The sequence below is a fragment of the Mesorhizobium sp. WSM4310 genome, from assembly GCF_007003935.1.
Classification (GTDB): domain Bacteria; phylum Pseudomonadota; class Alphaproteobacteria; order Rhizobiales; family Rhizobiaceae; genus Mesorhizobium.
This window is the reverse complement of record NZ_VFTA01000006.1, coordinates 1-114,238: the sequence shown is the minus strand read 5'-3', so window position 1 is coordinate 114,238 and position 114,238 is coordinate 1. Positions and strand designations below refer to the sequence as shown.

The window sequence follows — 114,238 nt, the reverse complement described above, 5'->3', positions numbered from 1 at the left end:
CGCGACATTTCCCGAGGTCTGGCGGTCCGCCCATTCGCGCGGCAAGCGAACGCCGCCCGGGATCGGCACTTCGGTCGCCACCGCCACCGGCACCCCCGTGTTGTTTCCCTTGATGGTCGGCTGCTGCATCGCGTTCTGATTGTAAATGCGGAAGGACGAGGCCGCCGTTTCCGTCAGCCAATAGATCATGATGTTGGTCAAAAGCTCGTCGCGACCAAATCTGGCGTCGGCCTCATCGCCGACCCCCATCCCGGCCATGAAGCTCATGATCCATGCGGCAAGTCCGACGGGCGAATCGTTCATGGCGAAGGCGAGGCTTTGCGGCTTCGTCGCCTGGATCAGATTAAAGGCGCCATGCATGAAGAACCATTGCTGGATCGCGCCGGCGTAACCTTGCTCCGGCCCGCCGAGGGCGCCAAAATCCGTGGTCTGGTCCGGGTAGCCCACATCGGTCAGGTGGGAGCCGATAAGCTTGTCCGGGTGGCGCTGCGCCAGCGACATGGCGATTACCGACCCCAGGTCACCGCCAGCCACGATGAAGCTGTCGTAACCCAGGACGTCATTCATGAGGTTTGCAAAAATGTCGGCCACCTTGTCGGCGGGCAGAGCCGTTCTGCCGGAGAACCCGGTCCCCGGAATGGACGGCACGACGACGTGAAACTCCTCCGCCAGGGCATCCACGACCTTGTGATAGCGGTAAAAACTGTCCGGCCAGCCATGCAGCAGAAGGATTGCCGTCGCGCCCTTCTTTCTCGACGGCTGATGGACGAAATGGAGGTCGATGCCCTCGATATCGACCTTGTAGTTTGGCAATGCGTTCAGGCCCGCTTCGGCCTTTCGCCAATCATAGTCATGGAGCCAGTAGTCGGTCAGCTTCTTCATGTAATCGAGATTTGTGCCAGTCATCCATCCCGCTCCGGCGGGCTCATCCGGCCAGCGGGTGTGGCTCAGGCGCGTCGTGAGATCGGCGAGCTGGTCATCGGAAACGGCAATCTTGAACGGGGTCGGCTTGGCCATTGTCGTGTTCTCCTGTGAGAAGGCGCTGCGATCGGCGAGACCGCCGAGAAGGGCTGCCGCAATGAGGCTTTTGGCAAATTCGCGGCGGTTCATTCTCGCAGCTCCTTGTTCTTTTTCGATGGAGCCAAACTATGGGAACGGCGGCAGCGCGGATTGTAAATTTGCGCAATTCATCCGGACGAGACGAGCACGCGACAGGTCTCATTCTCGCGCCCGTTGAGGCATGAGGGATGCACGACGAAACGGTATGCGGTGCGGCGTTCCGCCACCCGGCAACAGAGGATGGAGGCTGACGAATATTCCGCTTTTCTAGAGGGTGAACGACCAGAACAAGCAGGCGAGCGTCGCGGCGGCGAAGACCACGAAGAACAGGCTGCGCAACAGCACGTTGCGGCGCAGTTCGTTCATGAAGAAGTGACAGCCGACGATGGCGACGGCAAACAGGAACCGCCAGTTCAGCAAGGCCAGGAGAGCGCTGCCCTGGCCGAAGGCCCATCGGGCGAGAAGGCCGCCGACGATGGTGGCAAACAGCACGATCACCGTCCAGAAGATCGCGTCGGCCGCATGGGTAAGGACGATGCTGGCGGCGCGGATCGGCAGGATCATCATCAACAGCGCGCTGAAGAAGAAGACGGCGGCGAGCGGAATGAAGGTTCCGGCATCGGCGATGCCGTCGAGCCGCCTGACGCCGATCGCGCCATAGGGATAGCCGTGACGGGCCACCGCCAGGCTCAGCGCCATGAGCAGGGCGGCCAGCACGGCGACGAGTGCGAAGGTCGTGAGGGCTTTGCTCATGGTGTTCCTGTCCCGGACGAATCAGACAGGAACTTTGTAGCGGGCGGTCGTAAATTGCACGTAAGCGACGGCACCACCGGTGCCGATTTCAATCGGTGAAATCCGCTGTCGGGCCGCTATTCGGCGGCGACCCTGCCTGTCGAGCGATTGGCCAGCACGAAGCCGACCTCATCCACCGCCTGCGCCGCGCGCTTCAGGATCGCCTCGGAGCGCAGGACGCCGTCGGTGAAATCCTTGTCGGTGGCATAGACGGCCGTCGGCAAGGCAAAGGCCTCGAAGAAACCGAACAGCGGCCGCAGCTGATGCTCGACGATCAGGGCATGGCGCTCGCCGCCACCGGTCGCTGTCAACAGGACGGGCTTTCCGCGGAGTGCTGCCGGGTCGATCAGGTCGAAGAAGTGCTTGAACAGGCCGGTATAGCTGCCCTTGTAGGTCGGCGAACCGACCACCAGCGCATCAGCGGCGAGGATCTGCGCCAGGATCGGCTGCGCCTGGCTGTCGAGGTCGCGCGCCCACCGTGCGGTGCCGAGCGATGGACCGAGATCCTCGACATCGTAGGTGACAGCCGACAGGCCATGGCGCGTGGCGATGTCCCTGGTGACCAATTCGACGAAGGAGCGCGTCTTTGACGGCCGGGTGATGTTGCCGGAAAAACCGACGACTGTGGGGTTTGACATGGCAGTGGGCCTCTCGGATGTCGAAGTTGGAAATGGCGGGCCACATGGCCCGCCGAGGGAAATCAGCTCCAGGCGTGCAGCGGCGGGTTTTCGCCATTGAGGAAATATTTGCCGAGGATCGAGTACTTCCAGCGTACCGGATCGTGCAGCGTGTGGGTGCGGGCATTGCGCCAATGCCTGTCGAGATTGTGCTCGGCCAGCGTCGAGCGGGTGCCGGCCAGTTCGAACAGCTTGTTGGTGGCGGCAATGGCGATCTCGGTCGACAGGATTTTTGCTTCCGCCGTGACGATCTGCGCATGCGCCACCGTTTCGGCGGTCGGCTCGGCCACCGCCTTGTCGATCGCCAGGCCCGCTTTTTCGAGCAGTGCCTGCGCAGCGTGCAGGCGCAATGTCAGGTCGCCGACCGCCTGGATGGTGTAGGGGTCGTCCCAGGCATTGTCGACGCCGCTGTCGATCCAGGCGCGGCTTCTGGTCCTGACGAAGTGAACCGTTTCGTCGATGGCCGCCTGGGCGATGCCGGTGTCGACCGCCACCTGGATGATCTGGAAGATGGCGCCGTCGGCGGTCGGTCTGTCGTAGCCCTTGTAGCCGGGCACCAGAAAAGTCTTCGGCACCTTGACGTTGTCGATGATGACGGTGCCGGACAAGGTCGTGCGCTGGCCGAAGCTCGACCAGTCGTCGATGACGGTTAGGCCTGGCGCTGCCCGGTCGGCAATCGCATACCAGGCGCGGCCCTCGTCATCGAGCGCCACGATCGGCACCAGATGGGCAAGCAACGCGCCGGACGAATAGAATTTGCGGCCGTTGACGACGACATGGTCGCCCGCATCGGTGAAACGGGTCTCGAAATCGGCGGCGCGCTTGGAACCGAACTCGGAAAAGGCGTTGCCGAACCGCGTGCCTTTCAGCACCTCGGCGAACAGCAGCTTCTGCTGGTCCGCGTCGGAAACGGTGCGGATCGCAGCGACGACGCCGAGATGGTTCTGGGCGATCTGGCCGATCGAGGAATCCGCAGCCGAGATGATCTCGATCACCTTGGCCAGCGTCGCATAAGACACCTCCGGTCCGCCGAATGCCTTGGGTACGTTGATCGACCACAGGCCGCTCTGCGAGAATGCGTCGAGTTCGGCAACCGGCCAGATCCGTTCGCGGTCGCGCCGGGAGGAGTCCTTGACGAATTCGGCCGCGAGGGCGCGGGCGACCGCGATCGCTTCGGCGTCATCCCGGATGATGTGGGCCGGCGCCGACGGCCTTGCGACCGGCGGCACGGCGGCGGAGGCGTGGTCTGTCTTGACGGTAGAGACGGTCATATTGCTGCTCCTTGAGATTTCGTTTCAGGCAACGGCATGGAGATGGGTTGGCTTCGCAGCCGGCGATGGTTGTTGGCCGAGATAGAAGGCGCGGACATCCTCGCGCTGGCGAAGATCGGCGGCCGCGCCGGCGAGAACGGAGACGCCGTTTTCGAGCACCGTGGCGTGGTCGGCATAGCGCAGCGCGACAGCGGAGTTCTGCTCGGCGACCAGGATCGACAGGCCGCTCTCGCGGTTCAGTTTCCTCAGCGTCTGAAAGATGTCCTGGACGATGAGCGGGGCGAGCCCCATCGACGGTTCGTCGAGGACCAACAGGCGCGGCCGCGACATCAGCGCCCGGCCGATCGCGGTCATCTGCTGTTCGCCGCCCGAGGTCAGGCCGGATAATGTCCGGCGCTTTTCCTTCAGCCGGGGAAAATAGGAATAGATCCGCTCAAGATCCGCGCTGATCTCGCTACGGCGGCCGCTGCGGCCGATGCCGCCGGCGACCAGGTTTTCTTCGACGGTGAGGCTCTTGAAGCAGTGGCGGCCTTCCAGCACCGGAACCAGGCCATCGCGCACCAGGCCGCCCGGCTTGCGGCGTGAGACATCGGCGCCGTCATAGCGGACGGTGCCGGCGTTGACCTGTCCACGCTCGGCCGGCAGCAGGTTGGAAACGGCCTTCAGCGTGGTGGTCTTGCCGGCGCCGTTGGCGCCGAGCAGCGCCAGGATTTCGCCGCGCCTGATCTCGAAACTGACGCCATGCAGCGCCGTGATGGCGTGGTTATAGGTGGCATGGATCGTGTCGACCGCAAGGATGACGTCATTGTCCGGCATGGGGCTCTTCTTCCGCGGTTCGAAAACCGTAAGGAGCGGGCGCCGCGGAAGCTGTCCGTGGCGCCCGGCAGTGGCTGATCAGTTGGTGGTCACGGCGTTGGCATCATCGGCGGTGCGCAGCTTGATGCCCTTCTCGGCGGCATAGGCCTCGGCCGACTTCTCGATGATTGGCCGCAGCAGCGCCCAGTCCGGCGCGATCCAGTCGGAGACGACGTTCCACTTCTGGCCGTCCCACTGCTGGAAGGTCACGTAGCCCTCGCCCTCGTGATTGTCCCAGCTGACGTTGATCGAGTGGAACAGGTCCTTGGCGCCAAGCGCCTCGACCTTGGCCGGGTCGAGCTTGAGATGTTCGAAGCCCCAACGGACTTCGTCGCCGGTCAGCGTGCCGTGGCCGAACTTCTCCTGCGCGACGCGGATCGCCTCGACATTGAGGATGCCGTTGACGATGCCGAGATTGTGGTAGACCGAGCCGATGCGCGACTTGTCTTCCAGATTGCCCTTGCCGGCGCCGTAGACCGTCTTCACGATCTCCTGCACCACCGGATAGGTGTTGCCGGAGGCCTGGGTGGTGATGGCGGTGTAACCCTTGGCGGCATCGCCGGCCGGGATGACGTCCTCTTCCGAATTCGACCAGACATTGCCGACGATGTGGTCGACGGGATAGCCGACCTTGACCGCCGTCTTCAGCGCCACCGGGTTCATCACGCCCCAGCCGCGCAGCACGACAAAGTCGGGCTTGGCGCGGCGGATGGTCAGCCACTGCGACTGCTGCTCGTTGCCGGGATGCGGCACTTCGATCTGCTGGACGGTGAAGCCGTATTTCTGCGCCAGCAGTTCGTAGATCGGGATGGTTTCCTTGCCGTAAGGCGAGCCGTGATAGAGCACGGCGATCTTCTTGCCCTTGAGCTTGTCGATGCCGCCTTCCTTTGCGGCGATGTAGTTCACGATTCCGGACGTCTCGCTATAGGGGTTGAGCAGCAGCGGGAAGACGTAAGGGAAAACGCGGCCGTCGGTGGAATCGGTGCGGCCGTGGTTGACGGTGATCAGCGGCACCTTGTCGGCCGTGATGCGGTCGATCATGGCATAGGCGATGCCGACCGAAAGCGGATTCCAGGCGGCGGCGCCGGCATGGCTCTTCTGCCGCTCATAGCATTCGACGCCGCGCTCGACCTCGTACTGGGTTTCGCATTCGTCCCAGGTCAGCTTGACGCCGTTGACGCCGCCGTCGCGGATGTTGATGAGGTTGAGATAATCGATGAAGCCGCCGAAGAAGCCGGTGCCGCCGGCCGCGTAGGGACCGACGCGATAGCTCTGCAGCGGAAAGTATTGTTCGTCGGCGTGGGCCGATGGCAAGGCCACCGACACGATCATCGCCGCGGTCAGCGCCGCCGCCTTGATTGTGCTGAGGAAAGTCATGGTCGAGATACTCCCGGTATGGGCCGTCTTGGTTCGGCCTCTGGTTCATTTTCCGATTCAGTTCGATGCGGGTTGCCCCGCAGGCTCATGTCGACTGCCAGGCGAGCAGGAGCCGTCTTCGGACCCTGTCCCACAGGGCCACCAGCCCGTCCGGTTCGAGGATCAGAAACAGGATGATGAGAGCGCCGAGCACGATGCGCTGGCTCATGTCGAGGACGCCCGAGTCGAAGACATCGCCGAGCAGGAAGCCGCCGAGACGCGACAAGCCAAGCGGAAAGACGACGATCAGGGCGGCGCCGAAGAAGGCGCCACGGATCGAGGCCAGGCCGCCTATGATGATGATGAACAGGATCTGGAACGAGCGGTCGAGATCGAAGCCGTCCGGCTCGACGGTCCGCAGATAGGCGAAGGCCCAGATGACGCCGGCAACGCCGATGATGAAGGACGAGATGGCGAAGGCCAGCAGCTTGGTCTTCAGCACCGGGATGCCGATGATGCGGGCGGCGGTTTCATTGTCGCGGATGGCGATGAAGTTGCGCCCGGTCTGCGATGTGACCAGACGGTGGGCGAGGAAGGTGAGTATGCTGACGATGGTCAGCGCGAAGAGATAGCGGCCGACGGCGCCATCCAACGCAACGCCGCCGATAGACAGCCGCGGCGCGTCGATGACACCTGACGCCGAGTCGTTGGAGAACCAGCTGAACTTGGTCAGCGCCCATTGCACGAAGAACTGCGCGGCGAGCGTCGAGACCGCGAGGTAGAAGCCTTTCAGCCGCAGGCTTGGCAGGCCGAAGACGATGCCAATCGCGGAGGCGACGATACCGGCGAGGACAATGCTGCCGATCAGTGGCAGGCCTTCGACCCTCAGGTTGAAATTATAGGCGGCGAAGGCGCCCGTCGCCATGAAGGCGGCGCTGCCCAGCGAGACCTGGCCGGCATAGCCGGTGAGGATGTTCAGCCCGACGCCGGCAAGGCCGAGCGCCAGGAACGGCAGCAGGATGGCCTCGAACAGATAGCTCGAGCCGATCAGCGGCACGACGCCATAGGCGAAGGCGAGCAGCAGGACGGGCGCGATCCATTTCGGCAACACCGGTGCGGCGGAGGTGAGATCGCTTGTGATCACGGCCATGGCTCAGACCCTTTCCACGAGCTTCTGGCCAAACAGGCCCGAGGGACGGATCAGCAGGAAGGCGAGCGCCACGACATAGGCGAACCAGCTCTCGATGCCGCCGCCGAAATAGTCGCCGATATAGACCTCGGCGAGCTTCTCGCTGGCGCCGATCAAGAGGCCGCCGACGATGGCGCCGAGAATCGAATCGAAGCCGCCAAGCACCAGCACCGGCAGCGCCTTGAGCACCACCAGAGACAGGGAGAACTGCACGCCGAGGCGGGCGCCCCAGAGCAGCCCCGCGACCAGCGCGACCAGGCCGGCGGCGGCCCAGACGGTTGCCCAGATCAGCGGCAGCCTGAGGCCGACCGCCAGGGCGGCGAACTGGTCGTCGGCGACGGCGCGGAAGGAGAGGCCGATGCGGGTATAGCGGAAGAACAGCGACAGCAGCAGAACCATGCCGGCGGCGACCAACGCGGCGAAGATGTCGAACTGGCTGATCAGCACGCCACCGACTTCCAGCGGCACATCCTCGATGCCGAGGTCGAGGCCGTGGACCTGCGTGCCCCAGATCAGCTGGGCGGCACCCTCGATGATGTAGGACAGGCCGAGCGTCGCCATGAACAGCGTGATCGGCGGCTTGTTGGTGAGCGGCCGCAGCACGGTGCGCTCGATGGCGACGCCGATGGCCACCATGATGGCGAAGGTGGCCGCCAGCGCCAAGGCGAAGGGAACACCGCGCTCAACCAGGCTGACGAAGGTCAGTGCCGCGAACAACAGCAGCGCGCCTTGCGCGAAATTCAGCACGCCTGATGTCTTGTAGATCAGCACGAAGCCGATCGCGACCAGCGAGTACATGACGCCGGAGAGCAGGCCGCCGACGAGCACTTCGATGAAGAACTGGTAGTCGAAACCGGCGATCATATGCCAGCCCCGTCCTCATTGTCGGAGGCGACGCCGAGATAGGCATCGATGACGCGCTGGTCGTTCCTCACCTCGTCGGGCGTGGCGTCGGCGATCTTGCGGCCGTAGTCGAGAACGGCGATGCGGTCGGACAGGCCCATGACGACGCCGACGTCATGCTCGATCAGCACGACCGTGGTGGCGAAGCGGTCGCGCGCGGCGCGCACGAAACTTGCCATCTCGCTTTTCTCGCCGGCGGTCATGCCGGCCATCGGTTCGTCCAGCAGAAGCAGGCGCGGCTCAGCGACCAAGGCGCGGGCCAGTTCCACCCGCTTCTGCAGCCCGTAAGGCAGCGTGCCGGCGAGACGATCGCGGACCGCGGTGAGATCGAGGAATTCGAGGATGTGGTCGGCGCGGCTCAGGGAGTCGCGCTGCTCGCCAGGCGAGCGGCCGATGCCGAGCACCTGCCCGGCAAAATTGGAGCGGACCTTGTAGGCGAGGCCGGAGGCGACATTGTCGAGGACGCTGAGGCCCTTGAACAGAGCAAGGTTCTGAAACGTCCTGGCAACACCGAGATGCGCCAGCCGCTGTGTCGGCACCTGATCATAGCGGATGCCATCGAGCAGGACATGGCCTCTATCCGGCCGGTAGACGCCGCTGATGACGTTGATCAGCGAACTCTTGCCGGCGCCGTTGGGGCCGATGATGGCGCGGATCTCGCCGGGGCGCACCGACAGCTCGATATCGGCCAGCGCGACTACGCCGCCGAACGACAGGCCGATGCCCTGCAGGACGAGCAACGGAGCGGCGGCATCCGCGATCGACCCTGTCGGCACGACGCCGACGACGGACGACTGGGGCGTCGACGGCAGGCCGCGCGCAAAGACTTCCGGCGCATAGACCGACGCGTCCATCATTCCAAGGGCGTAACTGGCCAAGGGCATTCCAATCGTCCTCGATTGCTTCACAGGCGCACGAATCCTCATCGCCGCCCGATCGATCGAGCGCGCTTGGGAACCTTCATTGGTGTGCAGGCCGGACTGACCGGCCTGCTTTTTGAAAAGGGTTATTCCGCTGCCAGCGATGCAGCCTGCTCGGCATTTTCCAGTTCGCGGACGAGGGGGATGACATGCTTGCCGAAATACTCGACCTCTTCCTGGAAGTGCAGGAAGCCGAGCAGGATGAGATCGGCGCCGGCGCGCTTGAGATCGACGATGCGCTCGGCGACCTGCCTTGGCGTGCCGATCAGGTTCGAACGGAAGCCGTCATTGTACTGGACCAGATCGTCGAAGGAGGATTTTGCCCAGTTGCCCTCGCCTTCCGGCGAGGCCTTGCCGGCATTCTTGACCTCGTGGCCGAAGGCGTTGACCGCTTCGGGGTTGGCCTTGGCGATGATTTCGGCGAGCACCGCCTCGGCCTCGTCCTCCGTCTCGCGGACGATGGCGAAGGCGTTGACGCCAACCTTGACCGAATGGTTGTTGGCCTTCGCCTTGGCCCTGATGTCATCCACCTGCCTGGCGATTTCGGTCGGCGTGTTGCCGTTGGTGAAGTACCAGTCCGAGACACGCGAGGCCATGTCGCGCGCGGCTCGCGACGAGCCGCCCTGGAAGATTTCCGGCAAAGGCTGCGGCGGCTTCGGCTTCAGTGAATATTCGTTGAAGCGGTAGAAATCGCCGCGGAAGGTGAAGCTGTCCTGCGTCCATATTCCACGCAAGGCGCGGATGAATTCTTCCGAACGGCGGTAGCGCTCGTCATGGTCGAGCCAATGCTCGCCGATGGCGTGGAACTCGCCGCGGAACCAGCCGGAGACGAGGTTGATGGCGACGCGGCCATTGGTCAGGTAGCTGATGGTGGCGAGTTGCTTGGCAGCCAGCGCCGGATTCCACGGCCCGGGCAGGATCGCGGCGATCACCTTCAGCGTCTTGGTGGCGGCCAGCAGATGATGGCTGAAGGCAACCGATTCATGCTGTTCGTCGGCGCCGTAGCCGGCGGTGAAACGGATCTGGCTCAGCGCATAGTCGAAGCCGACCTTCTCGGCAATCTGCGCCAGCTTGCGGTTGTATTCGGCCGAATGGTTGGTGCGCTGCTCGATGTTGGAAATCACCAGGCCGCCCGAAACATTCGGCACCCAATAGGCGAATTTGACCGCGTCGGTTGCTGCGTGTGCCATGAACTGTCTCCCCTTCAGGCCGTGTCGTTGATCGGTCCGGCGTGGCCGGATCTCGCCGATATTTATTATGTCTACTGATTATATATACAAAGTAGGATTTTCCGTTTTTGGCGGCCGCTTGGGACGGAAATACCAATTTTGGCCGGCCAGGCCGGCTTCGGCCTGTCAGCGGGCGGCCGCAACGTCGCTGGCATTGGCGCCAACCGCCTCGACGGACGGAAACCTGTCGACCAGCCTTGCGATCTCGGTCGCGACCATCTGGGCATGGCGGGCGACCTCTGGCAGGCCCATGAGTTCACCAAAGGTGCCCCGCGCCAGCGGCCCGGCGACGAAGAGCCCGGCGACCGCCTCGCCATCCCAGCCGATGGCGAGGCTGTCGAGATTTGTCTCGATGCCGAGTCCGTAGGCGTCGACCCTGATCAATCCGGTCTCGGCCAGGGAGCGCAGCGCCGGATTGAGCTGAAGCGCCTGCCCATGGGCAGGCCCTGTCGTGTTGATGACGGCATCGAAGCGCGCCGTCTCGATCCGTGTCTGGCCGCGCCGCTGAAAGCTGACCGCGAGGTTCTCGCCCTCGTCGTTCGACGCGACAAGCCTGGCGGCAATGGTGTCGAACGTGCCGGCAGCCTGGCGGCGGTCAAGGACGGAAGCAATTTGGGGGGCGATCCTGAAGCGATGCACGTCCCAGAACACACGCAGTTGGCGGACCAACCTTGCCCGTTCCGATGGAGCAAGGGCGGCCCACAGAACCGGCCCCTGCAGGCGCAGCTGGTCGAAGACGGACTGCCAGTTGACATTGGCCTGGCGCGCCGCCGCCAGCGTCGCGCGAATGTCGCGAAGCAGACCGAGCGCCGATGTGGCCGGCGCCGATGCGAAATCGCCGAAAGGTTCGCCCCGGACATCAGGATGGCCGCGCGAGCGCAGTCCGCGGCGCGACAGCGCCAGGATACGGCCGCGATGGCCGCGGCGATCGAGCTCCGCGACCATGTCGGCCGAGGTCAGCCCGGAGCCGACGATCAGCACGGAAGCGTCCGGCTCGATCCTGGCAAGTGCCGACGCTGCGTAGGGATCGGCGACAAAACCCGGCGCTTCGGCCAGGCAAGCAAGCGCTGCCGGGATTGCGGGGGCAGGATGCGTCGCGGCGAGGACCGCAATGTCGGCGATGACAGGTCCGGCGGAGGTTTGCACGGTCCAGCCCGCGCCATTGGCTTTGCGTGTCACGCCGGTGGCGAGACCGCCGACATGACGGACCGCGCCTGAAGCCAGACAGGGCGCGAGGTGCTCGGCGACATAGCGGCCGAACACACGCCGGCGCGGATAGGCGTCGTCATTCTTCCAGATCGCGTCCGCGTCACGTTCGAGTTCGCCGGAGCCGGCCAACCAGCGGGCAAAATGCTGCGGGTCGTCGGGAGCCATGCTCATTCTGACGGCCGGCACATTGACCCGGTGCGCCGGCTCTTCGCTGGAATAGGCCAGACCGCCGCCGAGCGCTGGGCGTGGCTCGATCACCGAGATCGACAGGCGCTCCGGCCGATGCGCCCGCGCAAGATGCCAGGCCAACGCCGCGCCGGAAAAGCCGCCGCCGATGATGGCGACGCGCAGTCGGCGGGCCGGAGGCAGCGCGTTCACGAGGCGCTGGCGAGCGACTTCGGCCGGTGGTCGCCGGCGATGGTCTCGCCGAACGGGCCGGTGTTGACGGATGAGCCGGCGGCTTTGACCGGATGATCAGTCGGCAATTTCGGCAGCACCAGTTCGCCAAAACGATAGGCTTCCTCCAGATGCGGGTAGCCGGACAGGATGAAGGTGTCGATGCCGAGGCGGCGATATTCGTCGATGCGCTCGGCGATGGTGTCGGGGTCGCCGACCAGGGCTGTCCCCGCGCCGCCGCGCACCAGGCCGACACCGGCCCACAGATTGGGCGCGATCTCGAGCTTGGCGCGGTCGCCGCCATGCAGCGCGCTCATCCGCGCCTGGCCGACCGAATCCATGCGGGCAAAGACTGTCTGGGCCGAAGCGATCGTCGCGTCGTCGAGGCGGCTGATCAGCCGGTCGGCGGCGGCCCAGGCCTCCTCGGTGGTTTCCCGCGCGATGACATGCAGGCGAATGCCGAAGGAAAGCTTGCGGCCGGCCTTCTCGGCCAGTTCTCGCACGGCGTCCAGCTTGCGCTCGACATCGGCGGGCGGTTCGCCCCAGGTCAGATATTTGTCGATCTCCTGCGCCGCAACCGTCGACCCGGCATCGGACGAGCCGCCGAAATAGAGCGGCGGATAGGGCGTCTGCACCGGCGGGAACAGCAGCCTGCCGTCCTCGATGTGGAAATGCTTGCCCTGGTGCTCGACCGTCTCACCGCTCAGCACGCGCTTGTAGATCCGCAGGAATTCCTGCGTCACCTCGTAGCGCTCGGCATGCGACAGGAAAATGCCGTCGCCCTTGTTCTCAAGCGGATCGCCGCCCGTTACGACATTGATCAGCAGGCGGCCATTGGAGATGCGGTCGAGCGTCGCCGTCATGCGCGCGGCGAGCGTCGGCGACTGCAAGCCCGGCCGCACGGCGACCAGGAAACGCAGCCGCTCGGTCAGCGGCACCAGCGCCGAGGCGATCACCCAGGAATCCTCGCACGACCGGCCGGTCGGCAGCAGCACGCCGTAGTAACCCAGCGTGTCGGCGGCCTTCGCCACTTGCGTCAGATAGGGCAGATCGACCGACCGGCCGCCCTCCGCGGTGCCGAGATAACGGCTGTCGCCATGCGTCGGCAGGAACCAGAGAACCTTGATGCGGTCCGGAATGTCGCGGGTCATGACCTGCCTCCCGCGAGCCGGCGGCGATGGCGGGGTGTGCCTGGCGGGGTTGGGAGCGGACGCAGAGAGGCGGGCATGGCGGAGTCCTGTCCGGGAAAACAGATCGCCCGCACTTTGCTTATTCTATAAACTCTGTAGAGTTAGTTTATTCCAAATCCGCCGTTGAAATTGGAAATTCTCTTCGTTCGATCGAATCGGCGCCTGATCCTCGGCTGCTCACTGGCGTCAGGCCCTGGCGAATTGGAGAACACTGTTTGGCGGTCCTTCCGACTCCTAGGTGTCATATTAGCCACAGGTAATATGAATCAGCTATCCGGCCTTGCATCGTCGGCATAGGTGTCCCTTAATGGGTCACCGTGTCTGGCACCGTCATTGCACAGTCGGCAATGCCGGCGACATCTCTCACCCAGCAATCGGGGGGCAGATGGGGGGCCCCGCCGCTTCGCGAATGGAGCGGCGGGCTATCAACAACGGGGGGCGGGCAGCCATGTATTTTCCGCAATTCTTGGTGGGGATGTTCGCCACGTCGGCCGTAGTGGCGATCTGGGCCGGCATAGAAACTGGATCTGTCGGCAAAGCGCTCGCTTGGACCGTCCTCACGCTGATGATGCTGCAGGTTGGATATTTCCTGCTGGCATTTGGGCTTTTCTATAAGCGCTCGACGAAAAGCACCGACACAAAACCGGATACTGCTCATCAGCCCATCCGTCGAGACGGTAGCGTCTCATCGGGCCGATGATGACCGACAGGCCGGCCGCAACCTACTGTGAGCATGACGCCGCCTACGGGCGAAGTGATGGAGTGGCCAGCGCCCGTCAAGCGCCAAAGCCATTTGGCCGTCATCTGCTTGCGCCATTCCCAAGCTCTGTCGAACGATCCCGACCGTAGACGGCGCTTGCTTGCCGGAGGTTTGCACGACGAAGTGAAGCTTCCCTACCAAGAGTAGTCCTAAAGGCTTGCGGTGCTGGTGAAACTTGAGGCTCGGCCGCGGCTTTCCCGCTTTTTCCTGTCAGTCCCGCTCGCAAACCTGGTCTCCGGGTCGAAAACGCTCCTGGCCGTGCCCGGCAGGTTTCCGAATGGCGGGCTCGGATACAAAAACGGCAAATAACCTGAAAACATTGGGAGACTGTTTGGTGGAGCCAATCGGAATCGAACCGACGACCTCTTGAATGCCATTCAAGCGCTCTCCCAACTGAGCTATGGCCCCACTCCCGGCAGTCAGCCGGCGCCGTTTCCGGCGAAGAGATCAGCGCGGGTTGGAACACCGCGCCGTTAGTGCAGGCGGCTTCTAACCCCGCCTTTCTCAGATATCAAGCCTTGAAGAGCGGCTTTTTGTTCACAGGCCGAGAAAGCCTGCAAACGCTTACGTCTAGGCCTGTCAGACCTCGTCGTCGTCGTCGCCGACGCCGATCATGTCGGCAACGTCGTCGTCTTCTTCCTCTTCGTCGGCAAGGAAAGTATCATCCTCGTCGTCGCCGAGGTCGACGTCCTCGTCATCGCCGAGATCGGGCAGATCGTCGCCCTTGGCGTCGTCGTCGGCCTCTTCGAGCGAGACGACTTCAACGCCCTCTTCGTCCTCGGCGTCCACTTCCTTCTCGGCCACTTCCTCTTCCTCCTCGAGGGCGGCGATCTTGCCTTCCTCGAAATAGGAACGCGGATAAGTCTTGCCGGTGTAGGGCGAGACGATCGGGTCCTTGTTCAAGTCGTAGAATTTTCGACCCGTCTCAGGATCGATACGCTTTGTGCCAAGTTCGGTTTTTGCCACGGCAAGCCTCGTCAATAAAAGAGTGGTCCCCTTAACCACTGTTTGCGGCGCTGTCAAAGCCAAAAGCCGGCGTCACAAAACCAAGTCCTGAAAGGCCTCGCGGCAAGTGACGACCATGGGGATGACCATTTCGCCTCGCCGTGATACGAGACCGCCGCAACAAATGAAAAGCGCCGGCCCGCCGGCATTCCGTCCAGGGAAATTCCATGTCTCACGCCGCCGCTGCCAAGCCGGCCACCGCCCGCAAATCTCAAGCCCTTTCCGGCACCGCGCGTGTGCCGGGCGACAAGTCGATCTCGCATCGCTCCTTCATGTTCGGCGGCCTCGCCTCCGGCGAAACCCGCATCACCGGCCTGCTCGAGGGCGAGGACGTGATGCGCACGGGCGCGGCCATGAAAGCGATGGGCGCGCATATCGAGAAGCGCGGCGCCGAATGGGTGATCCGCGGCACCGGCAACGGTGCGCTGCTGCAGCCGGAAGGCCCGCTCGACTTCGGCAATGCCGGCACCGGCTCGCGGCTCACCATGGGCCTCGTCGGCACCTATGACATGGAAACCACCTTCATCGGCGACGCCTCGCTGTCGGGCCGGCCGATGGGCCGCGTGCTGGAGCCGCTGCGCCAGATGGGCGTGCAGGTGCTGAAGGCGACGCCCGGCGACCGCATGCCGATCACGCTGCATGGCCCCAAGCACGCCGCCCCGATCACCTACCGCGTGCCGATGGCCTCGGCACAGGTGAAGTCGGCGGTGCTGCTTGCCGGCCTCAACACGCCCGGCATCACCACCGTCATCGAGCCGGTGATGACGCGTGACCACACCGAAAAGATGCTCAAAGGCTTCGGCGCCAATCTTTCGGTCGAGACCGACGAGCGCGGCGTGCGCCACATCTTCATCGAGGGCCAGGGCAGACTGACCGGCCAGACGATCGCCGTGCCCGGCGACCCGTCCTCTGCCGGCTTCCCGCTCGTCGCCGCGCTGATCGTGCCGGGTTCGGACATCGTGATCGAAAACGTGCTGATGAACCCGACCCGCACCGGCTTGCTGCTGACGCTGCAGGAAATGGGCGGCAAGATCGACATCTTGAACCCGCGCAATGCCGGCGGCGAGGATGTCGCCGATCTGCGCGTGCGTTATTCCGAGCTCATGGGCGTCACCGTTCCGCCCGAGCGGGCACCGTCGATGATCGACGAGTACCCGGTGCTGGCCGTCGCCGCCAGCTTCGCCGAGGGCGAAACGCTGATGCAGGGGCTGGAAGAATTGCGGGTGAAGGAGTCCGACCGGCTGTCGGCCGTCGCCAACGGGCTGAAGCTCAACGGCGTCGACTGCACCGAAGGCGAGGCTTCCCTTGCTGTTCGCGGCAAGCCGGGTGGCAAGGGGCTGGGCGGCCATCCCAACGGCCTGGATACGACCGTGAAGACGCATCTCGACCACCGCATCGCCATGAGTTTTCTGGTGATGGGGCTGGCGACGGAAAAGCCTGTCACCATCGACGACCAGGCGATGATCGCGACCAGCTTTCCGGAGTTCATGGGGCTGATGACGGGGCTGGGCGCGGAGATCGGGTAACGGTTGATGGCAATCGCAACCCTCCCAGACTGGAGCCGGGCATTCCTCCCTTCGTCATCCTCGGGCGGAGCAAGGAGCGAAGCGACGCGGCGCAGACCCAAGGATCCATGCCGTTACGTCAAAGCGTTGCCGCGGCGCAGAATTCTGGTCCGCGGCGTTCTTCGGCCGAAATCACGGCATGGATCCCAGGGTCTTCGCTCCGCTACGCGTTCGCTGCGCCCTTGGATGACGAAGGCGCGAGAGCTTGTTGCCAAGCAGACAAGGCGTTGAGCTAGCAATGACACACGTCTTCACCATTGCCATCGACGGTCCCGCCGGCGCCGGAAAAGGCACCCTCGCCCGCCGTCTCGCCGACCATTACCGGCTGAACCTGCTCGACACCGGCCTCACCTATCGTGCCGTTGCCTACGCGCTCATCCAGCACGCATTGCCGCTCGACAATGTCTCGGCGGCGGAAACCGCGGCCCGCCAGGTCGACCTGGCAACGCTCGACCGCACGGTGCTGTCGGCACATGCCATCGGCGAGGCCGCCTCGAAAGTTGCGGTGTATCCGACCGTGCGGCGCATTCTGGTCGAGAAGCAGCGGGATTTCGCCAGGACGCCGCCGGGCGCGGTGCTGGACGGGCGCGACATCGGCACTGTCGTATGCCCCGACGCCGACATCAAACTCTATGTGACGGCAAGCGCCGAGGTGCGCGCGAAGCGCCGGCTGGCCGAGATCGAAAGCATCGGCGGCACCGCCAATTTCGCCGAAATCCTCGCCGACATCGTGCGCCGCGACGAGCGCGACATGGGCCGTGCCGACTCGCCCTTGAAGCCTGCCGCCGACGCGCACTTGCTTGATACCAGCGAAATGGCTATAGAAGCCGCGTTTCTCGCGGCCATGGCGATCGTTGACGACGCGCTGGCCAGGAGAAACAAGGCCTGATCCGGGTTTCTCCCGCGTTTCCGTTGCCGGAAGCGCAGAAGATACTCATATCGGGCACGAACCAGCCTGCCAGCATTCTTCATGCGCCGGAATTGCCGCTTAAAATGCGGCCCAGGGCTTTTTAAAGCCCGGAACGCCGGCAGGCCAACGCAACGCTAACCCACGGCGCCCCGTCCCGCTCAAAGATGCGGGGCACTCCAGGAGAAACAATGTCAGCTGCAAATCCCACTCGCGATGATTTCGCGAGCCTGCTCGAAGAATCATTCACCACCGGCCACTCCGGCGAAGGTCAGGTCGTCAAGGGCACGATCACCGCCATCGAAAAGGACATGGCCATCATCGACGTCGGCCTCAAGGTCGAAGGCCGCGTGCCGCTGAAGGAATTCGGCGTCAAGGGCAAGGACTCCACCCTCAAGGTCGGTGACACCGTCGAAGTCTATGTCGAGCGCATCGAGAACGCGCTTGGCGAAGCGATGCTTTCGCGTGAAAAGGCCCGCCGTGAAGAGAGTTGGGTCCGTCTCGAAGAGAAGTTCACCAAGGGTGAGCGCGTCGAAGGCGTCATCTTCAACCAGGTCAAGGGCGGCTTCACCGTCGACCTCGACGGCGCCGTGGCCTTCCTGCCGCGCAGCCAGGTCGATATCCGCCCGATCCGCGACGTCTCCCCGCTGATGCACAACCCGCAGCCATTCGAGATCCTCAAGATGGACCGTCGCCGCGGCAACATCGTGGTGTCGCGCCGCACCGTGCTCGAGGAGAGCCGCGCCGAACAGCGTTCTGAAATCGTGCAGAACCTCGAAGAGGGCCAGGTTGTCGAAGGCGTCGTCAAGAACATCACCGATTACGGTGCGTTCGTCGACCTCGGCGGCATCGACGGCCTGCTGCATGTCACCGACATGGCCTGGCGCCGCGTCAACCATCCGACCGAAATCCTCAACATCGGTCAGACGGTCAAGGTGCAGATCATCCGCATCAACCAGGAAACCCACCGTATCTCGCTCGGCATGAAGCAGCTCGAGAGCGACCCGTGGTCCGAGATCGGCACCAAGTTCCCGATCGGCAAGAAGATCAAGGGCACCGTCACCAACATCACCGACTACGGCGCGTTCGTCGAGCTGGAGCCGGGCATCGAGGGCCTCATCCACGTTTCGGAAATGTCGTGGACCAAGAAGAACGTGCATCCCGGCAAGATCCTGTCGACGACCCAGGAAGTCGACGTGGTGGTGCTCGAGGTCGATCCGGCCAAGCGCCGCATCTCGCTCGGCCTCAAGCAGACGCTGGAGAATCCGTGGGAAGCCTTCGCACGCAGCCATCCGGTCGGCAGCCAGGTCGAGGGCGAGGTCAAGAACAAGACCGAGTTCGGCCTGTTCATCGGCCTGGAAGGCGACGTGGACGGCATGGTGCACCTCTCCGACCTCGACTGGACTCGTCCGGGCGAGCAAGTCATCGAAGAGTACAATCGCGGCGACATGGTCAAGGCGCAGGTGCTCGACGTCGACATCGACAAGGAGCGCATCTCGCTCGGCATCAAGCAGCTGGCCCGCGACACGGTCGGCGAAGCGGCGACTTCGGGCGAACTGCGCAAGAACGCCGTGGTCACCTGTGAAGTCATCGGCGTCAAGGATGGCGGTCTCGAAGTGCGGCTGGTCGACAGCGGCATCGAGACCTTCATCAAGCGCTCGGACCTCAGCCGTGACCGCGACGAGCAGCGCCCCGAGCGCTTCACCGTCGGCCAGAAGGTCGATGCCCGCGTCATCGCCTTCGACAAGAAGACCCGCAAGCTGCAGGTCTCGATCAAGGCGCTGGAAATCGCCGAAGAGAAGGAAGCGGTCGCCCAGTACGGCTCGACCGACTCCGGCGCTTCGCTGGGCGACATCCTGGGTGCCGCGCTGAAGAAGCAGGGCAACTAAGGCGTCAGCCATAGCCAGCACGCCTCGCGTGCGGCCTTACAAAAAGACCCGCCGGAGCGATCCGGCGGGTCTTTTCTTTACGGGAACATAAACTTCATCGCGTATTTGCCGGTGGTCCAACGGAACACTTCCATGAGCACTGGCGCCATTCGTGCCGCTGCGCAGCCTTCGGGTTTGCTGCGCCTTTACACCAGCATGCCTGTCCTGTTCTGCTTTTGCGCAATGGCGATCCTGATGACCGCTCTGTGGTGCCTGGGCTTCCAGCTCAACAATGACGCGGACGATCTCCTCAAGCTGCACGAAATCCGCACTTTGCTTGAAACGGGCAACATCTTCGACCGCACGCTGCCCGGTATCGTCCAGCCAGAGCCTTATGTCTCACACTGGCCGTGGATCGTGGACCTGCCCTACGCCGCCTTCGCGCGCCTGTTCGCGCCGTTTGCCGGCTTCGAGCCGGCTCTGACGCTGGCAAGCTTTGCCGTCCCGCTGCTGCTGCTGGCGCCCGCGCTCTATTTCTACAATAGGCTGGTGACAGCCATCGGCTTTGCCTACCCGGCCGTGGCATTGCCGTTGGCCTTGATCTTTGCCGCGCGCAGCTTTTTCGAATTCGCCCCGGGACGGATCGACTATCACAATCTGCAAATCCTGCTTCTGCTGGCGGCGCTGGTTTTGATGATGTCGCAGAACCGCTTTTCGGCCTTCGTCAACGGGCTGCTGACCGCCCTGGCAATCGCCGTCAGCGCCGAATTCGCGCCGTTCTACGCGCTGGTGATGGCGGTCTATGCCTTCGACTGGATCTTCGACCGCGAGGGCGGTGAAAGCAGGATCGTCGGTTTCGGGCTTGCCTTGACCGTCGGCGCAATCGCCCTGTTCGCGGCGATCGTGCCACCCTCTGCCTATACCGCGGTCAGATGCGACACCTATTCGACGCCGCATGTCACGGCACTGGTCGCGGCCGGGCTTTCATTCGCCGTCGTGCCTTTGCTTGCCGGCCGGCGTGGAGGGTGGCCGATGCGCTCGGCAATTCTACTGGTGTTCGCGGCGGCCAGCGCTGCGGTGCTGGCGGTGTTGTTCCCGCAATGCCTGGCCAGCCCCTATGCTTCGATCGACGCCTATGTCCGCGACAATATGATCAACAGAATTCTCCAGGAATTGAGCCTGTTTCGGCGCCCCGATGTCGTCCTGTCGACAGGTTTTCTCAGCATGGCGCTGCTGTTTATCGGCGCGCTTGCGCCAGCCGTGATCTGCGCCAGGCCGGAAGGCCGAAGCCGGCCTCTCGTCATATTGGCGCTGTTCGCGCTGGTCTCGCTGGCGCTTGCGATCGGTTATGTCCGCTACTACCGCTACCTTCCGATCTTTTCCGGCATCGGCCTCATCTTCGCCCTGGCGAGCCTCCTGCCGAATGCGGGCTTGGGTCGCTATCTGAAATCTCCGGTGCCGGCGGCATCGCACGGATACGCACTGATCCTGCCCGGTCTCGTTTTGTCCGGAGCAATGGTGCTGTACCATTTGTCGGTAAAACCGGCACACGCGGCGGTTCCCGCCGCGGAACTTGCCGACGGCTGCTATTCCAGCCCTTTTGAACCGGAACAGGGTTGGCCGTCCGGCGCAATCGTTCTTTCTCCACCGCTGATCGGCTCGCGTTTCGTCGCCCTTGCCGAAGGTCCCAAGGTGGTGACGATCCCCAACCATCCATCGGCCAAGGGCATCGAGCGCAGCTATCGTTTTCTGGATCCGGCGACCGCCGACCCACGCGCGATACTCGATGCCTCCAAGGCAACGCATGTGGCGATTTGCGCCTGGCGAGGCCCGCCATTGCCGGGACTGGAAGCCGCCTATCCATTCGCGGCGGGCCTGATTGAAGGCCGGCCGCCGGCATGGTTGCGGGAGTGCCCGACGAAAGCTTCATCGCCGTTGCGGATCTACAGCTATCGCAATGCCGATGGATCGGATGCCGCGTGCCCGACTTCGACGCTCGCCGCTCAGGCCCGGCCGTAGAGCGGCACCAGCGTTCCACTCATCGCCTGGTTGGCCGGCGAGGCGAGATAGGCGATGGCTTCGGCCGCCGCCTCGAGGCTGACCCATTTGCTGAAATCGGCATCCGGCATGTCGGCGCGGTTTGCCGGCGTATCGAGCGTCGACGGCGCCACGGCATTGACCAGGATGCCCTTGGCCTTGAGTTCTTCGGCCATCGCCACCGTCATGGCCGCGACCGCCGCCTTGCTGGCGGTGTAGGCGACCATGCCGGCGCCGCGCCTGGGGTCGAGCCCGGCGCGCGCGGAGACATTGACGATGCGGCCTGATGTGCCCGATGCCAGCATCGAGCGGATCGCCGCGCGGCTGCACAGGAAGGTGGTGCGGGCGTTGGTGTCCATCATCTCGGCAAAGGATGCCGATTCGATCTTTTCCACCGGCGCCATGGTGAAGCCGCCGGCGAGATGGATCGATCCCCACAAGGCAGGAACCTGGGCATAGAAGGCTTCGACCTTGGCGGAGTCCGACAGGTCGACATTGTGCGCCAGCTTGACGTTGTCGTGGGCGGTGAAAGGAAATTGCTGGGGTGCTGCGGCGTGCGCGTTCGGCACGTGGCAGATAGCGCCCTGTTCCAGCAGCCGGCCAACCACCGCACCGCCGAGCGCGCCGGTCCCACCGGTCACAACGATATGCCTGCCTTGAAGTGTTTCCGTCATCCTGGACCGCTCCTGTCGTATTTTTATGATTGTGTCGCTTGTTGTGCCGCCCCGACGCGAAGCGTCGCGCCTTTCGGGCGATCACTCAATTGATATCTCGACATGGCAGCCGTCGCGTCTTTGCATGCGTCACAACGCATATTATGGCAATGGCATCAGTCATGCGGCCGTTGCGGTACAACAGGCGAGCCGACGAATGGTCCGATGCAGACGAGAAAATCAACGCTGGGCTGAAGCCTTCAATCGACGGTGATTTCGATGACGCAAGGCAATCCGGTTGCCCGGGCGCGCTTCAAGGCCTGCGGCAAGGCGCCGATATTGGCGAGTCGTTCGGCGCCGATGCCATAGGCTTCGGCCAGCTTGCAGAAATCCGGCGGCGCCGGCGAGACCCCGACGGGCTCGACGCCGACATCGAGCATCGAGGTCTCGATCTCGCGATAGCCCCTGTTGTTCCAGACCACGAATATGACCGGCGCCTTTGCATCGAGCGCCGCGCCAAGTTCGGGTAAGGTGAACTGGAAGCCGCCATCGCCGGTCAGGCAGACAACCGGCGCGTCGGGCACGGCAAGTGCGGCGCCGATCGCCGCCGGCGGGCCGTAGCCAAGCGCGCCGAAGCCGGTGGCGGCGTTGAACCAGCCGCCCGGCCGGTCGTGATCATAGCAGAGGTTGGCGGCGTAGACCGGCTGCGTCGAATCGCCAACGATGATGGCCCCCGGCAAGGCATCGCGGATCATTTCCACGGCATGCACCTGCGCCAAATAGGCCGGGCTCAGCTCGGCGGATGCCGCCCTCCGTGCGGCGGCGGCGCGCACCTCGCCGTCCGGCGCGGCAGGGTGAGCGGAACCGATCGCGGCAAGCAAGGCTTCGATCGCCTCGGCGCAATCGGCCTGGATGCCGACCGTCACCGCGCGACGTGCGAGCTGGTCGGCGCCGATGTCGATGCGAATCAGGTTGGAAGGCAGCACAAAGCCGCCGTCGCCATAGCCGTCATAGTCGGTCGGGCCGAATTCGGTGCCGGCGGCAATCACCAGATCGGCCTCGGCCATCAGGGCGCGAACCGCTTTCAGGCTTGGGCTTGCCGGCACGCAGAGCGGGTGGCGGTGCAGCAGGCCACGCGCGTTGGTGGTCTCGACGACCGGCGCGCCCAGTGTCTCGGCCAGGCGCCGCAGCGCCGTCTCGGCTCGCTTGGCGCCGCCACCGGCCAGGATCAGCGGGCGGCGCGCTGCGGCGATGAGTTTGGCAGCTCTGGCAATGGCCGCGCCATCCGGCGCCGGAGGCGCTGCGTTGCTCAACAGTGCCGCGATATCGTCGGCCGGCTCGACCATGACATCGGTCGGGATCTCGATGTGCACCGGGCCCGGCCGCGAGGATGAAAACAGCGCGAAGGCCTGTGCCAGCGCGTCAGGCAATTCGCTGGCCCCGGTGACGCGCCGCGACAGCAACGCCACCTTTTCCATCATGCCGCGCTGGTCCGGCAGCTCATGCAGGAAGCCCAGCCCCTTGCCCAGCGTCGGCATTGCGTTGACGCCCGATATGACCAGCATCGGCACCGAATCGGCGCGCGCCTGGCCCATGGCGGTGATGGTGTTGGTCAGCCCCGGCCCGGTGATGACGAAGGCGACGCCTGGCCTGCCGCTGGCGCGGGCATAGCCGTCGGCCATGAAGCCGGCACCCTGTTCATGGCGCGGCGTGACGTGGCGGATCTTCGAGCGCGCAAGGCCACGGTAGAGCTCGACGGTGTGGACGCCCGGAATGCCGAAGACGATATCGACGCCATGCGCTTCGAGCAGCGTGATCAGGGCTTCGCCGAGTGTTGTCATTGATTGTCTTCCCTTTCCGGCGCGAGGCCCAGTTCGGCCTCTACAGTCTTGATGCCAATCGCCGCCAATTCGCCGGGCGAGAACATGTCGCCGGCCAGGCAGCCTTCGATCCAGAGCCCGTCGATGATGGCATTGATCGCGATGGCATGGTGGCGCAACTGGCTTGCATCCAGTTCGCGCCGTTCGGCGGCAAGAACCTCGGCCACAACGGCTTCCACCTCGTTGCGAAAGCCGAGGTAGCCTTCGCGGTGGGCGCGAGCCAGGCTTGGATCCGCACCGGCGCGGCCGATGAAGGTTGCCCAGAGTGAAAACACCCGCGCGTCGATGATCGGCACGTTGAGGTTGGCGGTGACGAAAGCGGCAAGGCGCTGGCGCGGCGAGGCATCTTCCATGACCAACGCCGCTTTCGCCTGCTCGGTCATGCGGCCCATGAGGGCGGCATAGGCTTCCTGCAGCAGTTCTTCCTTGCCGGGGAAATAGTGCCGGATCAGGCCGGCGGTGACGCCGGCGCGCAATGCGATGGTGCGCAAGGTGGCGCCCTGCAGGCCATGTTCCGCCACGCTGTCCAGAGTTGCCTCGATCAGATCCTGCCGCCGCCGCTCCTCGCCCTCGCGACGGAACCTGCGGCGGGATGGCGTATTCATTGGCGCAGGATTGGCCGCGTCAGGCATGTCGGCCCGCCTTCGCAGGCGATGCAGAGCGCATCCGCCTCGAAGATCTCGACCGTGCAGCCGGCGGCTTCCATCGCGGCTTTGGTCTTTGGAAAGCCCGCGACGGCAATGACCTTGAGCGGGTTGGTCGGCAGCACGTTCAGGCTGAGGCCGTTGGAAGCCGCGAACTCTTCTGCATCGCCTTCGACCAGACGGATGCCGCGCGCCTTCAGCATCTGATAGAAAGGGGCCGGCAAAAGCGGTGAATAGACCAAAGCGAGGTCGTCGGCCAGCGGGCTGATCACAGACATCAGATGCAGGCAGGCCTCTTCGCCCTGCCACAACGGAAGGTCAAAGCCGTAGACGGAAACGCCCAGCGGCGTCAGCAGGTTGGAGATCTGCTGGATGCCTTCCTGGTTGGAACGGACACCGCGTCCAATCACCAGCGTGCGCGCATCGAGCCAGACACAGTCACCGCCTTCGACCTGGCCTGGGGCCTCGACGCGGCCAAGGATCGGAATGCCCAGCCTTCTGTAGGTCTCCTCGTGCAGCGAGGGCTCCCGGGCGCGCAACGGCTTGCCCATGGACAGAATCAGTGCGCCGCGGTCGGTCATCAGCGATGGGTCGTGCGTGAACACCGAGTCCGAAAGTCCATCGGCCTGGTCCTCGATCCATTCGATTTCGGCGCCCGAGGCCGCCACCAGTTCGGCAAGCGCCGCGTGCTGCGATGCTGCTTTCGCCGGATTGAATCCTGGGCCATAGTGCCAGGCAGCCCTGTCGGCGTCGCGCATTGCGTTGGCCGCCGACCGCATCAGCACGCGTCGCAGCGGCGCTGCCATGGATTGTGATCCGAAAGCGCTCATCGAAGCCCTTTTTTTGCTGAAAAAAACCGAGAAAATTTCATGGAGGGCTATTTATACACTTGCACAACAAGCTCGCAAGTGCCGTAATGAGCGGGATTGACGGGCTCGCGCCGTTGGGTCCATGCTGAAGTCTGGAGCGGGGCAGTACAGCGTATATGTTGATTAGCCGGATAGACGTTCGACGAACTGCCGACGACGATGCAGAGGTCAGCCGGTGAGCGCTGTGGAAGCTGCCGCAGTCTCATCCGGCAAGGCGCAGAGTGGCGCCGCCGAAGCCATCCATGTCGAAAACCTGCACAAGAAATTCGGCCAGTTGCATGTGCTGAAGGGCGTGTCGCTCTCGGCGCGCGACGGCGAGGTGATCGCCATCATCGGCGGCTCGGGTTCGGGCAAATCGACGCTGCTGCGCTGCATCAACTGCCTGGAAAATCCGACCAGCGGCATCATCCGCGTCAATGGCGAGGAGATCAAGCTCAAGGCGGACAGCCATGGCCACACCGTTCCGGCCGACCGCAAGCAGATTGAGCGCATCCGCTCCAAGCTCGGCATGGTGTTCCAGAACTTCAACCTGTGGAGCCACATGACGCTGATCGAAAACGTCATCGAGGTTCCCGTGCACGTGCTCGGCCTCAAGCGCGACGAGGCGATCGCCCAGGCCGAAAAACTGCTGGCGCGCGTCGGACTTGCCGAAAAGCGCGACGTCTATCCGGCCTATCTTTCTGGCGGGCAGCAGCAGCGCGCCGCGATCGCCCGCGCGCTCGCCATCAATCCGCGCGTCATGCTGTTCGACGAGCCGACCTCGGCGCTCGACCCCGAACTGGTCGGCGAGGTGCTGAAGGTTATCGGCGATCTGGCGCGCGAAGGCCGCACCATGGTGCTGGTCACCCATGAGATGAAATTCGCCCGCGAGGTCGCGACCCATGTCGTCTATCTCTACAACGGGCTGGTCGAGGAAGAAGGGCCGCCGGAGCAGATCTTCGGCGCGCCGAAATCCGAAAGGCTCAAGCAGTTCATCCGCAACATCGGCTAGGGACAGGCCGGGACGGACGAAAACCGGGAACCAACAACAAACTGGGAGTTTGAAATGAAGACTGTTCTGAAGACATTCGCCGCGGCGCTGCTGCTCGGCGTCGCCGCCATGGGTGTGGCCAAGGCCGATCCGGTCAAGATCGGCGTCGCCGCCGAGCCCTATCCGCCCTTCACCTCACCGGATGCTTCGGGCAAATGGGTCGGCTGGGAGATCGACTTCATCGATGCCGTGTGCGCCGAGGAGAAACTCGACTGCGTCATCACGCCTGTCGCCTGGGACGGCATCATCCCGGCGCTGACCACCAAGAAGATCGACCTCATCGTCTCCTCGATGTCGATCACCGACGAGCGCAAGAAGACGATCGACTTCTCGGACAAGTACTACAACACGCCGACGGCGATCATCGGACCGAAGGACCAGAAGTTCGGCGCCACGCCTGACGACCTGAAGGGCAAGGTGGTCGGCGTCCAGGTGTCGACCGTCCACGCCGTCTACGCCAAGAAGCATTTCGGCGCGACCGCCTCTGAAATCAAGGAATACCAGACCCAGGACGAAGCCAACCAGGATCTCGCCGCCGGCCGCCTCGATGCGGTGCAGGCCGATTCCATCGCGCTTGGCGAATTCCTGAAGTCCGACCAGGGCAAAGCCTGCTGCGACCTCAAGGGCATGGTGGCTCCGGACGACGAGGTGCTCGGGCCGGGCGTCGGCGCCGGCGTGCGCAAGGAAGACACCGACCTGAAGGAAAAGATCAACGCCGGCATCAAGGCGATCCGCTCCAACGGCAAGTATGACGAGATCTCGAAGAAATATTTCGATTTCGACATTTACGGCGGCTCGACGCAGTCGAACTGACGCCCCGCGCATGAGCCGGAGGGCATGACGCCATAGTCGTGCCCTCCCGCCTATCCTTCCCACGCATGCCTGCCGCCGGCCGCTGGCGTCGGCGGAAAGAGCCAGCAATCCGGGGGCAAAGCTGATCGACGCGTTTCTTCCGGCCTCGGCGGCCGGTATCATCGAACTTCTCTCGCCCGCGCCCATCGGCTGGGGCGGCACACTCATGCTCGGGCTGTTGCATTCGCTCGAGATTGCCGTCGGCGCCACGATCGTCGGCCTGCTCATCGGTATCTGTGGCGCCTATGGCAAACTCTATGGCGGACCTGTCGTGCGCGACCTGCTCGCGGTCTACACCACCGTGGTGCGCGCCGTGCCGGAACTGGTGCTGATCCTGCTGCTCTACTATGCCGGCACCGACCTGATTAACCAGGTGCTGACCGCTATCGGTTACCAGCGTGTCGATATTAGCGGGCTGGTGGCAGGCATAGCCGTGCTCGGCTTCTGCCAGGGCGCCTATTCGACGGAGGTCATGCGCGGCGCGATCCTGGCCATCCCGCAAGGCCAGATCGAAGCCGCCCGCGCCTTCGGCATGTCTCCCGGCCTTCTCTTGCGGCGCATCACGCTGCCGGCGATGCTGCCCTTTGCCATTCCAGGTCTCGCCAATCTGTGGCTGATCGCGACGAAGGACACCGCGCTGCTGGCCGTCGTCGGCTTCTTCGAGTTGACGCTGGCGACACGGCAGGCGGCAGGCGTCACCAAGGCTTATCTGATATTCTATCTCGCCGCCGGCGTTCTCTATCTCGCGGTGACGCTGTTTTCGAACTTCCTGCTTGGCCGCGCCGAGAAATGGGCGCGGCGGGGCATGCCTTCGGTCAAGGAGGCACGCTGATGGCGGGCGAAGCGGCCATCATCAACACGGCGGCGCGCGCCTCGCTCTGGCTGCAGCCGCATCGCATCGTCCTCATCCTGATCGCGCTGGGGCTGGTGCTGTCGGCCGCCTATTTCATGCGCTGGAACTGGCTGCCGCAATATTGGGAAATGGGCCTGATGGGCATCTGGCGGGCCCTGTGGATCCTGGCCGTCACCTGCGCGCTCGGCTTCCTGATCGCAGTGCCGGTCGGGCTGGCACAGGCCGCCGGCCCAATCTGGGTCGCGGCGCCGGCGAAAGTCTTCTGCACCATCATCCGCGGCACGCCGCTGCTTCTGCAGCTGTGGCTGCTCTATTACGGGCTGGGCTCGCTGTTCCCGCAATATCCATGGATCCGCGACTCCTGGATGTGGCCCTATCTGAGGCAGGCATGGCCGTACGGCGTTCTGGCTCTCACGCTGTCCTTCGCCGGTTACGAGGGCGAAGTGATGCGCGGCGCCTTTGCCGGCGTGCCCAAGGGGCAGCTGGAAGCCGCCCGCGCCTTCGGCATGAGCCGCTGGAAGATCCTCCGGCGCATCTGGCTGCCGCAGGCCTTCTACCGGGCGCTGCCGACGCTGACCGGCGAGACCGTGCTGCAGTTGAAGTCGACGCCGCTGGTGGCGACAATCAGCGTGATCGATATCTTCGCCGTCGCCGGCAAGGTGCGGCAGGACACCTACCTTACTTATGAACCCTTGCTGCTGCTGGCGTTGATCTATATGGCGATCACCGGCATTCTGGTCCTTGCCCTCAGCCGGATCGAGGCGCGGATTCCGGTCAAGGTCGGTTAGTGAGGAGCGAGTAGCGAATAGTGAGTAGAAGCGGCTCGCTTCATGCCCTATTCACTACTCCCTACCCACTACTCCCTTAGAGGCAGCTACTATGCAACTCAGTCTCGACCAGGCAAGAGGACTGTGCCGGATGGCGGCACTCGGCGCCGGCGCCAATGAGGAGGCGGCGCAGTCGCTCACCGCCTCGATCATCGCCGCCGAGGCGGAAGGGCTTTCGACCGTCGGCCTGTCGCATTTCATCGATTATCTCGAAGCGCTGGAGGCCGGGCGCATCGACGGCAATGCCGATCCGGTGATCACAAGGCCGGCGCTGGCCGTCTATCTCTCCGATGCACGCGGCGGACTGGCGCATACCGGCTTCGACCGGACGATCGACGATCTTGCCAAGGCGGCAAAGCTGTTCGGCGTCGCCATCTTCTCGCAGAAGAACGCCTATACGTGCGGCGCGCTCGGCTACTTTACCGGCAGGCTGGCTGCGCAGGGGCTGGTGTCTTTCGCCGCGACCAACGGCCCGGCGGTTCTTGCCGGCTCGGGCTCGGTCAAGCCGGTCTATTGCACCAACCCGATGTCGTTTGCCGCGCCCGCCGCCGACGGCGCGCCGCTGGTCATCGACCAGTCGTCGAGCGCCACTGCCTTCGTCAACATCCGCAAGGCGGCCGAAGACGGCAAGAAAATCCCCGAAGGCTGGGCGCTGGACGCCAGCGGCAACCCGACCACCGACCCGGCGGCGGCCATGAAGGGCGCCATGCTTGCCTTTGGCGGCCAGCGCGGCGCCAACATCGCGCTGATGGTCGAAGTGCTGGCTGCCGGCCTGTCGGGCGCCAACTGGTCGCTCGACGCGCCGTGGTTCACCGGCGGCCCGGATAGCCCCGGAACCGGCCTGTTCGTGCTGGCCGTCGAGCCCAAGCTGCTCGATCCGGATTTCGAACAGCGCATGAAGGACCAGCTCGACCGCCTGCGCCGCCGCTTCGGCGTGCATGTTCCGGGCCGCGCCCGGGCTGAAACCGCCGAGAAGGCGCAGGCGCGCGGCATCACCGCGCCCAAGGCGGTGGTGCAGCGGATTTCCGAATTCGCCGAGCGCTATTCGGCCTGAATAATCCATCATTTCAGACAGTTACCTGAAGGCTGTCGGCGCGGGGCGCGCGGCGGTGCGATTTTTTTTGCGCGCCGCTGAACCTTTTTGCCCGTTGCGACCACCCAGCTTTGTCCAGGGCAAGGCGAGCTTGCCCGATCCACACCGAGGGAAACAGCAAACGAAAGCAAAAGCCTGCTTCATGCGGAGGGAAGTCCTTCGCACCTCGGAACCTCAACCGACATCAAAGGAAAATTGTCATGACCAACACCAAGATCACGATGCTCACCGCCGTCCTTCTTCTCGGTTCGTTCATGGGCGCAACCCAGGCGGCCACGTTGAAGGCTGCTCCGGCCAAGCCGTCCACCCCCGGCGTCATCACCGCCCCGAGCGGTGGCGCCACCGAGGACCATTATTGCAAGAACGGCCACGCCAAATTTGCCAATTGCAGCGCCGATTTCATCGCGGCCTGCAAGAAGGTCGGTGGCACTATGTCGGATGTTCAGGGCTGGGGTGGGCGTACTTGCTTCACGCCCTCCTGATACCGTCTCAGGTCAGGCCGCTCCGTCGGCCCCTGGCTTCGCATGGATGTCATCCGGAAAACCCCGCTTCGGCGGGGTTTTCTGCGTTTCGTGCTGCTGGTGACCGCCTGGTTCCACTGGTGATCATGGGCCACGGTTGTCGGGTGCCGAAAAGTCCCCTTTGTAGGCCGCGATCCTGTTGTTCCTCGCCATTCGCGGCGGCAAACGCCACTCGGTCGAGGCCCGCATCGGCAAGGCACTCTGACGAGCTTTCAAGAGGGGTGACGCGACGACGCGTCACCCTTTGCCTTTGGCGCAAAACCGACTATGAAACGGCTTCAGCCAAGCCATCTGGAAAGTGCGCCGGAGCCAGCCATGACCGAAATCCTGCAGACCCCAAAGCTCGTCGTCGTCTTTGGCGGGTCTGGCTTTGTCGGCCGCCATGTCGTGCGCGCGCTGGCCAAGCGCGGCTATCGAATCCGGGTTGCCTGCCGGCGGCCCGATCTTGCCGGCCATTTGCAGCCGCTCGGCAATGTCGGTCAGATCCAGCCGGTGCAGGCCAATGTGCGCGTGCGCTGGTCAGTCGACCGCGCCGTGCAAGGAGCCGACCATGTCGTCAATCTCGTCGCCATCCTGCATGAGACCGGCCGGCAGAAATTCCCCGCTGTGCACGAATTCGGCTCCCGCGCGGTCGCCGAGGCGGCGCGTTCGGTCGGTGCCGGGCTGACCCATATTTCAGCGCTTGGCGCAGATGCGGACTCCGAATCGGATTACGCGCGCACCAAGGCACTTGGCGAGAAGGCCGTGCTCGAGACGATCAACGACGCCGTGATCTTCCGGCCGTCGATCAATTTCGGACCGGAAGACAGCTTCTTTAACCGCTTTGCCAGCATGGCGCGCTATTCGCCGGTGCTGCCACTGATCGGCGGCGGCCAGACCAAGTTCCAGCCGGTCTATGTCGGCGACGTCGCCGAAGCGGTGGCGCGCTCGGTCGACGGCAAGATCAATCGCGGCCAGATCTACGAACTCGGCGGCCCCAACGTGCTCACCTTCAAGGAGTGCATGGAAGAGCTGCTGACCGTGATCGAGCGCAAGCGCCTGCTGGTGCCGGTGCCGTGGTGGGTGGCCAACATCCAGGCCTCGATCCTCGGCCTGTTGCCCAATCCGATGCTGACCAAGGACCAGGTGATGCAGCTGCGCGAGCACAACATCGTCTCGGAAGCCGCCGCCAAGGCCAACAGGACACTCGCCGGGCTCGGCATCCAGCCGCAATCGATCGGGACGATCCTGCCCAGCTACCTCTGGCGCTTCCGCGCCGCCGGCCAGTTCCAGCAGCGCAAGCCCGCGGCTTGATTCACCGCAACCGCCTGAAAGGCACGCCTAGCGCGGCGTGACCTGCATAGGTAGCCCACCTTGCGGTTGGGTCGTCAGCTTCTGCACCGGCCAAGGCCTGGTCTCGGCAGTGGTGTCGAAGCGGAAGCGCGACAAGAGGATGGCGAGCGCGATGATCGCCTCCTGCATGGCGAAGCTGGCACCGATGCAGACGCGCGGCCCCGCACCGAAGGGCAGATACTGGAAGCGATCGATCTTTTCACGGTTGCCCGGGTGGAAGCGCTCGGGCAGGAAGGCATCGGGCCTGTCCCACAGCTTCCTGTGGCGGTGGACGACCCAGGGCATGACCAGCACGGCCGCGTGCTTGGGGATATAAAGATCCTTCCACATCTCCGGCTCGATCGGCTCGCGGTTGATCGAGGGCGCCGGCGGATAGAGCCGGAGCGCCTCGTCGAAGGCGGCGCGGGTCAACGGCATGGCGTCGAGCCACTTCGTCGGATCGGGTTCGCGCGCCAGCACCTCATCGATCTCCTGCTCGACCCGGTTGCGTTCCCATGGCGATTCGGCGAGGCAGTAAAGCGTCCAGCCCAACGCCCGCGCGGTGGTCTCATGACCGGCGCCGATGAAGGTGATGATGTTGTCCTCGACCTCCGAGCGCGTCAGCCCGTCGGGACCTTCGGCCTTGAGCAACAGCGTCAGGAAATCCTGCGGCACCGCGTCGGGATCGCGCCTGAATTTCTCCTCGCGCATCTTGACCGTATCGGTCACGATCTTGCGGAAATAGGCCATGGTCTTGCGGCCGCGAATGCGGGTCAGACGCGGCAGCCAGTCGGGGGCGCGCAACAGATCGAGCGGATCGACACGGCCCATGGTCTCGAACAGCCGGTCGATCTCGTTGGCGAAACTGCCCGGCTCGCCCGCGATCTCGCCGGAAAACAGCGTCTCGGCCAGGATATCATAGGTGAGCAATGTCATGTCGTGGGCGATGTCGGATGTGCCGCCCGCCTCGTAGCGGGTGACGAACTCCTTGGTGCGTTTCAGCATGGGCTGGGCAAAGCCGAAGATATGGCGCGGCGTGAACACCGGCGCCATCGCCTTGCGCGACCGTTTCCACACTTCGCCCTCGGCGGTCAGCAGGCCATCGCGCAGGATTGGCCGCAGGATCTTCTGGCGCACCGTCGCCATCTTGTAGTTCTTGGCGTTGTCGACCAGCACATGGCGGATGAGGCCGGGATCGTTGGCGACGATCAGATGGCCACCGACGCCATTGGCGGAAATCCACGGCTCGTTGTAGGTCGGCTCGCCCCAGAGTTCGAGCGGATTGCGATAGACGATGCGGATCATCTCCAGCGTCGAAGGCGGCGAGGTGCGCGGCTTCGGCGCAGGAGGAACGAAGGGGGCGGGCTGAATGTCCATGAAGTGCTCCGCTGCTCACATCAATGTAGTGGTTGGCGATCCCGACGTCCATGTGACCGGACGGCAGGCAATTCGCGGCGCCCGGCAAACGCTCCGTTCATCCGATCGTGACCGCCCGCTCCGGCATCCCGCCTTGTCCGCCGGCACGCTCTGCCGTAGTGACAGTCACCAACAGATACCGCCTGACAAAGGAGCCCGCCTTGAAGCACCAGTTGAGCATCATCATCGGCAGCACGCGGCCCGGCCGCGCCGGCCCGATTTTTGCCGAGTGGCTGGAGACATTCGCGCGCCAGCACGGGAAATTCGAGCCGGTGCTGACCGACATCGCCGCGTTCCACCTGCCGGTGCTGGACGAGCCGCACCATCCAAGGCTTGGCAATTATCAGAACGACCACACCAAGGCCTGGTCGAAGGCGATCGACGCCGCGGACGCCTTCGTGTTCGTGGCGCCGGAGTATAATTATTTCGCAGCGCCCGCGATCGTCAACGCGATCGACTACCTGCTGCGCGAATGGAAGTACAAGCCGGCCGCCATTTTCAGCTATGGCGGCGTGTCCGGCGGCCTGCGCGCTGCGCAGGCGCTGAAGCCGCTTTTGACGTCGGTGGGGATCATGCCGATCCCGGAAGGCGTCGCGCTGCCGATGTATCAGAAGCTGCTCGACGAGAACGGCGCCTTCAGCGCCAGCGAACAGGTGACCGGCGGCGCCAGGACCATGCTGGACGAGCTGTCGCGCTGGAGCGAAGCGCTGAAGCCGCTGCGCGCTGCCTGAAAGGGCCGGTGTTTGGCCAAACGCGCCGGCTTGCCCGCGCCGTAAAGAGGTGGAATGGTCGGCAAGTGACTGAGCCGGGGGCGGTTCGACTTGCGCTTGCTGTTTGCCTTGCTGCTGACGATTGCGACCACCGCCACCGCGGTGGCGGAACGGCGCGTGGCGTTGGTCATGGCAGAGGACGACTATCGGCTGGTGCGGCCGCTGGCCAATCCCATCCATGACGGCGAGGCTATGGAAGCCGCGCTTAAGAAGCTCGGCTTCGAGGTCACCCTGGAAACCAACCGCGACCTTCGACGCATGCGGCGCGCGCTCGACGACTTTCGCCAGGATGCCAAGGGCGCCGATGTCGCACTGGTCTATTTCTCCGGCCATGGCGTCGAAATCTCAGGCGACAACCGGCTGCTGCCGGTCGATGCCGACGCGTCTTCGCTCGATCAACTGAACAAGACCAGTCTGCCGCTGGAGGAGGTGCGCGATGCCGTCGCCGCGACCGCCAAGGTCGGGCTGATCGTGCTCGACGCGTGCCGCAGCGATCCCTTCTCGGCAAGCAGCGGCGAAGGGCGTGGCGCGACTTCGCTGACGAAGGATGTCGCCGACAAGGTCAAGCCGGGCCTCGGCCGCGTCGGGCGTGCCGAAAACATCCTGTTCGCCTTCTCGGCCGCGCCTGGCGAGACCGCCGCCGACGGCGCTGGCCAGAACTCGCCCTTCACGACCGCGCTGACCAAATATCTCGGCACGGATGGATTGGAGATCCGCTCGGTGCTGACGCTGGTGCAGCAGGAGGTCTATGACCTGTCGCGCGGCAAGCAGTTGCCCTATGTCGAAAGCGGCCTGCCGAAATTGTTCTTTGCCGCTGCGGCCAAGGAACAGCTGCCGGAGCGCGAACGGCTGCTGCTCGCCATGGCCGACGTGACCCCGGAAATGCGCGGCGAGGTCGAACAGATCGCCAGCGACACCGATATGCCGCTGGCGCCGCTTTATGGCGCGCTGATCAGTTCCGACGCCAGCCATCTCTCCGCCGACAGCCTGAACGCCCGGCTGCGCGAGGCCGCCGACGCCTTCGTCAAGGTGCGCGGCGAAATGAAGACGCTCGCCTCCGACGATCCGCAGGTGGCGGAATTGCGCCGGCAGGCCGAGGAACAGCTTTCGCTCGGCGCCTTCGATGGTGCCCGCGCTCTTCTCGCCAAGGCCGCCGACACCGACAATGTTTCGCGCCAGGCGCTGAAGGTCAATTTCGTCGGCCGCACCCTGTCGGAGGCCGCGACGCGCTTCCTATCCGGTGGTGCGGCGCGCGCCGACCTCGACTACGCCACGGCCATCGGTGACTATGAATCGGTGCTGGCGCTCTATGGCGAGGCCGGGCAGACCTCGCTCAACCTGGAACAGGCCGATCGCCAGAGCCGCACGCTGGAGGAACTCGGAATTCTCTATGCGACGGTGGGCAATGTCGAGGCCGCCGGCCGCGCCTTTACCGCACTGTTGGCCAACCTCGAACAGCGGTCGCGTCAGGAAACCGACCCCAGCGTCAAGCGCGATCTCGCCATCAGCCACATCAAGCTCGCCAACATGAAGATGGTGCAAGGCGACCTGCCAACCTCTCTGGAGCACTATGAAGCGGCACGGGACATGCTGCAGGACCTGACCGCAAGCGTGCCGGACGAGAAAGGCTGGCTCGGGGATCTTGCCATGGCCAATGACAAGATCGGCAACGTGCTGGCAACGCAGGGCGATGTGGGTGCGGCGGCCAAGGCCTACCAGGAAAGCCTGTCGATCAAGCAGCAATTGGCCGATGCCGAGCCGAACAGCGCCTACGTGCTGCGCGACCTGACCATAACCTATGATGAAATCGGCGACCTTGCCCGGACCGCCGGGCAGTTGGACGGCGCCCAGACGGCCTTTGAAGAGAGCCTGAGAATTCGGCTTGTGCTGGCTGAGAACAAACCCGAGGACCCTGAGCGCCAGCGTGCGGTTTCCGTCAGCCACGAGAGGATCGGGGATGTACTGCGCGAGCGCGGCGACGCCGCCGGTGCGCTCGTGGCCTACAGCAAGAGCCAGGCGATCGCCGAGGAACTGGTGCGCCGTGACCCTAACGACACCGACTTGAAGCGCGACCTGTCGATCAGTTACGCCAAGATCGGCAACGCGCTCAACGACCAGGAGAACTGGCCGGCCGCGCTGGCTTCCTATCAGCAAGCGCTGGCCGTGGCGCGCGAACTTGCCGCTGATGACCCTGGCAACACCGACTGGCAGCGCGACCTGTCGGTCTGCCTGGAAAAAGTTGCCGGTGTGCTTGATGCCCAGGGCAATGTCGGCGGCGCATTGCAAAACTACCAGGATAGTCTTGCCATTGTCGACCGGCTGACCAAGCTCGATCCAGGCAATTCCGACTGGCAACGCGACCTGTCGATCACGCTCTCGGAAATCGGCATGCTGGAGACCAAGCAGCGCCACTTCGAGGGCTCCAAGAAGGCCTTCGAGGCCAGCCTCGGCATCCGCCAGAAACTGGCCCAGTCCGATCCGAACAATGCGATCTGGCAATTCGATCTGGTACAGGCCTACATCAACTATGCGTATGTGGCGAAGGATCCGAAGGCTGTGCTGACCAAGGCGCTGAACCTGACGCTGGAGCTCGACCGCACGGGTCGGCTGGCTCCAAGAGACAAACCCACGATCAAATATTTGCGCGGCCTTCTCGCCAAATTGAACGCCCGGAAAAAATAGCCGGCTGCCAGCCCGGGATTCGGCCCGGAAATGCCCGCAAACCTTGGAAAAACCGCCTTTAGCGCCTATATCTACGCTATATCAGACGCGCGATTCGGGGCCGATTTTTCGCGCTGTACAAGCGGCATCTAGACAATAGGTTTTCATGAGCGACCAGATCGAGAACACCAACGGCGCCGAAGCCGAATACGGCGCCGATTCCATCAAGGTTTTGAAGGGCTTGGACGCAGTCCGCAAACGCCCGGGCATGTATATCGGCGACACCGACGACGGTTCCGGCCTGCATCACATGGTCTACGAGGTGGTCGATAACGCCATCGACGAGGCCCTGGCAGGGCACGCCGACCTCGTCACCGTGACGCTCAACCCCGATGGTTCGGTGACGGTCATCGACAATGGCCGCGGCATTCCGACCGATATCCACACCGGCGAAGGCATTTCGGCGGCCGAAGTGATCATGACGCAGCTGCATGCCGGCGGCAAATTCGACCAGAATTCCTACAAGGTGTCGGGCGGCCTGCATGGCGTCGGCGTCTCGGTGGTCAACGCCCTTTCGGCATGGCTGAAGCTCAAGATCCGCCGCAACGGCCAGATCTTCGAAATGAGCTTCACGCACGGCAATGCCGATGCGCCGTTGAAGGCCACGGGCAGCTACGAGCAGGACAGGCAGCCCGGCACCTATGAGGGCCGCAGCGGCAGCTCGATCACCTTCTTCCCGTCGGCCGAAACCTTCACCATGGTCGAGTTCGACTTCGGCACGCTGGAGCACCGCCTGCGCGAGCTCGCCTTCCTCAATTCCGGCGTGCGCATCATACTGACCGACGCCCGCCACGCCGACGTCGTGCGGCATGAACTGCACTATGATGGCGGTCTCGAGGAGTTCGTCAAATATCTCGACCGGGTCAAGAAGCCGCTGATCGAGAAGCCGATCGCCATCAAGGCCGAGCGCGACGGCATTACCGTCGAAGTGGCGATGTGGTGGAACGACAGCTACCACGAGAACGTGCTGGCCTTCACCAACAACATCCCTCAGCGCGATGGCGGCACCCATCTGGCCGGTTTCCGTGGCGCGCTGACGCGCCAGATCACCGGTTATGGCGATTCCTCGGGCCTGACCAAGAAGGAAAAGGTCTCGCTGATCGGCGACGATTGCCGCGAAGGGCTGACGGCGGTGCTGTCGGTCAAGGTTCCCGATCCGAAATTCTCGTCGCAGACCAAGGACAAGCTGGTTTCCTCCGAGGTCCGCCCGGTGGTCGAGGGGCTGGTCAACGAGGCGCTCGGCACCTGGCTGGAAGAGCACCCGACCGAAGGCAAGGTGGTCATCGACAAGGTGATCCAGGCCGCGGCGGCGCGCGAAGCCGCGCGCAAGGCGCGCGACATCACCCGCAAGAGCTCGCTCGGCGTTACCTCCTTGCCCGGCAAACTGGCCGACTGCCAGGAGCGCGATCCGGCGAAATCCGAAATCTTCATCGTCGAGGGTGACTCGGCCGGCGGCTCGGCCAAGGGCGGCCGTTCGCGCCAGAACCAGGCCATCCTTCCCCTGCGCGGCAAGATCCTCAATGTCGAGCGGGCGCGTTTCGACCGCATGCTCGGCTCCGACATGATCGGCACGCTGATCACGGCGCTCGGCACCTCGATCGGCAAGGACGAGTTCAACGCCGACAAGCTGCGCTACCACAAGATCATCCTGATGACCGACGCCGACGTCGACGGCGCCCATATCAGAACCTTGCTGCTCACCTTCTTCTTCCGGCAGATGCCGGAGCTGATCGAGCGCGGCCATCTCTACATCGCCCAGCCACCACTCTACAAAGTGACGCGCGGCAAGAGCTCGCAATACATCAAGAATGAAAGCGCCTTCGAGGAGTTCCTGATCGAGTCCGGGCTGGAGGACGCTTCGCTGACGCTGGGCTCGGGGGAAGTGCGGACCGGGCAGGATCTGCGCGGTGCGGTCGACGATGCGCTGGCTGTGCGCCAGCTCATCAACGGCCTGCACACGCGCTATAACAGAGGCGTGGTCGAACAAGCATCGATCGCCGGCGGTCTCAACCCCGACGTCTTCAGCGATCTTGGCCGCGCCAACGCCATGGCGGAGCGGATCGCACAGCGCCTCGACATCATAGCCGAGGACACCGAGCGCGGCTGGACCGGCCGGATGTCGACCTCGAATGACGGCAGCGGCGGCTATGTCTTCGAGCGCACCGTGCGCAGCGTCAAGGAATACGCCCATCTCGACATGGGGCTGGTCAATTCGGCCGACGCCCGCCAGCTCGACCGCTACGCACAGCGCCTCAGCGAGGTCTACGGGACGCCGCCGGTGCTGCGCCGCAAGGATGTCTCCGAAACCGTCTCGGGACCGCTGGCGCTGCTCAACGCGGTCTTTGCGACCGGCCGCAAAGGGCTGACCATGCAGCGCTACAAGGGTCTCGGCGAGATGAACGCCGAGCAATTGTGGGAAACCACGCTCGACCCGAATGTACGGTCGCTGCTGCAGGTGAAGGTCAACGACGCGACCGATGCCGACAGCCTGTTCTCGCGGCTGATGGGCGACGAGGTCGAGCCACGGCGCGAATTCATCCAGGACAACGCGCTGTCGGTCGCCAATCTGGATATTTGATGCATGTCGCCCACAAACGCGGGGGCGGGTTTTTGGGGCGAACGACATGCACACGAGCTTAAAGCGCGCCGGCTGAATCCGCTTCAATGCGACGGGCTTTGAGACTGCAGCGATGCGCTGAAGAAGTCTGCCAGGGCAGCGCTCGGTGCTGATGGAACGCGGCCCGGTCAAAGCCGGGCGCATCGATGCAGATGTCGGGAGCGGTCGCGCGCCGTCGAAGCCTCGGATTTCCGCTTTTGCCCGATGCGATCCATGGGTCAAATCACAACAGGATCATTTGAGACATTGCTGCGGAGCCGCGCTCCGAATTGTTCCATCGCCGGCAAACAAAATCATTTTCTAGCCCGCCGGAACGGAAGTCCTCACGGGACATTGTGCCAACATCGATCACAATTTCCCACAGGAGGCTTTCATGGGACGTGGCATTTTGCTCTGGTTGCTCGGTATTCCGATCCCGATCATCATCCTCATCATGTTGTTCGTACGGTAGGGGGCGTTAATGCAGCCCACCGTATCGGCTATCGACCTGTCCGCTTCAGAAGAATCTTCCGCGACAGCCGTCAGCTGGGGGCCGATCGTCGCTGGCGCCTTCGCCGCCTCGACGCTGACTTTCATCCTCATGCTGCTCGGCTCCGGGCTTGGGCTCACCATGGTTTCGCCATGGTCGGGCTCCGGCGCGTCGATCACCACCTTCGCGGCGTCGACCGCGATCTGGCTGGTTATCGTGCAGTGGCTGTCCTCCGGCGTCGGCGGCTACCTTGCCGGGCGCTTGCGCACCAAATGGGTCGGCATCCACACTGACGAGGTTTATTTCCGCGACACGGCTCACGGCTTTCTTGCCTGGGCATTGGCCACGTTGCTTGTCGTCGGCGTCCTCGGCTCAGCGCTTTCCGCAGTGCTTGGCTCGGGCGTACAGGCCGTGTCCACAGCGGCGTCGGGCGCAGCCATGGGAGCATCTGCTGGTGCCGCCGGCAACGCCGGCAATGCGCCGGCCAACAGCGCGACCTCCTATCTGGTGGATTCGCTGTTTCGTCCCGCCGATCCGAGCAAGCTGGCTGCTGCCACTCCGGATGGCGATGCCGCCGCTGTAGGCCAGGCCTCGCGTATCCTCATTGCCAGCGCCGCGGCGGGCGAGATTTCGGCCGACGACAAGACCTACCTGGCGCAACTGGTCGCCGCCCGCACCGGCCTTTCCGAGGCCGACGCCAAGGCGCGTGTCGATGCGATGGTTGCCAAGGTCGAGGACGCCAAGGTCAAGGCCAAGCAGGCGGCCGATAGCGCCAGGAAGGCCAGCGCGACCTTCGCGCTGCTCGGCGCCTTGTCTCTGGTCATCGGCGCCTTCATCGCCAGTGCGGCCGCAGCGCTCGGCGGCAGGCAGCGCGACGAAGAGGAAGCGGCTTTCCTGAGCAGCCGCTAAACGCAGGCTTACGCCAGAAATCAACGAGCCCGGCTCCAGAGCCGGGCTCGTTGCTATTTCCGCCTATCGGCCGGATCAGTGATCCATGGCCTTGACGATTTCCTCGGTCATCTTCTTGGCGTCGCCGAGCAGCATCATGGTGCCGTCCTTGTAGAACAGCGTGTTGTCGATGCCGGCATAGCCGGAGCCGAGCGAACGCTTGACGAACAGGCAGGTGCGGGCCTTGTCGACGTCGAGGATCGGCATGCCGTAAATCGGCGACGACTTGTCGTCGCGGGCCGAGGGGTTGGTGACGTCGTTGGCGCCGATGACATAGGCGACATCGGTCTGCGCGAACTCCGAATTGATGTCCTCGAGCTCGAACACTTCGTCATAGGGCACGTTGGCTTCGGCCAGGAGCACATTCATGTGGCCGGGCATGCGGCCGGCGACCGGGTGGATGGCGTACTTCACGTCGACGCCGTTGGCCTTCAGCTTATCGGCCATTTCGCGCAGCGCGTGCTGTGCCTGGGCGACCGCCATGCCGTAGCCCGGCACGATGATGACCTTCTGCGCATTCATCATCAGATAGGCGGCGTCGTCGGCCGAACCCTGCTTGACCGTGCGCTCGATGCCGTCGTCGGCTGCTGCCGCCGTTTCCCCACCGAAGCCGCCGAGAATGACCGAAATGAAGCTTCGGTTCATGCCCTTGCACATGATGTAGGACAGGATCGCGCCGGACGAGCCGACTAGCGCGCCGGTGATGATCAGCGCCAGATTGCCGAGCGTGAAGCCGAGCGCGGCCGCCGCCCAGCCCGAATAGGAGTTCAGCATCGAGACGACGACCGGCATGTCGGCGCCGCCGATCGGGATGATCAAAAGGATGCCGAGCACCAGCGAAGCGGCGACGATCAGCCAGAACACCAGCTTCGATTCCGTGGTGACCAGAAGCACGATCAGCACGATGAGCGCGACGCCGAGGGCCGCGTTGATGAAGTGGCGACCGCCGATCATGATCGGTTTGCCCGACATGCGGCCGTCGAGCTTCAGGAAGGCGATGACCGAGCCGGTGAAGGTGATGGCGCCGATGGCGACGCCGAGGCTCATCTCGATCAGTGCCTGGGCGTGGATGTCGCCCGCCGTGCCGATGCCGAAGCTTTCCGGCGCATAGATGGCGGCGGCCGCGACCATGACGGCGGCGAGGCCGACCAGCGAGTGGAAGGCGGCAACCAGCTGCGGCATCGAGGTCATGGCGATGCGGCGCGCGGTGACGGCACCGACGCCGCCGCCGATGGCGAGGCCGAGGACGATGAGGCCGAAGCGGCCCGCGGACGGGGTTGCCAGCGCCAGCGTGGTCGCAATGGCAATGCCCATGCCGATCATGCCGTAGAGATTGCCCTGGCGGCTGGTGGTCGGATGCGACAGGCCGCGCAGCGCCATGATGAACAGGACGCCGGAGACGAGATAGAGGAAGGACGCGAAGTTGGCGTTCATGGCGCTCTACTTGTCCTTCTTCTTGTACATGGCCAGCATGCGCTGGGTGACGAGGAAGCCGCCGAAGATGTTGACCGAGACCAGCATCAGCGCCACGAAGCCGAAGCCGGCGGCAACGCCGGAAGCGGCGATGCCGACGGCGAGCAGCGCGCCGACGACGATGACCGACGAGATGGCGTTGGTGACGGCCATCAGCGGCGTGTGCAGCGCAGGGGTCACCGACCAGACGACATAGTAGCCGACGAAGATTGCCAGCACGAAGATGGCGAAGCGGAAGACGAAGGGATCGATGGCGCCGCCGGACAGGGCGTGCGCGGCATCACCCGCCGCCTCGGCGCCGCCTGGAGCATTGGCCAGGTTCTGCACCGCCAGCCGGACGGCCGCACTTGCCTGGTCGAGCTGGTCGAGGGCTTTCTGCAGGGTCTGATCCATCACGCGGTGCCTTTCGACTTGGGCGAGGACGACTTGGGCGAGGACGATTTGGGCGAGGACGATTTGGATGAGGCCGTCTTCCTGGGCGCGGGCTTCTTGGGCGCTGCCGAGGCATCGGCGACCATGGTCGTGGCCGGGATCGCCGCGGGTTCGACATGCGGCTGCTGGTCGGCCTTGGCGAAGGCCGGATGGACCACCTTGCCGCCATCGGTCAGCATCGTCGCCTTGACCAGTTCGTCATCGCGCTTGATGGTGAGCGTCTTGGTGGTCTTGTCGACCAGCGTCTCGAGGAAAGCGAACAGGTTCTTCGCATAGAGCAGCGATGCGGACGCGGCGACGCGGCCCGGCACGTTGAGGTGGCCGACGATCTTTACGCCATTGGCCGTAGTCACCACCTGACCCGGCTTAGCGCCCTCGACATTGCCGCCACGTTCGACGGCGAGATCGACGAGCACCGAGCCCGGCTTCATCGAGGCGACCATCGCCGCCGACACCAGCTTCGGCGCCGGCCGGCCTGGAATCAGCGCCGTGGTGATGACGATGTCCTGCTTGGCGATGTGCTCGGCGGTGAGTGCCGCCTGCTTGGCCTGGTATTCCTTGGACATTTCCTTGGCGTAGCCGCCGGCTGTTTCGGCGGCCTTGAACTCTTCGTCCTCGACGGCCAGGAACTTCGCGCCGAGCGAGGCGACCTGTTCCTTGGCGGCGGGGCGCACGTCGGTGGCGGTGACGACGGCGCCGAGGCGACGCGCCGTTGCGATCGCCTGCAGGCCGGCGACGCCGACGCCCATGATGAAGATCTTCGCCGCCGGCACCGTGCCGGCTGCCGTCATCATCATCGGCAAGGCACGGTCATATTCCGAGGCGCCGTCGATGACCGCCTGATAGCCGGCAAGATTGGCCTGGCTGGACAGCACGTCCATCGATTGCGCGCGGGTGATGCGCGGCATGAATTCCATCGAAAAGGCAGTGACACCAGCCTTTGCGAGCGCCGCGACGGCGGCATCGTTGCCGTAGGGATCCATGCTAGCGATCACGGCGGCGCCGGATTTGTAGCTCTTCAACTCGGTTTCATCAGGCCGGCGGACCTTCAGCACGACATCGGCCTTGGCAACGTCCGCAGCCTTGCCGATGACGGCACCTGCCTTGGCAAACTCTTCGTCGGGGATGCGCGACCTTGTGCCGGCGCCGGTTTCGACAATCACGTCGAAGCCCAGCCCCGCCAGCCGCTTGACCGTATCGGGCGAGGCCGCGACCCGCGGCTCGTTCGCATCAAGCTCACGAGGGATGAAAACCGTCTGTCCCACCGCATGATCCTTTCGGCTGGAACCTGTTTGCGCAAAATGTCGGCCGGATCATCCGGCGACGTCAATGGCAATGGGGTTTTGGAAGGTCTATCGCAGAATGAAGGCGCCGGCGGCCATGATCAGGATGAAGAGGATAGTCGCCGAGAAGAAACCGCCCGCGAAGAAGCCGAAGGCCATCGCGATGAGCAGCGCGCCGCAGAACAGCGATCCATATTTGGCCAGAGCGAGAAAGCCCGCATAGGTGCGGTCGTGCTCGGCATAGTCCATCTTCGCGCCCAGCTCGACAGGACCGGTCGGCGAGTGATCAGCCATAGGAATACCTCTTCGAAGACATCTTTCAGGCACATAGCGAAAAGCCGGCCCGAGAGCAATGGCGCTATTGCCGCATTGGAGCCGACAACTGCCTCAAGGGAAAATTGAAACCGCCGGCCGGTTCGGCGAAGGGCGGCTTTTGCGGCAAGCCAGCTCGATAGCCCTCAGCCAGCGAGGTGCGGGAAAAGCCCGAGCAGGCCGACGACGATCAGATAGAGCGCGACGATGTAGTTCAGCAGCCGTGGCATGATTAGGATCAGCACGCCGGCGATCAGCGAGATAAGCGGCGTGAGCGCAAGCGAGTGGATGGTCATGACCGTATTCCTTTCCACGAACAATGCGACAGGAGCCCGGGGCGAAATGCCCGTCGGGCAGGATCGCGGCGATACGCGATGGCGATGCCACTACCTATAACGGCGAAGCCGCGGGAAGGTTCAGATGCAGAGATGACGCCCGTTCAGGCAGCATCGCGGTAGTATTTCGCCGTCGGCACAATGGACAGCGGCGTCAACCGGTTGATGGCCGGATTGGCGAACATCATCCGCTGTTCCACGGCTGTCGACTTAAAGAACGGGAACCGTTCGAGCGTCTGGCGCAAGTTTTCGCCGCAGGGGATTTCGAACAGAGCGATCGGCGCAAGGACACCCGGGAACACCTTGCCTTCTGTCCTCTGAACGGCATGAAAGATACGAGCATAGTAAGCGGAATGCTCGATCTTGATCGGCGTAAGCACTGCAGTGAGCCCAAAGTAAGAGGCGGCCACCATGCCAAGCCTGAGCGTCAGAAAAGGCAGAACTCCGGGCGCGGGCGCGTTGTCGGCATCGGTTGCGAAGCGAGTCCCGTCGATGAACGTCTCTCCGCGGGCAAGCCGCTCGGCCAATATTTCCGGATAGGCGTCGACGGACGGCGAATAAGGGTGCTCTCGGGAAATGTAGTGGAGCCGTAGCGTGCTGACCAGGTGTCCATCGAAATAGACGCCGAACCGATAGGAATTCGGCAGATTGTCCCAGCGATCCTCGAACATCCCGCTGGCGATCGGGCCGCACATGCCCGACTGCAGGTAGGATTGATAGCGAAGGCGATAGATCGCCTCCAGATCCTCGCCTCCAGTGATGAGACGGTAGTCGACATGCTCAAGCAACTGCATGATCGACTGGTTCAGCGCCGACCCAGCATTGGAGCTGGCGCCAACCCGCGCATCGTTTCTCGCAACATCCATTCTCATGTCCTCGTATCCGCCTGTGAACAGGCTATTCGAGTTGAAATGAGACACAAGCTGAAAATTGGATCCCACTAATTTACCACTTGTTAACCTTAACAGCCAGAGATCCTTGGCTGCAGAGTGGTTGCTGAAGGAGCAGCTTGGACGTTCGAATCCAAGTCTGCATTCCTATGAAGGGCGCTGCAAACTCGGGCGCGAAAAACACTGGAGCGTTCCGCTTTGACAGATGCGCCGATCCAGTCAAACCTTTCGCTTATTCAAATTCGGCCAAAACTACTGCGCGCTTTGCTTTGGATTTTTTCGCCACCAAACAAATATTCTGGCTCGTACCTGTCGCACGATCCAAGCAACGCGCTTTATCAGCTTCAACTGGCAAGAACCTGCGACGAAAGCTAGCCGACTGTGCGCTTGGCGGCGAGACGCAAATCCGCGGCAAACGGCCAGGTGACGTTCGACATCGTCTCGATGCCCGACGCGCTGAGCGCTGCGCCGAACAGGAAGCCTTGGACAAGATCCGGCCTCACCGAACGCATGAGGATCTTAAGCTGCTCGAATGTTTCCACGCCTTCGATGGTGACGGTGAGTCCCAGGACACGGGTCAGGTCGACGACGCCCTTCAACAGCGCGAGCGAGCGCGGATTGTGGGTGACGTCCATCACGAACGACCGGTCGATCTTGATCTTGTCGAGTGGAAGCTTATGGAGATAGCTCAGGCTTGAATAGCCGGTGCCGAAATCGTCGAGTGCGATGCGGACGCCAAGCTGCTTCAGTTCCTCGATATACTGGCGGGTCATGGATTTGTCGTCGAGCAGCGCGGTTTCCGTGACTTCGATCTCTAGGCGGCTAGCGTCGAGGCCGGAATTAGCCAACGCATCGCGCACCTTTTGGATGACGTCGCGGCTGCGGAAATCCCTCGCCGAGAGATTGACCGAGACGCTGGTCTGGTCAGGCCATTTGGCGCATTCGGTGCAAGCTGCATGCAGCACAAAGGTGCTGATCTCGGAGATGATGCCCATCTCCTCGGCCAGCGGGATGAAGACGCCGGGTGAGATCGGTCCGAGATCGGGATGGTCCCAGCGGCACAGCGCCTCGCAGCTGGCGATGCGCATGGTGTCCATCGCAACGATCGGCTGGTAGACGACCCGCAGGTTCTTGGTTTCCACCGCGCTGCGGAGATCCGCCTTCATCAGCTGCCGGTTGCGGAAGGCGGCGTCCATTGCCGCCTCGAACAGCCGCCAGCCGTTCTTGCCAAGCTCCTTGGCCTTGTAGAGCGCGAGGTCTGCCTTGACGATCATGGCATCGACATCGGTTTCCGCGACCTTGGACAGAACCGCGCCGGCGCTGGCCTGGATCCGCAATCCATGCCCGGCGACGTCCACCTCGCCCTGCAATGCCGCGAAGATCTCGTCGATCTGCATGGTCAGATGGCTCTCATCCTCGATGCGGTCGAAGAAGACCATGAATTCGTCGCCGCCGAAACGGCTGACGGTGATGCCTTGCCCGGCAACGGCAGCGAGACGCTCGGCGACCGCGTAGATCAAACCGTCGCCGATCGGATGGCCGAGCGTGTCATTGACACTCTTGAAATCGTCGAGGTCGATCACGGCGAGGCCGCACAGGCGATCCCGGTCCCCGGAGGCCATCAGCTCGCCGACCAGTTCGTGGAAATAGGCGCGGTTGGGAAGGCCGGTGAGATTGTCGTAGCGCGCCATGAAGCGGATCTTTTCCTCCGCTTCGACGCGCGCCGTGACATCCTCGAAGGTGATCACGCCGAGTTCCTGGCTGCCTTCGCGCGCGGAGAATTCGTAATGCTGGCCGTTGGCGAGCGAAACAAGCACCTTGCGGTCCCTGCCCTCGCGCAGGGCGCGCGTCAGCTGCGCCTCGACGTAGCGGCAGTCCTTCGGCGCCAGCATGCCGCCGGCGACGCCGCGCATCAGAAGGCCGTGAATGGAGCGCCCGAGCAGCGCGTCGGCCGATTTCAGCGACATCAGGTGGGCGGCCTCGGCGTTGGCGACCGCGACGCGCCCGTCAGGGCCGAGCATGACCAGGCCGTGCGACATGGTGTTGAGCGCGCGATCGAACTTGCGCGTTATGCTTTTCGCCTGCTTGTGGCCGATGACCGCGGAAAACAGCACATTGCGAACATGGTCGGCGCTGTTGATGGTAATGAACGTCATCGGGAAGATCATCAGACCGAGGACGACGGACGGGGCATCCAGACGCAGCAGGAGCGCCAGCGCCGCCGGACCGATGAAGGTTACCGAAAAAATCCGCACCATGCGCGGAGACCCGTAATTACGGGCGACAACCGTGACCAGGGTCGCCAGGGTCAGCGACATCGCCGCCAGTTCGGCGAATGGGTCGGGATACACATAGATCGACACGAAGCACAGCGCACCCAATCCGAGGCCCTGCAAGCAGCCCTTGAGGATGTAACTGCGCTCCAATCGGTGTGCGTGTTCGACGTCGGCAATCACGCCGCCCGTCCTCAGGAAGCTGCGAATACCGAAATAACGCAGAAGGCTGATCGGCAGCAGAACAAAAGAAAAGGCGAGAAACAACGGATTTTGCGTGCGCAGATAAATCATGAATCCGAGGATCCAGTAGCACACGCCACCGATCACCAACATGTGCGCGTTGTCGAACAACGACCGCACAAATTGGATATAGACATCCGCGGGGATGCTTTCGGTCTTTGTTTTGCCCATATGATCGGCCCAACGCTAAGCCTTGTCATGCCACAACCGCCTTAAGAAAGGCTTAGACAGAGCTTAAGCTACGGCTTCGGCCCGCCCGCAGCGGCAAGAGGAACCTCGCAGCAGGCTTCGGGCGTTGGCGGAGGAATCACTCAGCGGCACTGAGGACCGGTACCGGCATGGTTTGGGTCAGTCGCTCGACCAGTCTTCGACGCTCGCCCGCGGCCTTTTCCGCGCTGGCCTGCCGGACATGGCCATAACCACGGATGAGCGCGGGAACCGAAACCAGTGCGACCGCCGCCTCGGCCTTGCCCGGCGCCAGCGACCTGGCGGCGAGTTCAAGATCGCCTTCATACTGCGCCAAAAGCTGCCGTTCCATGCGCCTTTCGGCACTATAGCCGAACAGGTCGAAAGCGGTGCCGCGCAGCCCCTTCAGCGCCGCCAGCAGGCGGAAACCCTTCATCATCCAGGGGCCGAAGCTCGACTTCCTCGGTTTGCCGTCATTGCCGCGACGACCCATGATCGGCGGGGCGAGGTGGAATTCGAGTTTTTCATAGCTCTGGAACTGCTTGCCAAGCTCGGCGGCAAAGGAGCCGTCGGTGTAGAGCCGCGCCACCTCGTACTCGTCCTTGATCGCCATCAGCTTGAACAGGTTCCTGGCCGCCGCCTCGGTCACGGCGGTCGAGCCGGGCACGGCCCTGGCCTCGGCGGCGCGCAGCAGCGCCAGCCTGTCGGCATAGCGCTTGCCATAGGCGGTGTTCTGGTAGGCCGTCAGGAAGGCGACACGCCGGGCAATGATCTCGTCCAGCGTCTGCGCGACCGGGGTTGTTTGTCCCGCCTTGCCCGGCTGGGCGACGAGGCCACGCACGAAATCCGGCTGGTGCGCCGCGCGGCGGCCCCAGCGGAAGGCGGCGATGTTCATCGCCACCGCTTCGCCGTTGAGCTCGATCGCCCTCTCGACAGCCTCGGCCGACAGCGGCAGGCCGCCATGCTGGAAGGCGAAACCGAGCATGAACATGTTGGCGCCGAGCGAATTGCCGAACAGCGCCGTGGCGGTGCGGGTGGCGTCGAAGAAATGCGCCTTGTCGTCGCCGGCGGCGGTGCGGATCGCCTTCTTCAGACGCTCAATCGGCAAAGAGAAATCCGCCGAGCGGGCAAACTCGCCGGGCATGATCTCGGCGGTGTTGGCGAGGAAGATCGTATGGCCCTCGCGCACCGCGCTCAGCACCTTCTTGGCGCCCGACACGACGAGGTCGCAGCCAAGCACGAGGTCGGCCTTGCCCGCCGAGACGCGGATGGCATGGATGTCGTCCGGCGTGCGGGCGATGCGGACATGGGTGAACACCGAGCCGCCCTTCTGGGCCAGGCCGGCCATGTCGATCATGCCGCAGCCCTTGTCCTCGAGATGGGCCGCCATGCCGAGCACGGCGCCGACGGTGACGACGCCGGTGCCGCCGACGCCGTCGATGATCGCCGCCCAGCCTTGCTCGCCAAGCGGGAACTCGTCCGGTGTCGGCACGCCGTCAAGCGGATCGGTCTTGCCGGCAAGGCCTTCGGCCTTGCGGATCTTGGCGCCGTGGACGGTGACGAAGGACGGGCAGAAGCCGTTGACGCAGGAGAAGTCCTTGTTGCAGCTCGACTGGTCGATCTTGCGCTTGCGGCCGAATTCGGTCTCGACCGGCTGGATCGAGACGCAGTTCGACTGCACGCCGCAATCGCCGCAGCCTTCGCAGACCAGCTCGTTGATGAAGACGCGCTTGTCGGGATCGGGAAAGATGCCGCGCTTGCGCCGCCGGCGTTTTTCGGCGGCACAGGTCTGGTCGTAGAGCAGGATCGACACGCCCTTGACGTCGCGCAGCTCGCGCTGGACCAGATCGAGATCGTCGCGGTGATGGATGGTGGCGCCGGCCGGGAATTCGACCTTGCCGGCATATTTGTCGGGCTCGTCGGTGACGATGGCGATGCGGTCGACACCTTCTGCCCGCACCTGCCTGGCGATCATGTCCACCGTCAGGCCGCCTTCATGCGGCTGGCCGCCGGTCATGGCCACCGCATCGTTGTAGAGGATCTTGTAGGTGATGTTGGCTTCGCTCGACAAAGCGAAGCGGATCGCCAGCGTGCCGGAATGATTGTAGGTGCCGTCGCCGAGATTCTGGAAGATGTGGCCGCGCTTCGAGAACGGCGCCTGGCCAACCCATTGCGCGCCCTCGCCGCCCATGGCGGTGAAGCCCAGCGTGTTGCGGTCCATCCAAAGCGCCATGAAATGGCAGCCGATGCCGGCGGCGGCGATCGAACCGTCCGGCACCTTGGTCGAGGAATTGTGCGGACAGCCCGAGCAGAAGAAGGGCGTGCGCGAACCGATGTCGGTGGCGTCCGCCAGCATCGCCTGGAATTGGCGCAGCTTGCCGACCCGCGCCGAGATCTCCTCCGAGGGGCCGATGGTCTTGACGATCCTCTCGCCAAGGGCAATGGCGATCTCGTTGGGATCAAGCGCGCCCTTGGCCGGAAACAGCCAGTCGCCGCGCTCGTCCTTCTTGCCGACGATGACCGGCTGCGAGGCGGTGCCGTAGAGGCTTTCGCGCAGCTGCACCTCGATCAGCGAACGCTTCTCCTCGACGACGACGATGGTGTCGAGGCCGCGGGCAAACTCGGCGATGTGATGCAGGTCGAGCGGCCAGGGGCAGCCGACCTTGAACAGCCGCACGCCGATGCGGTTTGCGGCGGCCTCGTCGATGCCGATATCCTCCAGCGCCTGGCGGACATCGAGATAGCTCTTGCCCAGCGTGATGATGCCGAGCTTGGGGCTGCGGCCGCCCGAATAGACGATGCGGTTCAGCCCGTTGGCATGGATGAAGGCGGAGGCCGCGGCACGCTTGTATTCGTGCAGCCGCTCCTCCTGGCCCAGCATGTCGATCTCGTGGCGGATGTTGAGGCCGCCCGGCGGCATGTCGAACTCCGGCACGACGATGTTCAAGCGCTCGAGCGAGGCATCGACCGAGGCCGTCGATTCGATATTGTCCTTGACACATTTGATCGCCGCCCAGGTGCCGGCGAAACGCGACATGGCAAAGCCGTACAGCCCGTAGTCGATGATCTCCTGGACACCGGCCGGGTTGAGGATCGGCACCATGGTGTCGACGAAGAGGAATTCGGTGGCGTGCGCGTTGGTCGAGGATTCGGCCATATGGTCGTCGCCCATGAGCGCAAGTACGCCGCCATGCTTGGACGAGCCGGCGAGATTGGCGTGACGGAACACGTCGCCCGAACGATCGACGCCCGGGCCCTTGCCGTACCAGACGGAAAAGACGCCATCATGGGTGCCCTCGCCCAGCAGCTCCGTCTGCTGCGATCCCCAACAGGCGGTGGCGGCGAGCTCCTCGTTGAGGCCTGGCTGAAAGACGATGTCGGCCCCGGCGAGCTGCTTCTTCGCCTTCCACAGCTGCATGTCGAGGCCGCCGAGCGGCGAGCCGCGATAGCCGGAGACGAAGCCGGCCGTGTTCAGGCCAGCGCGGCGGTCGCGCTCGCGCTGCATCAGGAGCATGCGGATGACCGCCTGCGCGCCGGACAGGAAGATGCGCTCCTTCCCGAGGTCGAACTTGTCGTCGAGCGCGACATCATGCAGCGTCATCAGGCATTTCCTCTGCGAAGGCCGCGCGGGGGCAGGCAGCCAACGTCGGGGTCGGATGACGCATCCTTTCTCCCCTTGCAAGTGAGGTCAAACAAAATCGCAGGGGCCAGGCAACGCGCAACAAACAGTCCGGCGGGCGCAGGAGCGCGCATGAAACCGCACGCCGAGAGTGCTCGGCGCACGAAAACTCCGGCCGGAATCGATGCCGTCGGAAGGTGTCAGCCGGCTTTCGAGCAGTCCGGCTTCGGCTCGCCGGGCAGCTTGCCGTCGGGATGGCCGGCGAGGTCGGGATTGGCCGTATAGAGCTGGTCAATGACCAGCGGCCGGTCGGGCAGGATCGACTGGTCTTCCGTCGACATCAGCGTGGTGTCGATCTTCTGCAGGACCGCGCCGTCGGGTCCCTTGATGCTGATGGCGATGGCATAGGGCTTGTTCTTGACGATGCATGTCAACGCCGGGCTCTCCAGGCTGACTTTGTCGAGCTTCGGCCAGACCTTCTGCTCGACCACCAAGGGCGCACCGCCGGCCGGGTTCTGGAAGGTGGCAACCGCCACCTGGCCCTCGCCCATCGGCTGCAAAGGCCGTAGCGTCACGACATAGGTCGCCCGTGCGAGACGGTAGTTGAAGACGAATATCTTGCCGGAAACCTCGAACAGCTTGCCCTCGCCGCCGGTGTCGCGGCAGGCGCCGAGGGTCGCTGCGGCAATCAACATGGCGCCGGCAACGAGCGCGCGTGAAAATCCTCTAGGCATCCTTGACCTCATGGGCCGCCATGCGGCGGCGGCGATAGTGACGACTTGCCTTCTGCCGGTTGCCGCACACCGCCATGTCACACCAAAGCCGGCTGGAATTGCGGCTTCTGTCGACGAACAGCCAGGTGCAGTTGGGGCAGATCCTGAGCCGCGCGACCGTGTCGTCGCGCAGCAGCGAAAGGGCCGAGACCGCCAGCGCCGCCTCGAAGGGGATCGGCACACGGGGATCGCCGAACGGCCTTCCCGGTGCGCCGATCTCGGTCCGGCTGCCGGCCAGGCCTTCGGCACAGGCGCGCAGGAAATCGGGCAAGTCGGCGGTGGCGACCGCGCCATTCGACACCGCGCCGCGAAACAGCCGGTCGGTCGTCTCGCGGATCGACAGCACGACGGGTGCGATTGCCGTCGGCGAAGACACGGCAAGCCGCCGGTCGCCGAGTTCGGCGGCGCGAAAGGCGCTGGCCGCGTCGGCGAAGCGGGCGATTTCGGCCGGATCATCGAAGCGGTCGAACGTGCGCTTCGGATCGCCGCGCAGCACGACGGTGTTCGCCGTATCGAGCGCAAGCAGGCCGCCGGTGAAGCGGTGCGGGGTCCAGGCGACTGTCATGCCGCAAAATCTAACCAATAAATCGCGTTTGACAAGTTAGATTCGGCGATGCAAACCTCTTCTGCGCAGGGTATCGTCGCCTTTGTCTCGAGCATTCCGTCGTCCTAACCGCTGTCGGCGAGATGCTTCAGGTGTTGTTGAGCATGCTCTATTTCTTCCAGCAGGTCCTGAACGGGCTGCATTCCGGCGCGCTCTACGCGCTGCTCGCCTTCGGCTACGTGCTGATCAACGGCATCCTGCACCGCACCAACTTGGCCTATGGCGCGCTGTTCGCCTTCAGCGGCCAGGCAATGATCCTGAGCGTCGCCTTCGGCTACCAGGTGCTGTGGCTGACGCTGTTGGCGTCGGTGCTGTTCGGCGTCGTCGCGGCATTCCTCTATGCCGCGCTGATCAGCCATGTCCTGTCGCGCAGCGTCTTCGAACCGTTGGCCGACCGCACGCCCAACGCCATCGTGGTGACGACGCTCGGCATCCTGATCGTCCTGTCGGAAGCTAGCCGCATCGCCGCCGATACGCATGATCTGTGGCTGCCGCCAATGCTGGCACAGCCCATCGTCTTTGCCGAAGGCGCCGGCTTCAAGGCGACGCTGACGCTGATCCAGGTGCTCGACTGCGTGGTGGTGCTGGCGGCTGTCGCACTCGCCACATCGGCGTTTGCACGCTCCGGCTTCGGCCGGCGCTGGCGCGCCGTCTCCGACGACCCGCGCGCCGCCGCGCTGTGCGGCGTCGACGTTCGCGGCGTGTTCCGGAACGCCGTGCTGCTCGGCGGCTTCTGCGCCGCGCTGGCCGGCGTCATGGCCAGCCTCTACTACGGCAATGTCAGCTTCGGTTCCGGTCTCGTCTACGGCCTGAAGATCCTGTTCGTGACAGCGGTCGGCGGCTATCTCTCGCCGCCACGGGCGGCTCTGGGTGCCGCCGCCTTCGGCATGGCCGAATCACTGTGGGCCGGTTATTTCCCGATCGAATGGCGCGATGCGTGGATGTATCTGTTCCTGGTGGCCATGCTGATCCTGATCGGCGCCGGCCGCGACACCGGCAAGGTCGTCTGAACCATCAGACTTTGGTTGCATGGCGCCGGGGCAGACCGCCAGTCTCCGCCCCTCGCTTTCAGTTGATGCTGTTTTGTTGCTCCCATCCTTGTTGACCCGTCAGTCCACGCGCGGCATACCGTTGGACCAAGCGGCGTGACGGAATAAGGGGAGCCGACACGCCTCCGACAAAAGGGAGGAATGCATGGCAGGGCTTCTCGCTCTATCCAGGGTGATCGATCGCGCCAACGAATTCATCGGCAAATCGGTATCCTGGCTGATCCTGCTAGCGATCCTGGTGAGCGCGGCCAACGCCGTCATCCGCAAGATCTTCGACATATCGTCGAATGCCTGGCTGGAGCTGCAATGGTATTTGTTCGGCGCCGCCTTCATGCTGGCCGCCGCCTATACGCTGAAGCAGAACGACCATATCCGCATCGATGTCGTCTACGGCCTGTTTTCACGCCGCGTGCAGCACTGGATCGACCTTCTCGGCCATCTCATCTTCCTGATGCCGTTCGTGACGCTGATGGTCATCTATTTCGTTCCCTACGTCTCGCTGTCGTTTCGCAGCGGCGAGATGTCCAACAATTCCGGCGGGCTTATCATCTGGCCGGCCAAGGCCATCCTGCTGGTCGGCTTTTTCCTGCTGGCCCTGCAGGGCATCTCCGAAATCATCAAGAAGATCGCCATCATGCGCGGCGACATGGACGACCCCAATCCGTTCATATCGGCACATGAGCAAGCCGAACTCGAAGCCAAGGCACTGGCCGACGAGGTGCGCTCATGATGGAATTCATCGCCCAGAACATGGCGCCGATCATGTTCGCCTCGCTGATCATCTTCCTGCTGATCGGCTACCCAGTGGCCTTCTCGTTGGCCGCCAACGGCTTGATGTTTTTCTTCATCGGCGTGCTCCTCTCGCCCTATTCTGGTGGATCGATCAATCTCGCCTGGCCGCTTCTGCACGCACTGCCGGATAATTTCTACGGCAGCAGGGTGATGTCTAACGACACGCTGCTGGCCATTCCGTTCTTCACCTTCATGGGCATCGTGCTCGAACGATCTGGCATGGCCGAGGATCTGCTCGACACGATCGGCCAGTTGTTCGGTCCGATCCGCGGCGGCCTCGCCTATGCGGTGATCTTCGTCGGCGCGCTGCTGGCGGCGACCACCGGCGTGGTGGCGGCATCCGTCATTGCCATGGGTCTGATCTCGCTGCCGATCATGTTGCGCTACGGCTACGACCGGCGGCTGGCTGCCGGTGTTATCGCGGCATCCGGCACGCTGGCCCAGATCATCCCGCCATCACTGGTGCTGATCGTGCTTGCCGACCAGCTCGGCCGCTCGGTCGGCGACATGTACGCCGGCGCACTGATCCCGGGCATGGTGCTGACCGGCCTCTACGCGCTTTACGTCCTCATCGTATCGATCTTCCGGCCGAAAATGGTGCCGGCGCTGCCGCTCGAAGCACGCACGCTTGGCCACGGTGTTCTGTCGCTGCTGGTGGCGCTGGTGGTGGCGGTGGCCATCTCCTATGCCGCGTATCGCTATCTCGCGCCAGCTCATGGCGACAATGCCGACATTCTCGGCGCCACCGTAGGGGTGCTCTTCATCTACATCGTGGCGATTGCCGACAAACGCCTGAACTTCAACATGATGTCCAGGCTGGCGCAGCAGGTGGTCATCGTGCTGATCCCGCCGCTGGCACTGATCTTCCTGGTGCTTGGCACCATCTTCCTCGGCATCGCCACCCCGACCGAGGGCGGTGCCATGGGCTCTGTCGGCGCGTTGATCATGGCGGCGGCAAAAGGCCGGCTGTCGCTGGACGTGATCAAGCAGGCATTGACCTCGACGACGCGGCTGTCGTCCTTCGTGCTGTTCATCCTGATCGGCGCGCGCGTGTTCTCGCTGACCTTCTACGGCGTCAACGGCCACATCTGGGTCGAACACCTTTTGATCTCGCTGCCGGGCGGCGAAGTCGGCTTCCTGATCGGCGTCAACATCCTCGTCTTCTTCCTGGCCTTCTTCCTGGATTTCTTCGAACTGGCCTTCATCATCGTGCCGCTGCTGGCGCCGGCGGCAGACAAGCTCGGCATCGACCTGATCTGGTTCGGCGTGCTGCTCGGCGTCAACATGCAGACCAGCTTCATGCATCCGCCCTTCGGCTTCGCGCTGTTCTACCTGCGCTCGGTCGCCGCGCGCGTGCCCTATCTCGACCGCCTTACCGGCAAGAAGATCGCGCCGGTGACGACCGGCCAGATCTATTGGGGCGCGGTGCCCTTCGTGCTGATCCAGGTGGTGATGATCGGACTGACCATCGCCTTCCCGCAAATGGTGATGCGCTACAAGGGCACGGTGATCGATCCGGGCACGATCGACTACAAGGTGCCGGAGGTGCCCGGCCTGTCGCCGCTCGGTACACCGCCGGCTGGTGGCACGGCCCCTGCCAATGGCGGCAGCGCACCGGCCGCGCCCGGCGCGCCGGACCTGTCGCAACCGCCGAGTTTCGGCGATGCGCCGCCGGCCAAGCCGGCGGCGCCGGCGCCGGACCTTTCGCAGCCGCCGAGCTTCAATTGATGGGGACGGCGTCATGAAGGCGGTGCGGCTGGAGGCGGTGGGCAGCATTGCGCTGCGGGAAGTCGGCAAACCTGTCGCCGGCCCGGACGAGCTTCTGGTGCGGATCGAGGCCTGCGGCGTCTGCGGCACCGACCGGCATCTTTTCCACGGCGAATTTCCCTGCCGGCCGCCGGTGACGCCCGGACATGAATTTTCGGGCATCATCGAGGCGATCGGCAACGCCGTCTCCGGCTTTGCCGTCGGCGATCGTGTCACCGGCGATCCCAACATCGCCTGCGGACGGTGCCCGCATTGCCATGCCGGCCGGGTCAATCTCTGCCGCAATCTCAATGCCATCGGCATCCACCGCGATGGCGGCTTTGCCGAGTATGTCGTGCTGCCGCAGAAACAGGCTTTCATCCTGCCCGCCGAATTGCCGCCGACGCATGGCGCCTTCTGCGAGCCGCTCGGCTGCTGCCTGCATGGCGTCGACCTTGCCGAGATCAAGCCGGGCAGTTCGGTGATCGTGCTGGGCGGCGGCGTGATCGGCCTGCTGACCGTGCAATTGGCAAAACTGGCCGGCGCCACGACCATCATTCTGTCGACCAGGCAGGCCTCGCGGCGCACGCTTGCCGAAGCGCTCGGCGCGACGGCGACGGTCGATCCTACCGCCGGCGACGTCATCGATGCCATCGCGGGACCCGCGGGCATGATGCCCGGAGGCGCCGACGTAGTGTTCGAATGCGCCGGCGTGCGCGATACCGTCGAGCAGTCGATGCGGCTGGCAAGGGCCGGCGGCACCGTCGTCATCGTCGGCGTGACGCCGCAAGGCATGAAGGCGGAATTCGAGCCTTTCGACCTGCTGTTTCGGGAATTGAAGGTGGTCGGTTCGTTCCTCAATCCCTACACGCACCGCCGCGCCGCCCAATTGATCGCTTCGGGCGCGATCGAGATCGACCGGCTGATTTCCAGGCAGGTGCCGCTCGAAGAGGCGGCCGACGTGATCGCCAACCCGCCGGCGCCCGGCGAGGTCAAGGTGCTGGTGGTGCCAGGTCGGGGCTGAATCAGAGGCCAGTCGTGCCGGACCTGCTTGCCGTCACGCCCCCTGGCACGCGGCGGCTTCAAATCGACGACCTCTACTGCATGGCGCCGGGCGGAATACTGGTCGAGGTCGGTTCCGCGCGGACCTCAAAAGAAAGACCCCGGACGAGCTGCCCGGGGTCTCTCGAACGAACGCGATGGGACAGTTTACAGCTTGCCGTTGCGCTGCTGGACCATCATGAAGGTGTCGTAATTGTATTCGGCCACCTGCGCCCAGAGATAGTGCTCCTTGCGGAAGCCCTTGATCGATTCCCAGATCTTCTTGAACGGCGCATTGGATGCCTCCATCTCGGCATAGACCTCGTTGGCCTTTTCGAAGCAGGCGGCCATGATCTCCTGGCTGAACGGACGCAGTTTGGCGCCGCCGGCGACCAGCCGCTTCACCGCCGCCGGGTTCACATAATCGTATTTCTGCAGCATGTCGGCATCGGCGGCCTGCGCGGCGGTGCGCAGCAGCGATTTGTAGGCCGGCGAAAGCTCTTCGTATTTCGCCTTGTTGAACATCAAATGCACGGTCGGGCCGCCTTCCCACCAGCCGGGATAGTAGTAATAGGGCGCGACCTTGTAGAAACCGAGCTTCTCGTCGTCATAGGGGCCGACCCATTCGGCGGCGTCGATCGTGCCTTTTTCCAGCGCCGGATAGATGTCGCCGCCGGCGATCTGCTGTGGCACGACGCCGAGCTTCTGCACCACCTTGCCGGCGAAGCCGCCAATGCGCATCTTGAGGCCCGAGAGGTCGGCGACCGTGTTGATTTCCTTGCGGAACCAGCCACCCATCTGCACGCCGGTGTTGCCGCCCGGCAGGCCGAAGAGACCTTGCGTGGCGAGGAACTCATTGAACAGGTCGATGCCGCCGCCATGGTAGTGCCAGGCATTCATGCCGCGCGCGTTGAGCGAAAAGGGAACCGCCGCGCCAAGCGCCCATGTCGGGTCCTTCCCCCAGTAATAATATGCCACCGTGTGGCAGGCTTCGACCGTGCCTGCCGTGGTGGCGTCGGCGGCCTGCAGGCCGGGCACGAGTTCGCCGGCGGCAAAGACCTGGATCTGGAAATTGCCGTCGGTGGCTTCCGACAGCATCTTGGAGAACACCTCGGCGCCGCCATAGATGGTGTCGAGCGACTTCGGGAAGGACGACGCAAGCCGCCATGTCACCTTGGGATTGGACTGGGCGATTGCCGGGGCCGCAAGCGTTGCCGCCGCCGCCGCGGCGCCGACGCCGGTCACGCCGGCCTTGCGAATGAATGAACGACGATCCATGCAATTCCTCCCTTTTGGACCAACAGACCGATATCCGGGAAATCCTCGGGCTCCCGTATCGGTTGGCCGAAACAATACACAGGCGAGAAGTCTAGTCCAGCACGGCGACCAGATTTGGTAACCGAGCCATGCAGCCCTGCAACTATAGTCTAACGTGCGGTTTCGTGGCCCATGCGACACGCCGAAACTTGGCATGGAAAAATGCCCGGGGATCGCCTATTTTGCAGGCAGGATATCCCTTGCCAGATGGAAAACAGACCCAAAATGCACCAGCCGCTCGTCGCCATATCGACCGACGTCCGTCAGTTCGACAACTACACCTGGCATGCCGCCCCGCAGCAATATCTGGAAGCGGCGGTTGCCGGCGCCGGCGTGTTCCCGCTGCTGGTGCCGTCGTTCGGCGACAGGCTCGACTTCGATGAACTCCTGTCCTCGGTCGACGGCGTCATGGTCACCGGCTCGAAATCCAACGTGCACCCCTCGCTCTATGGTGGCGATGCCAGCGAAGCCAACGGTCCCTATGATCCGGCGCGCGACGCCACCACGCTGCCGCTGATCCGTCGGGCGATCGAGCGCGGCGTGCCGCTGCTTGCCATTTGCCGTGGCATCCAGGAGTTGAACGTGGCGCTCGGCGGCACGCTGGGCACCGAGATCCAGGAGCGCGAGGGTTCGCTCGATCACCGCGCGCCGGCGAGCGACCAACAGGACGAGCGCTTCGCCATCCACCAGACCATTTCGATCAAACCGGGCAGTTGCCTGGCCGGTGTGTTCGGCGCCGGCGAGATCAAGGTCAATTCGCTGCACCGCCAGGCGATCGATCGGCTCGGGTCGAAGCTCGAGATCGAGGCGGTCGCCACGGACGGCACGGTCGAAGCGGTTTCGGTCAAGGGAGCACGCGCCTTCGCCGTCGGTGTCCAATGGCATCCGGAGTACTGGGTCAACTCGGACAGCAACTCGGCCAAGATTTTTCGCGCCTTCGGCGATGCGGTGCGCCTGCACGCCGCCGCGAAGGCTGGCTCGCGGGCCGCGGCGGAGTAATCAGCCGCCGGTGTTGCGGTCGCCCGCCAGCGACAGCAAGGGCGTGGCAGGCGCATAGGATTCGTAACCCTCGCCATCAGCCACGGCGAAGGTGACAATCGGGTCGATGCCGTTGGCGCTGAAGGCGACCGTGCCGTCATTCTGCTGGCGCCAGAACTTTGCCCGTTCTATGCCAGGCATCAGACGACGGCATGTCGGAGCAACAGTGAGCAGGGACAGGCCATCCGAAATTTCGGCCCCGCGGCTCACCGCGCAGGCCCTCTCATCGCCATTGGCGACCAGCCTGTAGGTGTTGGACGGCGTGACCTCGTCGGCGACGCTTTCCCCATTGCCGTCATGAAACAGATGAACGCCGCCAAACAAGGCGGCGGCGGCGATCAATGCGAAAAGCGTTTTCATTCTGTCTCATCCAGGCTCACGGGCAGGATGGAGAATGATTTCAAAGGGTTAAGCTGGCGTTAATAAATGTGGCGGAGCCACTGCCGGTGTCAACGAATGCCGAAGACGAAACCGTGGAACTATTGCGGGACGGTCGGCGGATAGCGATCTGAAAGGAGTTTGAAGAGCCACTCGCGCTCGACATCGGTGGCTGCCGACCCAATCTCGACCCTCTGGGCACCAGCGTCGACCGTCAGGCGATTGCGAGTATCGCCGTCGCGAAGTCTCAGCGATTTGAGCTGCATCCGGTCGAACCGGCGCTCGGTCCGCTTCGAAAACAGCTGCGTCCAGGCGGAGGCGCCGTAGGATGGCATCTTGAACGGCGGCAACCCAGGGTCATGGCTGACCCCGGCCGCATCGAGCCTTATCACTTCGGGCACGGAGCGCCGGAAAATGCGGCGAACCATGAGCATTGCGAAGATGCCGCCGACTGTCCAAGCGCAGAGCCAGAAGGCAACAAACGCCGTAGGCCCGCCGAACGGCCTGGTAACGAGCTGATATGCGGCTGTCATCTCACCGAAGGCCCAACCACCTAGCCAGCAAAGAACGAATATGCCGATCAGGTAGTTGGCGAAGGGCCGCCTTGGATACGGAATTGAAATGATCTGGTCCCGGCCATTGGTGGCGACCAAAATCGTGGAATTGTCAGGCGGCTTCACCGTCATCGGTTTGCCTTCGCTAGCCGCGAGCCTTCACATGCGCCGTCTCCGGCACCGGCGTCAGCGGACGGCGCTCGGTGAACCAGGACACCAGATTGTCGACGCACAGATCGGCCATGGCGCGGCGTGTGTGCTCCGAGGCCGAGCCGACATGCGGCAACAGGGAGGCGTTGGGGGCGTCGAGCAGCGCCTTGGGCACATTCGGCTCGTCGGCGAAGACGTCGAGCCCCGCGGCGGCGATGGTGCCGCCGGCAAGCGCCGCCGCGAGTGCCGCCTCGTCGACGGTGCTGCCGCGGCCGATATTGACGAAGACGCCGTTGGCGCCAAGCGCCGACAGGATCTCGGCATTGACCGCCTTCTGCGTAGAAGCGCCACCAGGCGCCACCGAAATCAGCGTATCGACCGCTTCCGCAAGACCTTTCAGCGTCGGGTGATACTGATACGCAAGACCTTCGACGCGACGCCGATTGTGATAGGCGACCGGCAGGCCGAACGCCTCGAGCCGCCGGGCGATGGCCTGTCCGATGCGGCCCATGCCGAAAATCCCGACGCGGCGGGCGCGCAAGGTCAGCCGGCTCAGCGGATAGTTGCCCTTGCGCACCCAGCTGCCGTCGCGCAGCCAGTTTTCCGCGCGCGGCAGGTCGCGGATCGTGTTGATCAACAGCCCGACCGCGGTGTCGGCGACCTCCTCGGTCAGCACGTCGGGCGTGTTGGTGACCATGATGTTCTTCGCCGCCGCATGGCCGACATCGACCGAATCATAGCCGACGCCGAAGGAGGCGATGAGTTCGAGATTGGGCAGCGCATCCATCATGGCCGCGTTGATGCCGGCAAAGGAAGCAATGCCACGCACCATGCGGCGCATCTCGTCGGTGACCAGCGCCGGATCGGCGCGCTCGATCCTGATCTGTTTGAAGGTACGGTCGATGCGCCGGACGGCATGGTCGCTGAAGTCCGCCGGCACCAGAATGGCGACGGCTTGCAGCTGTTCGGCCTTAGTCATGCCCTCTCCACCGGCTTGCCGGTCGACTGGCGCACATGCAGCTCCGGCTTGATCAATTCCTGCGAGGGCCGCACCGTCTGCCCATTGAGCTTGTCGAGCAGCGCGCTGGCGGCGCGGCGGCCGACCTCGCGCTGGCCGTTCCAGACGGTGGTCAGCGCCGGCGTGGCGATCGCCGCCTCCTCGAGATCGTCATAGCCGGTGACGGAGATGTCGATGCCCGGCACCAGGCCGGCGCGCGCAATGCCGTTCATCAGGCCGATGGCGACGAGGTCGTTCCAGCAGCAGGCGGCGGTCGGTCTGTCCTTCAGCGCCAGGAACTGCCCGGCGGCCTCGAAGCCGGCCTGCTTGGTGCGCGGACCGGCGATGCGCCAGGACGGCCTGACTTCGAGCCCCGCCGCCTCCATGGCGTTGACATAGCCCTGATAGCGGTCGCGGCCGGTCGAGGTCTGGTCGGTGCCGCCGATCATGGCGATGCGCTTGTGGCCGAGCGAGATCAGATGGTTGGTGGCAAGCCCGGTGCCATAGGAATCGTCGCCGCGAAACACCGGCACGTCGGCGCCCTCGACGGTGCGGGCGATCAGCACCGCCGGCAGGCCGTTTTCCTCGGCCATCAGTATGTCGGCGGCCGGGGTGCCGATGGCCGGCGACATGATGACGCCGTCGGCGCCGAGCTGCAGCAGCGTGTCGATGAAGGTGCGCTGCTTTTCGAGCTGGTCGTAGTGATTGGACAGGATGAAGGTCTGCCGGCTGCGGTCGAGCTCGCTCTCGATCGAGCGCAGGATCTCGGCGAAGAACGGGTTCATGATGTCGTGCACGACGACGCCGACAATGCCCGAGCGCGAGGTGCGCAGGCTGGCGGCGCGGCGGTTGTAGATATAGCCGATGGCGCGCGCATGTTCCTTGATGCGGTCGCGCGTCGCGCCGGCCACCAGCGGGCTGTCGCGCAACGCCAGCGACACGGTGGCCGTGGACACGCCGAGTGCATCGGCGATCGTCGAAAGCTTGATTTTTTGTGCCAGCGCCTTGCGCTCCCCGAACGAGCTGAATTGCGACTTAAACTGTTTAAAGGCGGCGTTATGCCACCGATCGGGGGCAAATCAAAGTTTTTTTGCCAGCGCCTCGGCCTCGACATCGGAGGCCGCGCGGCTCCGCAGCCGAAGCCGGTGCTCGCGATGGACGATGTAGAGGCCGCTGGCAACGATGATGGCGGCGCCGACCAGCGTCCAGCGATCCGGGAACTGCTTGAAGATGATCCAGCCGGAAATGATCATCCAGACCATCTGCGAATAGGGATAGGGCGCCAGTGCCGTGGTCGTCGCCAGCCGATAGGCCTGGACCAGAAGCCAGTGCCCGACACCGCCGAACACGCCAAGCATGAGCAGGATGAACCAGTGCCAGCCATCATGCGGCAGCGAGAAGGAAAACGGCAGCATGGGCAAAAGCAGCACCGTCGGCGCCAGCGCCGAAAACAGGATCAGGCTTTCCGACGTCTCCGTCGACGACATCCGGCGCGTCATGATGACATAGAAGCAGTTCGACAGCATCGAGCCGAGTGCGAAGAGATGGCCGATGCCGAAGACGCCGACACCTGGCCTTGTGATGATGAGGACCCCGGCGAACGCGGCCAGAATGGCCAGCCAGCGCCGCCAGCCGGCCCATTCGCCGAGCAGCGGGCCGGCAAGCGCGGTGATCACCATCGGCCCGAAGAAATAGATCGACGTCGTCTCGGCCAGTTGCAGGGAGCGCAGGGCCAGGATGTTGCACATGGTCGAGCCGAACAGGAACACGCCGCGCAGCACATGCGCCGGCAGGTTGACCGGGCGAAACCGCAGCGGATCGCGCCAGCCGCGCAGGAGGGTGCCTACCAGCACGACATGCACGGCAAAGCGCACCCAGGCGACGATCAGCGCCGAAACGCCGGCAAGGACGAGATATTTGCTCGAGGTGTCGAGGAAGGTGAAGAAGACATAGGTGGTCAGCATGCACAGGATCGCCACCGGCGGCGTCGCGCTTTCGACATATCTTTGGGAAGCATTCACTTGCAGGCCGGGGGAAAAGCTGGGCTGAAGCGCACCTTTGCGGGAATTGTCGCTTGCCGGCAAGCCAAAAGCGCCTGGCACAACAAGACGTTCCGACAGGCTTAGCCCCGTCTCGCATGCGATGGCCCAAACCGCCATCGCCGCCTGGGTCAGGCCTCAGCCTGGCCGCATGTCGATCGGCGTCGCAACCATGCTGCCTTGACGACACGCATCTTTTGCGCCTAGCTCTGATGCCATGAACATCGCAATGGCTTTGGTCGTCGTAAGGGAGCGCATGGGCAGGATGGTGTAACCATCCGGCGAAAGCACCCATGCGCGGTAAGCAGGCTCCTGACGGGGCCTTTTTTTATGCCCGGAATTCGGGCCACCCGTCAGACCCCTCACTTCAATCCCCCGACAAGGCGAGCGAGATCATGGCGAGCGACAACCCCATTCGGCGTCCGGCTATAGGCACAATCGGTAGCACGAGGGTCTCCGAACCGGCTGCTCCACCCCGACTGATTACACTTATACTGCTTTCGGCTCTTGCCGTGTTGCCGGTGAACATGATTTTGCCGTCGCTGCCGAACATTGCCGTAACGTTTCATGCCGATTTCGCCTTGGTCAATCTGTCGGTTGCCGGCTTTGCGATCATCACCGCCGTCATGGAGGCCATCGGGGGTGCAATATCGGACCGATTTGGGCGCAGGCCGGTCGTCCTGGCATCTCTCTCGATCTTCGTCGCGGCGTCCATCGGCTGCGCTGTGGCTCCTAATATCGGCACCTTCCTTCTGTTTCGCGCGATGCAGGCGTGCATCGGCCCCTGCTATTCGGTCGCTCTGGTGATCATCAAGGAGACATCGGACGAGCGCGAAGCCGCCAGCAAATTCGGTTATCTCGCCATGGGGTGGGCGCTCGCGCCCATGGTCGGTCCTTTGTTCGGCGGTTCCCTGGACGAACTGTTCGGATGGCGGTCAAGTTTCGTTGTCTTTGCGATCCTGGGTGCAGCCGCCTTCGCCCTATCCATGCGCGAGATCAGAAGAATTCCATTGCCGAGATCGCATGGGAATTACGTTGTCGCCTATGGGCTTCTCCTGCGTTCGGCGCGGTTTTGGGCTTACACGCTGTGCATGGCTGCCTCGATGGGCGTCCTTTACGTCTTCCTGGGAGGAGCGCCATTGGTCGTCGGCGACGAGCTCGGTAGGTCAAGCGCGAAGCTCGGCTTCTACATGGGATTGGTCCCTACCGGTTTCATTCTCGGCAGCTATCTGGCCGGGCGCTACGCCTCGAAAACCTCGCTGGGCGCCATACTCGTTCTTGCGCGCCTCCTGACCTGCGCCGGTCTGCTGGCCGGCCTGGCCCTGTCAAGCCTTGGTATCACGCACGTCCTGGCCTTCTTTGGGCCTTGCTTGTTCATCGGCGTCGGCAATGGATTGACCATGCCCGCGGCCAACAGCGGCGCCTTGTCCGTACGACCGGATCTGGTCGGCACCGCCGCGGGACTGGCTGCCGCGATGCGGATCGGCGGCGGGGCGCTCATAGCCTCCATCGCCGGCCTCTTCCTGGCGAGGTCGATCCCCGCGCTGTTCGTGACGATGCTGATATCAGCGGCCCTCGCATTGCTGGCGGCGCTGTATGCAGCTGCTCTCGATCGACGGCAGCCAGCCGATTGAGTGTCGCTATGCCTGCATGCGGGCGCCCTTGGTGATCTTGTCGACCACCTTCTTGTCGGCGCGCAGCGCGATGCCGACCACCTTCGCGTCTTCGGGCGCGAATTGTGCGAAGACGGCGCGGTTGGCGGCATCGAAGCCGGTGGAAAACATCTCCTCCACATAGAGCGAAGTCGTCACGCCGCGCTCCAGCGCGCGCCGGTGGATCGTGGCCAGTGTCGCCTGATCTGCCGACAGCACGATGACCGGCTGGATCGACAGCGGATTGTAGAGATTGCCCGAGCGGTCGCGATAGGGCTCGCCGATGATGTCGGGAAACTGCGCGACAATGCCGCTGGTCAGGAAGGCGGTGACGTTGAGTTTCTGCCAGACGGGCAAGTCTTCCCGCAGGACGATTGCAAATTTCGTATCGAACATGAGAAAAGACCATTCGAGGTTAGGCCGCGACTACGAGGCTGAAGGAGACGATGTCGTTCGAAATAGACCGGCAGGCCTCTAGGGGTCTTGGACGTTTGTGCGCGGATGCGGCGGAGAACTGCATCATTTCCGCACCCGACCCCGCCGGCATGGAGCGGATCGAGGCGCGCTTTCATGGCAGCGCCTTCGACCTGCATCGTCATGACACCTACGCGATCGGGGTGACGCTGCATGGCGTGCAGACCTTCCGCTATCGCGGTGCGACGCGATTGAGCCTGCCCGGCCAGATCATCGTGCTGCATCCCGACGAACTGCATGATGGCGGCGCCGGCACCGAGGACGGGTTGCGCTACAGGATGCTCTATCTCGAACCGTCTCTGATGCTGGACTGCCTTGGCGGCGCGTCGTTGCCCTTCGTCAGGGATGCCGTGGTGCGGGACGAAGCCTTCTGCGCCACGCTGCTTTCAGCGCTGGGGCCGCTGCAGCAGGAACTCGACGAGCTGTTCGTCGATGACTTTCTCACGCAACTGATGCATGGCCTGGCACGGCATGCCGGCGAGCCGGCAAAGCCGCTGGCCCGGACGGCATGGCGGGCGGCGACGCTGGCGCGGGACTATCTTACGGAGAACGCAATGCGCCCGGTGCGTTCCGGCGAATTGGAAGCCGTCACCGGACTGGACCGCTACGCCTTATCGAGGCATTTCCGCGCCGCCTTCTCGACCAGCCCGCATCGTTTCCTGGTGATGCGCCGGCTTCAGCGCGCGCGGCGGATGATTACCGCCGGCGAGCCCCTGGCGCAGATCGCGGTCGAGGCTGGCTTCACCGACCAGAGCCATTTCAACAGGCAATTCAAGAAGGCATTCGGCATGACGCCGGGGCGTTGGTCCTCGCTGATCCGGGACGCGGCTCCTGCAGCGGCCTGATCACTCGTCCGCCTCGGCGTCGTCGTCGATCAGCACAAGCTCCTCGTTGGAGAGATTGGCCTCGATGCGGGCCAGCAGCTTGAACAGCGCCTTCTGGTCTTTCTTGTCGAGGCCCTTCAGCGCCTGTTTTTCGGTCTTCTTCACCGATTTCTCGATGGCGTGGATGATATCGCGGCCAGAGTCGGTGAGGAAAATATGAGCCTGACGGGCGTCGGCCGACGAGGCGCGCTTTTCCAGAAAGCCCTGCGCCTGCAGCCGGTTGATGGTCTTGGTGATGGTGGGCGGGCGCACGCCGAGGCGGCCGGCGAGATTGCCAGGCGTCTGGCCGTCCTCGCGGTCGAGCGCCAGCATGATCTGGTCCTGGCCGGCATAGAAGCCGTGCGCCAGGAGCCGGGCCGCCAGCGCGGTTCTTGCCAGCCTTGCCGCTGAATGCAGCCGGCTCATTGTTGCAGTTTTGTCCGCCTTGGCCATGGTCATCCCCTCTTCGGCCATACCGGTTGCGACAGCATAGACGCAGCCGGCCGGTTGGCAATCGACGATAAAAAGAATCCGGCGCGTGAAACAGCTTTGCCGGCAAGCATTGCGGTGCCCGCCGTGGCTAATGCCAGATGTTTATTTCAGTTAGATGACAAACGACTTTTCGCCGCACGGGAATCGCCGCAAAGGTGGGGCGCGCGTGACGTGAGACGCGGCTTGCTCGCGACAAAGGCGCACTTTCGCAGTCATCCGGCACGCCGATATCGCAGTGGCCGGGCCAAGAGCTTTGGCCCATCGGTTTGCCCCGTGCAAAAGCCCCGCACACATCCTATATGGAGCCGAGAATCCCTTTTTCGCGGCCTGGATTTCAAGGCCCAGTCATCTCGAGGCAAGCCATGAGCGACGCACAGACGCAGATCCCCGTAACCGTTCTCACCGGCTATCTCGGCGCCGGCAAGACGACGCTGCTCAACCGCATCCTGTCGGAGAACCATGGCAGGCGCTACGCGGTCATCGTCAACGAATTCGGCGAAATCGGCATCGACAACGACCTGATCGTGGAATCCGACGAGGAAATCTACGAGATGAACAATGGCTGCGTCTGCTGCACGGTGCGCGGCGACCTGATCCGCGTCGTCGAGGGCCTGATGCGCCGGCCCGGCCGCTTCGACGCCATCGTGGTCGAGACCACCGGCCTCGCCGATCCGGTGCCGGTGGCGCAGACCTTCTTCATGGACGACGACGTACGCTCCAAGACCAAGCTCGATGCGGTGGTGGCGCTGGTCGATGCCAAGCATCTGCCGCTCAGGCTCAAGGATTCCAAGGAAGCCGAGGACCAGATTGCCTTCGCCGATGTGGTCGTGCTCAACAAGACCGATCTCGTCACCCCGGAAGAGCTCGCCAAGGTCGAGGCGACGATCCGCGCCATCAATCCGGCGGCCAGGATCCATCGCACAACGCGCGCCGGCGTCGCCCTGTCGGAAGTGCTCGACCGCGGCGCCTTCGACCTCTCCCGGGCGCTGGAGAACGATCCGCATTTCCTCGAGGCGCATGACGATCACGACCACGATCACGATCACGATCACGATCATCACGACCATGATGGCCACGATCACCACCACCATGATCATGACGGGCATGACCACCACGAACACGCGCATCCCTCAGACATCCATGATGTGACGGTGCAGTCGGTGTCGTTGCGCGGCGGCGAGATGGACCCGAAGAAATTCTTCCCATGGATCGAGAAGATCACCCAGATGGAAGGCCCCAACATCCTGCGGCTGAAAGGCATCATTGCCCTGAAAGGCGATGATGAACGCTACGTCATCCAGGGCGTGCACATGATCATCGAGGGCGACCATCAGCGCGCCTGGAAAGACGGCGAGAAACATGAGAGCCGGCTGGTGTTCATCGGCCGCGAACTGGACGCCGAGCGGCTGAAGAAGAGTTTCGAGGCCTGCCAGGCCTAGTCAGGCTTTGCCGTGCGGTTCCAGGCTAGATGTAAAGGAAGACGGACGGGTGCGTCACAGCGAGGGCGTCCTTGAAATGGTCGAATGATCGGCTTTGACCAACAGGCGATGGCTAGCGCGAAGTACATCTGTGATCGAGGAGGTGCTCGGCTGCCCTTCCCCAATTTACCAGAATATAGAATCCCGGCCTCGCGTCAGCCAGCGTTGCACCGGCGACGAGTACATTTAGATCATCCATAGCATGTCGTGCCTGAGGCAAACCGGCAACAACCAAGCCAACCACGTTAGTGGTTCGCAGATCCGGCTCATCCACTGCCATTATCCAATAGGGTCGCCCGTTCAACATCAATGGAAACGGTTGCCAGGCCGCGTCTTGCTTCGGCCCATCTGAGGCAAGCGTCCTTTCAACCGACTCCAGCAAGCAATCGACGTGGATGTGCAACTGATCCTGGGAGCGCTCAAATCGGGAATTCACAGCCAGGCCAACGGCTGATCGTGGCAGGCCGTGTCCGAGTCTTGCTTCGACTTTCTGTCGGGCTTCCCATGCCCGGTTCCATAGTTGGGCGCTATCAGTGGAACGGGCGGATGGGCTCTCCAAGCCCGCAACGGCTGTGATTGGGGCCACCACAAACTCGGTCCGGTGTAGAGGTGATTTGATGAGCACTGACCCATAATCCCCTTGCTCGGTCAGTATCACCTCGTCGCAGGGGAAGGCGACGCCAAACCGCGTACTTGCAAGTGCGCAGGTCTGCACCGTCTCCCACAGTATTTTGCGTCTGAGGAAAGCGTAGCCGGCAGCGACTGACAAAGCGACCAACAATGTCACGAACAGCCGAAGGCCCCTGCGCTCCAAGAAGCCCAGCACATTGTTCCTTTCTCAAACGACCGGAGCGAGCGGCGCGAGCATCGCCAGGAACATGGTTCGGGTCATCATACAATCGCAGGGTGCGGAAGTTCCGTTCCCGCCTGGAAATCACGATCGGTGATGTTATCCCCATTCCGTTGGGGGTCGGAAGATGTCCGGCCCGCCATCGGGCAGGGCTGGAGGTCAACTGCTCGCCGCCGCGTTGCGCTGCCTGCGGCTTGCCGGCGAAGGCGGCGGGATCCTGCTCATCATCGATGCCAAGAGCGACCGGGTCCGCAAGGTGGTACGCCGGCTGTGGTGCAGAGCGCCTCCAGGGATCGGCTTTGACCCTGGCGATGCCATTGGCGACGTTTGCAACTGAACTGCGAGCCAACGGGCTGCTTTGACCAGATTACAGCCTCTTGCCGCCTCGCCGATCCTCCGAGGTTGCCGGAACCGCAAACGTCGAGTAAGCCCCTGCAACCGCTGCAATTCAACTGAATAAAGATACCTATGCCCACAGTTGCCCCCCTCGACCTCGAAGGCCATTGCGTCGCCGCCGTCTTCCTTGGCGACGTGCCGCATTTCGCGCTGGCCGATGGCGCCGTCCATCGGCTCGACAATGGCCACAAGACCATCCAGGCCAATGACGGGTTGCTCGCCACCTTCCACGATGCGGCCAACGACCGGCTGATCACCGGCGGCGAGGACGGCAAGGTGTTTGCCGTGAAGACAGGCGGCGAAACCACCGAAGTGGCGAGCGCCGGGAAGAAATGGATCACCAGCGTCGCCGCCGGGCCGCAGGGCGCCGTCGCCTATGCGACGGGCAAGACCGCCTTCGTGCGCTTCGCCGATGGCAAGACCCGGGAATTTGCCCATCCGCGCTCGGTCGAGGGGCTGGCGTTTTCGCCCAAGGGCATGCGCTTCGGCGTTGCCCGCTACAATGGCGCGACGCTGCATTTCCCGGCCGCCGAGGGCAAGCCGGTGGAACTCGAATGGGCCGGCGCCCATACCGGCATCACCTTCTCGCCTGACGGCGCTTTCCTCGTCACCACCATGCAGGAAAACGCCCTGCATGGCTGGAAACTGGCCGACGGCAAGCACATGCGCATGACCGGCTATCCCGGCAAGGTCAAAAGCCTGTCATGGAGCGTCAAAGGCAAATGGCTGGCGAGTTCCGGCGCGCCGGCGGCGATCGTCTGGCCGTTTTCGGGCAAGGACGGACCGATGGGCAAGGCGCCGCTGGAACTCGGCACGCGCGGCAACACGATGGTGACTTGCGTGGCATGCCATCCAAGCCAGGATGTCGTGGCGATCGGCTATGAGGACGGCATGGTCATTGCCGCGCGCTTCGCCGACGCCAAGGAAGTGCTGTTGCGCCGGCAGGGCAAGGGCGCCATCACCTCGATGATGTGGGACAGGGAAGAGCGCCGCATCGCCTTCGGCAGCGCGGCCGGCGATTGCGGTGTCATAGACATCACGGCCTGAATTCACCGCGCTCGCGCGGCCAGCCGAGGCTTGCGCCGCAGCGACAGCCCGTCGCGCATGTTGAGCGACAGCAGTGCGATATTCGTTGCGCCGGCTGCCAGTTCGATCGTCTGGACGACTACGAAAAACTTGTCGAAGCGACCAGCCGCGGCAAAGCTGCTGAGCAGGAAGGCGCAGGGCACGAGGACCAGCAATCCGTTGGCGGCGATGATGCGCATGCGCCACTTCTTGCGTGCCACGACCGGGCTCTTCCAGCCCTTGCCGAGTGAAAAGCCCGATGCGCCGGCAACGATCATCGCCGGGATGAGCACCGCCATGCCGGCCAGCACACAGTTCTTGACCGTTGTGATCGCTGCCGCGTCGCCGAGCAGTTCGGCCGTGGCGGTCGACAGCCAGAAAGCCGACACCGTGGTGAGCGCGATGGCGCCCGCCGCTGCATGAATTCTGGTTTTCATTTTCATCTCCATAGCAAGCTATATATCATTGCATAGCATGCTATTCAACTATTATCTGGCAGGCATGACATTTCACAAGGAACGATCCGCGGGATTCCTGGCCAATCACATGGCGCGGTTGTTTGCCAACGGCCTGCAGCAGCGCATCCGGCCACTCGGCCTGGCGCCCGCCCAGTTCATGACGCTGCTGGCGCTGTGGGATGAAGATGGCCTGACGCAACGCGAACTCGTGCAGCGTCTCAGCGTGGAACAAGCGACGATGGCCAACACGCTGATTCGCATGGAACGTGACGGGCTGATCGAACGGCGCCTGCACCCCGACGACGGGCGCTCGCAGTCAATCCATCTCACCGCGAAAGCCGTTGGCCTGCGCGAGCCGGCGACACAGGCCGCGCGCTCACAGAACGAGGTGGCACTGACCGGCTTCAGCGAGGACGAGCGGCTGGTGTTTCTCGACCTGATGCGGCGCGCCATCGCCTCGATGCAGGCAGGCTGACACAATCGATCGGCCCCCTACTCAGCCCCGCACGACACCTTGCCCGTCAATTCAGCCGGCTTGCCATCCTTGTCGATGTCGGCGGTATTGTCATAGACGGCAAGCTTGTATTGCCCGTCATAGACGCCTTCGTCGCTGGCCTTGGTCAGGATCGTCAGTTCGACCGAATTGAAGGCGTTTGCCGCCTCGTGCTCGTGGTAGATGTTCAGCCGCAGTTCCTTGTCGTCCAGCCAGTACTGGGTCAGGTTGGAATCCTCGAACACCGTCTTGCGCAATCCATCGCCAGCCGGCCTCGCCTTGATTTCGAGGTCGCCGCGAAAGTTGAAGGTCGGGCCGCCCATGCCTCTGGTGACGCCGGCGCCGACATCGAATGTCACAGCCGTATCGTCGACATTGCACCAGATGCCGCCCGAGGCGAAGGCCGTGCAAGCCGACGCCAGGAGCATTGCCACACAGATGATCGTCCGCATTTTTGTTCGCCCACCTCAATTTCCGCTCATATTGGCGCCGACTTCGCCAGCACGGTCAAGCAGCGCCCAAGCGGCGCCGCAGGCGGCTGAGCCAATGCAGGGCGGGCGCGCGGCCAATTGCGGTTGGGGATATGGATTGGCTAAGAGGGACGGACGAGAGGGGTTTTCATGCACAGCAGCGACAGTTCAAAGACCATTGGCGGCATAAGCCGCGATCGCATCGCGCAATTGCGCGAGACCGAAGGCGCGGCCTTCCACGCGGCGCGGCCGAAATCGCAAGCCAAGGTTGGCAACGGCCTGCCCGGCTTCTTCGGCGGCGTGCCGATGCACTGGATGAACGACTGGCCGACACCATTTCCGATCCTGGTCGACAGCGCCAAAGGTGCTGCGATCACCGACATAGACGGCAACAGGCTCGACGATTTCTGCCTTGGCGACACCGGCTCGATGTTCGGCCATTCGCCGCCACCGGTGGCGCGCGCCATCCGTCGCCAGGCCGGGCGCGGCCTGACCTATATGCTGCCCTCGGAAGACGCGCTTGCCATCGGTCCGCTGCTGCAGCAGCGTTTCGGCCTGCCATTCTGGCAGATCGCGACGACGGCGACCGATGCCAACCGCTTCGCGCTGCGCGTTGCCCGCGCCGTCACCGGGCGCGAAAAGATCCTGGTGTTCAACGGCTGCTACCACGGCTCGGTCGACGAGACGATGGTGCGGCTGATCGACGGCAAGCCGGTCAACCGGCCCGGATTGGCGGGCGAATTCCGCGACCTGACCCGCACGGCGAAGGTCATCGAGTTCAACGATGTTGCAGCACTTGAAGCAGCCCTCAAGGACAGGGATGTGGCCTGCGTCATCGCCGAGCCGGTGCTGACCAATTCCTGCATGGTGCCGGCCGACCCTGGCTTCCACGACGCGCTGCGAAAGTTGACGCGCGAGACCGGCACGCTGCTCCTGATCGACGAGACGCACACGATCTCGACCGGCCCCGGCGGCTACACCAGGAAATACGGGCTGGAACCCGACTTCTTCGTGCTGGGCAAGCCGATCGCCGGCGGCGTGCCGGCAAGCGTGTGGGGCATGAGCGACGAGGTCGCCTCGCGCTACGCCGACTACAACAGGACCAAGGAGCCCGGCTATTCCGGCATGGGCACGACGCTGTCGGCCAACCCGCTGCAGTTCGCCGCCATGCGCGCCACGCTCGAAGAGGTGATGACGGTGGAGAATTATGACCGCATGGACCATCTGGCGCGACGGCTCGATGCCGGACTGACCGGCGTGATCGACCGCTATCGCCTGCCCTGGCATGTTGCCCGCGTCGGCGCCCGCGTCGAATTCATCTGCGCACCCGGACCGTTGCGCAACGGCAGGCAAGCCGAGAGCGCGCATGCGCCGGAACTGGAAGCCGCCATCCATGTCGCGCTGGTCAATCGCGGCGTGCTGATCGCGCCCTTCCACAACATGATGCTGATATCGCCGGCAACGTCAGGCGCGCAGGTCAACCGGCTGATCGCCGCCTTCGGCGCGGTTGCGGCAAAGCTTGCGGCATGAGACAAGCGGCCATGGACAATGCCATCGTGACCTCCCCTTCGGGGTCCTCGCCCGCCGAGGCGCAAGCCTTTCTCGACGCCCATCCCGAGATCGAAGCCTTCGATATCGTGCTGACCGACGCCAATGGCGTCGGCCGCGGCAAGATCGTGCGCCGGCATGAGCTGAAAAGCATTTTCGAGGGCGGCCGGCACATGCCGATCTCGATCCTCGGCCTCGACATCACCGGCGAGGACGTGCACGAGACCGGACTGATCTGGACCACAGGCGACGGCGACCTCCGGGCCTGGCCGATCCCCGGCACGCTGGTGCCGCTCTACGGCACCAATCCGCCGCGCGGCCAGGTGCTGATGGCGATGTATCATCTCGACGGCCAGCCGATGTCGTCGGACCCGCGCCTCGCGCTCGCCCGGCAGGTCGACATCCTCGCGGCCAAGGGGCTTTACCCGGCGGGCGCCTTCGAACTGGAATTCTTCCTGCTGTCCAATGAGCGCGACGCCGACGGCAAGGTGCAGCCGGCGCGCGCCGTGCTCGACGGCCGCGTTTCGGGTAAGACGGAGGTCTACTCCGTCGATCATCTGCACGGCATGGAGCCGCTGTTCTCCGACATCTACGCCGCCGCCAAGGCGCAAGGCATCCCGGCCGAGACGGTGATATCGGAATATGCGCCCGGCCAGTACGAGCTGACGCTGAACTATCGCAAGGATGTGATGCGGGCCGCCGACGACCTCGTCATGCTGAAGCGGCTGGTGCGGGCGCAGGCGCGCCGCCACGGCGTCACCGCCTGTTTCATGGCCAAGCCGATCGAGAAATATGCCGGCTCGGGCATGCATTTCCACGTCTCGCTGCAGGACAGAGCCGGCCGCAACGTATTTGCCGAAGCCGGCGGCGAGAGCTGGTCGCTACCCCTGTTGCAAGGGCTCGGCGGGCTGATCCAGACGATGGCGGAATCGATGCTGGTGTTTGCGCCACACGCCAATTCCTGGCGGCGCTTCGTCTCGCAATCCTATGCGCCGGTGGCGCCGACCTGGGGCGTCAACAACCGCTCGGTGGCGCTGCGCGTGCCGGCCGGCGACGCCAAGAACCGGCGCATCGAGCACCGGCCGTCCGGCGTCGACGCCAATCCCTACCTGATCGCCGCGACGGTTCTGGCCGGCATCATCAAGGGCCTTGACGAAGGGCTTGATCCCGGCCCTGAAACGACCGGCAATGGCTATGAAGCGGCCGTCACCCGCACGACGATGCCGGCGGACTGGCGCGCCGCGATCGAAGCGGCCAAGGCCTCCAGCTTCCTGAAAGGCGCGCTGGGCGAGGACCTGCACCGCACTTTCGTGGCCATCAAACAGTCCGAATATCTGCGCGTGGCACGCACGGTCAGCGAACTGGATTATCATCTCTATCTGCACGAGGTGTGAGGAAAGGAACCATCGTTCGCCTCGTCCATTTCAATATCGAACCGGACGAGGCAGGATGATGGCGACCACGGGCCTTCCGCGTGAGGCGAAGATGCCAGACCGGCGCGGTTCCGTGCGACGCGCCGAGTTGATATCAGCCGAGACCAATGCCAACTCGGTCACGGAACTGCGCGAGGCGGCACAAGGTTGCCGTCGCTGTCCCCTGTGGCGCAATGCAACACAGACCGTCTTCGGTGAAGGGCCCGATAACGCTAAGGTGATCTTCGTCGGCGAACAGCCGGGTGATCAGGAGGATCTCGCCGGAAAACCGTTCGTTGGCCCGGCGGGCAAGGTCTTGGATGCCATACTGGACGACGCAGGGGTCGACCGGCAGAAAGTCTACGTCACCAACGCGGTCAAGCACTTCAAATTCGAGCCGCGCGGCAAGCGTCGCATTCATTCCAAGCCGAATGCCGGCGAGGTTCAGGCCTGCCGCTGGTGGCTCGACAAGGAGTTCGAGTTGATCAAGCCAAATCTTGCTGTTGCGCTTGGCGCGACGGCGGCGTTGTCGCTGCTGGGCAAGGCAACACCGGTTATGAAGATGCGCGGCCAGGTAATCGAGCGCGAGGATGGCTTGCGCGTGTTCATCACCATCCATCCCTCCTTCGTCCTGCGCATCCGTGAAGCCGCGGACAAGGAGGCCGAGCGCGAGCGTTTCCTGAGGGATATGAGAGAGGTGAAGCGGCTGATGGCTGCCTGAACCGGTCGCCTATCGGATCAATATCGCCCTGAGATCGTTGACATTCGTGCCCGTCGGGCCGGCCACGAAGAGATCATCAATCGAATGGAACGCCGTCCAGGCGTTGTTGCCGGCCAGCATCGCCTTGGCACCGACGCCGGCGGCGCGCATGCGCGAGACGGTCGAACCGTCGGCGAAGGCCCCGGCATTGTTTTCCGAACCGTCGATGCCGTCGGTGTCGGCCGCCAGGGCATGAATGCCTTGCACGCCGTTGATGCCGATGGCGAAGGCAAGCAGGAATTCCGAATTGCGGCCGCCCTTGCCTTTTGCCCGCAAGGTCACGGTTGTTTCGCCGCCCGAGAGAATGACGACCGGCTTCGTAAATGGCCGGTTGCGCGTCGCCACTTCGCGCGCGATGGCCGCGTGGACACCGCCGACCTCACGCGCTTCGCCCTCGATGGCATCGGAGAGGATGACGGCCTCTATCCCTTGGCGCTTGGCTTCCGCCGCTGCTGCTTCCAGAGACACGCCGGCCGAGGCGATCAGATGCACTTCATTGCGCGAAAAGCGCTGGTCGTCGGGATCTGGAGCGTCGGCCGCCGGCGAATTGATATGCGCCATCACCGAGGCCGGCAGCTTCATGCCATAGGCCGATATCGACGCCAGCGCGTCTTCTCGGCTGCCGGTATCGGGGACCGTCGGGCCGGAGGCGACAAGGGCGGGATTGTCGCCGGGAATGTCGGAGACCACCAGCGACACCACCTTGGCCGGCCAGGCAGCAGCGGCCAGCCGGCCGCCCTTGATGGTCGAGACATGCTTGCGGATGGTGTTCATCGCCGCGATCGGCGCGCCGGAGGCGAGCAGCGCCTCGTTGACGGCGATCTCGTCGGCCAGCGTGAGCCCAGCCGCCGGCGATGGGAGCAGCGCCGAACCGCCGCCGGAAATCAGCGCCACGACCAAATCGTCCGCAGTCAGTCCCTGGACCTTTTCCAGCAGTCGCCGTGAGGCCTCGAGGCCAGCGGCGTCCGGCACAGGGTGTGCCGCCTCGATGATCTCGATGCGTTCGCATTTCGCGCCATAACCATAGCGGGTGACGACCAGCCCTTCGATCGGCCCGTCCCAGACCTTCTCGAACGCCGCCGCCATCTGCGCCGAGCCTTTGCCGGCACCGATGACGATGGTGCGGCCCTTTGGCCTGGCCGGCAGATGGTCCCTGATCGTCCGTTCCGGATCGGCGGCGGCAACGGCGGCGTCGAAGATGGAGGTGAGGAAGGCCTTGGGGTCGAGCACGGTCATTCAGCTTCCGAAGCCAGTGCCAGACTACGTTTGTCGACACCCAGGTGATCGCACAGCGCATCGACGACCACGCCGTGATCCTCGCGTTCCGGCAGCCCGGAGACCGCGATCACGCCGATGACGCCTGCGCCTTTGACCGTCACCGGAAAACCGCCACCGGCGAGGACATATTCGGAGATGTCGAGGCCCTCGCCGATCTTGAAGGCGCGGTCGGGGCGTTGCTGCTCCAGCACCATGCGGTAGGTGCTTCTCAGGAACCGTTTCACCACATTGATCTTGCGGCGCGCCCAATCGGGATTGGAAGCATTCGATCCCGGCATGGCCGCATAGAACAACGGCCGGTCCCACAGCCTGATGTCGACGACGATGGGCAGGTTTTCGGCGATTGCGCGGGCGCGGATGGCGGCGCCGATCTTGAAGGCGACGGCCTCATCGAAGGCTGGGAAGACAAGAACTTCTTCCTGTTTCCGGATCAGTGCGATGTCGTCCGCAGCGGCCATGTCGTTCCCCTGTCAACTTCGCCGCACGCTTTGACCGATGGCTGCCGCCGGGTCAAGCGTCTGTGCGACTTCGTAAGGTCGTGCGCGTCGGTGTGTTGAGATCCAGGTCAGGCCGGGTCGAAAATGGTGGCTTCCGAGAACCGGAGCGGAGCGTACATTGGGTACGTCAGTGCCGGAAGCGCAGGAAGCCACCATTTGCAGGCCGGCATCACCTGAATATCAGCATGCCTAATTCGCCATGTCGCTCTTGGCCGCCCGCCCCGCGACATAGACCTCGCGCACGGCGCGGTCGTCGCCCAGCGTCTGCAGCAGGAACAATTCCTGCGCCAGCGTCTGCGCCGTTTCCATCCTCAGCCGCATCGCCGGCGTCGCCCGGGCGTCGAGCACGACGATGTCGGCGTCGGTGCCCTGATCCAGCGTGCCGATCTTGCCGGCCACCGACAGCGCCTCGGCATTGCCGCGCGTGATCTGCCAGAAGGACTGGAACGGGTTGAGCTTCTCGCCGTTCAGCGCGATCACCTTGTAGCCCTCGTCCATGGTGCGCAGCATGGAATAGTTGGTGCCGCCGCCGACATCGGTGGCAGCGGCGATCCTGAGCGGCTTGTCGCGGCGGCGAAAGCGCTGGTAGTCGAAAAGACCGGAGCCGAGGAACAGGTTCGAGGTCGGGCAGAACACCGCCACCGAGCCGCTCTCCGACAGCGCGTCCGCTTCGCGTTCACTGAGGTGGATGCAGTGGCCGAACAGGCTCTTCTTGCCCAGCAATCCGTAGTGTTCGTAGACATCGGTATAGTCGCGCGACCGGGGATAAAGCTGCTGCGTGAAGGCGATTTCGGCGTGGTTTTCCGACAGGTGCGTCTGCATGTGCAGGCCGGGATGCTCGCGGCACAGCGCACCGGCCATCTCCATCTGCTCCGGCGAGGAGGTGATGGCGAAGCGCGGCGTAATGGCGTAGTGCTGGCGCCCCTTGCCGTGCCATTCCCTGATCAGCGCCTTGGTGTCGTCATAGGCGGATTGCGGCGTGTCGAGCACACCTTCGGGCGCGTTGCGGTCCATCATCACCTTGCCGGCGATGTTGAGCATGTTGCGGTCATGCGACTCGGCGAAAAAGGCTTCGGCCGAGGCCTTGTGCACCGAGCAGTAGGCGGCCACCGTCGTGGTGCCGTGCCGCACCATTTCGTCGAGGAACAGCCGCGCGATACGGCGGCCATGCTGGGCGTTGGCGAATTTCGTCTCTTCCGGAAAAGTGTAGGTGTTCAGCCAGTCGAGCAGTTCGGCGCCATAGGACGCGATGACCTGCATCTGCGGGAAATGCACATGGGTGTCGATGAAGCCCGGCAGCAAGAGGTGCGGCCGGTGGTCGATTTTTTTGGCGCCCTCACCGGCCTGCTTCTCGACTTGCGCATAGGCGCCTGAGGCGACGATCCGACCGCCGCTTATCAGCAGGCCTCCATCTTCCTCGTAACGCCAGGCCGAATGGTCGTCGATGGTTTCAGGCCAGCGCACGAAGGACAGCGTGCGGCCGCGCAGAAGTGTCGAGGTCATGCTATTTCCCCGCGCCTTCGAACCAGGCCACCAGCAGCGCCCGTTCCTTGTCGGTGATCTGGCTGACATTGGCGGGCGGCATGGCGTGGCTGCGGCCGGCCTGCAGATAGATCTCGCGGGCATGGTTGGCGATGTCCGCATCGGTGTCGAGCACAACGCCCTTGGGCGCGTGGTAGATGCCTTCATAGACCGGTTCCTGGGCATGGCACATCGAGCAGCGGCCTAGCACGGTGTCGCGCACGGCCGGGAAATGCGCGGAAGCGATATAGACCTCCGCCGAGGCGGATGCCTTGGGCTCGCCGGTCAGCACCTTCGGCACGGTCGACAGCCAGATGATGATGAGGAACAGGACAAGGGCGCCGAGCCAGGTCCAGTGCGGGTTGCCGGCCCGCTTGTGCACGGTGTTGAAATAGTGCCGGATCAGCACGCCGATGATGAACACCAGCGAGGCGATGACCCAATTGAACTCAGTGCCGAACGCCAGGGGATAGTGGTTCGACAGCATCAGGAACAGAACGGGCAGCGTCAGATAGTTGTTGTGGAGCGAGCGCTGCTTGGCGATCTTGCCGTATTTCGGGTCGGGCTTGCGGCCGGCAATCAGGTCGGCGACGACGATCTTCTGGTTGGGGATGATGACCATGAAGACGTTGGCCGACATGATCGTGGCGGTGATGGCGCCGAGATGCAGGAAGGCGGCGCGGCCGGTGAACAGATGGGTGAGCCCCCAGGCGATGAACACCAGCACGCAGTAGAGCACCAGCATCAGGCCGGTGTCGCTTTTGCCGAGCGGCGAGCGGCACAGAAGATCATAGACCACCCAGCCGACGCCGATCGTTCCCAGCGACAGCAAGATGCCAGCCGGCACCGACATCGGCAGCACATTGGGATCGATCAGGAACAGGTCGGCCCCGGCATAGTAGACCACGCACAGCATGGCGAAGCCGGACAGCCAGGTGGCATAGGATTCCCATTTGAACCAGGTCAGGTGCTCCGGCATCTCGGCCGGCGCCACCAGATATTTCTGGATGTGGTAGAAGCCGCCGCCGTGCACCTGCCATTCCTCGCCGAAGGCGCCGACCGGCATGCCCGGCCGCTGGCGCAGGCCGAGATCGAGCGCGACGAAATAGAAGGACGAGCCGATCCAGGCGATGCCGGTGATGACGTGCAGCCAGCGCACGGCGAAGCTCAGCCAGTCCCAGAAAATCGCGAAATCCATCATTGAAGTCGTCCCTGCCGATGACGCGACTTTACGGTGTGGCGCGCAAACGGAAAGAGGCGAGGTGTGCGATGACTTTCAAAAAAAAATGGAAAATACTAGGTTTGTCGCTGCAAACCGGCGAAGGTGCTCCGCATGGCCTATCTCGACAACATCGCCGTCTTCGTTCGCGTCGTCGAACTCGGCAATCTGTCGGCGGCCGGCCGCGACATGCGCATTTCGCCGGCGGTCGCCTCCAATCGCATCAAGGAACTGGAGAAGCACCTCGGCGTGCGGCTGTTCAACCGCACGACGCGGCAATTGATGCCGACCGAGCATGGCACGGTTTTCTACTCGGGCGCCAAGCAGGTGCTGGAGGCGATCACCGAAGCGGAAGCGGCGGTGTCGGCTTTGTCCGGCCAGCCGCGCGGCACCATTCGCGTGACAGCGCCACTCGGCCTCGGGCGCCGGCTGGTGGCCTCGGGCATTCCCGATTTCCACGACAAATATCCTGACATCGAGGTGCGGCTCAGGCTCTCGGACCACAATGTCGACATCATGAAGGAGGGCATAGACGTCGCCTTCCGGCTCGGTATCATCGAGGATTCAAGCCTCAGGATGCGCGGCATCATGGAGTGCGAACGCGTGCTGGTGGCGGCGCCGAAATATCTGGAGGCGCGCGGCGAACCGGCGGAGCCGCAGGAGCTGATCGGCAAGAAACACGACTGCCTGATGCTGCGCTATTCCGGCGCACGCGAATATGTCTGGACGCTGCAGACCCCCGCCGGCCCGCAGAAATTCGAGGTGCACGGACCCTACGACACCGACGATGGCGATGTGCTGACCGGCTGGGCACTGTCGGGACGCGGCATCATCAACAAGCCGCGCTTCGAGGTCGAACCGTTCATCCGCGACCGTCGGCTGCAGGTGATCCTGGCCAACACGCCGCCGACGCCGGTGCAGTTCGCCGCCGTGTATCCGCACAAGAAGCTTCAGGACCCCAAGGTGCGGCTTCTGCTCGACTTCATGGCCGAGCGCTGCCAGCGGCTGATCAAGGATATCCTGGCCGGCAAGTGAGCGGCTGGCCGACAAGCGATCGGCCACTGGTCTATCCGCCGGACTTGCCTTGCGCACCGGCGAACCTAGGTTGACGCAATGCATCTCGCCATTTCGCTCAACATCGCTGCCGCCAACGAACAGGCCGTTCTGGATTTCGGAGAGATCAAGACCTTCGTGCGGGCGGCAGAGGCGGCCGGCATCGATATGGTGGTGATTTCCGACTCCGCGGAAGGGTCATCAAGCAGCCCGTTCGAAGCGACAACGCTGCTGGCCGCCCTGGCGACCGTCACCGATAAGATAGGGTTCGTGGCCAGTGCCTCGACGGTTGCCCATCAGCCCTACAATCTGGCGCGTCGTTTCGCTTCGCTCGACATCATCAGCCATGGTCGTTCCGGCTGGCATGCGACGATGGTGCAGGGCTCTCGCGAAGCCGCCAATTTCAGCCGACCGGAGGGGTTTTCCGACGCCGACTTTCGCCGCCGCACCGAGGAATATATCGGTATCGTTCAAGGCCTGTGGCAGGGCTGGGATGCGGATGCTCTGCTGTTCGACAAGACAGGTGGCCGCTTCCATGATCCCGAAAAGATGCATCTGCTGGACCACAGGGGCGAGTTCTTCTCCGTGCGCGGGCCGCTGAACGTCGCACGCTCGCCGCAGGATACGCCGGTGCTGGTGCTGTCAGGCCTATCCGAGCCCGACCTGGATATTGCGGCCCGCACGGCCGATGTCATTTTGCTGGAGAGCGGGTCGGTCGAGAGCGCGAAAATACGCTTCGATGATCTGAAGCGTCGCGCAACGGCCGCCGGGCGCGATCCGGACGCTGTGAAGATCCTGACCAATATCGCGTTAGCCCCGGATGATGGGCCGGCCGCCATCGCGGACAGGCTGGAAACCCAATTGCGGGCGAAAAGCTGCGACGGCTTCAACATCCGGCTGCCCGCGCAGCACTCAGCGCTCGACGATTTCGCCGATCGTGTTCTGCCGGAGTTGCGGCAACGCGGCCTTGTTCAAGAGGGCTATCGTGGCACAACGCTGCGCGCGCATCTTGGACTTGCCGGCGGAGGCGACCGATGACCGCGCAGATGAAGCTCGGCGCCTTCCTGTGGGCGACGGGTCACCACATCGCCGCCTGGCGCCACCCGAAGGCGCATGTCGCGGCCGGCATCGACATCGACCACTACATCCAGCTGGCGCGCACGGCGGAGGCGGCGAAGTTCGACATGATCTTCTGCGAGGATGCCGCCGGCTTGCGGGAGGCCAATGTCGGCATCGCCAGCCAGACGTCGCGTTCGATCGGCTTCGAGCCGATCAGCCTGCTTTCGGCACTGGCGGTGCAGACCAGCCGCATCGGCCTCGTGTCGACGGCCTCGACAAGCTACAACGAACCCTACGGGCTGGCGCGGACTTTCCTGTCGCTCGACCATCTGAGCGGCGGCCGGGCGGGCTGGAACCTGGTCACCTCGGCCAGCCCGATCGAAGCCGCCAATTTCGGCTCGACGGGCCTCAAGCCGCATGCCGACCGCTACGAGCGGGCGCGCGAATTCGCCGAGGTGGTCACCGGCCTATGGCACGGCAAGGCTCCCGGCCATGACGGCCAGAGCTTTTCGGTGCGCGATCCGCTCGACCTGCCGCGCTCGCCGCAGGGCGCACCGGTCATGGTGCAGGCCGGTGCCTCGGATGTCGGCCGCGACCTTGCCGCCCGCACCGCCGATGTGGTGTTCACGGCTGCGCAGACCTTCGAGGAGGCCAAGGCCTTCTACAACGATCTCAAGGGACGCATGGCCGCCTATGGACGCGAGCCTGACGACATCAAGATCATGCCCGGCGTCTCACCAGTGGTGGCGGAAACAGAGGCCGAGGCCTGGGAGAAACATGAGGAATTGCAGGAGCTGATTCCGGACGATGTCGGCGTGGCGCTGCTGTCCAGCTATCTCAGCATCTCCGATCTCTGGCGCTACCCGATCGACGGGCCGCTGCCGGACTTGCCTGACAGCGAGGGGATGAAAAGCCGGCAGGCGCTGGTCGTCGAGCAATCGCGCCGCGACGGCCTTTCCATCCGCCAGCTGGCCCGCCACTTCGCCGGCGCGCGGGGCCATTGGCGCATTGTCGGAACGGCGGCGCAGGTCGCCGACGAACTCCAGGCGCGGTTTGAGGGCGGTGCGGCCGACGGCTACAACGTCATGCCGTCCTGGTTCCCGGGCGAGCTCGATGCCTTTGCCACGCTGGTGGTGCCCGAACTGCAGCGGCGCGGCCTGTTCCGTAAGGAATATGACGGCAACACGCTACGGGAGCATCTGGGCGTGAAGCGGCCGGTGTGAGCTGGAGACTTCTATGCTTCGTCCATCATCCGGGCCGTGCCAGAAACCCTGACCGAGCTGCCGATCTCAGGCCGAATATCGGCATGCAGACGCGACCGCATGCCCATGTCCTCGCCTTGCACGACATCGATCGCGCCGCCATGCAGCCAGCCAATGTCGCGCAGATAGCCGGCAAAGGCAGCTGTCGAGGCGCCCGTCGCCGGATCCTCATAGACGCCACCTGAAGCAAAAGGATTGCGCGTGTGGAACAGTCGTGGCGTTTCGCCATAGGCCAACAGGATCGTTACCAGCCCTTCGCGACGCATCAGGGCCTGTCCGGCTTTCAACTCGTAGCGCATCGCGGCCAGCGCCTCGCGCGATCCGAGGGCCAAGACCAGATGGTCGGCGCCGCCGTGGATCAGCGCCGGCGGAATGGCCGGATCGAGATCGGCCGCGGTATAGCCGAACAATGCCAGCGCCTCGGTAATCAGCGCCGGCGGCCCCGGCTTGCTGCGTGTCGGCGGCGACTGCAACGCCGCGGCGATGGTCGCACCGTCGCGGAACCCTTCGACAGTGATGTTCGCCTGGTTGAGTTTCAGCGGGAAAATCCCATCGCCGAACTGCCGGACCAGGGCGGCTCCCAAGGCGATCGTGGCGTGACCACAGAAGGGGACTTCGGATTCCGGCGAGAAATAGCGGACCCGCCAGTTATCTCCCTGCCTGGCGGCAAAGGCCGTTTCAGAGAACCCGACTTCCGCTGCCAGACGCTGCATCTCGGCCGCATCGGGCAACACATCGCCTATCAGCACCCCGGCAGGATTGCCGCCGGTGTTGCCATCCGAAAAAGCCGCGATCTTCAGAACGCCCATGTCTCCACACCTCATGCCGCAACGCCGGGTGGATATAGCAAACGGATCCTTCCCGCGGTCGAAAAACGGACAAGCCGCTGAGCAGCTGTGACTAACCGGCGAGCGTCCTGTGCCGTGGCACCTGATGGTCGGCATCTGACGCAGCTCTATGCACGACCAGCGCGGTCATGATCTCGGCGGCCGCAAGTGCCGCAATGACTTGAGGGCGCTTGTCCTTGACGGCGTCGCCGCCGATCGGCGAGACGAGACGGGCAAATTCCGCTTCCGTGCCTTCGGCCGATTTCAGGAACCAGTTCCTGAACGTTGCTTTCTTGGTCTTCGAGCCGATCATGCCGACATACGCCGCGTCGTCGCGTTTCAGCGCTTCGGCGACGATCAGGAAATCCAGCGCATGGTCATGGGTGAGGATGGCGAAGGCGGTGCCGGCGGGCGCGTTGCGCACTTCGGCTTCGGGCATCGGCGTCAGCCGCGTCTCGACAGTCTGCGGCATGCCTTCCAGCGCCTCGGCCCGCGTCTCGATGACGACGCCGTGCACGGGAAGCAGCGACATTGCCGCCGCCAGCGCCTGGCCGACATGGCCTCCGCCGAAAATATAGACATGCGGCAGATGCGCTTCTTCGGTTTCCGCCGCTGCAATCAACCCGTTGGCGAGATCGGCATCGACGAATCGGATCAAGACTTCGACGCGCCCGCCACAGCATTGGCCAATCTCCGGGCCGAGCGGCACGTCCAGTGTAGCGCAGACTTCATCGGCCTCGATGCGGGCTTCTTTGCCCCGCGGCTTGCGGCGAGGTGAAGACGCCACCATCTGCCGCGCCTTGTCGATCGCCATATATTCGAGCTGGCCACCGCCGATCGTGCCCAAAATCGCCTCCCGCGAGACGAGCATGAAGGCGCCCTTCTCGCGCGGCGTCGAGCCCTTGGTGCCGGCCACTTCGACCAAAGCGATGCGACCTTGGCCAGCCAGGAAGTCTTTCAGGCTTTGCACTTTCGAAGTCATCATTCGCATTCCCGTGCGGGAAACATAGGGTTTTTCGACCTGAATTGCACGTTTTGCCGGATTCAGGCCTTCGCCTCGCCTTTCAGCCGCTCGATCGCCATCAGCACGCGCTCCGGCGTCGCCGGGGCGTCAAGGCGCGGACAGATCCTGTGATCGGCGACGCTGGCCACCGCATCCGACAGCGCATGCAGCACGGACATGCCTAGCGGGAAAGGCGGCTCGCCGACCGCCTTGGAGCGGTGGATCGTTGGCTCGCTCGCTTCCGGCCAGTCGGCCAAAGTGACGTTGAAGATCTTCGGCCGGTCGGAGGCGAGCGGGATCTTGTAGGTCGACGGCGCATGGGTGCGCAGCCGGCCCTTGTCGTCCCACCACAATTCCTCGGTCGTCAGCCAGCCCATGCCCTGGATGAAGCCGCCCTCGATCTGGCCGAGGTCGATGGCACGGTTCAGCGAGCGGCCGGTCTCGTGCAGGATGTCGGTGCGCTCGACCACATATTCACCGGTCAGCGTGTCGACCGAGACTTCCGAGCAGGAGGCGCCGTAAGCGAAATAGTAGAAAGGGCGGCCCTCGCCCTTGTCGCGATTCCAATGGATTTTCGGCGTCTTGTAGAAGCCCGCCGCCGACAGCTGGATGCGCGCCATATAGGCCTGCTTGACGAGATCGGCGAAGGCGATCTCCTGGTTGCCGATGCGCACCCGGTTGGGCAGGAACAGCACCTGATCGCGCGGCACCTGGTATTTCTCGGCAGCGAAATCGGTCAGCCGGCCCTTGATCTGGCGAGCGCCATTCTGTGCCGCCATGCCATTGAGGTCTGAACCGGACGATGCCGCTGTGGCCGAGGTGTTGGGCACCTTGCCGGTGGTGGTGGCGGTGATCTTCACCTGGTCGAGATCGATCTGGAACTCTTCCGCCACCACCTGCGCGACCTTGAGGTAGAGCCCCTGCCCCATCTCGGTGCCGCCATGGTTCAGATGCACCGAACCATCGGTGTAGACATGCACCAGCGCCCCGGCCTGGTTGTAGTGCGTGGCGGTGAAGGAAATGCCGAACTTGACCGGCGTCAGCGCCAGACCGCGCTTGACGAAACGGCTGTTGGCATTGAAGGCCGAAATTTCGCGCCGCCGCCGCTCATAGCAAGTGCTCTCTTCGAGTTCAGTGACGATGCGCTGGATGATGTTGTCCTCGACCGTCTGGTGGTAGGGCGTGATGTTGCGGTCGCTGGTGCCATAGAAATTCTTCTTGCGGATCTCGAGCGGATCCTTGCCGACCGCGAACGCCACCTCGTCGATGACGCGTTCGGCGCCGACCATCCCTTGCGGGCCGCCGAAACCCCGGAAGGCAGTGTTCGACACGGTGTTGGTGTAGAGCGGCGCCGATTGCGCGTGCACGGCGGGCCAGAAATAGGTGTTGTCGCAATGGAACAGCGCGCGATCGGTCACCGGGCCTGACAGATCCGACGAGAAGCCGCAACGCGCGGCGAACATGAAATCGACACCGAGAATGTTGCCCTCGTCATCGAAGCCGACTTCGTAGTCGACGAGGAAATCATGGCGCTTGCCGGTGGCGATCATGTCGTCGTCGCGGTCGGGCCTGATCTTGACGGCGCGATGGTGTTTCTTGGCGGCGATGGCCGCGAGCGCGGCAAACTGGTTGCCCTGCGTTTCCTTGCCGCCGAAACCGCCGCCCATGCGGCGGATCTCCACCGTGATGGCATTGCTGGGTATGCCGAGCGCATGGCTTACCATGTGCTGGACTTCGCTTGGATGCTGGGTCGAGGAATAGATGGTGACGTCCTGATCCTCGCCGGGTACGGCCATGGCGATATGGCCTTCAAGATAGAAATGCTCCTGGCCGCCGACGCGCATCTTTCCCTTCAGCCGGCGCGGCGCCGACTTGATCGCAGCGGCGGCATCGCCGCGCTTCAAGGTAAGCGGCGGCGTGACGAGCTTGTCCTTCCTCGGATCCAGTCCGCCGATGTCGGTGACGAAGGGCAATTCCTTGTATTCGACCTTGGCCAGCCTGGTGGCGCGGCGTGCCTGTTCGCGGGTTTCGGCGATGACGCAGAAGACCGGCTGGCCGAAGAACTCAACCTTGCCGTCGGCGAGCACCGGCTCATCGTGCCGGCCGGTCGGCGAAATGTCATTCTCGCCCGGCACATCCCTTGCCGTGAGCACATCGACGACTCCGGAAGCAGCGCGCACCGCCGAAAGATCCATGCGGGTGATGGTGGCATGCGCGGCGGCCGAGAGACCAAGGCAGCCATGCAGCGTGCCGGCCGGTTCCGGCATGTCGTCGATGTAGACGGCGGTGCCGCTGACATGCTTGTGGGCGGAATCATGCCGCTGATCGGTGGCGACGCCGCCGACGATCTTCTCAGCCTTGAGATTTGATGTGGCGTGCTTGTTCATCATGCCGCCTCGTTGCGGGACACCTGGAAGGGCGCCCTGGTGCCGGAGGTTTCGACGAAGAAGCGCAACAACAGGTTCTTGGCCGCCAGCGCCCGGTATTCGGCTGACGCCCGCATGTCGGTGAGCGGGGTGAAATCCCTGGCATATTGCGCCATCGCCGTCTCGACCGTCTCTTCGGTCCATGGCTTGCCGAGCAGCGCCCTTTCGACAAAAGACGCCCGCTTCGGCGTCGCCGCCATGCCGCCATAGGCGATGCGCACATCGGCAACCGTACCGTCCTTGGCTAGCGTCAGCAAGAAGGCGCCGAGGGCAGCGGTGATATCCTCGTCGCGGCGCTTGGTGATCTTGTAGACGGCAAATTTTTCGCCCTTGGCCGGCACGGGCACGTGCACGGCCTCGACGAACTCGCCCGGTTGCCGGTCCTGCTTGCCATAGGCGATGAAGAAGGTTTCCAGCGGGATCGTGCGCCGCTTCTTGCCCTTGCGCAGCGTCAGGCGCGCGCCGAGCGCGATCAAGGGCGGCGGCGTGTCGCCGATCGGCGAGCCGTTGGCGATGTTGCCGCCGATGGTGCCCATGTTGCGCACCTGTTCGCCGCCGATGCGGTCAAACAGCGGCCCGAGCGCCGGGATGGTTTTGGCCAGCGTCGAAAAGGCTTCGCTGTAGGTGACGCCGGCGCCGATCGAAATGACGCCCTTGTCTTCGGCGATGGTGCACAGCCCGTCGAGATTGCCGATGAAGACCGCCGGAGAGATGTCGCGCATGTGCTTGGTCACCCACAGGCCGACATCGGTCGAGCCGGCAACGATGGTGGCGCCGGGTTCCTGGTCGAGCACATTGGCGAAATCGTCGACATTGGCCGGCACGATAAGCCGCGCCTCGGCCGAACCGATCTCGACCCGCGCGCCGTCCCGCAAGGCTTCCAGCCTCGCGGTGATCGCCTTGCGCTCCGCCGCCAGCGGATCCTTCGCCGCTTTGCCGTAACTGGAGATGGCGTGCGCGGCGCGGACAATCGCCTCGTAGCCGGTGCAGCGGCAGAGATTGCCTTGCAAAGCCTTTTCGATCGCCGCGTCCGACGGCTCCGGCGACCGCATCCACAGGCCATAGAGCGACATGACGAAGCCCGGCGTGCAGAAGCCGCATTGCGAGCCGTGGAAATCGACCATCGCCTGCTGGACGGGATGCAACTGGCCGGGCTGACCACGCAAATGTTCCACTGTCACGACATGGGCGCCGTCGAGCGAACCGAGGAAGCGGATACAGGCATTGACGCTTTCATAGACCAGACCGGCGGCCGAAAGCTTGCCGACCAGAACCGTGCAGGCGCCGCAATCGCCCTCGGCGCAGCCTTCCTTGGTGCCGCGGAGCGACCGGTCGAGACGCAGCCAGTCGAGCAGGGTCGCGTCCGGCGCCACCGACGACAGCACGACATCCCTGCCATTGAGGATGAAGTGGATTTCGTTGCGGATTTTGATCTTGGCCATGCCTCAGCTCCCCCTGTAGGTCGAATAGCCATAGGGCGAGATCAGCAATGGCACGTGATAGTGCACTGCCTCTGCCATGCCGAAACGGATCGGCACACTGTCAAGGAAAGCCGGTTCCGGCAGTTCTGTGCCCTGGCCGCGCAGATAGTCGCCGGCCGCGAACACCAGCTCATATTGGCCGGCGCGGAACTCGGCGCCCGCCAGCAGCGGCGCGTCGCAACGGCCGTCGATATTGGTCGCGACTGTCTTCAAATGTGTCCTGGCCGAACCGTCAAGGCGATAGAGCGCGATCGACAACCCAGCCGCCGGCTTGCCGGTCGCGGTGTCGAGGACATGCGTCGTCAGACGTCCGCCATCGGCTTTCGACGTTTCTGCCACTGGCGCCTCCCATTCCCGGTACAGTCGAACAAAGCAATGAATTGTGCGCCAATTAAAGGCGATGCATAAGTCCCGGTCGAGCGGAGCGGCACAAAAACACTTTCAAAAATTTCAAGGGAATGCGGCGGCAACCCTTTCGACTATCCTGATCACAACTTCCGGCAGTGTCCGGCAGGAGGGGCAATGCGTTACGAAAGAGACATGCGCGGCTACGGAGCCAATCCACCGGATCCGAAATGGCCCGGCGGGGCGCATGTCGCCGTGCAGTTCGTCGTCAATTACGAAGAGGGCGGCGAGAATTGCGTGCTGCATGGCGACAAGGCGTCGGAAGCCTTCCTGTCGGAGATCGTCGGCGCCGCGCCCTGGGTGGGACAGCGCCACTGGAACATGGAATCGATCTACGAATATGGCGCGCGGGCCGGCTTCTGGCGGCTGCTGCGCCTATTCAGCGAGTCGCAAGTTCCGGTGACCTGCTACGGCGTCGCCTCGGCACTTGCCCGCTCGCCCGACCAGGTCACGGCCATGCAGGACGCCGGGTGGGAGATCGCCTCGCACGGGTTGCGGTGGATCGACTACCGCGATCATAGCGCCGAGGACGAGCGCCGCGACCTCGAGGCGGCAATCAAGCTGCATTACGAGGTGACAGGCCAGCGCCCGACGGGCTGGTATACGGGCCGCACATCGGTCAACACGGTGCGGCTGGTGGCCGAAGAAGGCGGCTTCGACTATGTCTCCGACACCTATGACGACGAACTGCCTTACTGGTTCGAGCATGCCGGCGGCACGCAGCTCATCATCCCCTATACGCTCGACGCCAACGACATGCGCTTCGCCACGCCGCAGGGCTTCAATTCAGGCGACCAGTTCTTCACCTATCTCAGGGATAGTTTCGACACGCTCTATGCCGAGGGCCAGGCGGGGCGGCCGCGCATGATGAATATCGGCCTGCATTGCCGCCTCGTCGGGCGGCCGGGCCGGGTGGCGGCGCTGAAGCGCTTCGTCGACTATGTGAAGTCGCATGACAAGGTCTGGCTGGCGCGGCGCATCGATATCGCCAAGCACTGGCAGGAGAACCATCCCTACAAGCCGGCGGCACTGCGCCCGTCGAAAATGGAATTCGAGACATTCGTTCACACTTTCGGCGGCGTGTTCGAGCATTCGCCCTGGATCGCCGAGCGGGCCTACGAGCTGGAGCTGGGCCCGGCGCACGACACCGCGGGCGGCCTGCACAATGCGCTCTGCCGCATCTTCCGCGCTGCCAGCGAGACCGAGCGGCTGGGTGTGCTCAACGCCCATCCCGACCTTGCCGGCAAGCTGGCCAAGGCCAGGCGGCTGACGGCGGAATCGACAAGGGAACAAGCCTCCGCCGGCCTCGACGCGCTGACCGACAAGGAGCGCGAACTGTTCTCCAAGCTCAACGCCGCCTACGTCACCACCTTCGGTTTCCCCTTCATCATCGCGGTGAAGGACAAGACCAAGGAGGAAATCCTCGCCGAGTTCGAGGCGCGCATCGGCAACAGCCGTGGCGTCGAATTCGAGACCGCCTGCAAACAGGTCGAGCGCATCGCGCTGCTCCGCCTCAGAGACATGCTACCGCAATAGGTTTGAACCCATGGACACGATCAGGATGCCAGAGCGCACCTACTACGCACCGCATGGCGGCCATCCCGGCCAATCTGAATTGCTGACAGGCCGCGCCGTCTTCACCGAGGCCTACGCCGTCATTCCCAAGGGCGTGATGCGGGACATCGTCACCAGCGCCTTGCCGTTCTGGGACAAGACCCGCGTCTGGATCCTGTCGCGGCCACTGTCCGGTTTTGCCGAGACATTCTCGCAATACATTGTCGAGGTGGAGCCTGGCGGCGGCAGCGACCGGCCGGAGCCCGACGCCGGCGCCGAAGGCGCCCTGTTCGTGGTCGAGGGCGAACTGACCGTTCTGCTTTCCGGCAAGAAGCATGTGTTGCGGCCCGGCGGCTTTGCCTTCCTGCCGCCGGCGAGCGGCTGGACCGTTCGCAATGAAAGCAAGGCGCCGGTTCGCTTCCACTGGATCCGCAAGGCCTACGAAGTGGTCGACGGTCTCGACGTGCCGGAAGCCTTCTTCACCAACGAGCAGGAGATCGCGCCATCGCCGATGCCGGGCACCGAAGGCCGCTGGGCGACGACCCGCTTCGTCGATCCCGCCGATCTGCGCCACGACATGCATATGACCATCGTCACGCTCGAGCCGGGCGCCGTCATTCCCTTCGCCGAGACGCATGTGATGGAACACGGGCTCTACGTGCTGGAAGGCAAGGCGGTCTATCGCCTCAACCAGGACTGGGTCGAGGTCGAGGCCGGCGACTATATGTGGCTGCGCGCCTTCTGCCCTCAGGCCTGCTATGCCGGCGGCCCCGGCAAGTTCCGCTACCTGCTCTACAAGGACGTCAACCGGCACGCCAAGCTCGGCGGCGTCGGCATCGGCGGTCGCGCGCGGTGACCCGCATCACAGCACAGAAGCTGACCCGGGAGGCCTTTGCCCCCTTCGGCGATGTCATCGACATGGGTGGCGACAACCATTACCCGATCAATGGCGGCAAGGCCGAGCGCTACCACGACCTCGCCACCGCTGAAGCCACGGGACCGAACGCGCGCGTGCTGATCTCGATGGTGCGCGGCACGCCTTACGAACTGCCGCTGAAACTGACCATGGTCGAGCGGCATCCGTTCGGCAGCCAGGCCTTCATTCCGCTGTCGCCGCGTCCGTTCCTGGTCGTCGTCTGCCTTGACGGCAAGGAGGGGCCGGGCGAACCGCACGCCTTCATCACCGCGCCCGGACAAGGCATCAACTATTCGCGCAATCTCTGGCACGGCGTGCTGACGCCGCTTGGCGAGCCACAGGATTTCCTGATCGTCGACCGCGGCGGCGACGGCTCGAATCTCGAAGAGTTTCATTTCTCGCACGCCTACGAGATCCATCTCCCCTGAAAGCTTTTGATCCCCATGACCGACATTTCCTTGATCGACCGCCTGCTCGACGTTATCGAGCACGATATCGTGCCGAAGACGGCCGAGGGTGTTGCCCATGGCAACAAGCTGTTCGGCGCGGCGATCCTGCGCAAGGACGACCGCTCGCTGGTGCTGGCCGAAACCAACAACGAGATCGAAAATCCGCTCTGGCATGGCGAGGTGCACTGCCTGAAGCGGTTCTACGAGATGCCGAAAGCCGAGCGCGTCGACACCAAGGACGCTCTGTTTATCGCCACGCATGAGCCCTGCTCGCTCTGCCTGTCGGCGATCACCTGGACCGGCTTCGACAATTTTTACTATCTCTTCAGCCACGAGGATTCGCGCGACAGCTTTGCGATCCCGCACGACCTGAAGATCCTGAAAGAGGTCTTCACCCTCGACCCAGGCGGCTACAACGCCCAGAATGCCTATTGGAAGAGTTTTTCCATCCGCAGGATGGTGCGGGCGCTGCCCGAGGCGGAACGCCAGCGGCTGGAGACACGCATCGGCAAGATCTCGGCACGCTACGACGCGCTGTCCGGCGCCTACCAGGCGAGCAAGGGCGAGAACGATATTCCGCTAGACTAACCTTCGGCCGCAGGATCATCCACTTTGAATTGCCCCCTTTATGGTGGCATATTGCAGCATGGAAAAAACGCATGGCGACAAGAGAAGGAAGTGAAACGATGATTTCCCCCGAAACCGGGAAACCCTGACGCGTCAAGTGCGTCCATTCACCGTGACCTATAAGGGCGAGAGCATGATTGTCGACCTGCCAGGTTACTATCCGGCTTCGCAGGGCGAAGGTGTGCATGTTGGAGACGACATGACTGCTGTCGACGCAGCTCTTCGTGCCCTCAAGGAAAAGATCGATGGCGTTCCCGCTCCAGCAACCATCCGGCGGATGCGCACAAAGCTCAAACTGTCACAGCGCGAGGCGGGATCGCTGTTCAAGGTCGGCGAGAATGCCTTCGACAAGTATGAAAGAGGCCTGATCGAGGCTAGCGGTCCGACCATCCAACTGATGACGTTGCTGGAAAGACATCCCGAATTGCTGGACGAATTGCGGTAACGGCACAGGTCGCATAATTCGCTGCTCCAGTCGCGAATGGCGATTGAAACTTGCCGCGCCTCGGGGCGTTATGCGCACCCATGAAAACCGTCACCGAATTTCCCCGCAAGGTCGTTGAATTCCCCGATATGGGCATCATCATGCCGGATGGCTGCCGGCTGTCCGCGCGGGTGTGGATGCCGGAGGATGCCGGCGACGATCCGGTGCCTGTCATCCTCGAGCACCTGCCCTACCGCAAGCGTGACGGCACCATTTTTCGCGATCAGCTGACGCATCCCTATTTCGCCGGCCACGGCTATGCCTCGATCCGCGTCGACATGCGCGGCAATGGCGATTCCGAAGGGCTGATGGACGACGAATATTCCGAGCAGGAATTGCAGGACGCCTGCGACGTCATCGCCTGGGCGGCGGCTCAGCCCTGGTGCAACGGCAATGTCGGCATGATGGGCATCTCCTGGGGCGGCTTCAACTGCCTGCAGGTTGCGGCCAAGCAGCCGCCGGCGCTGAAGGCGGTGATCAGCCTGTGCTCGACCGTCGACCGCTACGCCGACGACATCCACTACAAGGGCGGCTGCCTGCTGATCGAGAATTTCGGCTGGGCCTCGACCATGCTCTCCTACTCGTCGCGGCCGCCGGACCCGCTGATCGCCGGCGACAACAGATGGCGCGATCTGTGGCTGACCCGACTGGAGAACCAGCCCTTCCTTTTGCCGCTGTGGCTCAGCCACCAGCATCGCGACGCCTATTGGAAGCGCGGCTCGATCTGCGAGGATTTTTCGGCCGTCAAGGCCGCCGTTCTGTCGATCGGCGGCTGGCATGACGGCTACCGCAACACGATCTCGCACCTGGTCACCAACATCGAGGCGCCGGTCAGGGGCATTGTCGGCCCCTGGATCCACAAATACCCGCACTATGCCGGCCCCCAGCCGGCCATCGGCTTCCTGCAGGAGGCGCTGCGCTGGTGGGACCATTGGCTGAAGGGCACCGAGACCGGCGTCGAGGGCGATCCCGCCTACCGCGCCTATGTGATGGACAGCGTGCGTCCGGCGCGCTGGCACCCCGAGCGGCCCGGCCGTTGGGTGGCCGAGCAACAATGGCCGTCACCCGCGATCAAGACCCAGGCCATCGAACTGCTGCCCAAGGGGAGCCAACCAACCATTGTCGCCTCGCCGCAGAATTGTGGGCTCGCCGGCGGCGAATATTTTCCGTTCACCTTCGGTCCGGAATTGCCGGGCGACCAGCGTCCCGACGATGCACTGTCGGTGTGTTTCGACCAACCGGAACTCGCCGAGACCATCGACATTGTCGGCGCGCCGGAAGTCGAGGTCACGTTCGCTTCCGATCGCCCGCAGGCCAACATCGCGGTGCGGCTCTGCGACGTCCATCCCGACGGCGCTTCCGAACTGATCTCCTATGGTGTGCTCAATTTGACACATCGCGACTCGCACGAATTCCCGCAGGCACTGGCGCCGGGCGAGACCGTGTCGGCGCGCGTCGTGCTCGATCAATGCGCCTACCGCGTGCCGGCCGGCCACCGCCTGCGCGTCGCCGTGTCGAACGCCTATTGGCCCATGATCTGGCCGTCGCCGGAACCGGCGCAGTTAAGCTTGTCGGCGGCGACACTTGCCTTGCCGCTGCGGCCGCTGGCGAAAGGCGGCGAAGCGACGTTCGCCGAGCCGGAAGGTGCTGCGCCCTGGGCCACCGAGACGACCCGTGCAGCGAATTCCGAACGCCATGTCGATCGCGACGAAAAGACCGGAATCGTCACGCTTTCCATTGCGGATGATTTCGGCGAGGTGCGCGATCTCGACCACGGCCTGGTCAATGGCAGCATCGCCCGCGAAACATGGACGATCCATCCTGACAATCCATTGTCGGCCTCTGGGAAAACACACTGGACGCAGACATTGTCGCGAAATGGATGGTCGGTGCGAACCGAGACATGGGCAGAGATGCGATCGGACGCACAAAACTTCATCGTCAGCGCCAGAATCGAGGCCTATGAGGGCGAACAAATCGTCTTCGAGTGCAATTTCGAGGAGAAAATTCCACGTGCGCTTGTCTGAGCGCTGACGCCCTTGGTCCAAATGCGACGTACGATTTACGCCACGGCATGTCGCATTCGGTCTTGCTTACGGCGTTAGCTTACCCTCATTATTCAGGGAGAATTAACAACAAAAATCGACCGTAGAGTCGAACCAACAGAGTGAGGAACTCAACATGTCGAACGAACTGGAATTCCTTAGCCGGCGTGTCGCAGCGGGCAAGCTGAGCCGTCGTGATTTTCTCGGTCGCGCGGCAGCGCTCGGCATCGCCGCGCCCTTCGCCAATTCGCTGCTTTCAAGCGCGGCGCGCGCGGCAGGCCCGGTCAAGGGCGGCACGCTGAAGGCCGGCCTGGTCGGCGGCGAATCCACCAACAGTCTCGATCCGGCGCTGTTCATGACGCAGGTGCCGTTCGCCTTCGGCAAGTGCTGGGGCGAAATGATCGTCGAGCTGTCGCCGGACGGCAAGCTCGAGAACCGCATCGCCGAAGAGATCGGCTCATCCGACGACGCGAAGACCTGGACTCTGAAAATCCGCGACGGGGTCGAATTCCACAACGGCAAGACCGTGACCGCCGAGGACGTGGCCGCCACGCTGGAGCGCCACTCGGACGAGAAGTCGAAGTCCGGCGCGCTCGGCTACATGAAGGGCATCGACACCATCAAGGCCAGCGGCAAGGAAGTGGTGCTGACGCTGAAGGAGGCCAATGCCGACCTTCCCTACCTGCTCAGCGACTACCACCTGATCGTCCAGCCCAATGGCGGCAAGGACAAGCCCGATGCCGGCATTTCGGCCGGCCCGTATGTGGTCAAGACCAACGAGCCCGGCGTGCGCCATGGCGCCGAACGGTTTGCCAATTACTGGCAGGGCGACAAGATGGGCCATGCCGACCAGATCGAAGTCATCGTCATCAACGACGCGACGGCGCGCACGGCGGCCCTGCAGGGCGGCCAGGTCAACATGATCAACCGCGTCGAGCCGAAGATCGTCGACCTGATCAAGCGCGTGCCGGGCGTGACCATCCGCAACCATGCGGGTCCGGGCCACTATGTCTTCATCATGCATTGCAACACGGCGCCCTTCGACAACAACGACCTGCGCATGGCGCTGAAGCTCGCCATCGACCGCGAAGAGATGCTGACCAAGGTGCTGCGCGGCTATGGCTCGCTCGGCAACGACTTCCCGATCAACGCGTCCTATCCGCTGTTCACCGAAATCGAGCAGCGCAAGTACGATCCCGACAAGGCCAAGTTCCACTACAAGAAGTCCGGTCATGACGGCACCGTTCTGCTGAGGACCTCGGACGTCGCCTTCCCCGGCGCGGTCGATGCCTCGCAGCTCTTCCAGCAGAGCGCGGCCAAGGCCGGCATCAAGATCGAGCTCAAGCGCGAGCCCGGCGACGGTTACTGGAACGAGGTCTGGAACAAGCAGCCCTTCTGCGCTTCCTATTGGGGCGGGCGATCGACGCAGGACCAGATGTACTCGACCGCCTACCTGTCGACCGCCGACTGGAACGACACGCGTTTCAAGCGCCCGGACTTCGACAAGATGGTGCTGGCGGCGCGCGCCGAGCTCGACGAGGCCAAGCGCAAGCAGATGTACCACGACATGGCCGTCATGGTGCGTGACGAAGGCGGCCTGATCCTGCCGATGTTCAACCAGTTCATCGACGCCACCGGCGCCAAGGTCGATGGCTGGGTGGACGATCCGCACCAGGAACTGATGAACGGCTACGCCCTGGCGAAGTGCTGGCTGCAGGCCTGAGTCCGGCTTTGCGGAGATGTCCTCACCCATCCTGAAGCTAATTGCCCAGCGCATCGCGCTGGGCATCCTCCTTCTGCTGGCCATTTCGGTCCTGATCTTCGCCGGCACGCAAATCCTGCCCGGCGACGTCGCTCAAGCCATTCTGGGACAATCGGCGACGCCGGAGTCGCTCGCCAATCTGCGCGAACAGCTCGGGCTGAACGATCCGGCCTATGTCAGGTATTTCCACTGGCTCGGCGGCGTGCTGACCGGCGACCTCGGCACCGCCATGTCGAGCGGCCAGGATATCGCCACCTCGATCAAGGGCCGGCTGTGGAACACGCTGTTCCTCGCCTTCTGGGCGGCGATCGTCGCCATCCCGCTGGCCATAACGCTCGGCCTGATCGCCGTGCGTTTCCGCAATGGCTGGGTCGACAAGCTGATCTCCGGGCTGGCGCTCGCCTCGACCTCCTTCCCGGAATTCTTCATCGGCTACTTGCTCGTCTTCTACTTCGCGGTTCAGCACCAATGGTTCCCCGCCATCTCGACCGTCTATGACGGCATGCCCTTCGGCGAGCGGATGCAGGCGATCGCGCTGCCGGCGACGGCGCTGACGCTGGTGGTGCTGGCCCACATGATGCGCATGACGCGTGCCGCCATCCTCAACGTCATGCAGTCGGCCTATGTCGAGACGGCGGAGCTCAAGGGGCTCTCGGCCTTCGCCGTCATCCGCAAGCACGCCTTTCCGAACGCGATCGCGCCGATCATCAACGTCGTCATGCTCAACCTCGCCTATCTCATCGTCGGCGTTGTCGTCGTCGAGGTGATCTTCGTCTATCCCGGCATGGGGCAGTATCTGGTCGACCACGTCACCAAGCGCGATGTGCCGGTGGTGCAGGCGGTCGGCCTGATCTTTGCCGCTGTCTATATCAGCCTCAACATCATCGCGGACATTGCGGCGATCGTCGCCAATCCGCGTCTCAGACATCCAAAGTGAGGGGGCGGGCATGCTCGATATAAGACGCATCCCCATCCCTGCCCTGATCGGCCTGGTGCTGACCGCCCTGTTCGTGCTGGCGGCGATCTTCGCGCCGTGGATCTCGCCGCACGACAATGCCGAGATCGTCGGCGACGTCTGGGAACCAATGTCGGCCGCGCATTGGCTGGGCACCGACAATCTCGGCCGCGATCTGTTGTCGCGCATGATCTACGGCGCCCGCATCACCCTGTTCATCGCCGTGCTGGCCACCGCTCTGTCCTTCTCGCTCGGCGCCATACTCGGTTTCTCGGCAGCGGTGTTTGGCGGCTGGTTCGACACGATCCTGTCACGCCTCGTCGACCTCTTGATGTCGATCCCGACCCTGATCATGGGCCTGGTCGTGCTCTCCGTGCTGCCGACGAACCTGGTGACGCTGATCCTGGTCATGGGCATTCTCGACTCGACCCGCGTCTACCGCCTTTCGCGCGCGGTCGCCGTCGACATCAACGTCATGGACTATGTCGAAGCGGCCAAGCTGCGCGGCGAAGGCAGCGCCTGGATCATCTTCCGCGAGATCCTGCCCAACGCGCTGTCGCCGCTGGTCTCCGAACTCGGCCTGCGCTTCATCTATGCGGTGCTGTTCCTGTCGACGCTGTCCTTCCTCGGCCTTGGCGTGCAACCGCCGGACGCCGACTGGGGCGGCATGGTCAAGGAGAACAAGGACGGCATCGTCTTCGGCATTGCCGCGGCACTCATTCCGGCGGGGGCGATCGCCGCGCTCGCCATCTCGGTCAACCTTGTCGCCGACTGGATCCTCAACCGCACGACAAGCCTGAAGGGAGGACGCGGGTGATGGCTGATAGCAACGCGAAGCCCGGACAACCCAAGCCAGGCGTGCTGCTCGATATCAGGAATCTGCGCATCGAGGCCACGGTCTATCCGCCCGGCGAAGCGCCAAAGAACATCGTGCTGGTGCACGATGTCTCGCTGACGCTGGAAAAGGGCAAGGTGCTGGGCCTGATCGGCGAATCCGGCGCCGGCAAGTCGACCATCGGCCTGTCGTCGATGGGCTATGGCCGTGGCGGCGTGCGCATCACCGGCGGCGAAGTGATCCTCAACGGCCGCGATATCCTGAAGGGCGGCAAGGAAGGTTTCCGCAAACTGCGCGGCCGCGAGGTCTGCTATGTCGCGCAGTCGGCGGCGGCCGCCTTCAACCCGGCGCACCGGCTGATGGACCAGGTGGTGGAAGCCACGCTGCTGCATGGCACGGCGACACGCGCCGAGGCCGAAAAGCGCGCCGTCGCGCTGTTCAAGAAGCTCAGCCTGCCGAACCCGGAAACCATCGGTGAACGCTTTCCGCACCAGGTCTCGGGCGGCCAGTTGCAGCGCGTGATGACGGCAATGGCGCTGTGCTCGGAACCCGACCTGATCGTCTTCGACGAGCCGACAACGGCGCTCGACGTGACGACGCAGATCGACGTGCTGGCGGCGATCAAGGACGCCATCCGCGACACCCATGTGGCGGCGCTCTACATCACCCATGACCTTGCCGTCGTCGCCCAGGTCTCCGACGAGATCATGGTGCTGCGCCATGGCAGGCTGGTCGAATGGGGCGGTACCCGCCAGATCATCAAGGAGCCGCGCCAGGAATACACAAACGCGCTGGTCTCGGTGCATGAGATCGAGCACCAGGAGCAGACCCCCGGCGCCACGCCGTTCCTGTCGGTGAAGAACGTCACCGCCGCTTATGGCGGCGGCCACGTCAAGGTGCTGAAGAACGTGTCGGTCGACATCTACCCCGGCCAGACGCTGGCAGTGGTGGGCGAATCCGGCTCCGGCAAGTCGACGCTGGCGCGCGCCATCACCGGCCTTTTGCCGCCCGAGCAAGGCACTGTCACCTTCGATGGGCGGCCGCTCGCCAACCGGCTCGCCGACCGGCCGAAGGAAGATCTGCGCCAGCTGCAGATGATCTACCAGATGGCCGACGTCGCGATGAACCCGCGCCAGACCGTCGGCACCATCATCGGCCGGCCGCTCGAATTCTATTTCGGCATGCGCGGCAGGGAACGCGACAAGCGCGTCGCCGAACTGCTCGACGAGATCGAAATGGGTAAGGGCTTTGTCGACCGCTATCCGGCGGAACTTTCAGGCGGCCAGAAGCAGCGCGTCTGCATCGCCCGCTCGCTCGCCGCCAAGCCGAAGCTGATCATCTGCGACGAGGTGACCTCGGCGCTCGATCCGCTGGTGGCCAACGGCATCCTCAAGCTGCTGCTCGACCTGCAGCAGCACGAGAAGGTCGCCTATCTCTTCATCACCCACGATCTGGCGACAGTGAAGTCGATCGCCGATTCGATCGCGGTGATGTATCGCGGCGAAGTGGTCCGCTACGGTTCGAAGAGCAAGGTTCTGACGCCGCCCTTCGACGCCTATACCGACCTTCTCCTGTCGTCGGTCCCTGAGATGGAGATCGGCTGGCTGGAAAAGGCGATCAAGGGGCGGCGCATGGCCAGCGCGGGGAACTAACGACCTGCTGGTCGGGCCCGGGACCCCATCCCTGCCCTCTATGACAAGACTGCATGGAGCAGCCCATGGCGCTCAAATCCAAGCTTCTGCTGATCATCCTCGACGGCGTTCCCTATCGCAACTGGCGCCGGCTGATGGGCAATCTCGAAGGCTGGGTGCAATCGGGCGAGGCGCGGGTCTGGAAGATGCGCTCAGTGCTGCCGTCGACCTCGGCCTGCTGCTATGCCTCGATCCACACCGGCGTGTCGCCGCAGGTGCATGGCATTCTTTCCAACGAGAACCGGTTCCGCGTCGCGCAGCCCGACATCTTCTCGGAAGTCAGCAAGGCCGGAGGCAAGACCGGGGCGGTCACCCACTCCTACTGGTCGGAATTCTTCCGCTCCTACCCGTTCGACCTGGTCGAGGACATGGAATATGACGAGCCGGGCGGGCCGATCACGCATGGCCGGTTCCACACCATGACCGGCTACAACGCCCGCAACCAGATGACGCCGAGCGATGTCGATCTGTTCGCGACGCTGACCATGCTGACCAAACGCCACGGCGTCGACTACGGCATCCTGCACACCTGCACACTGGACTCGATGGGCCATCGCTTCGGCCATGACTGCCACGAGATGGACCATGCGGTCTATGCGATGGATGGCATGCTGGCCGCCTTCCTGCCAGGCTGGATCGCGGCCGGCTACGAGGTCATGGTCACCGCCGATCACGGCCAGACCGACCGCGGCCACCATGGCGGCCATGATAACGAGATGCAGGATTTCGCGCTGTATTATTTCGGACAAGGCCAAGGGCCTGAGGCCGATACTCTGCTCGACCAGTTGCAGCTGGCGCCGACGGTGCTGAGCCGGCTCGGCGTGCCGGTGCCCGCGACGATGAAAGCGAAGCCTTTCTTGGGGTGAGGGCGGCTTTCCCTTCTCCCCTTGTGGGAGAAGGTGTCGCCGAAGGCGACGGATGAGGGGTGTTCCAGGGAACGCCAACGTCTCACTCCGCTGGACCACCCCTCATCCGTCTCGGCGCTGCGCGCCGATCCACCTTCCCCCACAAGGGGGGGAAGGAAGGCGTCCCTACTGGCAACCGCCCCGCTCTTCGGTTAGCCTCCGCAAATTCCTTGGCGGAGGATGAACCTTTTTGGACCGATCGGCGACAGAGCAGGCAGGAGCCAGGCGGCTCGACCGGCCATGACGGCGGCGACGGAGACAGATCGTGCGCTTGTCGACCGGGTCGCGAAGGGCGACCGTGCCGCCGTGCGGCTCCTGTTCATGCGTCACCACGCGCGCGTCTACCGCTTCGTGGCGCGCCAGACGGGATCGGAAATGATGGCTGACGATATCGCGAACGAGGTGTTCCTTGAGCTGTGGCGCCAGGCGCCGTGCTTCGAAGGGCGCTCCGAAGTCTCGACCTGGCTGCTCGGCATCGCCCGGTTCAAGGCGCTGTCGCTGCTGCGCAAGAAGAAGGAAGACTGGATCGACGACGAGGCGGCCGCCGCGGTGCCGGACAGCGCCGACACGCCGGAGGTCGTCACCATGAAGGAAGACAAGGCCGCCGCCTTGCGCCGCTTCATCGACGCCTTGCCCGAAGAACACCGCACGGTGATCGATCTTGCCTATTATCACGGGCAGTCGGTGACAGAGATCGGCGAGGTGCTCGCCATCCCGGTCGCGACGGTCAAGACCCGGATGTTCTACGCCCGCAAGAAACTCGGCGAGGCCCTCAAGGCGGCCGGTTACGACAGGGGGTGGCCATGAGCGCCGCTGAAAAAATGTCGCGTCGCGACGAAATGGAAACGCTGCTGCCGTTCTACCTGAACGGCTCGCTGGAAGGCTCCGACCTCGAAGCCGTCGAGGAATGGCTGGCGACCGATCCGGCGGCGATGACAGCCCTTGGCGAGGCCGAGGCCGAATTCTCCGGCGCATCGGCCGCCAATGAAGCAATCCGCCCGCCAGCCGATGCGCTCAGCCGCTTCGCCAAGGCGCTCGATGCCGAGGCCGGACCTGCACGCAAGCCGGCTGGCTCGTCCTGGCTGGCGCAGGCCTGGAGCCGCTTCATGGCTGTGCCGGTCGGCGTCGCCTGGGCGACGGCCGCGGTCCTGCTGGCGCTGATCGCTGTGCAGTCCCTGGTGCAGCCCGGTGGCAAGGGCAAGGATTTCGAGATTGCCGGCGCGCAAGACGATCTGGCAAAAATGCCGTTCGCCCTGGTCAAGTTCAAACCGGATGCGAAGATGTCGGACATTTCGGCATTCCTCGGCAGCAACGGGCTGAAGGTCATCGGTGGACCGACCGCAGACAGCGTGTTCCGGATCGGCATTCCCGCCGCCAACGCAGCCGACTATGCCAAGCAGCTTGGCCTTATTGCAGCCCAGCCATTCGCCGACACTGTGATCGAGGGAAGGAAACCGGTTGATGGCGGCTGAGGCGGCCCTTCGATTTGCGGCAATCGTGGCGGCGGCGATGACAATCACCGCCGTGCCTGCGTCGGCACAGACCAATGCCGCCAAGAGCGACCAGACGAAAATCGACTGCCGAAACGGCACCAACGCGGCCGGCGCAGATTGCGCCAAGGACGGCAGCGCCAGCGGCAATGCCAGCGGTGCGGGTCCTGCCCAGGCGGCCGCCGTCTTTCTTCCCGCCTTGATCGTCGACCTGTTTCCCAATCCGGTCGCGCCTCCGGCACCGGTGCCGACGCCGCCGCCGGAACCGGTCACGCCGCCCGGCAACAATCAGGCCGGCCCTCCGGCCGGCGGGCCGATCGTCTCGCCGACCGATCTCGTCGCCGTCCAGCCACCGCGCGCCGTGGCCGGCGAATTTGTGCCCGACGAGGTGCTGGTGACGGTCGACGGCGATGCCGGCGCCGTGCAGCAGATCGCCGCCTCCTTCGGCCTCCAGGTGCGCTCGCAGCGCCAGTCACGCCTGCTCGGCACCACTTTGGTACGCTTCGGTATTCCCGATGGTCGCCCCGTCGGCGTCGTGCTGGCGCAGCTTGCCGCCGACGGCCGGACGCAGCGGCGCGAGCCCAACCACATCTACTCGCTGCAGCAGGCCGCCGGCATCGTCAACTATGCCTTTGACCGTATCGCGCTCGATGCCAAACAGGCGAGCGGTCAAAACGTCCGCGTCGCCGTCATCGATACCGGCATCGATGACACCAATCCGGCACTGGCCGGTGTCATCGCCGGACAGTTCGACGCCATGCCCGACGTGCCGGTCGAAAAGCGCGACCATGGCACCTCGATCGACGGGCTGATCGCCGGCGTCGGCGCGCTGGAAGGCATGGCGCCGGGCGCCAGGATCTACCACGCCCGCGCCTTCGAAGGCGGCAAGTCGACCATGGACGTCATCCTGTCCGCGCTCGACTGGGCGGCCGAGCAGAATGTCAGCATCATCAATATGAGCTTCGTCGGGCCGAAGAACGACCTGCTCGGCGCCGCCTGCCGCAATGCCCGCGCGCTCGGCATGGTGCTGGTCGCCGCCGCCGGCAACAACGGGCCGAAGGCGCCCTATGGCTATCCGGCCGCCTTCGACGGCGTCATCGCCGTGACCGCGACCGACGCCAAGGACGGACTGATGCCGCAGGCCAATCGCGGCGCCTATGTCTTCATCTCGGCGCCGGGCGTCGAAATGGTGGCGCCAAGCGGCGCCGGCTCGGATGTCGTCACCGGCACCTCTTTCGCCGCGGCGATCGTCAGCGGCGCCATCGCCAATCTCCTCCATGCTTCGCCCGACCGCTCGGCCGACGACATCGAGAAAGCGCTGGCAGCCACCGCCAAGGATCTCGGCCCCAAGGGCAGAGACAATGATTTCGGCTACGGCTTGTTGGACATCAAGGCCGCCGGGGCGGCAAGCGACTAAGGTTAGCTTGGAGTTTAACGTGGCTGCGAACCAGTGAGATCGCTCAGTCAATACGCTCGAAGGTGTCCAGGCTCGTCCCGAAGGCGCGCCATGCTCCAACCGTGGTCAGCTTTGCGGGCTCACCTTCCGCCTCGGCTGAGAGCACCTGTCCGGCCACCGTGTGCCACAACATCTCGATCTTGCCGTCTCGAACAATGCCGGTGTAGCTGACAGCGGCAGGCCCCGCCTTTCCCGACGCCGCAGACGTGAAGCCAATCACATCTCCATGAGCGGCGCCATAGAATGGCACCACCATCCCGGAGAAGCTGCTGTCCGGCAACGCTGTCCTGAAGACACCCCGGATCATGCCACCACTATCATCTTCGATAATCACAACCGAGCCGTATTGATTGCGCCAAGTGCCTTTCCACGAAACCATGTTTGCCTCCTCTCACCCCGTCATGCGCTAACGTTGGGGGGCGGCTTACCGTTCCGCACGATTACCGGGCCGCCCCCCCTCGCTCAGAGTGATTGCGTTTCGACCGCTAGGCCGGCGCTCCCGCAACCGATCCCCTGACCACCAGATCGACCGGCCAGACTTCGCCGCGGGCGCCTTCTTCCAGCCCCGAAATCCGCGCCGCCAGCCGCTCGGCGACGCGGGCGCCGGCAAGGCGGATGGATGAGCGCGTCGTCGACAGCGGCACAGAAAAATTCTCCGGCTTCAACCAGGGGAAGACGTCGTCATGAGCGATCAGCGAGACATCGCCGGGAATGGTGAGGCCGAGGTCGCGCACCGCGCGCACGACGCCCAGCGCCATGATCAGGCTGGAGCAGGCGATCGCCGTCGGCGCGTCGCCCTCCTCGAGCAGGCGCCTGGTGGCGCGATAACCGTTCTCTTCGGTCATGACCACGGAGCAGACATGGCGTTCGCCCAGGCTTAGCCCGCTTGCCGCGAGCGCGCGGCGCACGCCGCGCTCGCGATGGATGGCGAAGGTCTCGCGGTCGTCGCCATTGATCAGCGCCAGCCGCCGGTGGCCGAGCTGGACCAGCAGCCGCGCCGCTTCGTGGAAGGCGCCCTCATTGTCGATGTCGAGATAGGGATAGTCGAAATCGAAGCCCTCGCTGCGGCCATGGACGAGGAAGGGAATGCCGAGCGTGCTGACCAGCGCCACCCGACTGTCCTGCGGCCGCGGCGAAGAGATATAGACGGCATCGACCTGCCGGTTGGCGACGATGCGCCGATAGGTCGTCTCCTGGTCGTCGGCGTCCGCCGGGGACAGCACGAGGTCGAGCTCGTGCGAGCGGGCATAGTCGCCGAGGCCGGACAGAAACTCGACAAAATGCGGATCGATGTCGACGGCCGCACCCGTCGGCAGGACATAGCCGATCATGCCGGATTTGCCGGTCGCCAGCCGCCGCGCGCTCGGATTGGGGCGATAACCATGGCGCTTGGCGGCGTCCATGACGCGCCTGCGCGTCTCCTCGTTGACCTCCGGATAGCCATTCAGTGCCCGGCTTACCGTGGTCTGCGAAAGCGCCAGCATATGCGCGAGCTGCTTGAGGTTCACAACGGCCTCCATTCCCTCAAAGCGCTTTTAAATTGAATCGACCCAATCGCCACAAAGGCGCGACGGTATCGAGATGACCATAGTCGGGGTTGGAGTCAGTTTGAAACGAAAATTGCTGTTGCGCTGCCAAAAAAGCATGCTGCGGTGCACTTTTCGGCGGCATAATCTGCAAAATTAAATCGATTAGCTACCGAGCCTCTTGACTTTCAGATGATTCAATGGCGTGATCCGAAAAGCCAAAGCGCTTTGGAAGACTCTTCGAAAGGTTGCGGTTCCCTTGCGACTGAGTCACAGTCCTGCGGCGTCGGCGGGCGGAATGGAGGTTCCGTCCGGTGTGTGTGACCCACTGGGAGGAATACCGATGAAGAAAATGCTTTTGCTGGGTGTTGCGTTTGGTGCGCTCGCCCTGAATACGCCCGCGCATGCCGAACTGAAGTTCAAGCCAGGCGAGGACAAGCGCTTCAACTGGGCAAACTTTGAAGACCTCAAGAAGGTCGACCTCAAGGGCGAGACGCTGACCATCTTCGGGCCGTGGCGCGGCGAGGATGAGACGCTTGTCCGTTCGGTGCTCGACTATTTCTCCGAGGCGACCGGCGCGGAGGTGAAATACTCCTCGTCCGAAAACTACGAGCAGCAGATCGTCATCGATACCCAGGCCGGCAGCCCGCCGAACATCGCCGTCCTGCCGCAGCCGGGCCTGATCCAGGACCTCGCTTCCAAGGGCGTGCTGACTCCGCTGGGCGACGACGTCGCCGCCTGGATCAAGGAAAACTACGCCGCCGGCGACTCCTGGGCCAAACTCGGCACCTATACCGGCAAGGACGGCAAGTCGGCCTTCTATGCCTTTCCCTACAAGATCGACGTGAAAGGGCTGGTCTGGTACTCGCCCGACAATTTCGAGGAAGCCGGCTACAAGGTGCCGAAGACGCAAGAGGAACTGGCCGAGCTCGAAAAGAAGATCATCGCCGATGGCGGCAAGCCCTGGTGCATCGGGCTTGGTTCCGGCGGTGCGACAGGATGGCCGGCGACCGACTGGGTCGAGGACATCATGCTCAGGACGCAGCCGCCGGAAGTCTACGACAAGTGGGTCAAGAACGAGATCCCGTTCACCGACCCGGCGGTGGTCAGCGCCATCGACATTTTCGGCAAGATCGCCACGGACGACAAGATGGTGGATGGCGGCGCCAAGGCAGTGGCGGCGACCGATTTCCGCGACAGCCCGAAGGGGCTCTTCACCGTGCCGCCGAAGTGCTACATGCACCATCAGGCATCGTTCATCCCGTCCTTCTTCCCGGAGGGCGTGAAGCTCGGCCAGGACGCAGACTTCTTCCCCTACCCGCCCTACGCCTCCAAGCCGGAACTCGGAACGCCGCTGGAGGTCGCCGGAACGCTGGTGATGATCACCAAGGATTCCAAGGCATCGCGCGAGTTCATCAAGTTCCTCGAAATGCCGCTCGCGCATGAATTGTGGATGGCACAGAAGAGCTTCGTCACCCCCTTCAAGAGCGCCAACAAGGATGCCTATGGCAGCGATGCGCTGAAGAAGCAGGGCGAGATCCTGGTCGGAGCGACGACAGTCCGTTTCGACGGCTCCGACCTGATGCCCGGCAAGATCGGTGCCGGCTCATTCTGGACCGGCATGATCGATCTGGTCGGCGGCAAGTCCGCCCAGGACGTGGCCGCCGACATCCAGAAGAGCTGGGACGCAATCAAGTAGATCGCAACAGGCAAGCTGGAACCTTACTGATCCTCCTGCAGGATCCGGGCCACGGCCCGGGTCCGACCGGCGGCATACGCCGGAAGCCTTCGCGTTTCGATTGTTCCGAATGACTCACAAAGTCGGTGCATCCGACCGCCAGCTTGCCTGGCTGGTCATGCGCAGGGAGAGGGACCCATGGCGGCTCAGATTTTCTCGGCCATTTTCGTCATCATCATCGGCGTCGGCGGCTGTGTCGCCTACTTCTGGGGCGCCAACAAACTGCTGGACCTGACCTTCCCTTCGCGCGGGGTCACCGGCACGGCTGCCGTCAACAATCTGCGCCGGCAGGGCCTTGTGCGGCCATGGCTGTTCGTCGGCCCGGCGCTGATCATTCTCACCATCTACCTGATCTACCCGGTGATCGCGACGCTATGGCTCTCCTTCCTCGACCGCGGCGGCAGCAGTTTCGTCGGGCTCGCCAACTATGAGTGGGCTTTGCGCGATCCAGACCTCCGGCGCTCGATCCTGAACAACCTGCTGTGGCTGGCCGTGGTGCCGGCGGCCTGCACCTTCCTCGGCCTGATCATCGCCGTGCTCACCGACAAGATCTGGTGGGGCACGATCGCCAAGAGCCTGATTTTCCTGCCGCTGGCCATCTCCTTTGTCGGCGCCAGCGTGATCTGGAAGTTCATTTACGAGTATCGCGGCGAGGGCCAGGTGCAGATCGGCCTGCTCAACGCCATCATCCAGCATTTCGGCGGCCAGCCGCAGGTGTGGATATCGCTGCCGTTCTGGAACAATTTCTTCCTGATGATCATCCTGATCTGGATCCAGACCGGCTTTGCCATGGTCATCCTGTCCTCGGCGTTGCGCGGCATTCCGGAAGAGACGCTGGAGGCCGCGGTCATCGACGGCGCCAACCCGTTCCAGATCTTCTGGAAGATCATGGTGCCGCAGATCTGGGGCACCATCGCCGTTGTCTGGACCACCATCACCATCCTGGTGCTCAAAGTTTTCGACATCGTGCTGACCATGACCAACGGCCAGTGGAACAGCCAGGTGCTGGCCAATCTGATGTTCGACTGGATGTTCCGAGGCGGCGGCGATTTCGGCCGCGGCGCAACGATCGCCATCATCATCATGATAGCGGTCATCCCGATCATGGTCTGGAACATCCGCCAGGCGAACAAAGAGACGGGAGGACATTGAGATGGCCGTCGCGACCGGAAAATCCTTCGCCAGCCGTTTCGGCGTCCACATAGCGGTGCTGGTCTTCGTTGCCATCTGGACCATTCCGACACTCGGCATCCTGGTCTCGTCGCTGCGCGACAAGGACCAGATAGTCGCCTCGGGCTGGTGGAATTCATTCGCCAGCTCCAGCCAGACCGAGGCCGGGCGGCTGCCGCCCGCCACGGCGCAGACCCAGAAGGACGGCAAGTACGTTCTCGAGGGCAACATTTTCGGCGATGGCGCCAAGCGCAACATCAGCGCCTTCGGCGTCAAGGCGGCCGCTCCGACGCAATATCCGGCCGGCTCATCGGCCGACCTGGGTGAAGGCGTCACCCTGCAGGTCAATGCCGACGGCAGCTTCGTCATGACCTCGCCCAAGGCGTTCGAAGGCGACCGCGGCCAGCGTCTCTACTATGCTTCGTCGGCGCCGCCGAAATTCACCCCCGACAACTACCAGACGGTGCTGTTCTCGGAAGGCATCGGCCGCTCGTTCATGAATTCGCTGACCGTCACCATACCGGCGACGGTCATCCCGATCCTGATCGCCGCCTTTGCCGCCTATGCGCTGGCCTGGATGCGGTTTCCCGGCCGTGCGCTGCTGATCGCGGTCATCATCGGCCTGCTGGTAGTGCCGCTGCAGATGTCGCTGATCCCGCTGCTCAAGCTCTATAACGGCGTCGGTACTTTCTTCGGCGTGCCGTCGAAGACCTATCTCGGCATCTGGCTGGCGCATACCGGCTTCGGCCTGCCTTTCGCCATCTACCTGCTGAGGAGCTATATCGCCGGCCTGCCGCGCGAGATCATGGAATCGGCCCGCATCGACGGCGCCAGCGATTTCGAGATCTTCGTCAAGATCGTGCTGCCGCTGTCCTTCCCGGTGTTGGCCTCCTTCGCCATCTTCCAATTCCTGTGGGTATGGAACGATCTCCTGGTGGCGATGGTTTTCCTTGGTACGGCACCCGACCAGATCGTGTTGACGGCTAAGCTCAACGCGCTGCTCGGCTCTCGCGGCGGCAACTGGGAGATCCTGACGACATCGGCCTTCATCACCATCATCGTGCCGCTAATCGTCTTTTTCTCGCTGCAGCGCTATTTCGTCCGCGGGCTGCTCGCCGGCTCGGTGAAAGGAGGCTGAAATCATGCAATCCGCTTTGAAAGCCAGTTCGAACCCCGACCTCGCCATCGATCGCGACTGGTGGCGAGGCGCGGTGATCTACCAGATCTATCCGCGCAGCTACCAGGATTCGAACGGCGACGGCATCGGCGACCTCAAGGGCATCATCGGACGGCTGCCCTACATCGCCGCGCTCGGCGCGGACGCCATCTGGATCTCGCCCTTCTTCAAATCGCCGATGAAGGATTTCGGCTATGACGTCTCGGACTATTGCGACGTCGACCCGATGTTCGGCACGCTGGCCGATTTCGACGCGCTGACGGCGGAGGCGCACCGGCTGGGTCTCAAGGTGATGATCGACGAAGTGCTGTCGCACACGGCCGACATCCATCCCTGGTTCAAGGAAAGCCGGTCGAGCCGTAGCAATTCCAAGGCCGACTGGTATGTCTGGGCGGACGCCAGGCCCGACGGGACGCCGCCCAACAACTGGCTGTCGATCTTCGGGGGGTCGGCCTGGCAGTGGGACACCAGCCGCCAGCAATATTACCTGCACAATTTCCTGGCCGAGCAGCCCGACCTCAATTTCCACGACCGTGAAGTCCAGGATGCGCTGCTCGACGTCACCCGCTTTTGGCTGGAACGCGGCGTCGACGGCTTTCGCCTCGACACGATCAATTTCTACTTCCACAGTCAGGGCCTGGAAAACAATCCGCCGCTGCCGCCGGAAGAACGCAACGACCAGACCGCGCCGGCGGTCAATCCCTACAACTACCAGGACCATCTCTACGACAAGAGCCGCCCGGAAAATCTCGGCTTCCTCGAACGCTTCCGCGCTTTGCTCGACGAATATCCGGCAACCGCCGCCGTCGGCGAGGTCGGCGATTCGCAGCGCGGGCTGGAAGTCGTGGCCGCCTACACGGCCGGCGGCAAGCGCGTGCACATGTGCTATTCCTTCGACTTCCTGGCGCCGGAAAAGATCAGCGCCGCCAAGGTGCGCTCGGTGCTGGAAGCCTTTGGCAAGGTCGCCAGCGACGGCTGGTCGTGCTGGGCGTTTTCCAACCATGACGTGATGCGCCCGGCCTCGCGCTGGGCCGCCGGCGAAGCCGACCCTGTCGCCTATCTCAAGGTCATCTCGGCATTGCTGATGTCGCTGCGCGGCTCGGTCTGCATCTACCAGGGCGAGGAACTCGGGCTGGGCGAGGCCGAACTGCGCTTCGAGGACCTGCAGGACCCCTATGGCATCCGCTTCTGGCCGGAGTTCAAGGGCCGCGACGGCTGCCGTACGCCCATGGTGTGGGATGGCGGCGCCAGGAATGGCGGCTTTTCCCAGGCCAAGCCCTGGCTGCCGGTGCCGGCCAAGCATCTGGCGCAGGCCGTCAATGTCCAGCAAGGCGACCAGGCTTCGCTGCTCGAGCACTATCGGCGCTTCCTGACCTTCCGCCGCGCCCATCCGGCTCTGGCCAAGGGCGACATCACCTTCATCGAAAGCGAGGGCGACACCGTCGCCTTCACGCGCCGCGCCGGCAACGAGCAGGTTGTCTGCGTCTTCAACCTGGGCGCCAAGCCGGCCAAGGTTGACCTTGGCAGCCGATCACTGCAACCTTTGCCGGGACACGGGTTTTCCGGGCAGGCGAGCACCGGTTCGATCGAGCTTGGCGGCTACGGCGCCTGGTTCGGGCGCATAGACTGAAATCTTTGAGGAAATCACTGGGAGGACACCAATGGCCGATGTCAATCTGAGACAAGTGAAGAAGTCCTACGGCAATCTCAACATTCTCCACGGCATCGACCTCGATATCAAATCGGGCGAGTTCATCGTCTTCGTCGGTCCATCGGGCTGCGGCAAGTCGACCTTGCTGCGCTCGATCGCCGGGCTCGAGGAAATCACGTCGGGCGAACTCAAGATCGATGGCGACGTTGTCAACGACGTGCCGCCGTCCAAGCGCGGCATCGCCATGGTGTTCCAGTCCTACGCGCTCTATCCGCATATGACGGTCTACGACAACATGGCGTTCTCGATGAAGATCGGCAAGGAGAACAAGGCCGAGATCGACCGCCGCGTGCGCCAGGCGGCGGAAATCCTGCAATTGACCAATTATCTCGACCGACTGCCCAAGGCGATGTCGGGCGGCCAGCGCCAGCGTGTCGCCATCGGCCGCGCCATCGTGCGCAATCCGAAAGTGTTCCTGTTCGACGAGCCGCTGTCGAACCTTGACGCCGCGCTACGCGTCGCCACGCGCATCGAGATCGCCAAGCTCAAGGAATCGATGCCCAACACGACGATGATCTATGTCACCCACGACCAGGTCGAGGCGATGACGCTGGCCGACCGCATCGTGGTGCTGAAGGACGGCCATGTCGAACAGGTCGGCACGCCGATGGACCTTTACAAGAAACCCGGCAATCTGTTCGTCGCCCAGTTCATCGGCTCACCGGCCATGAACATCCTGCCGGCAACCATCGACAAGACCGGCAACCCGACCGTCGTCAGCCATGTCGGCGGCCGCAAGGCGGCGGTGCCGATCACCACGCCGGCCTCGGCCAAGGGCGCGGCGGTCAGTTTCGGCGTGCGGCCGGAAGACCTGATGATCGCCAGCGGCGCGGACTATCTGTTCGAGGGAACGGTCGACTATGTCGAGCAGCTCGGCGAGGTCCAGCTGGTCTATGTCGATATCGGCCGCGCCGACCTGCCGCTGGTGACCAAACTGCCGGGCAATGTCGAGGTCAAGCGCGGTTCGACATTGCGGCTGAGCGCCAATGCCGAGGACCTGCATATCTTCGATGCGGACGGACATTCCTTCGCGCTGCAAAAGCCGGAAGCAAAAGCGGCTTGAGGCCGCCGGTCCTGCTGGGTCAAGGCAACAAAAAAGAGCGGCGGGCCCCGCCCCCC

The 114,238-nt window shown here is 63.8% G+C and carries 100 protein-coding genes, 1 tRNA gene and 2 pseudogenes (1 of these 103 cut by a window edge); 53 read left to right on the top strand and 50 right to left on the bottom strand.

What is annotated here, in order from left to right:
- The 12 genes from FJV80_RS09455 to ssuD form a co-directional block, all read right to left on the bottom strand.
- Positions 1–1,110: the 5' portion of an epoxide hydrolase family protein gene (locus FJV80_RS09455; RefSeq protein ID WP_142876208.1), read on the bottom strand. It extends 102 nt beyond the left edge of the window; the window shows 1,110 of its 1,212 coding nt (coding positions 1–1,110); it begins with the start codon at positions 1,108–1,110; its stop codon lies off the left edge, out of view.
- A 216-nt stretch (positions 1,111–1,326) separates the two neighbouring features.
- Positions 1,327–1,812 (bottom strand): hypothetical protein, encoded by a 486-nt coding sequence (locus FJV80_RS09450; RefSeq protein WP_142876207.1) that lies wholly within the window; start codon positions 1,810–1,812, stop codon positions 1,327–1,329.
- A 116-nt stretch (positions 1,813–1,928) separates the two neighbouring features.
- Complete coding sequence (msuE, locus tag FJV80_RS09445; RefSeq protein WP_142876206.1) at positions 1,929–2,489, bottom strand: FMN reductase; 561 nt, start codon at positions 2,487–2,489, stop codon at positions 1,929–1,931.
- A gap of 62 nt (positions 2,490–2,551) precedes the next feature.
- The gene (locus tag FJV80_RS09440; protein WP_095771625.1) at positions 2,552–3,799 is read right to left on the bottom strand and encodes an SfnB family sulfur acquisition oxidoreductase; all 1,248 of its coding nucleotides are present in this window, start codon (positions 3,797–3,799) and stop codon (positions 2,552–2,554) included.
- Positions 3,800–3,823: 24 nt separating this feature from the next.
- On the bottom strand, positions 3,824–4,615 hold the full coding sequence (locus FJV80_RS09435; RefSeq protein WP_095771624.1) for an ABC transporter ATP-binding protein: 792 nt from the start codon (positions 4,613–4,615) through the stop codon (positions 3,824–3,826).
- Between the two features lie 78 nt (positions 4,616–4,693).
- The gene (locus FJV80_RS09430) at positions 4,694–6,031 is read right to left on the bottom strand and encodes an ABC transporter substrate-binding protein (protein WP_142876205.1); all 1,338 of its coding nucleotides are present in this window, start codon (positions 6,029–6,031) and stop codon (positions 4,694–4,696) included.
- Positions 6,032–6,116: 85 nt separating this feature from the next.
- On the bottom strand, positions 6,117–7,160 hold the full coding sequence (locus FJV80_RS09425) for a branched-chain amino acid ABC transporter permease (protein ID WP_095789466.1): 1,044 nt from the start codon (positions 7,158–7,160) through the stop codon (positions 6,117–6,119).
- A gap of 3 nt (positions 7,161–7,163) precedes the next feature.
- Positions 7,164–8,063: a branched-chain amino acid ABC transporter permease gene (locus FJV80_RS09420; RefSeq protein ID WP_142876204.1), complete on the bottom strand. Its 900-nt coding sequence runs from the start codon at positions 8,061–8,063 to the stop codon at positions 7,164–7,166.
- A complete protein-coding gene (locus FJV80_RS09415) occupies positions 8,060–8,986 on the bottom strand; it encodes an ABC transporter ATP-binding protein (RefSeq protein ID WP_142876203.1) in 927 nt (308 codons plus the stop codon). Before FJV80_RS09415 ends, FJV80_RS09420 begins: the two co-directional genes overlap by 4 nt.
- Positions 8,987–9,108: 122 nt before the next feature.
- The gene (gene sfnG / locus FJV80_RS09410) at positions 9,109–10,212 is read right to left on the bottom strand and encodes a dimethylsulfone monooxygenase SfnG (protein WP_142876202.1); all 1,104 of its coding nucleotides are present in this window, start codon (positions 10,210–10,212) and stop codon (positions 9,109–9,111) included.
- A 165-nt stretch (positions 10,213–10,377) separates the two neighbouring features.
- On the bottom strand, positions 10,378–11,838 hold the full coding sequence (locus tag FJV80_RS09405) for an FAD/NAD(P)-binding protein (RefSeq protein WP_095792038.1): 1,461 nt from the start codon (positions 11,836–11,838) through the stop codon (positions 10,378–10,380).
- The gene (gene ssuD, locus FJV80_RS09400) at positions 11,835–13,007 is read right to left on the bottom strand and encodes an FMNH2-dependent alkanesulfonate monooxygenase (protein ID WP_142876201.1); all 1,173 of its coding nucleotides are present in this window, start codon (positions 13,005–13,007) and stop codon (positions 11,835–11,837) included. The genes FJV80_RS09405 and ssuD overlap by 4 nt, the downstream gene beginning before the upstream one ends.
- Before the next feature lie 487 nt (positions 13,008–13,494).
- Between ssuD and FJV80_RS09395 the strand changes: the two genes are divergently transcribed.
- Positions 13,495–13,746 (top strand): hypothetical protein, encoded by a 252-nt coding sequence (locus FJV80_RS09395; RefSeq protein WP_179296023.1) that lies wholly within the window; start codon positions 13,495–13,497, stop codon positions 13,744–13,746.
- Positions 13,747–14,138: 392 nt separating this feature from the next.
- On the opposite strand, the gene FJV80_RS09390 is transcribed toward FJV80_RS09395, so the two are convergent.
- Both FJV80_RS09390 and FJV80_RS09385 read right to left on the bottom strand, forming a co-directional pair.
- A tRNA-Ala gene (locus tag FJV80_RS09390) sits at positions 14,139–14,214 on the bottom strand.
- 171 nt (positions 14,215–14,385) lie between these two features.
- Positions 14,386–14,772 (bottom strand): TIGR02300 family protein, encoded by a 387-nt coding sequence (locus FJV80_RS09385; protein ID WP_095771615.1) that lies wholly within the window; start codon positions 14,770–14,772, stop codon positions 14,386–14,388.
- Positions 14,773–14,978: 206 nt separating this feature from the next.
- Between FJV80_RS09385 and aroA the strand changes: the two genes are divergently transcribed.
- From aroA to FJV80_RS09365, 4 genes are all read left to right on the top strand, one after another.
- Entirely contained in the window at positions 14,979–16,337 is a 1,359-nt protein-coding gene (gene aroA, locus FJV80_RS09380) for a 3-phosphoshikimate 1-carboxyvinyltransferase (RefSeq protein WP_142876200.1), read from the top strand.
- Positions 16,338–16,614: 277 nt separating this feature from the next.
- Positions 16,615–17,265, top strand: a complete 651-nt coding sequence (gene cmk / locus FJV80_RS09375) for a (d)CMP kinase (protein WP_142876199.1) — start codon at positions 16,615–16,617, stop codon at positions 17,263–17,265.
- A gap of 209 nt (positions 17,266–17,474) precedes the next feature.
- Positions 17,475–19,172, top strand: a complete 1,698-nt coding sequence (gene rpsA, locus FJV80_RS09370; RefSeq protein ID WP_142876198.1) for a 30S ribosomal protein S1 — start codon at positions 17,475–17,477, stop codon at positions 19,170–19,172.
- Between the two features lie 132 nt (positions 19,173–19,304).
- The gene (locus tag FJV80_RS09365; protein ID WP_142876197.1) at positions 19,305–21,170 is read left to right on the top strand and encodes a hypothetical protein; all 1,866 of its coding nucleotides are present in this window, start codon (positions 19,305–19,307) and stop codon (positions 21,168–21,170) included.
- Here the strand turns inward: FJV80_RS09365 and FJV80_RS09360 are convergent.
- The 4 genes from FJV80_RS09360 to FJV80_RS09345 all read right to left on the bottom strand — a co-directional run bounded on the left by FJV80_RS09360 (position 21,155) and on the right by FJV80_RS09345 (position 25,195).
- Positions 21,155–21,862, bottom strand: coding sequence for an SDR family NAD(P)-dependent oxidoreductase (locus tag FJV80_RS09360; protein WP_095771609.1), 708 nt, complete (start codon positions 21,860–21,862; stop codon positions 21,155–21,157). The genes FJV80_RS09365 and FJV80_RS09360 overlap by 16 nt on opposite strands.
- 239 nt (positions 21,863–22,101) lie before the next feature.
- Positions 22,102–23,682: a 5-guanidino-2-oxopentanoate decarboxylase gene (locus FJV80_RS09355; RefSeq protein WP_142876196.1), complete on the bottom strand. Its 1,581-nt coding sequence runs from the start codon at positions 23,680–23,682 to the stop codon at positions 22,102–22,104.
- A complete protein-coding gene (locus tag FJV80_RS09350) occupies positions 23,679–24,326 on the bottom strand; it encodes a TetR family transcriptional regulator C-terminal domain-containing protein (RefSeq protein WP_185975168.1) in 648 nt (215 codons plus the stop codon). The genes FJV80_RS09355 and FJV80_RS09350 overlap by 4 nt, the downstream gene beginning before the upstream one ends.
- The gene (locus tag FJV80_RS09345; RefSeq protein WP_095771607.1) at positions 24,323–25,195 is read right to left on the bottom strand and encodes a dimethylarginine dimethylaminohydrolase family protein; all 873 of its coding nucleotides are present in this window, start codon (positions 25,193–25,195) and stop codon (positions 24,323–24,325) included. Before FJV80_RS09345 ends, FJV80_RS09350 begins: the two co-directional genes overlap by 4 nt.
- A 214-nt stretch (positions 25,196–25,409) precedes the next feature.
- On the opposite strand from FJV80_RS09345, the gene FJV80_RS09340 reads away from it, so the two are divergent.
- The 8 genes and pseudogenes from FJV80_RS09340 to FJV80_RS09305 all read left to right on the top strand — a co-directional run bounded on the left by FJV80_RS09340 (position 25,410) and on the right by FJV80_RS09305 (position 31,703).
- A complete protein-coding gene (locus FJV80_RS09340) occupies positions 25,410–26,225 on the top strand; it encodes an ABC transporter ATP-binding protein (RefSeq protein ID WP_142876194.1) in 816 nt (271 codons plus the stop codon).
- 54 nt (positions 26,226–26,279) lie between these two features.
- Positions 26,280–27,077 (top strand): transporter substrate-binding domain-containing protein, encoded by a 798-nt coding sequence (locus FJV80_RS09335; RefSeq protein ID WP_019862782.1) that lies wholly within the window; start codon positions 26,280–26,282, stop codon positions 27,075–27,077.
- A 205-nt stretch (positions 27,078–27,282) separates the two neighbouring features.
- The gene (locus tag FJV80_RS09330; RefSeq protein WP_019862781.1) at positions 27,283–27,948 is read left to right on the top strand and encodes an ABC transporter permease; all 666 of its coding nucleotides are present in this window, start codon (positions 27,283–27,285) and stop codon (positions 27,946–27,948) included.
- Entirely contained in the window at positions 27,948–28,757 is an 810-nt protein-coding gene (locus FJV80_RS09325; protein ID WP_142876193.1) for an ABC transporter permease, read from the top strand. The genes FJV80_RS09330 and FJV80_RS09325 overlap by 1 nt, the downstream gene beginning before the upstream one ends.
- Before the next feature lie 91 nt (positions 28,758–28,848).
- The gene (locus FJV80_RS09320) at positions 28,849–29,850 is read left to right on the top strand and encodes an Ldh family oxidoreductase (RefSeq protein WP_095771605.1); all 1,002 of its coding nucleotides are present in this window, start codon (positions 28,849–28,851) and stop codon (positions 29,848–29,850) included.
- 239 nt (positions 29,851–30,089) lie between these two features.
- Positions 30,090–30,371, top strand: a complete 282-nt coding sequence (locus tag FJV80_RS09315) for a hypothetical protein (protein WP_095771604.1) — start codon at positions 30,090–30,092, stop codon at positions 30,369–30,371.
- An 87-nt stretch (positions 30,372–30,458) separates the two neighbouring features.
- Positions 30,459–30,615, top strand: a pseudogene (locus FJV80_RS34970) (DoxX family protein); the annotation flags it as partial.
- Between the two features lie 110 nt (positions 30,616–30,725).
- A complete protein-coding gene (locus FJV80_RS09305; protein WP_095771937.1) occupies positions 30,726–31,703 on the top strand; it encodes a complex I NDUFA9 subunit family protein in 978 nt (325 codons plus the stop codon).
- Between the two features lie 27 nt (positions 31,704–31,730).
- On the opposite strand, the gene FJV80_RS09300 is transcribed toward FJV80_RS09305, so the two are convergent.
- Complete coding sequence (locus FJV80_RS09300; protein ID WP_142876192.1) at positions 31,731–33,098, bottom strand: cytochrome P450; 1,368 nt, start codon at positions 33,096–33,098, stop codon at positions 31,731–31,733.
- 200 nt (positions 33,099–33,298) lie between these two features.
- Between FJV80_RS09300 and FJV80_RS09295 the strand changes: the two genes are divergently transcribed.
- The 4 genes from FJV80_RS09295 to FJV80_RS09280 all read left to right on the top strand — a co-directional run bounded on the left by FJV80_RS09295 (position 33,299) and on the right by FJV80_RS09280 (position 40,623).
- Entirely contained in the window at positions 33,299–33,868 is a 570-nt protein-coding gene (locus FJV80_RS09295) for an NADPH-dependent FMN reductase (protein ID WP_142876191.1), read from the top strand.
- Between the two features lie 90 nt (positions 33,869–33,958).
- Entirely contained in the window at positions 33,959–36,589 is a 2,631-nt protein-coding gene (locus tag FJV80_RS09290) for a caspase family protein (protein WP_246688936.1), read from the top strand.
- Between the two features lie 145 nt (positions 36,590–36,734).
- Positions 36,735–39,206 carry a DNA topoisomerase (ATP-hydrolyzing) subunit B gene (gene gyrB, locus FJV80_RS09285; RefSeq protein ID WP_095771602.1) on the top strand — a complete coding sequence of 824 codons (2,472 nt, stop codon included), beginning with the start codon at positions 36,735–36,737 and terminating at the stop codon, positions 39,204–39,206.
- Between the two features lie 499 nt (positions 39,207–39,705).
- Positions 39,706–40,623, top strand: coding sequence for a hypothetical protein (locus tag FJV80_RS09280; protein ID WP_142876190.1), 918 nt, complete (start codon positions 39,706–39,708; stop codon positions 40,621–40,623).
- A gap of 75 nt (positions 40,624–40,698) precedes the next feature.
- On the opposite strand, the gene FJV80_RS09275 is transcribed toward FJV80_RS09280, so the two are convergent.
- The 10 genes from FJV80_RS09275 to FJV80_RS09230 form a co-directional block, all read right to left on the bottom strand.
- Positions 40,699–42,096 carry an NAD(P)(+) transhydrogenase (Re/Si-specific) subunit beta gene (locus FJV80_RS09275; protein WP_142876189.1) on the bottom strand — a complete coding sequence of 466 codons (1,398 nt, stop codon included), beginning with the start codon at positions 42,094–42,096 and terminating at the stop codon, positions 40,699–40,701.
- 6 nt (positions 42,097–42,102) lie between these two features.
- On the bottom strand, positions 42,103–42,531 hold the full coding sequence (locus tag FJV80_RS09270) for a proton-translocating transhydrogenase family protein (RefSeq protein ID WP_027023845.1): 429 nt from the start codon (positions 42,529–42,531) through the stop codon (positions 42,103–42,105).
- Complete coding sequence (locus FJV80_RS09265; RefSeq protein ID WP_142876188.1) at positions 42,528–43,832, bottom strand: Re/Si-specific NAD(P)(+) transhydrogenase subunit alpha; 1,305 nt, start codon at positions 43,830–43,832, stop codon at positions 42,528–42,530. The genes FJV80_RS09270 and FJV80_RS09265 overlap by 4 nt, the downstream gene beginning before the upstream one ends.
- 87 nt (positions 43,833–43,919) lie before the next feature.
- Positions 43,920–44,144 (bottom strand): aa3-type cytochrome c oxidase subunit IV, encoded by a 225-nt coding sequence (locus FJV80_RS09260; protein ID WP_095771597.1) that lies wholly within the window; start codon positions 44,142–44,144, stop codon positions 43,920–43,922.
- A gap of 164 nt (positions 44,145–44,308) precedes the next feature.
- Positions 44,309–44,458 (bottom strand): DUF3096 domain-containing protein, encoded by a 150-nt coding sequence (locus tag FJV80_RS09255; RefSeq protein WP_015314280.1) that lies wholly within the window; start codon positions 44,456–44,458, stop codon positions 44,309–44,311.
- 143 nt (positions 44,459–44,601) lie between these two features.
- Positions 44,602–45,291, bottom strand: coding sequence for a hypothetical protein (locus tag FJV80_RS09250; RefSeq protein ID WP_246688935.1), 690 nt, complete (start codon positions 45,289–45,291; stop codon positions 44,602–44,604).
- A 467-nt stretch (positions 45,292–45,758) separates the two neighbouring features.
- A complete protein-coding gene (locus tag FJV80_RS09245; RefSeq protein ID WP_142876187.1) occupies positions 45,759–48,074 on the bottom strand; it encodes an EAL domain-containing protein in 2,316 nt (771 codons plus the stop codon).
- Between the two features lie 136 nt (positions 48,075–48,210).
- The gene (locus FJV80_RS09240; protein WP_142876186.1) at positions 48,211–51,690 is read right to left on the bottom strand and encodes an indolepyruvate ferredoxin oxidoreductase family protein; all 3,480 of its coding nucleotides are present in this window, start codon (positions 51,688–51,690) and stop codon (positions 48,211–48,213) included.
- A gap of 218 nt (positions 51,691–51,908) precedes the next feature.
- Positions 51,909–52,442 (bottom strand): hypothetical protein, encoded by a 534-nt coding sequence (locus tag FJV80_RS09235; protein WP_142876185.1) that lies wholly within the window; start codon positions 52,440–52,442, stop codon positions 51,909–51,911.
- Positions 52,435–53,046 carry a CGNR zinc finger domain-containing protein gene (locus tag FJV80_RS09230; protein WP_142876184.1) on the bottom strand — a complete coding sequence of 204 codons (612 nt, stop codon included), beginning with the start codon at positions 53,044–53,046 and terminating at the stop codon, positions 52,435–52,437. Before FJV80_RS09230 ends, FJV80_RS09235 begins: the two co-directional genes overlap by 8 nt.
- 143 nt (positions 53,047–53,189) lie before the next feature.
- Between FJV80_RS09230 and FJV80_RS09225 the strand changes: the two genes are divergently transcribed.
- From FJV80_RS09225 to FJV80_RS09210, 4 genes are all read left to right on the top strand, one after another.
- Complete coding sequence (locus FJV80_RS09225) at positions 53,190–54,095, top strand: branched-chain amino acid ABC transporter permease (RefSeq protein WP_142876183.1); 906 nt, start codon at positions 53,190–53,192, stop codon at positions 54,093–54,095.
- 184 nt (positions 54,096–54,279) lie between these two features.
- Entirely contained in the window at positions 54,280–54,864 is a 585-nt protein-coding gene (locus FJV80_RS09220; RefSeq protein ID WP_095771591.1) for a TRAP transporter small permease subunit, read from the top strand.
- The gene (locus FJV80_RS09215) at positions 54,861–56,654 is read left to right on the top strand and encodes a TRAP transporter large permease subunit (RefSeq protein WP_185975167.1); all 1,794 of its coding nucleotides are present in this window, start codon (positions 54,861–54,863) and stop codon (positions 56,652–56,654) included. Before FJV80_RS09220 ends, FJV80_RS09215 begins: the two co-directional genes overlap by 4 nt.
- A gap of 13 nt (positions 56,655–56,667) precedes the next feature.
- Entirely contained in the window at positions 56,668–57,696 is a 1,029-nt protein-coding gene (locus FJV80_RS09210) for a zinc-dependent alcohol dehydrogenase family protein (protein WP_142876182.1), read from the top strand.
- Positions 57,697–57,881: 185 nt separating this feature from the next.
- Here FJV80_RS09210 and FJV80_RS09205 read toward each other — a convergent pair whose 3' ends face one another.
- Entirely contained in the window at positions 57,882–58,991 is a 1,110-nt protein-coding gene (locus FJV80_RS09205) for a TRAP transporter substrate-binding protein (protein WP_038651600.1), read from the bottom strand.
- Between the two features lie 246 nt (positions 58,992–59,237).
- Here FJV80_RS09205 and FJV80_RS09200 point away from each other — a divergent pair, with 246 nt between their 5' ends.
- The gene (locus FJV80_RS09200; RefSeq protein WP_245318063.1) at positions 59,238–60,029 is read left to right on the top strand and encodes a gamma-glutamyl-gamma-aminobutyrate hydrolase family protein; all 792 of its coding nucleotides are present in this window, start codon (positions 59,238–59,240) and stop codon (positions 60,027–60,029) included.
- Here FJV80_RS09200 and FJV80_RS09195 read toward each other — a convergent pair whose 3' ends face one another.
- The 5 genes from FJV80_RS09195 to FJV80_RS09175 form a co-directional block, all read right to left on the bottom strand.
- Positions 60,030–60,428 (bottom strand): hypothetical protein, encoded by a 399-nt coding sequence (locus FJV80_RS09195; protein ID WP_142876181.1) that lies wholly within the window; start codon positions 60,426–60,428, stop codon positions 60,030–60,032.
- 119 nt (positions 60,429–60,547) lie between these two features.
- Positions 60,548–61,132 (bottom strand): hypothetical protein, encoded by a 585-nt coding sequence (locus FJV80_RS09190; RefSeq protein ID WP_095789443.1) that lies wholly within the window; start codon positions 61,130–61,132, stop codon positions 60,548–60,550.
- A gap of 13 nt (positions 61,133–61,145) precedes the next feature.
- Positions 61,146–62,129 carry a 2-hydroxyacid dehydrogenase gene (locus FJV80_RS09185; protein WP_142876180.1) on the bottom strand — a complete coding sequence of 328 codons (984 nt, stop codon included), beginning with the start codon at positions 62,127–62,129 and terminating at the stop codon, positions 61,146–61,148.
- Positions 62,126–63,148, bottom strand: a complete 1,023-nt coding sequence (locus FJV80_RS09180) for a LacI family DNA-binding transcriptional regulator (RefSeq protein ID WP_095771585.1) — start codon at positions 63,146–63,148, stop codon at positions 62,126–62,128. The genes FJV80_RS09185 and FJV80_RS09180 overlap by 4 nt, the downstream gene beginning before the upstream one ends.
- Before the next feature lie 78 nt (positions 63,149–63,226).
- Positions 63,227–64,168 carry a DMT family transporter gene (locus tag FJV80_RS09175; protein ID WP_095771932.1) on the bottom strand — a complete coding sequence of 314 codons (942 nt, stop codon included), beginning with the start codon at positions 64,166–64,168 and terminating at the stop codon, positions 63,227–63,229.
- A gap of 413 nt (positions 64,169–64,581) precedes the next feature.
- Here FJV80_RS09175 and FJV80_RS09165 point away from each other — a divergent pair, with 413 nt between their 5' ends.
- A complete protein-coding gene (locus FJV80_RS09165; RefSeq protein ID WP_246688934.1) occupies positions 64,582–65,820 on the top strand; it encodes a multidrug effflux MFS transporter in 1,239 nt (412 codons plus the stop codon).
- 6 nt (positions 65,821–65,826) lie between these two features.
- Here FJV80_RS09165 and FJV80_RS09160 read toward each other — a convergent pair whose 3' ends face one another.
- On the bottom strand, positions 65,827–66,234 hold the full coding sequence (locus FJV80_RS09160) for a DUF2000 family protein (protein ID WP_095789441.1): 408 nt from the start codon (positions 66,232–66,234) through the stop codon (positions 65,827–65,829).
- A gap of 50 nt (positions 66,235–66,284) precedes the next feature.
- On the opposite strand from FJV80_RS09160, the gene FJV80_RS09155 reads away from it, so the two are divergent.
- Positions 66,285–67,157 carry an AraC family transcriptional regulator gene (locus FJV80_RS09155; protein WP_142876178.1) on the top strand — a complete coding sequence of 291 codons (873 nt, stop codon included), beginning with the start codon at positions 66,285–66,287 and terminating at the stop codon, positions 67,155–67,157.
- Here the strand turns inward: FJV80_RS09155 and FJV80_RS09150 are convergent, their stop codons facing one another.
- Positions 67,158–67,628 (bottom strand): MarR family winged helix-turn-helix transcriptional regulator, encoded by a 471-nt coding sequence (locus FJV80_RS09150; RefSeq protein WP_142876177.1) that lies wholly within the window; start codon positions 67,626–67,628, stop codon positions 67,158–67,160. It lies immediately after the preceding gene.
- Between the two features lie 401 nt (positions 67,629–68,029).
- Here FJV80_RS09150 and FJV80_RS09145 point away from each other — a divergent pair, with 401 nt between their 5' ends.
- The 3 genes and pseudogenes from FJV80_RS09145 (at position 68,030) to FJV80_RS09130 (ending at position 71,438) form a co-directional block, all read left to right on the top strand.
- A complete protein-coding gene (locus FJV80_RS09145; RefSeq protein ID WP_142876176.1) occupies positions 68,030–69,106 on the top strand; it encodes a GTP-binding protein in 1,077 nt (358 codons plus the stop codon).
- 1,043 nt (positions 69,107–70,149) lie between these two features.
- A pseudogene (locus FJV80_RS09135) lies at positions 70,150–70,357 on the top strand (GNAT family N-acetyltransferase); the annotation flags it as partial.
- A 106-nt stretch (positions 70,358–70,463) separates the two neighbouring features.
- Positions 70,464–71,438, top strand: a complete 975-nt coding sequence (locus FJV80_RS09130; RefSeq protein ID WP_095789438.1) for a WD40 repeat domain-containing protein — start codon at positions 70,464–70,466, stop codon at positions 71,436–71,438.
- A gap of 2 nt (positions 71,439–71,440) precedes the next feature.
- Here FJV80_RS09130 and FJV80_RS09125 read toward each other — a convergent pair whose 3' ends face one another.
- The gene (locus FJV80_RS09125) at positions 71,441–71,893 is read right to left on the bottom strand and encodes a hypothetical protein (RefSeq protein WP_142876175.1); all 453 of its coding nucleotides are present in this window, start codon (positions 71,891–71,893) and stop codon (positions 71,441–71,443) included.
- A 64-nt stretch (positions 71,894–71,957) separates the two neighbouring features.
- On the opposite strand from FJV80_RS09125, the gene FJV80_RS09120 reads away from it, so the two are divergent.
- Positions 71,958–72,389 carry a MarR family transcriptional regulator gene (locus tag FJV80_RS09120; RefSeq protein WP_142876174.1) on the top strand — a complete coding sequence of 144 codons (432 nt, stop codon included), beginning with the start codon at positions 71,958–71,960 and terminating at the stop codon, positions 72,387–72,389.
- Positions 72,390–72,406: 17 nt separating this feature from the next.
- Here FJV80_RS09120 and FJV80_RS09115 read toward each other — a convergent pair whose 3' ends face one another.
- Positions 72,407–72,859 (bottom strand): hypothetical protein, encoded by a 453-nt coding sequence (locus FJV80_RS09115; RefSeq protein ID WP_142876173.1) that lies wholly within the window; start codon positions 72,857–72,859, stop codon positions 72,407–72,409.
- 168 nt (positions 72,860–73,027) lie between these two features.
- Here FJV80_RS09115 and FJV80_RS09110 point away from each other — a divergent pair, with 168 nt between their 5' ends.
- From FJV80_RS09110 to FJV80_RS09100, 3 genes are read left to right on the top strand one after another with little or no spacing between them, the layout of a single operon-like run.
- Positions 73,028–74,407, top strand: a complete 1,380-nt coding sequence (locus tag FJV80_RS09110; protein WP_142876172.1) for an aspartate aminotransferase family protein — start codon at positions 73,028–73,030, stop codon at positions 74,405–74,407.
- A gap of 11 nt (positions 74,408–74,418) precedes the next feature.
- Positions 74,419–75,819, top strand: coding sequence for a glutamine synthetase family protein (locus tag FJV80_RS09105; RefSeq protein ID WP_142876171.1), 1,401 nt, complete (start codon positions 74,419–74,421; stop codon positions 75,817–75,819).
- A gap of 58 nt (positions 75,820–75,877) precedes the next feature.
- Complete coding sequence (locus tag FJV80_RS09100) at positions 75,878–76,558, top strand: UdgX family uracil-DNA binding protein (protein ID WP_142876170.1); 681 nt, start codon at positions 75,878–75,880, stop codon at positions 76,556–76,558.
- Positions 76,559–76,567: 9 nt separating this feature from the next.
- Here FJV80_RS09100 and FJV80_RS09095 read toward each other — a convergent pair whose 3' ends face one another.
- The 4 genes from FJV80_RS09095 to FJV80_RS09080 form a co-directional block, all read right to left on the bottom strand.
- Positions 76,568–77,833 (bottom strand): glycerate kinase, encoded by a 1,266-nt coding sequence (locus FJV80_RS09095; RefSeq protein WP_142876169.1) that lies wholly within the window; start codon positions 77,831–77,833, stop codon positions 76,568–76,570.
- Positions 77,830–78,333: a heme-degrading domain-containing protein gene (locus FJV80_RS09090; protein ID WP_142876168.1), complete on the bottom strand. Its 504-nt coding sequence runs from the start codon at positions 78,331–78,333 to the stop codon at positions 77,830–77,832. Before FJV80_RS09090 ends, FJV80_RS09095 begins: the two co-directional genes overlap by 4 nt.
- Positions 78,334–78,561: 228 nt before the next feature.
- Positions 78,562–79,875 (bottom strand): guanine deaminase, encoded by a 1,314-nt coding sequence (gene guaD, locus FJV80_RS09085; RefSeq protein WP_142876167.1) that lies wholly within the window; start codon positions 79,873–79,875, stop codon positions 78,562–78,564.
- Position 79,876: 1 nt separating this feature from the next.
- Complete coding sequence (locus FJV80_RS09080) at positions 79,877–81,094, bottom strand: urate hydroxylase PuuD (RefSeq protein WP_095771572.1); 1,218 nt, start codon at positions 81,092–81,094, stop codon at positions 79,877–79,879.
- 132 nt (positions 81,095–81,226) lie between these two features.
- On the opposite strand from FJV80_RS09080, the gene FJV80_RS09075 reads away from it, so the two are divergent.
- From FJV80_RS09075 to FJV80_RS09065, 3 genes are all read left to right on the top strand, one after another.
- Entirely contained in the window at positions 81,227–82,147 is a 921-nt protein-coding gene (locus FJV80_RS09075) for a LysR family transcriptional regulator (RefSeq protein ID WP_095771571.1), read from the top strand.
- A 78-nt stretch (positions 82,148–82,225) separates the two neighbouring features.
- Positions 82,226–83,203, top strand: a complete 978-nt coding sequence (locus tag FJV80_RS09070; RefSeq protein WP_142876166.1) for an LLM class flavin-dependent oxidoreductase — start codon at positions 82,226–82,228, stop codon at positions 83,201–83,203.
- The gene (locus FJV80_RS09065) at positions 83,200–84,447 is read left to right on the top strand and encodes an LLM class flavin-dependent oxidoreductase (RefSeq protein WP_142876165.1); all 1,248 of its coding nucleotides are present in this window, start codon (positions 83,200–83,202) and stop codon (positions 84,445–84,447) included. Before FJV80_RS09070 ends, FJV80_RS09065 begins: the two co-directional genes overlap by 4 nt.
- 11 nt (positions 84,448–84,458) lie before the next feature.
- On the opposite strand, the gene FJV80_RS09060 is transcribed toward FJV80_RS09065, so the two are convergent.
- The 5 genes from FJV80_RS09060 to uraH all read right to left on the bottom strand — a co-directional run bounded on the left by FJV80_RS09060 (position 84,459) and on the right by uraH (position 90,562).
- On the bottom strand, positions 84,459–85,295 hold the full coding sequence (locus tag FJV80_RS09060) for a PhzF family phenazine biosynthesis protein (protein ID WP_095771568.1): 837 nt from the start codon (positions 85,293–85,295) through the stop codon (positions 84,459–84,461).
- 91 nt (positions 85,296–85,386) lie between these two features.
- On the bottom strand, positions 85,387–86,295 hold the full coding sequence (gene xdhC, locus FJV80_RS09055) for a xanthine dehydrogenase accessory protein XdhC (RefSeq protein WP_095771927.1): 909 nt from the start codon (positions 86,293–86,295) through the stop codon (positions 85,387–85,389).
- A 62-nt stretch (positions 86,296–86,357) separates the two neighbouring features.
- A complete protein-coding gene (gene xdhB, locus FJV80_RS09050) occupies positions 86,358–88,703 on the bottom strand; it encodes a xanthine dehydrogenase molybdopterin binding subunit (protein ID WP_142876164.1) in 2,346 nt (781 codons plus the stop codon).
- Positions 88,703–90,184 carry a xanthine dehydrogenase small subunit gene (gene xdhA, locus FJV80_RS09045; RefSeq protein ID WP_142876163.1) on the bottom strand — a complete coding sequence of 494 codons (1,482 nt, stop codon included), beginning with the start codon at positions 90,182–90,184 and terminating at the stop codon, positions 88,703–88,705. Before xdhA ends, xdhB begins: the two co-directional genes overlap by 1 nt.
- 3 nt (positions 90,185–90,187) lie before the next feature.
- Positions 90,188–90,562: a hydroxyisourate hydrolase gene (uraH, locus tag FJV80_RS09040; protein WP_095771565.1), complete on the bottom strand. Its 375-nt coding sequence runs from the start codon at positions 90,560–90,562 to the stop codon at positions 90,188–90,190.
- Positions 90,563–90,745: 183 nt separating this feature from the next.
- Between uraH and puuE the strand changes: the two genes are divergently transcribed.
- The 14 genes from puuE (at position 90,746) to FJV80_RS08970 (ending at position 105,758) form a co-directional block, all read left to right on the top strand.
- Positions 90,746–92,164, top strand: coding sequence for an allantoinase PuuE (puuE, locus tag FJV80_RS09035; RefSeq protein WP_142876162.1), 1,419 nt, complete (start codon positions 90,746–90,748; stop codon positions 92,162–92,164).
- Positions 92,165–92,174: 10 nt separating this feature from the next.
- Positions 92,175–93,038 (top strand): bifunctional allantoicase/(S)-ureidoglycine aminohydrolase, encoded by an 864-nt coding sequence (locus tag FJV80_RS09030; RefSeq protein ID WP_095792069.1) that lies wholly within the window; start codon positions 92,175–92,177, stop codon positions 93,036–93,038.
- Positions 93,035–93,526 carry an ureidoglycolate lyase gene (locus tag FJV80_RS09025; protein ID WP_095771562.1) on the top strand — a complete coding sequence of 164 codons (492 nt, stop codon included), beginning with the start codon at positions 93,035–93,037 and terminating at the stop codon, positions 93,524–93,526. Before FJV80_RS09030 ends, FJV80_RS09025 begins: the two co-directional genes overlap by 4 nt.
- Positions 93,527–93,541: 15 nt before the next feature.
- Positions 93,542–94,135 carry a nucleoside deaminase gene (locus FJV80_RS09020; RefSeq protein ID WP_095789427.1) on the top strand — a complete coding sequence of 198 codons (594 nt, stop codon included), beginning with the start codon at positions 93,542–93,544 and terminating at the stop codon, positions 94,133–94,135.
- 172 nt (positions 94,136–94,307) lie between these two features.
- Positions 94,308–94,619: a type II toxin-antitoxin system MqsA family antitoxin gene (locus tag FJV80_RS09015; RefSeq protein WP_246688933.1), complete on the top strand. Its 312-nt coding sequence runs from the start codon at positions 94,308–94,310 to the stop codon at positions 94,617–94,619.
- Positions 94,620–94,699: 80 nt separating this feature from the next.
- Positions 94,700–96,685: a CocE/NonD family hydrolase gene (locus FJV80_RS09010; RefSeq protein WP_142876161.1), complete on the top strand. Its 1,986-nt coding sequence runs from the start codon at positions 94,700–94,702 to the stop codon at positions 96,683–96,685.
- A 154-nt stretch (positions 96,686–96,839) separates the two neighbouring features.
- On the top strand, positions 96,840–98,426 hold the full coding sequence (locus tag FJV80_RS09005) for an ABC transporter substrate-binding protein (RefSeq protein WP_095771559.1): 1,587 nt from the start codon (positions 96,840–96,842) through the stop codon (positions 98,424–98,426).
- 16 nt (positions 98,427–98,442) lie between these two features.
- Entirely contained in the window at positions 98,443–99,402 is a 960-nt protein-coding gene (locus FJV80_RS09000) for an ABC transporter permease (protein ID WP_095771558.1), read from the top strand.
- 10 nt (positions 99,403–99,412) lie between these two features.
- The gene (locus tag FJV80_RS08995; RefSeq protein ID WP_095789423.1) at positions 99,413–100,237 is read left to right on the top strand and encodes an ABC transporter permease; all 825 of its coding nucleotides are present in this window, start codon (positions 99,413–99,415) and stop codon (positions 100,235–100,237) included.
- Positions 100,237–101,907: an ABC transporter ATP-binding protein gene (locus FJV80_RS08990; RefSeq protein ID WP_142876160.1), complete on the top strand. Its 1,671-nt coding sequence runs from the start codon at positions 100,237–100,239 to the stop codon at positions 101,905–101,907. The genes FJV80_RS08995 and FJV80_RS08990 overlap by 1 nt, the downstream gene beginning before the upstream one ends.
- Positions 101,908–101,972: 65 nt before the next feature.
- The gene (locus tag FJV80_RS08985; RefSeq protein WP_142876159.1) at positions 101,973–102,812 is read left to right on the top strand and encodes an alkaline phosphatase family protein; all 840 of its coding nucleotides are present in this window, start codon (positions 101,973–101,975) and stop codon (positions 102,810–102,812) included.
- 279 nt (positions 102,813–103,091) lie between these two features.
- Positions 103,092–103,658, top strand: coding sequence for a sigma-70 family RNA polymerase sigma factor (locus FJV80_RS08980; protein ID WP_142876158.1), 567 nt, complete (start codon positions 103,092–103,094; stop codon positions 103,656–103,658).
- The gene (locus FJV80_RS08975) at positions 103,655–104,323 is read left to right on the top strand and encodes an anti-sigma factor (RefSeq protein WP_142876157.1); all 669 of its coding nucleotides are present in this window, start codon (positions 103,655–103,657) and stop codon (positions 104,321–104,323) included. Before FJV80_RS08980 ends, FJV80_RS08975 begins: the two co-directional genes overlap by 4 nt.
- Positions 104,313–105,758, top strand: coding sequence for a S8 family serine peptidase (locus FJV80_RS08970; RefSeq protein WP_142876156.1), 1,446 nt, complete (start codon positions 104,313–104,315; stop codon positions 105,756–105,758). The genes FJV80_RS08975 and FJV80_RS08970 overlap by 11 nt, the downstream gene beginning before the upstream one ends.
- A gap of 43 nt (positions 105,759–105,801) precedes the next feature.
- Here FJV80_RS08970 and FJV80_RS08965 read toward each other — a convergent pair whose 3' ends face one another.
- Both FJV80_RS08965 and FJV80_RS08960 read right to left on the bottom strand, forming a co-directional pair.
- Positions 105,802–106,176 carry an avidin/streptavidin family protein gene (locus tag FJV80_RS08965; RefSeq protein ID WP_095771555.1) on the bottom strand — a complete coding sequence of 125 codons (375 nt, stop codon included), beginning with the start codon at positions 106,174–106,176 and terminating at the stop codon, positions 105,802–105,804.
- Positions 106,177–106,282: 106 nt separating this feature from the next.
- Positions 106,283–107,305, bottom strand: a complete 1,023-nt coding sequence (locus FJV80_RS08960; RefSeq protein ID WP_038653696.1) for a substrate-binding domain-containing protein — start codon at positions 107,303–107,305, stop codon at positions 106,283–106,285.
- Positions 107,306–107,666: 361 nt separating this feature from the next.
- Here FJV80_RS08960 and FJV80_RS08955 point away from each other — a divergent pair, with 361 nt between their 5' ends.
- The 5 genes from FJV80_RS08955 to ugpC all read left to right on the top strand — a co-directional run bounded on the left by FJV80_RS08955 (position 107,667) and on the right by ugpC (position 114,182).
- Positions 107,667–109,022, top strand: a complete 1,356-nt coding sequence (locus FJV80_RS08955; protein ID WP_095771554.1) for an ABC transporter substrate-binding protein — start codon at positions 107,667–107,669, stop codon at positions 109,020–109,022.
- Between the two features lie 177 nt (positions 109,023–109,199).
- Positions 109,200–110,213, top strand: a complete 1,014-nt coding sequence (locus FJV80_RS08950) for a sugar ABC transporter permease (protein WP_095771553.1) — start codon at positions 109,200–109,202, stop codon at positions 110,211–110,213.
- A 1-nt stretch (position 110,214) separates the two neighbouring features.
- A complete protein-coding gene (locus tag FJV80_RS08945) occupies positions 110,215–111,369 on the top strand; it encodes a carbohydrate ABC transporter permease (RefSeq protein WP_095771552.1) in 1,155 nt (384 codons plus the stop codon).
- Positions 111,370–111,373: 4 nt separating this feature from the next.
- Complete coding sequence (locus FJV80_RS08940) at positions 111,374–113,038, top strand: alpha-glucosidase family protein (RefSeq protein WP_142876155.1); 1,665 nt, start codon at positions 111,374–111,376, stop codon at positions 113,036–113,038.
- A gap of 31 nt (positions 113,039–113,069) precedes the next feature.
- On the top strand, positions 113,070–114,182 hold the full coding sequence (gene ugpC / locus FJV80_RS08935; protein ID WP_142876154.1) for a sn-glycerol-3-phosphate ABC transporter ATP-binding protein UgpC: 1,113 nt from the start codon (positions 113,070–113,072) through the stop codon (positions 114,180–114,182).
- The last annotated feature ends 56 nt before the right edge of the window (positions 114,183–114,238 follow it).

What these genes read in the sequence shown, in the direction of transcription:
- FJV80_RS09115 (WP_142876173.1), bottom strand. Translation starts at nt 72,859, where the DNA reads ATGCGGACGATCATCTGTGTGGCAATGCTCCTGGCGTCGGCTTGCACG.
- msuE (WP_142876206.1), bottom strand. Translation starts at nt 2,489, where the DNA reads ATGTCAAACCCCACAGTCGTCGGTTTTTCCGGCAACATCACCCGGCCG.
- gyrB (WP_095771602.1), top strand. Translation starts at nt 36,735, where the DNA reads ATGAGCGACCAGATCGAGAACACCAACGGCGCCGAAGCCGAATACGGC.
- FJV80_RS09060 (WP_095771568.1), bottom strand. Translation starts at nt 85,295, where the DNA reads ATGGGCGTTCTGAAGATCGCGGCTTTTTCGGATGGCAACACCGGCGGC.
- FJV80_RS09020 (WP_095789427.1), top strand. Translation starts at nt 93,542, where the DNA reads ATGACCGACATTTCCTTGATCGACCGCCTGCTCGACGTTATCGAGCAC.
- puuE (WP_142876162.1), top strand. Translation starts at nt 90,746, where the DNA reads ATGCGTTACGAAAGAGACATGCGCGGCTACGGAGCCAATCCACCGGAT.
- FJV80_RS09030 (WP_095792069.1), top strand. Translation starts at nt 92,175, where the DNA reads ATGGACACGATCAGGATGCCAGAGCGCACCTACTACGCACCGCATGGC.
- FJV80_RS09130 (WP_095789438.1), top strand. Translation starts at nt 70,464, where the DNA reads ATGCCCACAGTTGCCCCCCTCGACCTCGAAGGCCATTGCGTCGCCGCC.
- FJV80_RS09200 (WP_245318063.1), top strand. Translation starts at nt 59,238, where the DNA reads ATGGAAAACAGACCCAAAATGCACCAGCCGCTCGTCGCCATATCGACC.
- xdhC (WP_095771927.1), bottom strand. Translation starts at nt 86,295, where the DNA reads ATGACTTCGAAAGTGCAAAGCCTGAAAGACTTCCTGGCTGGCCAAGGT.
- FJV80_RS09425 (WP_095789466.1), bottom strand. Translation starts at nt 7,160, where the DNA reads ATGGCCGTGATCACAAGCGATCTCACCTCCGCCGCACCGGTGTTGCCG.
- FJV80_RS09430 (WP_142876205.1), bottom strand. Translation starts at nt 6,031, where the DNA reads ATGACTTTCCTCAGCACAATCAAGGCGGCGGCGCTGACCGCGGCGATG.
- FJV80_RS09250 (WP_246688935.1), bottom strand. Translation starts at nt 45,291, where the DNA reads ATGCAGTTGCTTGAGCATGTCGACTACCGTCTCATCACTGGAGGCGAG.
- FJV80_RS09280 (WP_142876190.1), top strand. Translation starts at nt 39,706, where the DNA reads ATGCAGCCCACCGTATCGGCTATCGACCTGTCCGCTTCAGAAGAATCT.
- FJV80_RS09075 (WP_095771571.1), top strand. Translation starts at nt 81,227, where the DNA reads ATGGCCTATCTCGACAACATCGCCGTCTTCGTTCGCGTCGTCGAACTC.
- FJV80_RS08940 (WP_142876155.1), top strand. Translation starts at nt 111,374, where the DNA reads ATGCAATCCGCTTTGAAAGCCAGTTCGAACCCCGACCTCGCCATCGAT.
- FJV80_RS09315 (WP_095771604.1), top strand. Translation starts at nt 30,090, where the DNA reads ATGACCAACACCAAGATCACGATGCTCACCGCCGTCCTTCTTCTCGGT.
- FJV80_RS08980 (WP_142876158.1), top strand. Translation starts at nt 103,092, where the DNA reads ATGACGGCGGCGACGGAGACAGATCGTGCGCTTGTCGACCGGGTCGCG.
- FJV80_RS09300 (WP_142876192.1), bottom strand. Translation starts at nt 33,098, where the DNA reads ATGGACATTCAGCCCGCCCCCTTCGTTCCTCCTGCGCCGAAGCCGCGC.
- FJV80_RS09305 (WP_095771937.1), top strand. Translation starts at nt 30,726, where the DNA reads ATGACCGAAATCCTGCAGACCCCAAAGCTCGTCGTCGTCTTTGGCGGG.
- FJV80_RS09365 (WP_142876197.1), top strand. Translation starts at nt 19,305, where the DNA reads ATGAGCACTGGCGCCATTCGTGCCGCTGCGCAGCCTTCGGGTTTGCTG.
- FJV80_RS08975 (WP_142876157.1), top strand. Translation starts at nt 103,655, where the DNA reads ATGAGCGCCGCTGAAAAAATGTCGCGTCGCGACGAAATGGAAACGCTG.
- FJV80_RS08965 (WP_095771555.1), bottom strand. Translation starts at nt 106,176, where the DNA reads ATGGTTTCGTGGAAAGGCACTTGGCGCAATCAATACGGCTCGGTTGTG.
- FJV80_RS08995 (WP_095789423.1), top strand. Translation starts at nt 99,413, where the DNA reads ATGCTCGATATAAGACGCATCCCCATCCCTGCCCTGATCGGCCTGGTG.
- FJV80_RS09010 (WP_142876161.1), top strand. Translation starts at nt 94,700, where the DNA reads ATGAAAACCGTCACCGAATTTCCCCGCAAGGTCGTTGAATTCCCCGAT.
- FJV80_RS09080 (WP_095771572.1), bottom strand. Translation starts at nt 81,094, where the DNA reads ATGATGGATTTCGCGATTTTCTGGGACTGGCTGAGCTTCGCCGTGCGC.
- FJV80_RS09070 (WP_142876166.1), top strand. Translation starts at nt 82,226, where the DNA reads ATGCATCTCGCCATTTCGCTCAACATCGCTGCCGCCAACGAACAGGCC.
- FJV80_RS09330 (WP_019862781.1), top strand. Translation starts at nt 27,283, where the DNA reads ATGCTCGGGCTGTTGCATTCGCTCGAGATTGCCGTCGGCGCCACGATC.
- FJV80_RS09090 (WP_142876168.1), bottom strand. Translation starts at nt 78,333, where the DNA reads ATGGCCGCTGCGGACGACATCGCACTGATCCGGAAACAGGAAGAAGTT.
- FJV80_RS09215 (WP_185975167.1), top strand. Translation starts at nt 54,861, where the DNA reads ATGATGGAATTCATCGCCCAGAACATGGCGCCGATCATGTTCGCCTCG.
- FJV80_RS09100 (WP_142876170.1), top strand. Translation starts at nt 75,878, where the DNA reads ATGGCGACCACGGGCCTTCCGCGTGAGGCGAAGATGCCAGACCGGCGC.
- sfnG (WP_142876202.1), bottom strand. Translation starts at nt 10,212, where the DNA reads ATGGCACACGCAGCAACCGACGCGGTCAAATTCGCCTATTGGGTGCCG.
- xdhA (WP_142876163.1), bottom strand. Translation starts at nt 90,184, where the DNA reads ATGGCCAAGATCAAAATCCGCAACGAAATCCACTTCATCCTCAATGGC.
- FJV80_RS09260 (WP_095771597.1), bottom strand. Translation starts at nt 44,144, where the DNA reads ATGGCTGATCACTCGCCGACCGGTCCTGTCGAGCTGGGCGCGAAGATG.
- FJV80_RS09435 (WP_095771624.1), bottom strand. Translation starts at nt 4,615, where the DNA reads ATGCCGGACAATGACGTCATCCTTGCGGTCGACACGATCCATGCCACC.
- FJV80_RS09210 (WP_142876182.1), top strand. Translation starts at nt 56,668, where the DNA reads ATGAAGGCGGTGCGGCTGGAGGCGGTGGGCAGCATTGCGCTGCGGGAA.
- FJV80_RS09355 (WP_142876196.1), bottom strand. Translation starts at nt 23,682, where the DNA reads ATGACAACACTCGGCGAAGCCCTGATCACGCTGCTCGAAGCGCATGGC.
- FJV80_RS08955 (WP_095771554.1), top strand. Translation starts at nt 107,667, where the DNA reads ATGAAGAAAATGCTTTTGCTGGGTGTTGCGTTTGGTGCGCTCGCCCTG.
- rpsA (WP_142876198.1), top strand. Translation starts at nt 17,475, where the DNA reads ATGTCAGCTGCAAATCCCACTCGCGATGATTTCGCGAGCCTGCTCGAA.
- FJV80_RS09240 (WP_142876186.1), bottom strand. Translation starts at nt 51,690, where the DNA reads ATGACGCTGCATGATGTCGCGCTCGACGACAAGTTCGACCTCGGGAAG.
- FJV80_RS09195 (WP_142876181.1), bottom strand. Translation starts at nt 60,428, where the DNA reads ATGAAAACGCTTTTCGCATTGATCGCCGCCGCCGCCTTGTTTGGCGGC.
- FJV80_RS09255 (WP_015314280.1), bottom strand. Translation starts at nt 44,458, where the DNA reads ATGACCATCCACTCGCTTGCGCTCACGCCGCTTATCTCGCTGATCGCC.
- FJV80_RS09005 (WP_095771559.1), top strand. Translation starts at nt 96,840, where the DNA reads ATGTCGAACGAACTGGAATTCCTTAGCCGGCGTGTCGCAGCGGGCAAG.
- FJV80_RS09350 (WP_185975168.1), bottom strand. Translation starts at nt 24,326, where the DNA reads ATGAATACGCCATCCCGCCGCAGGTTCCGTCGCGAGGGCGAGGAGCGG.
- FJV80_RS09185 (WP_142876180.1), bottom strand. Translation starts at nt 62,129, where the DNA reads ATGACTAAGGCCGAACAGCTGCAAGCCGTCGCCATTCTGGTGCCGGCG.
- FJV80_RS09065 (WP_142876165.1), top strand. Translation starts at nt 83,200, where the DNA reads ATGACCGCGCAGATGAAGCTCGGCGCCTTCCTGTGGGCGACGGGTCAC.
- FJV80_RS09110 (WP_142876172.1), top strand. Translation starts at nt 73,028, where the DNA reads ATGCACAGCAGCGACAGTTCAAAGACCATTGGCGGCATAAGCCGCGAT.
- FJV80_RS09150 (WP_142876177.1), bottom strand. Translation starts at nt 67,628, where the DNA reads ATGGCCAAGGCGGACAAAACTGCAACAATGAGCCGGCTGCATTCAGCG.
- FJV80_RS09420 (WP_142876204.1), bottom strand. Translation starts at nt 8,063, where the DNA reads ATGATCGCCGGTTTCGACTACCAGTTCTTCATCGAAGTGCTCGTCGGC.
- FJV80_RS09345 (WP_095771607.1), bottom strand. Translation starts at nt 25,195, where the DNA reads ATGAGCGCTTTCGGATCACAATCCATGGCAGCGCCGCTGCGACGCGTG.
- cmk (WP_142876199.1), top strand. Translation starts at nt 16,615, where the DNA reads ATGACACACGTCTTCACCATTGCCATCGACGGTCCCGCCGGCGCCGGA.
- aroA (WP_142876200.1), top strand. Translation starts at nt 14,979, where the DNA reads ATGTCTCACGCCGCCGCTGCCAAGCCGGCCACCGCCCGCAAATCTCAA.
- guaD (WP_142876167.1), bottom strand. Translation starts at nt 79,875, where the DNA reads ATGACCTCGACACTTCTGCGCGGCCGCACGCTGTCCTTCGTGCGCTGG.
- FJV80_RS09275 (WP_142876189.1), bottom strand. Translation starts at nt 42,096, where the DNA reads ATGAACGCCAACTTCGCGTCCTTCCTCTATCTCGTCTCCGGCGTCCTG.
- FJV80_RS09245 (WP_142876187.1), bottom strand. Translation starts at nt 48,074, where the DNA reads ATGGGCAAAACAAAGACCGAAAGCATCCCCGCGGATGTCTATATCCAA.
- FJV80_RS09000 (WP_095771558.1), top strand. Translation starts at nt 98,443, where the DNA reads ATGTCCTCACCCATCCTGAAGCTAATTGCCCAGCGCATCGCGCTGGGC.
- FJV80_RS09015 (WP_246688933.1), top strand. Translation starts at nt 94,308, where the DNA reads ATGATTGTCGACCTGCCAGGTTACTATCCGGCTTCGCAGGGCGAAGGT.
- FJV80_RS09155 (WP_142876178.1), top strand. Translation starts at nt 66,285, where the DNA reads ATGTCGTTCGAAATAGACCGGCAGGCCTCTAGGGGTCTTGGACGTTTG.
- ssuD (WP_142876201.1), bottom strand. Translation starts at nt 13,007, where the DNA reads ATGACCCGCGACATTCCGGACCGCATCAAGGTTCTCTGGTTCCTGCCG.
- FJV80_RS08970 (WP_142876156.1), top strand. Translation starts at nt 104,313, where the DNA reads ATGGCGGCTGAGGCGGCCCTTCGATTTGCGGCAATCGTGGCGGCGGCG.
- xdhB (WP_142876164.1), bottom strand. Translation starts at nt 88,703, where the DNA reads ATGAACAAGCACGCCACATCAAATCTCAAGGCTGAGAAGATCGTCGGC.
- FJV80_RS09105 (WP_142876171.1), top strand. Translation starts at nt 74,419, where the DNA reads ATGGACAATGCCATCGTGACCTCCCCTTCGGGGTCCTCGCCCGCCGAG.
- FJV80_RS09325 (WP_142876193.1), top strand. Translation starts at nt 27,948, where the DNA reads ATGGCGGGCGAAGCGGCCATCATCAACACGGCGGCGCGCGCCTCGCTC.
- FJV80_RS09125 (WP_142876175.1), bottom strand. Translation starts at nt 71,893, where the DNA reads ATGAAAACCAGAATTCATGCAGCGGCGGGCGCCATCGCGCTCACCACG.
- FJV80_RS09235 (WP_142876185.1), bottom strand. Translation starts at nt 52,442, where the DNA reads ATGCCTAGAGGATTTTCACGCGCGCTCGTTGCCGGCGCCATGTTGATT.
- FJV80_RS09415 (WP_142876203.1), bottom strand. Translation starts at nt 8,986, where the DNA reads ATGCCCTTGGCCAGTTACGCCCTTGGAATGATGGACGCGTCGGTCTAT.
- FJV80_RS09440 (WP_095771625.1), bottom strand. Translation starts at nt 3,799, where the DNA reads ATGACCGTCTCTACCGTCAAGACAGACCACGCCTCCGCCGCCGTGCCG.
- FJV80_RS09220 (WP_095771591.1), top strand. Translation starts at nt 54,280, where the DNA reads ATGGCAGGGCTTCTCGCTCTATCCAGGGTGATCGATCGCGCCAACGAA.
- FJV80_RS09190 (WP_095789443.1), bottom strand. Translation starts at nt 61,132, where the DNA reads ATGACGGTGAAGCCGCCTGACAATTCCACGATTTTGGTCGCCACCAAT.
- FJV80_RS08950 (WP_095771553.1), top strand. Translation starts at nt 109,200, where the DNA reads ATGGCGGCTCAGATTTTCTCGGCCATTTTCGTCATCATCATCGGCGTC.
- FJV80_RS09450 (WP_142876207.1), bottom strand. Translation starts at nt 1,812, where the DNA reads ATGAGCAAAGCCCTCACGACCTTCGCACTCGTCGCCGTGCTGGCCGCC.
- FJV80_RS09225 (WP_142876183.1), top strand. Translation starts at nt 53,190, where the DNA reads ATGCTCTATTTCTTCCAGCAGGTCCTGAACGGGCTGCATTCCGGCGCG.
- FJV80_RS09320 (WP_095771605.1), top strand. Translation starts at nt 28,849, where the DNA reads ATGCAACTCAGTCTCGACCAGGCAAGAGGACTGTGCCGGATGGCGGCA.
- FJV80_RS09095 (WP_142876169.1), bottom strand. Translation starts at nt 77,833, where the DNA reads ATGACCGTGCTCGACCCCAAGGCCTTCCTCACCTCCATCTTCGACGCC.
- FJV80_RS08985 (WP_142876159.1), top strand. Translation starts at nt 101,973, where the DNA reads ATGGCGCTCAAATCCAAGCTTCTGCTGATCATCCTCGACGGCGTTCCC.
- FJV80_RS09335 (WP_019862782.1), top strand. Translation starts at nt 26,280, where the DNA reads ATGAAGACTGTTCTGAAGACATTCGCCGCGGCGCTGCTGCTCGGCGTC.
- FJV80_RS09395 (WP_179296023.1), top strand. Translation starts at nt 13,495, where the DNA reads ATGTATTTTCCGCAATTCTTGGTGGGGATGTTCGCCACGTCGGCCGTA.
- FJV80_RS09165 (WP_246688934.1), top strand. Translation starts at nt 64,582, where the DNA reads ATGGCGAGCGACAACCCCATTCGGCGTCCGGCTATAGGCACAATCGGT.
- ugpC (WP_142876154.1), top strand. Translation starts at nt 113,070, where the DNA reads ATGGCCGATGTCAATCTGAGACAAGTGAAGAAGTCCTACGGCAATCTC.
- FJV80_RS09120 (WP_142876174.1), top strand. Translation starts at nt 71,958, where the DNA reads ATGACATTTCACAAGGAACGATCCGCGGGATTCCTGGCCAATCACATG.
- FJV80_RS09205 (WP_038651600.1), bottom strand. Translation starts at nt 58,991, where the DNA reads ATGGATCGTCGTTCATTCATTCGCAAGGCCGGCGTGACCGGCGTCGGC.
- FJV80_RS08990 (WP_142876160.1), top strand. Translation starts at nt 100,237, where the DNA reads ATGGCTGATAGCAACGCGAAGCCCGGACAACCCAAGCCAGGCGTGCTG.
- FJV80_RS09360 (WP_095771609.1), bottom strand. Translation starts at nt 21,862, where the DNA reads ATGACGGAAACACTTCAAGGCAGGCATATCGTTGTGACCGGTGGGACC.
- FJV80_RS09145 (WP_142876176.1), top strand. Translation starts at nt 68,030, where the DNA reads ATGAGCGACGCACAGACGCAGATCCCCGTAACCGTTCTCACCGGCTAT.
- FJV80_RS09160 (WP_095789441.1), bottom strand. Translation starts at nt 66,234, where the DNA reads ATGTTCGATACGAAATTTGCAATCGTCCTGCGGGAAGACTTGCCCGTC.
- FJV80_RS09230 (WP_142876184.1), bottom strand. Translation starts at nt 53,046, where the DNA reads ATGACAGTCGCCTGGACCCCGCACCGCTTCACCGGCGGCCTGCTTGCG.
- FJV80_RS08945 (WP_095771552.1), top strand. Translation starts at nt 110,215, where the DNA reads ATGGCCGTCGCGACCGGAAAATCCTTCGCCAGCCGTTTCGGCGTCCAC.